Annotated in this window: 100 protein-coding genes, 1 tRNA gene, 1 pseudogene and 1 riboswitch (1 of these 103 cut by a window edge); of the genes and pseudogenes, 61 read left to right on the top strand and 41 right to left on the bottom strand. The window is 72.7% G+C overall.

Annotation, left to right across the window (positions count from 1 at the left end; translation table 11 throughout):
* From ABD296_RS06065 to ABD296_RS06010, 12 genes and pseudogenes are all read left to right on the top strand, one after another.
* A pseudogene (locus ABD296_RS06065) lies at positions 1-716 on the top strand (hypothetical protein); the annotation flags it as partial.
* A gap of 112 nt (positions 717-828) precedes the next feature.
* A complete protein-coding gene (locus ABD296_RS06060; protein WP_344262346.1) occupies positions 829-1548 on the top strand; it encodes a hypothetical protein in 720 nt (239 codons plus the stop codon).
* Positions 1545-2405, top strand: coding sequence for a hypothetical protein (locus ABD296_RS06055; protein ID WP_344262344.1), 861 nt, complete (start codon positions 1545-1547; stop codon positions 2403-2405). The genes ABD296_RS06060 and ABD296_RS06055 overlap by 4 nt, the downstream gene beginning before the upstream one ends.
* A gap of 101 nt (positions 2406-2506) precedes the next feature.
* On the top strand, positions 2507-4771 hold the full coding sequence (locus tag ABD296_RS06050) for a P-loop NTPase family protein (RefSeq protein ID WP_344262342.1): 2265 nt from the start codon (positions 2507-2509) through the stop codon (positions 4769-4771).
* Positions 4772-5005: 234 nt separating this feature from the next.
* Positions 5006-5320 (top strand): hypothetical protein, encoded by a 315-nt coding sequence (locus ABD296_RS06045; RefSeq protein WP_344262340.1) that lies wholly within the window; start codon positions 5006-5008, stop codon positions 5318-5320.
* 77 nt (positions 5321-5397) lie between these two features.
* Positions 5398-6486: a DNA cytosine methyltransferase gene (locus tag ABD296_RS06040; RefSeq protein WP_344262338.1), complete on the top strand. Its 1089-nt coding sequence runs from the start codon at positions 5398-5400 to the stop codon at positions 6484-6486.
* Entirely contained in the window at positions 6483-6827 is a 345-nt protein-coding gene (locus ABD296_RS06035; protein ID WP_344262336.1) for a hypothetical protein, read from the top strand. The genes ABD296_RS06040 and ABD296_RS06035 overlap by 4 nt, the downstream gene beginning before the upstream one ends.
* A 34-nt stretch (positions 6828-6861) precedes the next feature.
* The gene (locus tag ABD296_RS06030) at positions 6862-7413 is read left to right on the top strand and encodes a single-stranded DNA-binding protein (protein ID WP_344262333.1); all 552 of its coding nucleotides are present in this window, start codon (positions 6862-6864) and stop codon (positions 7411-7413) included.
* A 108-nt stretch (positions 7414-7521) separates the two neighbouring features.
* Entirely contained in the window at positions 7522-8469 is a 948-nt protein-coding gene (locus tag ABD296_RS06025; RefSeq protein ID WP_344262331.1) for a bifunctional DNA primase/polymerase, read from the top strand.
* Entirely contained in the window at positions 8466-9647 is a 1182-nt protein-coding gene (locus ABD296_RS06020; protein ID WP_344262329.1) for a DUF3631 domain-containing protein, read from the top strand. Before ABD296_RS06025 ends, ABD296_RS06020 begins: the two co-directional genes overlap by 4 nt.
* Positions 9648-9821: 174 nt before the next feature.
* Positions 9822-10034, top strand: a complete 213-nt coding sequence (locus tag ABD296_RS06015; protein WP_246342569.1) for a helix-turn-helix domain-containing protein — start codon at positions 9822-9824, stop codon at positions 10032-10034.
* A complete protein-coding gene (locus ABD296_RS06010; protein ID WP_344262324.1) occupies positions 10034-11374 on the top strand; it encodes a site-specific integrase in 1341 nt (446 codons plus the stop codon). The genes ABD296_RS06015 and ABD296_RS06010 overlap by 1 nt, the downstream gene beginning before the upstream one ends.
* 69 nt (positions 11375-11443) lie before the next feature.
* Here the strand turns inward: ABD296_RS06010 and ABD296_RS06005 are convergent.
* Positions 11444-11517 (bottom strand) — tRNA-Pro (locus ABD296_RS06005).
* 47 nt (positions 11518-11564) lie between these two features.
* On the opposite strand from ABD296_RS06005, the gene ABD296_RS06000 reads away from it, so the two are divergent.
* The 12 genes from ABD296_RS06000 to ABD296_RS05945 all read left to right on the top strand — a co-directional run bounded on the left by ABD296_RS06000 (position 11565) and on the right by ABD296_RS05945 (position 27131).
* Complete coding sequence (locus tag ABD296_RS06000) at positions 11565-12299, top strand: hypothetical protein (RefSeq protein ID WP_344262322.1); 735 nt, start codon at positions 11565-11567, stop codon at positions 12297-12299.
* 225 nt (positions 12300-12524) lie between these two features.
* Entirely contained in the window at positions 12525-14327 is a 1803-nt protein-coding gene (locus ABD296_RS05995; RefSeq protein WP_344262320.1) for a PP2C family protein-serine/threonine phosphatase, read from the top strand.
* A gap of 482 nt (positions 14328-14809) precedes the next feature.
* Positions 14810-14965, top strand: a riboswitch (cyclic di-AMP (ydaO/yuaA leader).
* Positions 14966-14977: 12 nt separating this feature from the next.
* A complete protein-coding gene (locus tag ABD296_RS05990) occupies positions 14978-15802 on the top strand; it encodes a CHAP domain-containing protein (RefSeq protein ID WP_344262318.1) in 825 nt (274 codons plus the stop codon).
* A 203-nt stretch (positions 15803-16005) separates the two neighbouring features.
* Positions 16006-18891: a bifunctional glycosyltransferase/CDP-glycerol:glycerophosphate glycerophosphotransferase gene (locus ABD296_RS05985; protein WP_344262316.1), complete on the top strand. Its 2886-nt coding sequence runs from the start codon at positions 16006-16008 to the stop codon at positions 18889-18891.
* A complete protein-coding gene (locus ABD296_RS05980; RefSeq protein WP_344262314.1) occupies positions 18869-20173 on the top strand; it encodes a glycosyltransferase in 1305 nt (434 codons plus the stop codon). The genes ABD296_RS05985 and ABD296_RS05980 overlap by 23 nt, the downstream gene beginning before the upstream one ends.
* Positions 20174-20200: 27 nt before the next feature.
* Entirely contained in the window at positions 20201-21379 is a 1179-nt protein-coding gene (locus tag ABD296_RS05975) for an acyl-CoA dehydrogenase family protein (RefSeq protein ID WP_344262350.1), read from the top strand.
* Complete coding sequence (locus tag ABD296_RS05970; protein WP_344262312.1) at positions 21376-22155, top strand: SDR family oxidoreductase; 780 nt, start codon at positions 21376-21378, stop codon at positions 22153-22155. Before ABD296_RS05975 ends, ABD296_RS05970 begins: the two co-directional genes overlap by 4 nt.
* 9 nt (positions 22156-22164) lie before the next feature.
* Positions 22165-22782 (top strand): TetR/AcrR family transcriptional regulator, encoded by a 618-nt coding sequence (locus ABD296_RS05965; RefSeq protein WP_344262310.1) that lies wholly within the window; start codon positions 22165-22167, stop codon positions 22780-22782.
* Positions 22783-22802: 20 nt separating this feature from the next.
* A complete protein-coding gene (locus tag ABD296_RS05960) occupies positions 22803-23957 on the top strand; it encodes an acetyl-CoA C-acetyltransferase (protein ID WP_344262308.1) in 1155 nt (384 codons plus the stop codon).
* A gap of 65 nt (positions 23958-24022) precedes the next feature.
* Positions 24023-25195 (top strand): NADH:flavin oxidoreductase, encoded by a 1173-nt coding sequence (locus ABD296_RS05955; protein WP_344262306.1) that lies wholly within the window; start codon positions 24023-24025, stop codon positions 25193-25195.
* A gap of 34 nt (positions 25196-25229) precedes the next feature.
* Positions 25230-26216 (top strand): SDR family NAD(P)-dependent oxidoreductase, encoded by a 987-nt coding sequence (locus ABD296_RS05950; RefSeq protein ID WP_344262304.1) that lies wholly within the window; start codon positions 25230-25232, stop codon positions 26214-26216.
* 102 nt (positions 26217-26318) lie between these two features.
* The gene (locus tag ABD296_RS05945) at positions 26319-27131 is read left to right on the top strand and encodes an FAS1-like dehydratase domain-containing protein (RefSeq protein ID WP_344262302.1); all 813 of its coding nucleotides are present in this window, start codon (positions 26319-26321) and stop codon (positions 27129-27131) included.
* Here the strand turns inward: ABD296_RS05945 and ABD296_RS05940 are convergent.
* From ABD296_RS05940 to ABD296_RS05930, 3 genes are all read right to left on the bottom strand, one after another.
* On the bottom strand, positions 27128-28792 hold the full coding sequence (locus ABD296_RS05940; protein ID WP_344262300.1) for a glycerol-3-phosphate dehydrogenase/oxidase: 1665 nt from the start codon (positions 28790-28792) through the stop codon (positions 27128-27130). The genes ABD296_RS05945 and ABD296_RS05940 overlap by 4 nt on opposite strands.
* Positions 28793-28887: 95 nt before the next feature.
* Positions 28888-30405 carry a glycerol kinase GlpK gene (gene glpK, locus ABD296_RS05935; protein WP_344262298.1) on the bottom strand — a complete coding sequence of 506 codons (1518 nt, stop codon included), beginning with the start codon at positions 30403-30405 and terminating at the stop codon, positions 28888-28890.
* A gap of 96 nt (positions 30406-30501) precedes the next feature.
* The gene (locus ABD296_RS05930; protein ID WP_344262296.1) at positions 30502-31329 is read right to left on the bottom strand and encodes an MIP/aquaporin family protein; all 828 of its coding nucleotides are present in this window, start codon (positions 31327-31329) and stop codon (positions 30502-30504) included.
* A gap of 251 nt (positions 31330-31580) precedes the next feature.
* Between ABD296_RS05930 and ABD296_RS05925 the strand changes: the two genes are divergently transcribed.
* A complete protein-coding gene (locus ABD296_RS05925; RefSeq protein ID WP_344262294.1) occupies positions 31581-32348 on the top strand; it encodes an IclR family transcriptional regulator in 768 nt (255 codons plus the stop codon).
* 96 nt (positions 32349-32444) lie between these two features.
* Positions 32445-33971 carry a glycerol kinase GlpK gene (gene glpK, locus ABD296_RS05920; protein WP_344262292.1) on the top strand — a complete coding sequence of 509 codons (1527 nt, stop codon included), beginning with the start codon at positions 32445-32447 and terminating at the stop codon, positions 33969-33971.
* A 16-nt stretch (positions 33972-33987) separates the two neighbouring features.
* Here glpK (ABD296_RS05920) and ABD296_RS05915 read toward each other — a convergent pair whose 3' ends face one another.
* Complete coding sequence (locus ABD296_RS05915; protein ID WP_344262290.1) at positions 33988-35139, bottom strand: acyl-CoA dehydrogenase family protein; 1152 nt, start codon at positions 35137-35139, stop codon at positions 33988-33990.
* Positions 35140-35258: 119 nt separating this feature from the next.
* On the opposite strand from ABD296_RS05915, the gene ABD296_RS05910 reads away from it, so the two are divergent.
* The 7 genes from ABD296_RS05910 to ABD296_RS05880 all read left to right on the top strand — a co-directional run bounded on the left by ABD296_RS05910 (position 35259) and on the right by ABD296_RS05880 (position 42342).
* Positions 35259-35954 (top strand): GntR family transcriptional regulator, encoded by a 696-nt coding sequence (locus ABD296_RS05910; protein WP_344262288.1) that lies wholly within the window; start codon positions 35259-35261, stop codon positions 35952-35954.
* Between the two features lie 128 nt (positions 35955-36082).
* Positions 36083-36871 (top strand): enoyl-CoA hydratase/isomerase family protein, encoded by a 789-nt coding sequence (locus ABD296_RS05905; RefSeq protein ID WP_344262286.1) that lies wholly within the window; start codon positions 36083-36085, stop codon positions 36869-36871.
* A 49-nt stretch (positions 36872-36920) separates the two neighbouring features.
* Positions 36921-38096, top strand: coding sequence for an acyl-CoA dehydrogenase family protein (locus ABD296_RS05900; protein ID WP_344262284.1), 1176 nt, complete (start codon positions 36921-36923; stop codon positions 38094-38096).
* Between the two features lie 4 nt (positions 38097-38100).
* Positions 38101-39312, top strand: a complete 1212-nt coding sequence (locus ABD296_RS05895; protein WP_344262282.1) for a CaiB/BaiF CoA transferase family protein — start codon at positions 38101-38103, stop codon at positions 39310-39312.
* A gap of 61 nt (positions 39313-39373) precedes the next feature.
* Positions 39374-40234, top strand: a complete 861-nt coding sequence (locus ABD296_RS05890; RefSeq protein WP_344262278.1) for a helix-turn-helix transcriptional regulator — start codon at positions 39374-39376, stop codon at positions 40232-40234.
* Between the two features lie 108 nt (positions 40235-40342).
* A complete protein-coding gene (locus ABD296_RS05885; RefSeq protein ID WP_344262276.1) occupies positions 40343-41362 on the top strand; it encodes an aldo/keto reductase in 1020 nt (339 codons plus the stop codon).
* On the top strand, positions 41362-42342 hold the full coding sequence (locus tag ABD296_RS05880) for a quinone oxidoreductase family protein (RefSeq protein WP_344262274.1): 981 nt from the start codon (positions 41362-41364) through the stop codon (positions 42340-42342). Before ABD296_RS05885 ends, ABD296_RS05880 begins: the two co-directional genes overlap by 1 nt.
* A 3-nt stretch (positions 42343-42345) precedes the next feature.
* Here the strand turns inward: ABD296_RS05880 and ABD296_RS05875 are convergent, their stop codons facing one another.
* Together ABD296_RS05875 and ABD296_RS05870 are read right to left on the bottom strand one after the other, a co-directional pair.
* Positions 42346-43122: a class I SAM-dependent methyltransferase gene (locus tag ABD296_RS05875; RefSeq protein WP_344262272.1), complete on the bottom strand. Its 777-nt coding sequence runs from the start codon at positions 43120-43122 to the stop codon at positions 42346-42348.
* Positions 43119-43694 (bottom strand): peroxiredoxin-like family protein, encoded by a 576-nt coding sequence (locus ABD296_RS05870; protein WP_344262270.1) that lies wholly within the window; start codon positions 43692-43694, stop codon positions 43119-43121. The genes ABD296_RS05875 and ABD296_RS05870 overlap by 4 nt, the downstream gene beginning before the upstream one ends.
* 69 nt (positions 43695-43763) lie before the next feature.
* Between ABD296_RS05870 and ABD296_RS05865 the strand changes: the two genes are divergently transcribed.
* Positions 43764-44387 carry a TetR/AcrR family transcriptional regulator gene (locus ABD296_RS05865; RefSeq protein ID WP_344262268.1) on the top strand — a complete coding sequence of 208 codons (624 nt, stop codon included), beginning with the start codon at positions 43764-43766 and terminating at the stop codon, positions 44385-44387.
* On the opposite strand, the gene ABD296_RS05860 is transcribed toward ABD296_RS05865, so the two are convergent.
* Genes ABD296_RS05860 through ABD296_RS05845 form a run of 4 tightly spaced genes read right to left on the bottom strand, consistent with a single transcriptional unit; the run spans position 44384 to position 47776 of the window.
* Positions 44384-45445, bottom strand: a complete 1062-nt coding sequence (locus tag ABD296_RS05860) for an NAD(P)H-dependent flavin oxidoreductase (protein ID WP_344262266.1) — start codon at positions 45443-45445, stop codon at positions 44384-44386. The two genes, ABD296_RS05865 and ABD296_RS05860, sit on opposite strands and share 4 nt — an antisense overlap.
* Positions 45445-46176, bottom strand: a complete 732-nt coding sequence (locus ABD296_RS05855; protein ID WP_344262264.1) for a CoA-transferase subunit beta — start codon at positions 46174-46176, stop codon at positions 45445-45447. The genes ABD296_RS05860 and ABD296_RS05855 overlap by 1 nt, the downstream gene beginning before the upstream one ends.
* Positions 46173-47033, bottom strand: coding sequence for a CoA transferase subunit A (locus ABD296_RS05850; RefSeq protein ID WP_344262262.1), 861 nt, complete (start codon positions 47031-47033; stop codon positions 46173-46175). Before ABD296_RS05850 ends, ABD296_RS05855 begins: the two co-directional genes overlap by 4 nt.
* Entirely contained in the window at positions 47030-47776 is a 747-nt protein-coding gene (locus ABD296_RS05845) for an enoyl-CoA hydratase family protein (protein WP_344262260.1), read from the bottom strand. Before ABD296_RS05845 ends, ABD296_RS05850 begins: the two co-directional genes overlap by 4 nt.
* 64 nt (positions 47777-47840) lie before the next feature.
* Here ABD296_RS05845 and ABD296_RS05840 point away from each other — a divergent pair, with 64 nt between their 5' ends.
* From ABD296_RS05840 to ABD296_RS05810, 7 genes are all read left to right on the top strand, one after another.
* Positions 47841-48608, top strand: a complete 768-nt coding sequence (locus ABD296_RS05840) for an SDR family oxidoreductase (protein ID WP_344262258.1) — start codon at positions 47841-47843, stop codon at positions 48606-48608.
* Positions 48605-49513, top strand: coding sequence for an SDR family oxidoreductase (locus tag ABD296_RS05835; protein ID WP_344262256.1), 909 nt, complete (start codon positions 48605-48607; stop codon positions 49511-49513). Before ABD296_RS05840 ends, ABD296_RS05835 begins: the two co-directional genes overlap by 4 nt.
* Before the next feature lie 209 nt (positions 49514-49722).
* On the top strand, positions 49723-50505 hold the full coding sequence (locus ABD296_RS05830; protein WP_344262254.1) for a hypothetical protein: 783 nt from the start codon (positions 49723-49725) through the stop codon (positions 50503-50505).
* Positions 50502-51986 (top strand): NADH-ubiquinone oxidoreductase-F iron-sulfur binding region domain-containing protein, encoded by a 1485-nt coding sequence (locus tag ABD296_RS05825; RefSeq protein WP_344262252.1) that lies wholly within the window; start codon positions 50502-50504, stop codon positions 51984-51986. Before ABD296_RS05830 ends, ABD296_RS05825 begins: the two co-directional genes overlap by 4 nt.
* Positions 51987-52129: 143 nt before the next feature.
* Complete coding sequence (gene hrpA / locus ABD296_RS05820) at positions 52130-56071, top strand: ATP-dependent RNA helicase HrpA (RefSeq protein ID WP_344262250.1); 3942 nt, start codon at positions 52130-52132, stop codon at positions 56069-56071.
* Between the two features lie 79 nt (positions 56072-56150).
* A complete protein-coding gene (gene pip / locus ABD296_RS05815) occupies positions 56151-57110 on the top strand; it encodes a prolyl aminopeptidase (RefSeq protein WP_344262248.1) in 960 nt (319 codons plus the stop codon).
* A gap of 98 nt (positions 57111-57208) precedes the next feature.
* Positions 57209-58888, top strand: coding sequence for a coiled-coil domain-containing protein (locus tag ABD296_RS05810; protein WP_344262246.1), 1680 nt, complete (start codon positions 57209-57211; stop codon positions 58886-58888).
* A gap of 7 nt (positions 58889-58895) precedes the next feature.
* Here ABD296_RS05810 and ABD296_RS05805 read toward each other — a convergent pair whose 3' ends face one another.
* The 3 genes from ABD296_RS05805 to ABD296_RS05795 all read right to left on the bottom strand — a co-directional run bounded on the left by ABD296_RS05805 (position 58896) and on the right by ABD296_RS05795 (position 60591).
* Entirely contained in the window at positions 58896-59111 is a 216-nt protein-coding gene (locus ABD296_RS05805) for a hypothetical protein (protein ID WP_344262244.1), read from the bottom strand.
* 145 nt (positions 59112-59256) lie between these two features.
* Positions 59257-59946 (bottom strand): hypothetical protein, encoded by a 690-nt coding sequence (locus tag ABD296_RS05800; RefSeq protein ID WP_344262242.1) that lies wholly within the window; start codon positions 59944-59946, stop codon positions 59257-59259.
* A gap of 129 nt (positions 59947-60075) precedes the next feature.
* Positions 60076-60591, bottom strand: a complete 516-nt coding sequence (locus ABD296_RS05795) for a hypothetical protein (RefSeq protein WP_344262240.1) — start codon at positions 60589-60591, stop codon at positions 60076-60078.
* A 214-nt stretch (positions 60592-60805) separates the two neighbouring features.
* On the opposite strand from ABD296_RS05795, the gene ABD296_RS05790 reads away from it, so the two are divergent.
* Positions 60806-61609: an ABC transporter ATP-binding protein gene (locus tag ABD296_RS05790; protein WP_344262238.1), complete on the top strand. Its 804-nt coding sequence runs from the start codon at positions 60806-60808 to the stop codon at positions 61607-61609.
* A 9-nt stretch (positions 61610-61618) separates the two neighbouring features.
* Here the strand turns inward: ABD296_RS05790 and ABD296_RS05785 are convergent, their stop codons facing one another.
* The 9 genes from ABD296_RS05785 to ABD296_RS05745 all read right to left on the bottom strand — a co-directional run bounded on the left by ABD296_RS05785 (position 61619) and on the right by ABD296_RS05745 (position 70315).
* Positions 61619-62971 carry an AAA family ATPase gene (locus ABD296_RS05785; protein ID WP_344262235.1) on the bottom strand — a complete coding sequence of 451 codons (1353 nt, stop codon included), beginning with the start codon at positions 62969-62971 and terminating at the stop codon, positions 61619-61621.
* Positions 62968-64440, bottom strand: a complete 1473-nt coding sequence (locus tag ABD296_RS05780; RefSeq protein ID WP_344262233.1) for a hypothetical protein — start codon at positions 64438-64440, stop codon at positions 62968-62970. Before ABD296_RS05780 ends, ABD296_RS05785 begins: the two co-directional genes overlap by 4 nt.
* A gap of 7 nt (positions 64441-64447) precedes the next feature.
* Complete coding sequence (locus ABD296_RS05775; protein ID WP_344262231.1) at positions 64448-65554, bottom strand: hypothetical protein; 1107 nt, start codon at positions 65552-65554, stop codon at positions 64448-64450.
* Positions 65551-66393, bottom strand: coding sequence for a hypothetical protein (locus ABD296_RS05770; protein ID WP_344262229.1), 843 nt, complete (start codon positions 66391-66393; stop codon positions 65551-65553). The genes ABD296_RS05775 and ABD296_RS05770 overlap by 4 nt, the downstream gene beginning before the upstream one ends.
* A 68-nt stretch (positions 66394-66461) precedes the next feature.
* A complete protein-coding gene (locus ABD296_RS05765; protein WP_344262227.1) occupies positions 66462-67082 on the bottom strand; it encodes a class I SAM-dependent methyltransferase in 621 nt (206 codons plus the stop codon).
* Between the two features lie 11 nt (positions 67083-67093).
* Complete coding sequence (locus ABD296_RS05760) at positions 67094-67483, bottom strand: VOC family protein (RefSeq protein WP_344262225.1); 390 nt, start codon at positions 67481-67483, stop codon at positions 67094-67096.
* Positions 67484-67545: 62 nt separating this feature from the next.
* Positions 67546-68412 carry an NAD(P)-dependent oxidoreductase gene (locus ABD296_RS05755; protein ID WP_344262223.1) on the bottom strand — a complete coding sequence of 289 codons (867 nt, stop codon included), beginning with the start codon at positions 68410-68412 and terminating at the stop codon, positions 67546-67548.
* 173 nt (positions 68413-68585) lie between these two features.
* Positions 68586-69773 carry a phosphotransferase enzyme family protein gene (locus ABD296_RS05750; protein ID WP_344262221.1) on the bottom strand — a complete coding sequence of 396 codons (1188 nt, stop codon included), beginning with the start codon at positions 69771-69773 and terminating at the stop codon, positions 68586-68588.
* Positions 69774-69913: 140 nt separating this feature from the next.
* On the bottom strand, positions 69914-70315 hold the full coding sequence (locus ABD296_RS05745; RefSeq protein WP_344262219.1) for a nitroreductase family deazaflavin-dependent oxidoreductase: 402 nt from the start codon (positions 70313-70315) through the stop codon (positions 69914-69916).
* 160 nt (positions 70316-70475) lie between these two features.
* Here ABD296_RS05745 and paaI point away from each other — a divergent pair, with 160 nt between their 5' ends.
* Positions 70476-70898: a hydroxyphenylacetyl-CoA thioesterase PaaI gene (paaI, locus tag ABD296_RS05740; protein ID WP_344262348.1), complete on the top strand. Its 423-nt coding sequence runs from the start codon at positions 70476-70478 to the stop codon at positions 70896-70898.
* 18 nt (positions 70899-70916) lie between these two features.
* Here paaI and ABD296_RS05735 read toward each other — a convergent pair whose 3' ends face one another.
* A complete protein-coding gene (locus tag ABD296_RS05735) occupies positions 70917-71783 on the bottom strand; it encodes a helix-turn-helix domain-containing protein (protein WP_344262217.1) in 867 nt (288 codons plus the stop codon).
* A gap of 677 nt (positions 71784-72460) precedes the next feature.
* Between ABD296_RS05735 and ABD296_RS05730 the strand changes: the two genes are divergently transcribed.
* Together ABD296_RS05730 and ABD296_RS05725 are read left to right on the top strand one after the other, a co-directional pair.
* Positions 72461-72859, top strand: coding sequence for a PPOX class F420-dependent oxidoreductase (locus ABD296_RS05730; protein ID WP_344262215.1), 399 nt, complete (start codon positions 72461-72463; stop codon positions 72857-72859).
* 133 nt (positions 72860-72992) lie between these two features.
* A complete protein-coding gene (locus tag ABD296_RS05725; RefSeq protein WP_344262213.1) occupies positions 72993-73298 on the top strand; it encodes a hypothetical protein in 306 nt (101 codons plus the stop codon).
* A 67-nt stretch (positions 73299-73365) separates the two neighbouring features.
* Here the strand turns inward: ABD296_RS05725 and ABD296_RS05720 are convergent, their stop codons facing one another.
* From ABD296_RS05720 to ABD296_RS05710, 3 genes are read right to left on the bottom strand one after another with little or no spacing between them, the layout of a single operon-like run.
* Positions 73366-74145 carry an ABC transporter permease gene (locus ABD296_RS05720; RefSeq protein ID WP_344262211.1) on the bottom strand — a complete coding sequence of 260 codons (780 nt, stop codon included), beginning with the start codon at positions 74143-74145 and terminating at the stop codon, positions 73366-73368.
* The gene (locus ABD296_RS05715; RefSeq protein ID WP_344262209.1) at positions 74145-74921 is read right to left on the bottom strand and encodes an ABC transporter permease subunit; all 777 of its coding nucleotides are present in this window, start codon (positions 74919-74921) and stop codon (positions 74145-74147) included. The genes ABD296_RS05720 and ABD296_RS05715 overlap by 1 nt, the downstream gene beginning before the upstream one ends.
* A complete protein-coding gene (locus tag ABD296_RS05710; protein WP_344262207.1) occupies positions 74918-75823 on the bottom strand; it encodes an ABC transporter ATP-binding protein in 906 nt (301 codons plus the stop codon). Before ABD296_RS05710 ends, ABD296_RS05715 begins: the two co-directional genes overlap by 4 nt.
* Positions 75824-75981: 158 nt before the next feature.
* Between ABD296_RS05710 and ABD296_RS05705 the strand changes: the two genes are divergently transcribed.
* Together ABD296_RS05705 and ABD296_RS05700 are read left to right on the top strand one after the other, a co-directional pair.
* On the top strand, positions 75982-77115 hold the full coding sequence (locus ABD296_RS05705) for a sensor histidine kinase (protein ID WP_344262206.1): 1134 nt from the start codon (positions 75982-75984) through the stop codon (positions 77113-77115).
* Between the two features lie 7 nt (positions 77116-77122).
* The gene (locus ABD296_RS05700; RefSeq protein ID WP_344262204.1) at positions 77123-77797 is read left to right on the top strand and encodes a response regulator transcription factor; all 675 of its coding nucleotides are present in this window, start codon (positions 77123-77125) and stop codon (positions 77795-77797) included.
* Between the two features lie 38 nt (positions 77798-77835).
* Here the strand turns inward: ABD296_RS05700 and ABD296_RS05695 are convergent, their stop codons facing one another.
* Positions 77836-78744 (bottom strand): TIGR03620 family F420-dependent LLM class oxidoreductase, encoded by a 909-nt coding sequence (locus ABD296_RS05695; protein ID WP_344262202.1) that lies wholly within the window; start codon positions 78742-78744, stop codon positions 77836-77838.
* 109 nt (positions 78745-78853) lie between these two features.
* On the opposite strand from ABD296_RS05695, the gene ABD296_RS05690 reads away from it, so the two are divergent.
* The 3 genes from ABD296_RS05690 (at position 78854) to ABD296_RS05680 (ending at position 81241) form a co-directional block, all read left to right on the top strand.
* Positions 78854-79810 (top strand): TetR/AcrR family transcriptional regulator, encoded by a 957-nt coding sequence (locus ABD296_RS05690; protein WP_344262199.1) that lies wholly within the window; start codon positions 78854-78856, stop codon positions 79808-79810.
* 35 nt (positions 79811-79845) lie between these two features.
* Complete coding sequence (locus ABD296_RS05685) at positions 79846-80436, top strand: DUF4291 domain-containing protein (RefSeq protein ID WP_344262197.1); 591 nt, start codon at positions 79846-79848, stop codon at positions 80434-80436.
* A gap of 568 nt (positions 80437-81004) precedes the next feature.
* Entirely contained in the window at positions 81005-81241 is a 237-nt protein-coding gene (locus ABD296_RS05680; RefSeq protein WP_344262195.1) for a hypothetical protein, read from the top strand.
* Between the two features lie 605 nt (positions 81242-81846).
* On the opposite strand, the gene ABD296_RS05675 is transcribed toward ABD296_RS05680, so the two are convergent.
* Both ABD296_RS05675 and ABD296_RS05670 read right to left on the bottom strand, forming a co-directional pair.
* Entirely contained in the window at positions 81847-82500 is a 654-nt protein-coding gene (locus ABD296_RS05675) for a nucleoside triphosphate pyrophosphohydrolase (RefSeq protein ID WP_344262193.1), read from the bottom strand.
* A 73-nt stretch (positions 82501-82573) separates the two neighbouring features.
* On the bottom strand, positions 82574-83476 hold the full coding sequence (locus tag ABD296_RS05670; RefSeq protein ID WP_344262191.1) for a hypothetical protein: 903 nt from the start codon (positions 83474-83476) through the stop codon (positions 82574-82576).
* Positions 83477-83697: 221 nt separating this feature from the next.
* Here ABD296_RS05670 and ABD296_RS05665 point away from each other — a divergent pair, with 221 nt between their 5' ends.
* Positions 83698-84636 carry an aldo/keto reductase gene (locus ABD296_RS05665; RefSeq protein WP_344262189.1) on the top strand — a complete coding sequence of 313 codons (939 nt, stop codon included), beginning with the start codon at positions 83698-83700 and terminating at the stop codon, positions 84634-84636.
* Positions 84637-84642: 6 nt separating this feature from the next.
* On the opposite strand, the gene ABD296_RS05660 is transcribed toward ABD296_RS05665, so the two are convergent.
* On the bottom strand, positions 84643-85302 hold the full coding sequence (locus ABD296_RS05660; RefSeq protein ID WP_344262187.1) for a thiaminase II/PqqC family protein: 660 nt from the start codon (positions 85300-85302) through the stop codon (positions 84643-84645).
* A 129-nt stretch (positions 85303-85431) separates the two neighbouring features.
* On the opposite strand from ABD296_RS05660, the gene ABD296_RS05655 reads away from it, so the two are divergent.
* From ABD296_RS05655 to ABD296_RS05645, 3 genes are all read left to right on the top strand, one after another.
* Entirely contained in the window at positions 85432-86715 is a 1284-nt protein-coding gene (locus ABD296_RS05655; protein WP_344262185.1) for a citrate synthase, read from the top strand.
* 186 nt (positions 86716-86901) lie between these two features.
* Complete coding sequence (locus tag ABD296_RS05650; RefSeq protein WP_344262183.1) at positions 86902-88125, top strand: cytochrome P450; 1224 nt, start codon at positions 86902-86904, stop codon at positions 88123-88125.
* A gap of 128 nt (positions 88126-88253) precedes the next feature.
* Positions 88254-89030, top strand: coding sequence for a hypothetical protein (locus ABD296_RS05645; RefSeq protein ID WP_344262181.1), 777 nt, complete (start codon positions 88254-88256; stop codon positions 89028-89030).
* Between the two features lie 469 nt (positions 89031-89499).
* Here the strand turns inward: ABD296_RS05645 and ABD296_RS05640 are convergent, their stop codons facing one another.
* The 5 genes from ABD296_RS05640 to ABD296_RS05620 form a co-directional block, all read right to left on the bottom strand.
* A complete protein-coding gene (locus ABD296_RS05640) occupies positions 89500-90279 on the bottom strand; it encodes a hypothetical protein (protein WP_344262179.1) in 780 nt (259 codons plus the stop codon).
* A gap of 1512 nt (positions 90280-91791) precedes the next feature.
* On the bottom strand, positions 91792-92112 hold the full coding sequence (locus ABD296_RS50485) for a DUF6928 family protein (RefSeq protein WP_407061444.1): 321 nt from the start codon (positions 92110-92112) through the stop codon (positions 91792-91794).
* A complete protein-coding gene (locus tag ABD296_RS05630) occupies positions 92000-92536 on the bottom strand; it encodes a DUF6928 family protein (protein WP_344262175.1) in 537 nt (178 codons plus the stop codon). The genes ABD296_RS50485 and ABD296_RS05630 overlap by 113 nt, the downstream gene beginning before the upstream one ends.
* A gap of 68 nt (positions 92537-92604) precedes the next feature.
* Positions 92605-92748: a hypothetical protein gene (locus ABD296_RS05625; protein WP_344262173.1), complete on the bottom strand. Its 144-nt coding sequence runs from the start codon at positions 92746-92748 to the stop codon at positions 92605-92607.
* A 24-nt stretch (positions 92749-92772) separates the two neighbouring features.
* Positions 92773-93534 carry a class I SAM-dependent methyltransferase gene (locus tag ABD296_RS05620; protein WP_344262171.1) on the bottom strand — a complete coding sequence of 254 codons (762 nt, stop codon included), beginning with the start codon at positions 93532-93534 and terminating at the stop codon, positions 92773-92775.
* 244 nt (positions 93535-93778) lie between these two features.
* Between ABD296_RS05620 and ABD296_RS05615 the strand changes: the two genes are divergently transcribed.
* The gene (locus ABD296_RS05615) at positions 93779-94201 is read left to right on the top strand and encodes a hypothetical protein (RefSeq protein WP_344262169.1); all 423 of its coding nucleotides are present in this window, start codon (positions 93779-93781) and stop codon (positions 94199-94201) included.
* 118 nt (positions 94202-94319) lie between these two features.
* Here the strand turns inward: ABD296_RS05615 and ABD296_RS05610 are convergent, their stop codons facing one another.
* The gene (locus ABD296_RS05610; protein WP_344262167.1) at positions 94320-95273 is read right to left on the bottom strand and encodes a hypothetical protein; all 954 of its coding nucleotides are present in this window, start codon (positions 95271-95273) and stop codon (positions 94320-94322) included.
* 372 nt (positions 95274-95645) lie between these two features.
* On the opposite strand from ABD296_RS05610, the gene ABD296_RS05605 reads away from it, so the two are divergent.
* Together ABD296_RS05605 and ABD296_RS05600 are read left to right on the top strand one after the other, a co-directional pair.
* Entirely contained in the window at positions 95646-96668 is a 1023-nt protein-coding gene (locus ABD296_RS05605; RefSeq protein ID WP_344262165.1) for a class II glutamine amidotransferase, read from the top strand.
* Positions 96669-96833: 165 nt separating this feature from the next.
* On the top strand, positions 96834-97046 hold the full coding sequence (locus ABD296_RS05600) for a helix-turn-helix domain-containing protein (RefSeq protein ID WP_344262163.1): 213 nt from the start codon (positions 96834-96836) through the stop codon (positions 97044-97046).
* Between the two features lie 95 nt (positions 97047-97141).
* Here ABD296_RS05600 and ABD296_RS05595 read toward each other — a convergent pair whose 3' ends face one another.
* Both ABD296_RS05595 and ABD296_RS05590 read right to left on the bottom strand, forming a co-directional pair.
* Entirely contained in the window at positions 97142-98464 is a 1323-nt protein-coding gene (locus tag ABD296_RS05595) for a DUF2786 domain-containing protein (RefSeq protein WP_344262161.1), read from the bottom strand.
* Between the two features lie 131 nt (positions 98465-98595).
* Positions 98596-98865 carry a hypothetical protein gene (locus tag ABD296_RS05590; protein ID WP_344262159.1) on the bottom strand — a complete coding sequence of 90 codons (270 nt, stop codon included), beginning with the start codon at positions 98863-98865 and terminating at the stop codon, positions 98596-98598.
* Positions 98866-99105: 240 nt separating this feature from the next.
* On the opposite strand from ABD296_RS05590, the gene ABD296_RS05585 reads away from it, so the two are divergent.
* Positions 99106-100629: a long-chain-fatty-acid--CoA ligase gene (locus ABD296_RS05585; protein WP_344262157.1), complete on the top strand. Its 1524-nt coding sequence runs from the start codon at positions 99106-99108 to the stop codon at positions 100627-100629.
* A 12-nt stretch (positions 100630-100641) separates the two neighbouring features.
* Here ABD296_RS05585 and ABD296_RS05580 read toward each other — a convergent pair whose 3' ends face one another.
* Together ABD296_RS05580 and ABD296_RS05575 are read right to left on the bottom strand one after the other, a co-directional pair.
* Positions 100642-101739 (bottom strand): winged helix DNA-binding domain-containing protein, encoded by a 1098-nt coding sequence (locus ABD296_RS05580; RefSeq protein WP_344262155.1) that lies wholly within the window; start codon positions 101737-101739, stop codon positions 100642-100644.
* A gap of 56 nt (positions 101740-101795) precedes the next feature.
* The gene (locus ABD296_RS05575) at positions 101796-102725 is read right to left on the bottom strand and encodes a LysR family transcriptional regulator (protein WP_344262153.1); all 930 of its coding nucleotides are present in this window, start codon (positions 102723-102725) and stop codon (positions 101796-101798) included.
* Positions 102726-102905: 180 nt separating this feature from the next.
* Between ABD296_RS05575 and ABD296_RS05570 the strand changes: the two genes are divergently transcribed.
* The 3 genes from ABD296_RS05570 to ABD296_RS05560 all read left to right on the top strand — a co-directional run.
* Positions 102906-104432 (top strand): MFS transporter, encoded by a 1527-nt coding sequence (locus tag ABD296_RS05570; protein WP_344262151.1) that lies wholly within the window; start codon positions 102906-102908, stop codon positions 104430-104432.
* A 49-nt stretch (positions 104433-104481) separates the two neighbouring features.
* Complete coding sequence (locus ABD296_RS05565) at positions 104482-105249, top strand: siderophore-interacting protein (RefSeq protein WP_344262149.1); 768 nt, start codon at positions 104482-104484, stop codon at positions 105247-105249.
* A 135-nt stretch (positions 105250-105384) separates the two neighbouring features.
* Positions 105385-105742, top strand: the 5' portion of a protein-coding gene (locus tag ABD296_RS05560; protein WP_344262147.1) for a hypothetical protein. The gene runs 125 nt beyond the window's last position; the window shows 358 of its 483 coding nt (coding positions 1-358); it begins with the start codon at positions 105385-105387; the stop codon falls past the right edge of the window.

Raw genomic sequence — 105742 nt, 5'->3', positions numbered from 1 at the left:
GCCTGGGCCACGATGGCGGCCGGTGGCCGGCGGTGCTGCGCACGATGACCGGCGCCATGACCCTGTCCCTCAACATCACCGACTCCGCCCTGCACAAGGACATGGTCGGGGTGGCAGTGCACGCCGTGGCGCCGCTGCTGTTGATCGTGACCGCCGAGACCGGGCTGGCCTACCGCCGCGCCATCTCCAAGGCGCTGACCGCCGAGCAAGCCCGCCAGCACGCCGCGGGCATTGCTCGGGAGCAGGCCGCCGCCGAGCGCGCGGAAGCCGAGCGGCAGCGCGTCCGCGAGGAACGCGAGCATCAGGCCCGGCTGGTGCGCGAGCAGCGCGAGCACGAGGCGGCGCTGGCGCGCGAGGAACGGCAGCGCGCCGAAGCCGCCGAGCGCGAGCGGCAGGCCGAGCGTGAACGCGCCGAGCAGGAACGTGAACGCGCCGAACGTCGTGAACGCGAGCGTGAACACGCCCGCCGCGACGCCGAACACAAGCAGGCTGAACGCGCCGAGCGTGAACGGCGCGCACTGCTGAAGACGCCTCCGGCCGCCGAGAAGCGGCCCGAGCCCGAAGCCCGCCAGATCGTGGCCGCGGCGTTCGCGGCCGGGCTGTCGGTGCGCGCCGCCGCCGAGCGGTGCGGCTGGTCGATCGGCTGGGTCGCCGGCCGCTACCAAGAGCTGCGCGATGCCCCCACCGACCGCCAGGACCCCGTCCCCGCGGCCTGACCTCTCCCTGCCTCCCTCTGTCTCTGTCGATCGTCCGCCCCGGCGCGTCTCTGGACGCGTCGGGGCGGCCCTACTCGTGTCTTCGTGTTCCGTCTCACTGAAGGGATTGCTGATGGAAGTCGGCAAATGGATCGTGTTCGCGTTCCTGACCGGCGTCATCGTGGTCGGGTTCAAGACCCGTTCGCTGAAGACGTGGGAGTTCATCTCCTGCGGCGCGTTCATGCTGCTGCTGGACGGTCTGGTGTTCCACGGCCAGATCTCCACCTGGCTCGGGCACCTGGGCTCCAACGTCAGGGGCGCCGCCGGACACGCCGCGCTCGGACACGCCGTGTCCGGCATGGCCGTCATCGGCGCCCCGACCATGAGCGAGCGGGTCCGCCGGTTCGCCGCGGCGATGTGGGCGCGCCGGCCCAGCCTGGACGACTGCGGTATCTCCGTGGCCGTCGCGGTACTGGCTCACCTGTGGCTCGGGGCCCCGTGGCTGGTGGCCGCCGCTTCGGTCGTCCTGGTGCTGATCGCCTTCCCGGCGATCTCGGTCATCACCGCACAACAGCCCCGCACCAACGCCCGCACCAACGCCCCCACCAAGCCCGACCCGGACTCGACCGCCGCCCCGGCGGACAAGCCCGGCACCGGCCCGCAGGTCGATGCGCAGGCCGGGCCGGTGTGCCCGGTCTGCGCGGACCCCGCCACCACCTGGGACAACCCGACCGGCGACGACCCGGGCCGGGACGCCCCGGAGATGTGGCGGTGCACGGGCGGGCATTCGTTCGTGCTCACGCCCGCCGGACACGTCCGCGGGCTCACCCGCAAGGAGAGTGAGGAGACGTGATCGACCCGGTCATCGGCGGCGCGATCGTGTTCATGCTGCTGACCGGCGGAACCAAGACCGGCCGCAACGCCGCCCGCAACGCCGCCGGATCGGCCTACAAGGCCACCGGCTGGAAACCGCCCAAGACCGCGATCGTGCACCACTCCGGCCGCGCCGGGGAGAAGGTCGGGGCGGCGTTCGCCGCCACCGCCCGCAAGACCCGCAACGCCGCGGTCAAGTTCGCCGAACGCCGTTGGGACAAGCGCATCACCAGCGACGACCCGCCCGGCAGCCACCCACCCGTCCACCGCGTCCGCCCGCCGCGCCTCTCCGACCCGGACCCGGGCGCGGGGGCGTCGGGGCGGTCGCCGGCCGATGCGCCGCTGTTGGGAGGCGGTGCACACCCGCCCCGGATGCCGCAGCCGGACTCACGGCCGGTCGTGGAACAGCTCGGGGGCGGGCCGGTCATCAGCTCGGTCGTGCACCACGACGACGACACCTACGTGCTCAAACCCGCCGGCGGCGCCCACGCCACCGGCGGGACCGTCGGAACCCCAAGGAGGACCATGACCGCCAACGGCTCGGGCTTCAGCATCGACCTGGAGAAGCCGTCCACCGACGCCGAGTTCCTGGAAAGCTGCCAGATTCTGGCCGACGCGCTGCGCGGGCTGTCCAAGTCGGTGGAGGAATGGGCCGGCGACGTCTCCGCGCTCGGCCTGCCCGGCCAGGTCACCGCGTCGCTGGACGCCGTCGCCGAGGGCATCGGCGACGCCGCCACCGGCGTCAACCGCGCCGCCTCCACCTTCGAGGACATCTTCGAGGACCCGCGCGACATCGCCGCGCGGGGCATGAAGTTCACCGGCGAAGACGCCGCCTGACCAGCGGCGGGCCCGTCCCGCCGCTCACCCCGTCGCCCGTTCCGTGCACGGCCCCGGCCACCTGGCCGGGGCCGTGCCGTTTCGCATAAGGAGGCTGCCCGATGGCGCGCCGCAACCGCCGGCCCCGTTCCACCACGACCTGGCGGGACGCCGCCCACCACAACCACAACCACACCCGCAACCGCAACGCCCCCACCGCCGGTCAGACCGCGCTCACCGCGATCCGCGGCTACGGCCGCTGGGTCGCGCACTCGCCCGACACCCGCGGCCTGGGCTCGGCGCTGGCCGCGCTGTACCCGCTCGGCGAGATCGGCCACCTGACCGGCGCCGACCCCCTCATGCTCGGCGCGTTCGCGCCCCCGGCGGCGCTGGCCGCCTGGGTCGGCACCTACAAAAAGCACGCCAGCCCCCGCTACTCGGCGACCGTCGCCGCGACCGCCGCCGGCATCCCCGCCTGGCTCGGCGCCGCCGCCCATCTCGGCATCCTCAACCTGCCCACCCTGCTGGCCTACTCGATCTCCGCCACGGTGACGTGGTCGGCCTACACCTGGTCCGACGTGCTGAAAAAGCGCCGCGCCTGGGCCCGCGAACAACTCAAGTGGGACGAGCTGGCCACCGCCGCCGGGCTGGAAGACTCCCGCCTCATCGGCATCGACGACACCCGGCTCGGCGTCCGATTCCGTGTGGACGTGCGCGCGACCAACAAGCGCGCCAGCCAGCTAGCCGGCAAGGGCGGCGGGCTCGCCGAGGACATCGCCGCACAGATCGGCCTACCGGCCGAACGCGTCCGCATCACCGCCGACGACAAGCACGCCGGGATCATCCGGGTCCTGGTCCAGATGCTCGACCCGTGGGCCGGCCCCGCCACCCACCCCGCCATGGACCCGGCCGCGGCGCCGACGCTCGCGGCGGCGCGCCGGTCGATCATGGACGGCCCGTTCGTCATCGGGATCGACCCCGACACCGGCAACCCGATGACCCTGACCGTGTTCGACCGCGCCGGCGGGCACCACGTGTTCGTGGTCGCCCCGACCGGATCGGGCAAGACCACCCTCTACAACAACGTCATCGAACAGGCCACCGCCTGCACCGACGTGCTGGTATGGGGCATCGACCTGGGCAAGGGCACCATCGCCCGGTTCTGGGGCCCCGCGCTGGACGCCGCCGCCGGCATCGGCGAGGAGAAGAAGGCACTCCAGATCCTGGAGTGGGCGTGCCTGACCATCGACCACCGGTCGCGAGAGACCGGCGGACGCAACCACCAGCCCACCCCCACCGACCCGGTCATTCTCATCCCGGTAGACGAGCTGGACACCCTCACCGGGGCCAACAGCTCCATTGCGCTGAAGGCCAAGCCGATGATCGAGCACATCTATCGCCGCGGCCGCTCCGCCGGGGTCGAGCTGCTCACCGCCTCCCAGCGTGGCGTCGTGCAGTACACCGGCAGCAAGGACCCGCACGCCAACGCCGACAACAAGGTCGTGCTGCGGATGAACCGCGCCGCCGAGATGGGCAACGTCGTCCCCGAGTGGGAAGCCTCCGGCATGCCGAACATGGCCAGCTACGCCCGCGGCGTCAAAGGCGTCGCCCTGGTGGTCGACTCCGAGAACACCTGGGTCGCCGGCCGGGTGCTGGACCTGTCGGACCTGGACGCCGTCGAACGCCTCGCCCACCAGCGCGGCGCCCCCACCGCGACGCTCCCCGCGGCGCTGGTCAAGGGACTGCCCGGCTACGCCGACCGGCGCCGCGTCCCCGCCACCAGCACGGCCGGCGGTGGCGGAACCGGCCCGGCGGCGCCCCCGCCCCCGCCCCCGCCGCCGTTGTCCGGCGACGATCGCAGAGAGCTGGACGCCGCACCCGGCGGCGCCGAGCCGACCAACGGCGCGAGCGGGGAGCGGGGATCGCGTATCGGGCACGGCTGGCAGGCCGGGTTCGGTATCGACCCCGACGACCATGACGCCGTGGAGCGGCTCGCCGGCGAGCTGGTCTCCGAAGTCGAAGCCCGGCTGCGCGACATGCCCCAGCCCCCGAAACAGCCCACGTCGCTGGCCGACATGATCAAGGCCAAGGAGGTCCTCGACAACGCCGAGAACAACCCGCCCGAGGTCAACCAGAACATCCCCGTCTCCGAGAAGATCGCGGGTCCTGTGCTGGCGCTGCTGGCCGAGCGCGGCGCCGACGGCGCCACCCCGGCCGAGCTGACCAAGGCGGTCGGCAAGGGCGAGTCCACCGTCCGCCGATACCTGGCGATCATGCGCGACCACAAGCCCCCGCTGATCGTCGGCAGCGGCAGCACCCGCAACCTCCGCTACTTCCTGCCCGACCACGCCCCCGGCGCCGACCCCACCACCGATCACGGTCAGTGACCGAAGCCGGGGCGGTTTCCGCTCACCGGATTCCGCTCGATTCCGCTCGGCAACTCCGCTCACCTGCCCCCTATGTGAAGGGCGGATGAGCGGAAATGAGCGGAATGAGCGAAGACCCGGCGAGCGGGAATCGCGCCACGTTCTGTAACCGAATCCCTGAGACGCACCGCCCCCGGGCCGTCGGCCCGGGGGCGGTCTTCGTCATGCCCGCACCCGTCCCCGGGAGGCCCGTCCATGCCGCTGTCCGCCCTGCATCCCCTCGCCCCGCTCGCCGCCGAGACCCCTCAGAACGACCACGGCGGCGGGCACAGTCTGATCCTGCTGTTGATCGTCGGCGCCGTCGTCTACGCCGTCGGGTACGCGATCTCCATCCGTGTCCACCCCTACAAGAGCTGCCCACGCTGCAAGGGCTCGGGCCGTCACCGCGGCGCCTGGTTCCGTGACTCGTTCCGCGCCTGCGACCGGTGCGGCGGGCAGGGCCGCGAGTACCGCGCGTTCGCCCACCGCCCCTACGCCCAGAACGAGCGCAAGCGGCGGGGGCGCCGATGACCGCGACAGGTCCCAGCCCGCTGGCTGGCTCGCGAGCCGGTCCGAGCGGGCAAGCCCCGCTGCTCACGTTGGGGTCGTTGTGCTCCGGCTATGGCGGGCTCGACTTGGCCGCCGCGGCTGTGCTGGACGTCCGCCCGGTGTGGGTCGCTGACCCCGCGCCCGGCGCCGCCGCGGTGCTGGCGCACCGGTTCCCCGGCGTGCCCAACCTCGGTGACCTGACCGCGGTCGACTTCGGTCAGGTGCCGCGCGTGGACGTGCTGTGCGCCGGATTTCCCTGCCAAGACCTGTCCTACGCCGGCCGCGGCGCCGGTATCGCGAAGGGAACGCGTAGTGGACTCTGGCACGTCATCGCCGACGCCGTGGGCGTCCTACGACCCCGCTACCTCATCCTGGAGAACGTCGCAGCCATCGTTGCCCGGCGTCCCGGACTCGACATCGTCCTGTCCGACCTTGCCCGACTCGGGTTCGATGCGGAATGGAGGTGTGTACGCGCGTCCGACGTCGGCGCCCCGCACGCCCGCAACCGGTGGTTCCTGCTCGCCGCCGACCCGAAATCCGACGCTGTTGCCGACGCCGCGCACCTCCGACACCAACGGAGCGGGCACCCGCGGGCAGGGCGGCCCGGACCTGCGCACAGCCGTGACGCTGTTGCCGACCCCACGGGCGACCCGGGGCGGCTCGGCGACCGAGACCACGGCGCTTCTGCCAACGCCCCGCGCGAGCGACGGCACCAAGGGCGGCCCGAACCAGCGCGGCAGCAAGGGCGACCTGATGCTGCCCTCCGCGGTTGTAACCCTGTTGCCGACCCCGGCCGCCCGGGACGGCAAGGGCACCGACCTGCCGTCGTGGACCGGCGGTCCATCCCTGCCGACCCTGCTGTCTGGGGACGCTACGGCCCCGCGATCGCCCGGTGGGAGCACATCACAGGGCGAACAGCTCCTCATCCCACTGAACCCACCGGACGCGGCGGAGCCGACCGGCTGAGCCCCCGCTTCGTCGAGTGGCTCATGGGCCTACCGGACGGCTGGGTCACTGACGTGCCCGACCTGTCCCGCACCCGGCAACTGACCCTGCTCGGCAACGGCGTCGTCCCGCGCCAAGGCGCCGCTGCGCTGTCGGTGCTGTTCGAGCGCATCGGCGCGGCGGCCGGAAGCGCTGCCGCATGACCCCCGCGCCGTCCACCGGCCACCCGGCCGCGACCGGCTACCGGATGTACCAGGGGCGGGTGTTCCTGGACTGGGCGCACCGGCCGGTGCTGTTCCACCGCCAGGGCTGCCGGCTGTGTTGCACCGTCCGCGTCACCGGCCCGAACGGCGGCAAGCCCCGCCATCCCCGCGACTGCTTCAACTGCGGGCCGTCCTGGGAGCGGCGCCGCCCCGACCTGTGCACCCTGTGCGGCCGGACCGCGCACTTCCGCGACGACGGCCGCCCGGTGCACAAGACCTGCCTGGAAGAGGCATTGACCCGAGCCCTGATGAGCGGCGGCCCCGACCGGGCCGCTGCCTGATTTCTGTTCCGTCCGTCTGCAAGGGAGATCACCTGTGTCCGTGGGAGAGACCACCATCACCATCGTCGGGAACCTGACCGCCGACCCCGACCTTCGCTTCACCCAGACCGGGGTGGGCGTCGCGGCGTTCACCGTCGCCTCCACCCCCCGCTTCTACGACCAGCAGGCCGGGGAGTGGAAGGACGGCGACGCGCTGTTCCTGCGCTGCTCCGCCTGGCGGCACCTGGCCGAGCACGTCGCCGAGACCCTCACGCGCGGGATGCGCGTCATCGTCACCGGCCGCCTCCGCCAGCGCAACTACGAGGACAAGGAAGGCATCAAGCGCACCGCGTATGAGATCGAGGTGGACGACGTCGGCCCCTCGCTGCGCTACGCCACCGCCAAAGTCGCCAAGGCCACCCGCCAGCAGGCCCCGCACCCCGCCACCACCAACGGCACCAACGGCGCGGCACCGAGCAACGGCGGCGGGTTCGGACAGCCCAGCGCCGATCCGTGGCTGAACGGCGGGACCGGCGGCCAGCCCGCCAGCAGCGGCCAGTTCGGCGGCGGGTCGGGCGGCGGGTTCTCCGACGACCCGCCGTTCTGACCAACACCCCCGTTCATCACGGCCCGCCCCGGGCCTGTCGGCCGCACGCCGCGGGCGCGGGGCGGGTCGTGACTTCGTTCGCGACGACCTGACGACGGAGAACGCAGCATGACCCACTCCATCCCGCATCCGGGTGCCGCCGCGCTGGCGTGCGCGCGCCGCGGCTGGCACGTCTTCCCGCTCACCCCGCGCGACAAGGCACCCCTGGCCGGGTTCACCGACTGGGAGACCAACGCCACCACCGACCCCGCCCGGGTCCACGCGTTCTGGTCCCGCGACCGCTACAACGTCGGGATCGCCTGCGGTCCGTCCGGCCTGGTGGTGATCGACCTGGACACCCCCAAGCCCGGCGAGACCCCGCCGACACAGTGGGCGCTGCCCGGGGTCAACGAGGGCGCCGACGTGCTGGCCGTGCTGTGTGAACGGCACGGCCAGCCGTTCCCGACCGACACCTTCACCGTGACCACCCGCCGCGGCGGAACGCACCTGTACTTCACCGCCCCGCCCGGCATCGAGCTGCGCAACACCTCGGGCCGCTACCGCACCGGCCTGGGATGGCTGATCGACACCCGCGCGGCCGGCGGGTACGTGGTCGCGCCCGGCAGCTTCGTGGACCTGCCCGACGGCACCGGCCCTTACACCGTGACCAACCCGGCGCCACCGGCGCCGCTGCCCGGCTGGCTGGCCGACCTGCTCACCGCGGCCCGCGCCGCGCCTCCCCCCTTGGGTGCCTGGAACCGGCCGGGCACGGTGGCGGACCTGCCCTCATACGTTCAAGCGGCACTCAAGGGGGAAGCGGCCCGGGTCGCTGACGCCGTCCCCGGTGGACGCAACCACGCCCTCAACAAAGCCGCCTACAACCTCGGTCGCCTCATCGGCGCCCGACTCCTGCCCGAAGACACGGCCAGGGAAGTGCTCTGGGAAGCCGTCTCGGTCCACCTCGGCCCGGACCGCACCGCCGATATCCATCCCGCCGACGCCCGCGCCACCATCGGCTGCGCGCTGGCCGCCGGCGCCCGCAAACCGCGCACCATCACCAGGGGGAACGCCGCATGACACCACCCCACCCCGACGACCGGCCGCCCCTGGACGGCGCCGCGCTGCTGGACGCCGTCCGCGACGCGCTGACCCGGTACGTGGTGTTGCCCAGCCCGCAGGCCGCCGACGCGGTCACGCTGTGGATCGCGGCCACCCACGCGCAACCGGCCTGGCCGCACGCGCCCCGCCTGGTGATCCGCGGCCCGGAAAAGCGGTGCGGAAAGTCCCGGCTGCTGGACGTGACCGAAGCGACCTGCCACACCCCGTTCATCACCGTCAACTCCAGCCCGGCCGCGGTCTACCGGTCCATCACCGACGACCCGCCCACCCTGCTGGTGGACGAGGCCGACACCATCTTCGGCGCCAAAGCCGAAGGGAACGAGGATCTGCGCGGGCTGCTGAATGCCGGACACCAGCGCAACCGGCCCGCCAAACGCTACGACGCCAACGCCAACCGAGTGGAATCCATCCCGACATTCGCGATGGCCGCGCTCGCCGGAATCGGCGCCATGCCCGACACCATCGAAGACCGCGCGGTCGTCATCCGCATGCGCCGCCGCGCACCCGGCGAAACCGTCGCGCCGTTCCGGTTCCGTCGTGACCGGCAACCGCTCCGCCAGCTCGCCGCCGACCTGTCGCGGTGGCTGCGCGCCGACCTGGAAGCCCTGGAGAAAGCCGAACCCGCGATGCCCGTGGAAGACCGTGCCGCCGACACCTGGGAACCCCTCGTCATCGTCGCCGACCATGCCGGCGGGCATTGGCCCGACCGAGCCCGCGCCGCCGTGCTCGCGCTCACCGCCGAAGCCGACGACAACAGCGAAATGTCCACCCGGCTCCGCCTGCTCACCGACTGCCGCACCGCATTCGGCACCGACAACGCCCTCCCCACCGCCGTCCTACTGGAACGGCTCAAAGCCGATCCCGAAGCCCCCTGGGCCGACTACGGCCCGAACGGGCTGACCGCCATGAAGCTCGGCGCCATCCTGCGCGAATACGAGATCCGCTCCGACACCATCCGATTCCCCACCGGGCAGGCCAAGGGCTACCGCCGAACCGACTTCCTGGACGCCTGGGCGCGGTACTGCCCGGCCCTCAACGATGCCACCGCCCCCACCGAACCGGCCGCCGTCCTACCCCTGCCGGGGGCGAGCCGTACCAGCCGTACCAGCCTCAACATCGCAGGTCAGGCCCGATGAGGCTTGCCCGCCTGGTACGACTCAAGCCGTACCAGCCAACCAAGCCGTACCGCCCCTGACCAGCAAAAACAAGGCTGGTACGGCTGGTACGGCTACCCCTCCCATCAGCGGCCCCGGCCAGCGCCACCAGCGCGACCGGGGCCGCTTTCGTATGCCCACGGAGGTCCCATCCACATGCCCGATCACTTGGACGTCCCGGCCAGCATGCGCATGTTCACTGTCGAAGAAGCCATGAGCCTGCTGAAGCTCGGCCGCAACACCATCTTCGAGGAGATCCGCGCCCGCCGACTCCGATCCGTCAAGCGTGGCCGCTCCCGCCGCATCCCCGGCAGCGCGATCGCCGAATACATCGCCCTACTCGAACACGAGACGGAGGTGGCTGCCTGATGACCAAAACGGCACTCGGCACCCCCGAGGAACCCGACGACGGAAAGCGCAAGAGAAAGAGCCGCACGCGCGCCAACGGCGAAGGATCGATCTTTCCCTACCGCAACGGCTATGCCGCCTACGTGTGGGTCACCACGCCGGCGGGGGAGCGTAAGAAGCGGTGGGTCTACGGGAAGTCCCGCGACATCGTCCACGACAAGTACATCAAGCTGCTGAACGAGGCGAAGCAACGGCCGATCGCCACCACGGTCCCGACCGTCGAGAAGTACCTGACGTACTGGCTGGCCGAAGTCATCGAGCCGAACAGGGAAGCGCAAACCTACGCCCAATACGAGACCCTCGCGCGGCTGTACGTCATCCCCGCGCTAGGCCGAAAGCGACTCGACCGACTGACCGTCCGGGACGTACAGAACTGGGTGAACCGGCTGCCGAAGACGTGCCAGTGCTGCGCACAAGGCAAGGACGCCGCCCGGCCGGAACACCACTCCGATCCGCGCAAGCGCCAACGGTGTTGTGCGATCGGACGATGCTGCCAGGCGTACCCAAGCCGCCGCACCATTCAGGCGGCGCGCAACACCCTGCGGGCCGCCCTCACCCACGCGCAGACGGAAGAGATCCTCGCGCGGAACGTGGCGCGCATGGTGAAGTTGCCCACCATGCGTAAGCGCGTGCGCAGCAAAGCGTCATGGAGCGTGGAAGAAGCGCGAACCTTCCTGGAGTCGGCCCGTGAACACGGCGACCCGCTGTATGCGGCATGGGTGCTCATCCTGGTCCTGGGACTCAGGAAAGGCGAGGTGCTCGGACTTCGCTGGGAAGACGTGAACCTGGACGCCGGCGAGTTGACGGTGAGCATGCAGCTTCAGCGCGTCCGCCGCCAGCTCATTCACAAGGAGCGGACCAAGACGGAGGAGTCGTCCGGTGTCATGCCGCTTCCGGCGATCTGCGTGACCGCCCTGCGGATTCGCCAGAAGCGCCAGGAAGCCGAATGCGCCGCTCGAAAGGAGGAGTGGACCGGCAAGGGACTCATCTTCACGACCCGGCAGGGCCGGCCGATCGAGCCGCGGAACGTCAACCGCAGCTTCGCCTACCGGTGCGGGCGCGCCGGCGTGCGAGCCATCCGGGTGCACGACACTCGACACACCTGCGGTCGTCTGCTGGCCGCGCTGGACGTGCATCCCCGCACGGCGATGCAGATTCTCCGACACAGCCAGATCAGCATCACGATGGAGGTCTACACCGAGGTGCCCACCGAGGTCTCCAGAGAGGCGCTGAGGCGGCTCGGGGACAGCCTCACCGGCGCCGACGGGGACCGGCCGGGGACCGGTGACGAGGCGCCCTAGCTGTACTTTGCTGCTGTACAGACGGGAAAAGGCCACGTCCGAGTGATCGGATGTGGCCTTTGACCTCTGTCGGGACGGCGGGATTTGAACCCACGACCCCTTGACCCCCAGTCAAGTGCGCTGCCAAACTGCGCTACGTCCCGGTGCCCGCCGCAGCGGGCGTGATTACTCTAGCGCAGTCTGGGGGGTCGTGCGTACCGGGTTCGGTGAGGTGCGGGCCTCGTGGGCGGTCTTCGATCTGGCGGTGGGGCGCGCGGTCGTGGAGCGGCGGCCGGCGGAGGTGTTCCGGGCGGCATCGGTGGTGAAGGTTCTCCTGGCGCTCGACTTCTTGCGGGGGCGCGTGGTGCGGGGGAGGGACCGGGAGTTGGTTGAGGCGATGTTGCGGGTTAGTGATGACGCGGCGGCGGACGAGGTGTGGGAGCGGGGTGGGCGGGCGGAGGTCGTTGAGCGGATGGTGCGGCGGATCGGGTTGCGGGAGACGGTGCCGCCGCCGGAGGGCATGTCCGGGTGGTGGGGTTACACGGGGATAAGTGCTGGTGATGTGGTGCGGGTTTATCGGTATGCGGCGGGGGTGCCGGAGGGGCGGTTCGTTCTGCGGGAGTTGCGGAGGATGGCCGCTAGGGGCGCGGACGGGTTCGATCAGGTCTTCGGCATTCCGAAGGCGTTGCCCGGACGGTGGGCGGTCAAGCAGGGGTGGTCGGGGTTCGAGGACGTGCCGGACGGGCGGCCGGCGCCGGAGGCGCTGGGGCTCGGGCGACCCGCGCTGCACACGACGGGGCTGGTCGGGGGCAAGATCGTCGTAGTGTTGACCTTGCATCCGGAGGGGACGTCCGTCGAGGTGGCGGCGGGGCGTGTGACGTCGCTGGCCGGACGTGTGATGCGGGTCACAGGGACGCCCATGGGTTCGTTCCCGGAAGGTCAGTGAAAGCGGTCTTATCGGGGCGAAAAGAAAAAGACGGGTAAAGATCCGGGCTGCTAACGAAGATGGCGGCCAACGGACCTTCGCCGACGTATGTAGCTTTTTTCTCCCAGGGCATGAAACGCCGAATGGGGGACTGGGGTGTCGGAAGCGGACGGCACGTGGGGACCGCCCGGAGTGCACGCGGCGGACCTCGAGGGGCTGCGGGGGGCGGCGCACGACCGTGCGGTCATGGCCGAGGCGCGCGTGGTGCTGGCCCGTCGGCTGGGGGTGCCGCCCGGCGAGGCCCTGCAGCACCTCATCTGGCTCGCCCGCGACCTGGAGATGGAGCTGCCGGAGGCGGCGGCCATGGTCGTCCAGGGCGGGGGCGCCGGGACGGAGGGCGCGGTGGTGGCCGGGAGGCGGGCGCCCCGCGCGGAGGGCACGGCCCAGCGGGGCGTGGTGTCCGAGGCCGAGGACCTGCTGCACCGGCTGGCGGCCGAGGACACCGGTGGGGACGACGGCCTCATCGCGGACCTGCCCGCGGACCCGGTGGCGCGGGGGCTGCTGGACGGGACCCTGGATTCGGCGGCGCACCTGGTGCCGGTGCGGGGTCCGGACGGCGAGGTCCAGGACTTCCTGTACGCCGAGCTCAACGGGGCCGCGCGCGACCTGTTCGGGCGCGGCCCCGAGGAGCTGACCGGGCTGCGGCTGCTGCGGACGGACCCGGGCGCGGCGCTCAGCGGGCTGTTCGAGGAGTACGTCGCGGTGCTGGAGGGCGGGACGACCCTGGACCGCGACTCGATCATGTACTCGACCGTCCAGGGCGGGCTGTCGCGCTCGTCGCGGATGAGCGTGCGGTGCGTCCAGGTGCCGACGGGCGTCTGCGTCACCTGGCGGTACCACTCCGGCGAGGACCGCAGCGCGCGCCGGCTGGAGCGGGTGGAGCGGCTGGCGCTGATCGGGTTCGGCGAGTGGGACCTGGTCACCGGGCAGGCGGACTGGACGCCGCAGATGCTGGCCAACTACGGGCTGGGCCCGGACGAGGTGCCGCCCGCGCCGCACGACCTGCCGAAGGTGGTGGCCGAGGACGACCTGCCGCTGGTGGAGGAGGCCGTCCAGACGATGTTCTCCCGCCGGGAGCCGGTGGAGGCCGAGCACCGGGTGATCGGCAAGGACGGCGCGCGGCGGAATCTGTGGCTGTTCGCCGAGCCGGTGCTGGACGCCGCGGGGCTGCCGGTGTCGATCAACATCGTGTCGCAGGACATCACCCGGCGTCGCGGGGTGGAGCGGGCGCTGGCGGAGACCCGCCGGCAGATGCTGAAGCAGCAGGCGCGCACGGCCCAGGAGCGCAAGGTGGCGGTGACGCTGCGCCGGGCGATCCTGCCGGACGAAGAGGAGGTCGGGCAGCTGCCGGGGCTGCGCGTGGCGATCCGGGCGCTGGCCGCCGAGAGCACGGCGCGGATCGGCGGGGACTGGTTCGCCACCCGCGCGATGCCGGACGGCCGGGCGCTGTTCGCGATCGGGGACGCGGCGGGGCACGGCCTGCCGGCGGCGGCGTCGATGGCGCGCAGCCGCAACGGGCTGCTGGGCCTGTCGTGCACCGGCGAGCCGGCGGGGCGGCTGGTGGGCTGGCTGAACGAGCTGGTCGGCAGCATGGACCCGCCGGCGACGGGGACGGCCATCGTCGGCCATTACCGGCCGGAACAGCGCGTCATGGAGTGGACGTGCGCCGGGCACCTGCCGCCGATCCTGGTGCGGGACGGCCACGCCGAGCCGCTGGAGGTCTATCGCGACCCGCTGCTCGGCGCCCTGCCGGATTGGGAGTACAAGACGATCTCCACGGAACTGCGGCCGGGGGATCTGATCTTCCTTTACACCGACGGGCTGGTGGAGCGCCGCGACGCCGACCTGGACGAGCGGATAGCGCGGCTCACCGGCATTCTCCGGGATTCCTCGGCGGGGCCGGAACTGGCGCTGGACGAGGTGCTGGCGCGGATGGAGCACGACCGGGCGGCCGACGACACCACGATGTTCGCCCTGCACGTGGAGTGATCATGCCCTGGTCAGACCCGCCGGTGACCAGGGGTGATGCACAGCACACCGGCGCGGGGAAGGCGGGGCCGGTGTGATCTGCGACGCGCGCCGGTCCGCGTCCGCGCATCCGCGCCCGCCCATCGCCATTTGATCATTTTACCTTTCCCGGCGCTCGCGACGGTTATCGAAATCGCCCTTCCCATAAGGGTTTCCGGCGCTCCGGACAAAGATCGCCGAGAGCGCGCGGCCGGGGGCGCTCGATCATCCCGCGGAGGGGTGCTGACCAGGCAAAAGATCCTTTTGCTCCTGGTTTGCTTTTCCGCTGAGCGTTGGTACCTTCTTTCCCGAATCACGCAGCGCGTTCCATGCGTTGCACGCCGGCCGCTTCCATGCGCGGCCGAGGGTCGCGGAGCGGGCTCCGCACGCGACGCGCGCCACACGATGCGCGCCCTCCTCGAGATCAGTCGCTGAGATACATCCGAATATCCGGCACCGCGTTCCGCGGTGCGAGGCCGAGTCCGTCCAGGTCCACCCGACCGGACGGAGCCGGGGACCCAAGGTTCCAGGGGTGAATCGGCGCGTCCGTCAGTACGCGCCGTAGGGCTCTTCCATGCCCGAATCCGTCAGCTAACCCGGTAGGCGTCATGGGAGACAAGGAGATTCCCTGCATGACCGGTCGTTTCGATCGTCTTTTCGAGAACATCGCCCCCCGACTGAGCGCGCTGCGCCTGAACGGCGCCGCCCCCCGCGCCGCGCTCGCCCGCATGAGCCCCGAGGACCGGGCCGTGGGCGTCGCCGTGGCGGGTGTGATGGCCGGGGCGGTCGGACTCGCGATCTTCAACCCCCTGAGCGGGGACACCGCGTCCGCCGAGACCCCCGCGCAGGCCGCCGCCGCGGTCAGCCGCGAGGGGGCGGTCGCCGGCAGGTCCGAGCACGTCAAGTCCGAGCACCTCAAGTCCGAGCGCTCCGAGTCCGGGCGCTCGGCGCGCAAGGCGAGCACGGTCGACGCGTCGACCGTGATCAAGCTGGCCAAGTCGCAGGTCGGCGTGGAGGAGGGCCGGAACGGGTCCACCAAGTACGCGGACTGGTACGCCTCCACCTCGCACGCCGCGGTGACCGCCCGGCGCGACGGCGGCAGCGTCGGCGACTACAAGGGCGCCGAGTGGTGCGACATGTTCGTCTCCTGGCTCAGCGCGCAGACCGGCGTGCGGAACATGGGCTGGGACGCCTACACCGTCCAGCACGCCACCTGGTTCAAGGACGAGGGCAAGTGGGGCACGAAGGCCCGCCCGGGCGCGGTCGTGTTCTTCGACTGGCAGAACGGGTCCCGCGGCGGGATCGACGGTATCGACCACGTCGGCCTCGTCGTCAAGGACAACGGCAACGGGACGATCAGCACGGTCGAGGGCAACACCGGCAACGCCGTCCAGGAGAAGGTCCGCGACAAGTCCGAAGTCGTCGGCTACGGATACCCGGACTACGCCAAGTCCTGATCGCCACCACCGCGCGGAAAAGATCATTTTTGTGCGGAGAGAAGGCGCCCGGTTCCGGCCGGGCGCCTTTGGCGTTCCCGGGGTGATCTGCCAGGGCCTGTCGGGTAATGCTAAGCATTGACAGCTTTTGATCAGAGTTGGCCCTTGACGCCTCCTTGATGGAAAGGAATCCCTGCACGCCGAGGAGCGGAAGGGGATGGCCCATGCGGGTGCGCCCGGATGTCAGCGTGGTGGTGATCGCCTACAACGACGCCCGGCGGCTGCCGCGGGCGGTCGCCTCGTCGCTGGCGCAGTCGCTGGGCGGCGTCGAGACCGTGGTCGTCGACGACGCGAGCACCGACGCCACCGGGGAGGCCGCCGAGCGGCTCGCCGCCGCGCACCCCGGCCGGGTCCGGGCGGTGCACCTGCCGGTCAACTCCGGGGGCTGCGGCCGGCCGCGCAACGTCGGCGTCGAACGGTCGGACGGCCGGTACGTGATGTTCCTCGACAGCGACGACCTGCTCGACCCGCACGCCTGCCTCAACCTGCTCTCGGCCGCGCAGGAGAGCGGCGCGGACCTGGTCTCCGGGCGCTGCGACCGGGTCTTCCTGGACCTGCCCGAGGGCGCCAAGGACCGGGTCCGCCCCTGGTACCCGTGGCTGTACCAGCGGAGCGCGGTGTACGGGTCGCTGGAGGAGAACCCCGACCTGCTCTACGACACGCTGTCGACCAACAAGCTCTACCGGCGGGAGTTCCTGGAGGACGGCGCGCTCCGGTTCGTGGAGCGGCTGCACTACGAGGACCTGCTGTTCAGCGCCGAGGCCTACCTGGCGGCCCGGCGCACGGCCCTGATCCCGCACCGGGTCTACAACTGGCTGGTCCGGGACCGGACGGTGATGCCGACGATCTCCAACCGGCGGGACGAGCTGCACAACTTCGCCGACCGGCTGGAGATCCACCGGCGCATCGACATGCTGTTCGAGCTGCGCGGCGCGGACGGGCTGAAGCACGCCAAGGACGTCAAGTTCGTCAACCACGACCTGCTGCTCTACCTGCGCGAGCTGCGCGACCGCGACCCGGTCTACCGGGCCCGGTTCCTGGATCTTGCCGCCGGCTACCTGGCCGGGCTGGACCCGGTGGTGTTCGAGGCCGCGAACCCGCTGCCCGCGATCGCCGCCTACCTGATCAAGGAGGGCGACCAGGCCGGGGCGCTCGCCGCGGCCGAGTACCTCCCGGACCGGGGGTGCGAGCTGCACGCCCCGCTGGTGGAGCGGGACGGGCGGATCTTCTGGGGCGCGGGCCCGCCGCGCGGCGACCTCGGGCGCCGCGTCCTGGACGTCACCGACTTCGGCTTCCATCTGTGCCCGCTCAAGGAGCTGCGGCCGGCCGCCACCGTGACGCGGCTGGAGGTGCGCGGCGGACGCGCGCACATGGCCGGGCACGTGCTGAACCCGCTGGGCCGGGTCCCGCCCGGCGCGAAGCTGGCGGCGTCGCTGGAGTTCCGCGACCGGCGCCACGGCGCCCGCCGGATCCGGGTGCCCGCCGAGATCGTCCACGAGGGCGACCGGCTGGCGTGGCGGGCCCGGTTCGATCCGCGCGCCCGTGTCCGGCCGCTCGGATTCGCCGATCCCGTGTGGGACGTCCGGCTCCGCGTGACGGCGGACGGTGAGGAGATGATCACCCGGCCGGGGCCGCCCGCCGGCCCCGGCGCGCCGGACCTCTCCGGTGTCGGACTGCCCGTCCGGCCCCGGCTGACGCGCCTCGCGGGGGACACGCTGTGCTCCTACGTCACCGAGGGCGGGCACCTGGCGTTCACGCTCCAGACCGGCGACCCGCGGAGGCGGCGCGCCGCCGGCGCCGTCGCACGCGCGGCCGCCAGCCCGCCGGCGCGGCTCGGCCGGAGGCGGGCGCGGCGGCTGGAGAGGTCCGTGCGCCGCACGCTGACCTCGGGCCGGACCAAGGCGGTGGTGTTCAACCGGGTGCTGACCCGGTTGCCCGTCCGCAAGGGCCTGGTGGTCTTCGAGAGCCACCTCGGCCGGCAGTTCTCCGACAACCCGAAGTACATCTACCGGGAGCTGCGCCGCTCGGGCCGCCCCGTCGAGGCGGTCTGGTCGTACGCGTCGTCCACGGACGGGTTCCCGTCCGACGCGACGCTGGTGAGACGCGGTTCCTGGCGTTACCACCTTGCCCTGGCGCGGGCGCGGTTCTGGATCGACAACCAGGGCTATCCGGCGGACCTGCGCAAACGCCCCGAGACGACCTACATCCAGACCTGGCACGGGTCGGCGTACAAGCTGATGGGGCTCGACCAGCCCCGGCTGAAGAGCGGCCCCGCGTCGGACCGGACCCGGCTCGCGCGGATGGTCGACCGCTTCGACTGCTTCCTTGTCCGCTCCGACCACGACGTGGACACCCTCGCCAAGGGGCTCGGCGTCCGGGCCGAGCTGCTGCCGGCGGGCTACCCGCGCAACGACCCGCTGGTCACCGGGGTCGGCGGCGACGCCGAGCTGGCCGCCGAGGTCGACGCGCTGCGCCGCTCCCTCGGGCTGGACGACGGGCGCCGCGCCGTGCTGTACGCGCCGACGTTCAGGACCGGGCCGAAGGGCAGGCCCGTCAGACGGATGGAGCCGCCCGTGGACCCGGCCCGGTTCGCCCGCGAGCTCGGGGACGAGATCGTCCTGCTCGTGCGCCCGCACTACCTGTGCCGGGCGAACCTGCCGCCGTCGGCCGCGCGGGCCATGCGGGACGTCGGGGGAGTGCCGGACGTGACGCCGCTGCTCCTGCTCGCCGACGCCCTGGTCACCGACCATTCGTCGGTCATGTTCGACTACGCGCTGCTGGACCGGCCGATCGTTCTGCACCTCCCGGAGGACGACCCCGCCGCCGGCTACTTCGACCTTGAACTGCACGCGCCCGGTCCGGTCACGCGGACCGAGGACGAGCTGATCGCCGCGCTCGCGGACCTGGACGCCGCCGGGTCCGCGCACGCCGCGCGGCGCCGTGCCTTCGCCGAGCGGTTCGGCGAGCACGACCGCGGAACCGCCGCGCGCGCGGTGGTGGACCGTTACTTCGGAGAAAGGAGCGCCCATGGTTCCCACCGGAACCGCTGACCGCGCGCCGCGCGACGTCTTCATCGTCTGCAACAACGTCGACGAGATGGGGGGCCTGCAGCGCTGGGCGCACCACATGGCGCGGATGCTGGCCGGACGCGGCGACCGCGTCACCCTCGTCGGGATCACGCGGGCGGAGGTCGGACACCACCACGGCCGCGACGACTCCTACACGGTGGAGGTCCTGCACGACGCCTGGCGCCCGCCGGTTCTGGAGTGGCGGCCCGGCCGGCTGCGGCACCGGCTGAACATGGCGGCCCAAGGACGCGACGTGTGGCGCGCGGCCGTCCAGCGGCGCGGCGCCGGCCGCCTGACTCGGATGTTCGCCGCGGCCCGTCCGGGCGCCGTCGTGATCGTGCCGCAGGTCTGGGCGATGGAGTGGGTCCGGCGCGCCGACACCTCGGGGATGCGGGTCGTCGGCATGAGCCACGAGTCCTACAAGGCGACGCGCAAGTCCACGCGGTACGAGCGGGTGAAGCGGCACTTCGCGCACGTCGACCGGTTCCTCACGCTGACCCCGGAGGACGCCGACGCGTGGGCCAGGGACGGCATGACCAACGCCGACCACGTCCCGAACGCGCTCCACGTGACCCCGGCCGTCTATCCGACGCTCAATCTCCCGGCGGTCGCCTGCGTGGGGCGCCTGTCCTACGAGAAGGGGATCGACCTGCTGCTGGAGGCGTGGCAGCGGGTGCACGAGCACCATCCGGACTGGCGGCTGCACATCTACGGCGACGGCCCGGACGAGGAGGCGCTGCGCGAGCAGGCGGCCGCCGCCGGCCTGTACGGCACGGTCGAGTTCCGGGGCGTGGTCGCCGACGTCGAGGAGGCGCTGGTCGAGGCGTCGGTGTTCGCGCTGCCGTCCCGGGCCGAGGGCGTGCCCATGTCGGTGATGGAGGCGATGGCCTACGGGTTGCCGACGGTGGCGTTCGACTGCGCGCCGGGCGTCCGCATGCTGCTCGGCGAGCGGGGCGGGGAGACGGGCGGCCTGCTGGTGGAGCCGGGCGACACGGCCGCGTTCGCCCGGGCCCTGCAACGGCTGATCGAGGACCCGGAGCTGTGCTGCGAGCTCGGCGCCGAGGCGCGCGCGTCGGTGCAGCGCTTCCATCCGGACGCGGTGCTCGCCCGCTGGGACCGGCTGTTCGACCTGCTCCACCGTGATCTCCCGGACGTGCGGGAGCCCGCCGCGAACGAGCGGCCCGCCCTGCCCGCGCCCGAGCGCACGCGGGCGGCCGGGCGTGCGGCCGAGGCGGAACCGGCCCTGGAGGCCGATTCTTTCTAACAACTGTTTGGTAGAGTTCGCGGCGTGATGCAGAACGAGTCCCCGGCGGACCGGGAGTTCCGCGCCGAGGTCCGCGGCTGGCTGGAGGCCAACCTGTCGGGCGGGTTCGCGCACGCGCGCGGGCTCGGCGGGCCCGGCCGCGAGCACGAGGCGTTCGAGGAGCGGCTGGCCTGGGAGCGGCACATGGCCGCGGCGGGCTGGACGTGCGTGGGCTGGCCCGAGGAGCACGGCGGCCGCGGCGCCACCGTCCGGCAGCAGGTGATCTTCAACGAGGAGTACGCGCTCGCCGACGCCCCGGCGCGCGTCGGCCACATCGGCGAGAACCTGCTCGGCCCCACCATCATCGCGTTCGGCACCGACGAGCAGCGGGCCCGCTTCCTGCCGCCGATCGTCGCGGTCGAGGAGCTGTGGTGCCAGGGCTACTCCGAGCCCAACGCCGGCTCCGACCTCGCCAACGTGCAGACCCGCGCCGAACTCGCCGGCGACCACTGGACGATCGACGGGCAGAAGGTCTGGACGTCCAACGCCCTCGAATCGGACTGGTGCTTCGTCGTCTGCCGCACCGAGCCCGGCTCGTCCCGCCACCACGGCCTGTCCTACCTGCTCGTCCCGATGAAGCAGGACGGCGTGGACATCCGGCCGATCGTCCAGCTCACCGGCACCTCCGAGTTCAACGAGGTCTTCTTCGACGGGGCCCGCACCGACGCCGGCGACATCGTCGGCGCGCCCGGCGAGGGCTGGAAGATCGCGATGGCCACGCTCGGCTTCGAGCGCGGCGTCGCCACCCTCGGCCAGCAGGTCGGGTTCCGCCGCGAGTTCGAGGGCGTGCTCGACCTCGCCCGCCGCACCGGCGCCATCGACGACCCGCTGCTGCGCGACCGGCTCACCCGCGCCTACGCGGGCCTGGAGGTCATGCGGCTGAACGCGGTGCGCACCATGGCGGGCGTCGCGTCCGGCGCCCCCGGGCCGGAGTCGTCGATCTCCAAGCTCGTCTGGGGCACCTGGCACCGCGAGCTCGGCGAGCTGGCCATGGACGTCCTCGGCGCCGCCGGGATGGTCGCCGACGGCGAACCGTACGACCTCAACGACTGGCAGCGGCTGTTCCTGTTCTCCCGCTCCGACACGATCTACGCCGGCTCGAACGAGATCCAGCGCAACATCATCGCCGAGCGCGTGCTCGGTCTCCCCAGAGAGGCTCGCGGATGACGCCGCCCCCCTACGTCCCCGGACACGGCCTGCTGAAGGACCGCGCCGTCGTGATCACCGCCGCGGCCGGCGCCGGGATCGGCGGCGCCACCGCCCGCCGCTGCCTGGAGGAGGGCGCCCGCGTCCTGATCTCCGACGCGCACGAGCGGCGGCTCACCGCGTCCGCGCAGGAACTGGAGAAGGAGTTCGGCGCCGACCGGGTCGCCGCACTGGCCTGCGACGTCACCGACGAAGAGCAGGTCCAGGCCCTGTACGCGCTCGGCGTCGAGCGGTTCGGCCGGATCGACATCGCCGTCAACAACGCCGGCCTCGGCGGCACCGCGGACCTGGTCGACATGACCGACGACCAGTGGGGCCGCGTCCTCGACATCACCCTGAACGGCACGATGCGCTGCACCCGCGCCGCGCTGCGGATCATGCGCGACCAGGGCGCCGGCGTCATCGTCAACAACGCCTCGGTGATCGGCTGGCGGGCGCAGAAGGGCCAGTCCCACTACGCCGCCGCCAAGGCCGGCGTGATGGCCCTCACCCGCTGCTCCGCGCTGGAGGCCGCGGAGTTCGGCGTGCGGATCAACGCCGTCTCGCCGTCCCTCGCCATGCACCCGCACCTGGTCAAGGTGACCTCGGAGGAGCTGCTGGACGAGCTGACGCGGCGCGAGGCGTTCGGCCGCTACGCCGAGCCCTGGGAGGTGGCCAACGTTATCGTCTTCCTGGCCAGCGACTACTCCTCGTACATGACCGGGGAGGTCGTCTCCGTGTCTTCCCAGCACGCTTAGGAACCGACCATGAGTCCACGACGGCGCGACGCCGAGGGCACCGCCGCCGCACGCGCGGAACGGCGGGCCGAGCTGCTCGCCACCGCCGCCGAGGTGTTCGCCTCGCAGGGGTACTCCGCCACCACCATCCGGAAGGTGGCCGACGCCGCCGGGATCCTCGGCGGCAGCCTCTACTACCACTTCGACTCCAAGGAGGCGATGGCCGACGAAATCCTGTCGACCTTCCTGGACGAGATGTGGGCGGCCTACGAGCGCGTCCTCGCCGCCGGCCTCAGCGCTCGCGACGCCCTGGAGGGCGTCATCGTCGAGTCGTTCCGCTCGATCGACCGGCACCGGCCCGCCGTCGTGCTCTACCAGAACGAGTCCAAGCACCTCGCGACCAGCGAACGCTTTCATTACCTGCTCGAATCGCAGCGCCGGTTCGAGAAGATGTGGCTCTCCCTGCTGGACCGGGGCGTCGAGGAGGGCGCGTTCCGCGCCGACCTCGACCGGACGCTGATCTACCGCTTCATCCGCGACACCGTCTGGGTCGCGGCCAACTGGTACCAGCACGGCGGGCGGCTGTCCGCCGACGACATCGCCAAGCAGTACCTCGCCATGGTCCTCGAAGGCATCCAGGCGAGCTAGCCCCGAAGGAGACACCCCCCATGGCCGAGGCCTACATCGTCGAAGCGGTCCGCGCGCCGGTCGGCCGCAAGAAGGGCGGGCTCGCCGGCGTCCACCCCGCCGACCTCGGCGCCCACGTGCTGAAGGCGCTGATGGACCGCGCGAAGGTCGACCCCGCCGCCGTCGAGGACGTGGTGTTCGGCAACGTCGACAGCGTCGGCCCGCAGGCCGGCGACATCGCCCGCACCTGCTGGCTCGCCGCCGGGCTGCCCGAGGAGGTCCCCGGCGTCACCGTCGACCGGCAGTGCGGCTCCTCGCAGCAGGCCGTCCACTTCGCGGCACAGGCCGTCCTGGCCGGGACATCCGACCTGGTCGTCGCGGGCGGCGTGCAGAACATGTCGCAGATCCCGATCTCGTTCGCGATGACCGCCGCCGAGCCGCTCGGCTTCACCCAGGGCCCGTTCGCCGGCTCCAAGGGCTGGACGGAGCGGTACGGCGACGCCGAGGTGTCGCAGTTCAACGGCGCCGAGATGATCGCGCGCGACTGGGACATCTCCCGCGAGGAGATGGAGACGTTCGCCTACGAGTCGCACCAGCGGGCCATCCGCGCGATCGACGAGGGCCGGTTCGAGCGGGAGATCGTGCCGCTGGAGGGCGTCACCGCCGACGAGGGCCCGCGCCGCGACACCACCCGGGAGAAGATGGCGGGGCTGAAGACCCTCGTCGAGGGCGGCCGGCTCACCGCCGCGCTCGCCTCGCAGATCTCGGACGGCTCCGCCGCGCTGCTCATCGCGTCCGAGCAGGCCGTCAAGGACCACGGCCTCACCCCGCGCGCCCGCATCCACCACCTCTCCGCGCGTGGCGAGGACCCGATCCGGATGCTGTCCGCGCCGATCCCCGCCACCGCGCACGCGCTGAAGAAGACCGGCATGACGATCGGCGACTTCGACGCCGTCGAGATCAACGAGGCGTTCGCGCCGGTCGTGCTCGCCTGGCTGAAGGAGACCGGCGCCGACCCGGCGAAGGTCAACCCCAACGGCGGCGCGATCGCCCTCGGCCACCCGCTCGGCGCCACCGGCGCCCGGCTGATGACCACGCTGCTGCACGAGCTGGAGCGCACCGGCGGCCGCTACGGCCTGCAGACGATGTGCGAAGGCGGCGGCCAGGCCAACGTCACCATCCTCGAGCGCCTGTGATCGGTCCGGGCCCGCGGAAGACCGCGGGCCCGGCGCTTCCCCCCCGCCCCTGATCGGAGTTCGGTGTGGACGTCTTCGAGAGCGCGAAGCTCGGGCCCGTCACCCTGCGGAACCGGGTCATCAAGGCCGCCACGTTCGAGGGCATGACGCCGGACGCCCTCGTCACCGACGACCTGATCGAGTACCACCGGCGGCCCGCCGCCGGGGGAGTGGCGATGACGACCGTCGCCTACTGCGCGGTCGCGCCCGAGGGACGCACGGAGCGGCGGCAGATCCATATGCGGCCCGAGGCCGTTCCGGGGTTGCGGCGCCTCACCGACGCCGTGCACGCCGAGGGCGCCGCCGCGTCCGCGCAGATCGGGCACGCCGGGCCGGTCGCCGACGCCAGCTCCAACAAGATGCGGGGGCTGTCGGCCGGGCGGTTCTTCAACCCGCTCGGCATGCGCTTCACCAAGGCGGCGACGGCCGAGGACATCGAGCGGGTCACCCGGGCGCACGCCGACGCGGCGCGGCTCGCGATCGAGGCGGGGTTCGACGCCGTCGAGATCCACTTCGGGCACAACTACCTGGCCAGCTCGTTCCTCAGCCCGCGGCTGAACAAGCGCGACGACGCCTACGGCGGGCCGATCGAGAACCGCGCGAAGGTCGCGCTCGGCATCGCCCGCGCGGTGCGCGACGAGGTCGGCGACCGGATCGCCGTCACCGCGAAGATCAACATGCGGGACGGTGTGCCGGGCGGGCTGGAGATCGACGACAGCCTGCAGGTCGCCCGGTGGCTGCAGGAGGAGGGAACCGTCGACGCACTGGAACTGACGGCGGGCAGTTCCCTCCTGAACCCGATGTACCTGTTCCGCGGTGGCGCGCCGGTCAAGGAGTTCGCCGCCAACTTCAAGCAGCCGCTGCGGACGGGCATCCGGATGTCCGGCACGAAGTTCTTGCGCGCCTACCCGTACCAGGACGCCTTCTTGCTGGAGCACGCCCGTCGGTTCCGCGCCGAACTGGACCTGCCGCTCATTCTGCTCGGCGGGGTCACCAACCGCGAGACGATGGACAGGGCGATGGCGGAGGGCTTCCAGTTCGTCGCGATGGGACGTGCGCTGCTGCGCGAGCCCGACCTGGTCAACCGGATCGCGCAGGACCCATCGACGCGTTCGCTGTGCATTCACTGCAACCGCTGCATGCCGACCATCTACACCGGCACCCACTGCCCCGAGATCCCGGCGGAGAGCCTGCCTTGACTTAGAGTGCGCTCTAACTCGTAGCGTACGGTGCATGATCACTCCGCAACGCAGGATCGATTCGGGCTTCGGTTTCGACAGCACGGCGCGGGACGTCCTGGACGGCATCGACCTCTCGGGGAGGCTGGCCGTCGTGACCGGCGGCTACTCCGGGCTCGGGCTGGAGACGACCCGCGCCCTGACCGAGGCCGGTGCGCACGTGGTGGTCCCGGCGCGCCGTCCAGCGGCGGCGAAGGAGGCGCTCGACGGGATCGGCGGCGTCGAGGTGGACGAGCTGGACCTCGGCGACCTGGAGAGCGTGCGGTCCTTCGCCGACCGGTTCCTGGCGTCCGGCCGCGGCATCGACATGATCATCGGCAACGCGGCGGTCATGGCCTGCCCGGAGACCCGGGTCGGGCCGGGCTGGGAGGCGCAGTTCGCCACCAACCATCTCGGCCACTTCGCGCTCGTGAACCGGCTGTGGCCGGCGGTCAGGCCCGGCGCCCGGGTCGTCGCCGTCTCCTCGCAGGGGCATCACTTCTCCCGCATGCGCTGGGACGACCCGCACTTCACGCGCGGCTACGACCGGTGGGAGGCGTACGGGCAGGCGAAGACCGCCAACGTGCTGTTCGCCGTGCACCTGGACGCGCTTGCGAAGGACGCCGTGCGCGCGTTCTCGCTCCATCCGGGCAGCATCCTCACGCCGCTGCAGCGCCACATCCCGAAGGAGGACAAGATCGCCTACGGGTGGATCGACGAGGACGGCAACGAGATCGCCCAGGGCTTCAAGACCCCGGAGCAGGGCGCCGCGACGGCGGTGTGGGCCGCGACGTCGCCACGGCTGGACGGGATGGGCGGCGTCTACTGCATGGACTGCGACATCGCCGAACCGACGCCGGCCGACATTCCGGAGGTCCGCGGCCGGAAGGCCGGCGCGCCCGCGCCCCTCGGTGTCCGGCCCTACGCGACCGACCCGGACGAGGCCGCCCGGCTGTGGGCGTACTCCGCCGAGCTGACCGGCGTCGACGCGTTCGCGAAGTAGGGCGCCCCGGCCCGGGCTCCCCGCCGCGGGGCCCGGGCCCGGCGCCGTTCCCGCCGGTCGGCATAATCCCTGGGGAACGACGGACGGCCGAGAGGTGGGGCGATGATCGACGTCGGCGGCTGGTCGCCGGAACCGGTGGAGGCGGCCGAGGTGATCGACGCCGCGCCGTCGGCCGCGCTCGCGGGGCTGCTGGACGTCGAGCCGCCGGGGGAGGAGCTGCCGCCGCTGTGGCACTGGCTGCACTTCCTCGAACGGCCCGCGCAGCGCGAGCTCGGCCCCGACGGCCACCCGATGGCCGGGCACTTCCTGCCGCCGATCCCCGACCGGCGGCGCATGTTCGCCGGCGGCCGGTTCCGCGTCCGCGAGCCGCTTCGCGTCGGCGACACCGTGACGCGCCGCGCCGAACTGGCCTCCACGGCGGTCAAGCAGGGACGCAGCGGCGAGATGTTCTTCGTGACCGTCCGCCACACCTTCCTCCGGGACGGTGCGGAGATCGCGGTGGAGGAGCAGGATCTCGTCTACCGCAGCGGCGATGCGGCGTCCCGCCCGCCTGAGGTGTCCTTCGAGGCGCCCGACGTGCGAACGCCGTGGACGCTGCCGGTGACCGCCGACCCGGTGCTGCTGTTCCGGTTCAGCGCGCTCACCTACAACGCCCACCGCATCCACTACGACGAGACCTACGCGACCGAGGTCGAGGGGCACGGCGGGCTCGTCGTGCACGGGCCGCTGCTGGCGATCCTGTGCCTGGAACTGCCGCGCAGGGCGGGCCTGAAGGTGACGGAACTGTCGTTCCGCGCCCGCAGGCCCGTCTACGCGCGGCACCCGTTCGCGGCGGCGGGTTCCCCGGACGGGGAGCTGTCGATCGAGGCGCCCGCCGGCGTCACCGCGATGACCGCGACGTTCACCGCCGGCTAGGCCGCCGTCACGGGCGGCTCCACGACGGCCGGCGCGTCCCGGCGCTCCGCCCTGATCTGCAGGACGTAGCGCTTGACCTCGTCGGCGGCGTCCTCGCGGGACCAGCCGAGCCGGGGCGCGATCAGCTCGGCGACGTGCGCCGCCGCGGCGAGGCCGCCGTCCCACTCCTCGATCGACGCGCGCAGCCGCCGGGCCAGGACGTCTTCCAGGTGCAGGGCGCCCTCGTGCGTCACCGCGTAGACGGCCTCGGCGCACAGGTAGTCCTCCGCGCCGGGGATCGGGGCGCCGAGCGCCGGATCGGCGGCGACCAGGGCGAGGACGTCCTGCGCGCACGACCCGTACCGGTGCAGCAGATGCTCGATCCGCGCGACGTGCAGCCCGGAGCGGGCCGCGAGCCGGCGCCGCTCGTTCCACAGCACCTCGAAGCCGACCGCGCCCATGATCGGCAGCCGTCCGGTGACCGACGCGGGCACCGACTCGTCCAGGCCCTCGGCGACCACGTCGATCGCGTCCCGCGCCATCACCCGGTAGGTGGTGAACTTGCCGCCGGTGACCACCACCAGGCCGGGCACCGGCTCCGCGACGGCGTGCTCGCGCGAGAGCCGCGCGGTGTCGTCCATCTCGCCGGACAGCAGCGGCCGCAGCCCCGCGTACACGCCCTCCACGTCGTCCATGGTCAGCGGCGTGCGCAGCACCGCGTTCACCCGCTCCAGCAGGTAGCCGATGTCGGTGTGGTCGGCGACCGGCTCGTCGGGGCCGTCGTCGTGCGGGGTGTCGGTCGTCCCGATGAGCCAGTGCCGCCCCCACGGGATGATGAACAGCACGCTGCGTTCGGTCCGGGTGATCAGCCCGGTGCCCATCGGGATGCGGTCGCGCGGCACCACCAGGTGGACGCCCTTGGAGGCGCGCACCGCGAACGCCGCGCGGGACCCGGTCATCGCCTGCGCGCCGTCGGTCCACACGCCGGTCGCGCAGACGACCCGGCGCGCGCGGACGGTGATCTCCCGGCCGCCCTCCAGGTCCAGCACGTGCGCGCCGGTGACCCGCTCGCCCTCGCGCAGGAACCCGGTCACCTCGGCGCGCGTGGCGACCCTGGCGCCGTACTCGGCGGCGGTGCGGGCGACCATCATCGTGTAGCGGGCGTCGTCGACCTGCGCGTCGTAGTACTGGATCGCGCCGACGAGCGCGTCCGAGCGCAGGGCCGGCGCCTCCCGCAGCGCCCGGCGGCGCGTCAGCTGCCGGTGCCGGGGCAGCGACCGGGCGCCGCCCATGGTGTCGTACAAGGTGACGCCCGCGCTGACGTACGCCCGCTCCCACACCCGGTTGCGCAGCGGATACAGGAACTGGACGGGCCGCACCAGGTGCGGCGCGAGCCGGTGCAGCAGTAGGCCCCGCTCCCGCAGCGCCTCCCGGACCAGTCCGAAGTCGCGCTGCTCCAGGTAGCGCAGCCCGCCGTGGATCAGCTTGCTGGACCGGCTGGAGGTGCCGGCCGCCCAGTCGCGCGCCTCCACCAGGGCGACGGACAGGCCCCGGGAGATCGCGTCGAGCGCGGCGCCCGCGCCGACGATGCCGCCGCCGACGACCAGGACGTCGAACTCGGTCTCGGCCAGGGCGCGCAGGGTGTCCTCGCGGTACCGAGGGCCGAGGGCTACGGATGTCACTGCATGCTCCCGATGAGGAGTGGTCGGTCAGGAAGGTGCGGGCGGGGCCGGCGCCGGTTTCCCGGCCCCGCCGCGCGTCGTGGCCCCGGCCGGGTCTAGTCCACGTCGACCCAGTCGAGGGTGCGGCTGACGGCCTTCTTCCAGCCCGCGTAGCCGGCCGTGCGCTGCTCGTCGTCCCAGGTGGGCTGCCAGCGCTTGTCCTCGTTCCAGTTCTGGCGCAGTTCGTCGGTGTTGTTCCAGAACCCGACGGCGAGGCCGGCGGCGTAGGCGGCGCCGAGCGCGGTGGTCTCGGCGACCACCGGGCGCGACACCGGCACGCCGAGGATGTCGGCCTGCATCTGCATGCACAGCTCGTTGGCGGTGATCCCGCCGTCGACCTTGAGGGTGTCGAGGGCGACCCCGGAGTCCTCGCGCATGGCCTCGACGACGTCGCGAGACTGGTAGCAGATGGATTCGAGGGTGGCGCGGGCCAGGTGGGCGTTGGTGTTGAACCGTGACAGCCCGACGATGGCGCCGCGCGCGTCCGACCGCCAGTACGGCGCGAACAGGCCCGAGAACGCGGGGACGAAGTAGACGCCGCCGTTGTCCTCGACCTGCCGCGCAAGCGCTTCGCTCTGCGCGGCGCCGGAGATGATGCCGAGCTGGTCGCGCAGCCACTGCACGGCCGACCCGGTCACCGCGATGGATCCCTCCAGCGCGTACACCGGCTTCTCGGACCCGAACTGGTAGCAGACCGTGGTCAGCAGCCCGTTCTTCGACCGCACCAGCTCGTTGCCGGTGTTGAGCAGCAGGAAGTTGCCGGTGCCGTAGGTGTTCTTGGCCTCGCCGGGCGCGAAGCACACCTGGCCTACCGTCGCGGCCTGCTGGTCGCCGAGCGCGGCCGTCAGCGGCACCTCGCCGCCGACCGGGCCGTCGGCGCGCGTCACCCCGTAGCCGCCGGGCGCCGAGGACGGCCTGATCTCCGGCAGCATCTGGCGGGGGATGCCGAAGAACGACAGCAGCTCGTCGTCCCAGTCGAGGGTCTCCAGGTCCATCAGCATGGTGCGGCTGGCGTTGGTGACGTCGGTGACGTGCACGCCCCCGTCCGGTCCGCCGGTGAGGTTCCACAGCACCCAGCTGTCGGTCGTCCCGAAGATCGCGTCGCCCTTCTCCGCGGCCTCCCGCACCCCGTCGACGTTCTCCAGGATCCACTGGATCTTGCCGCCGGAGAAGTAGGTGGCGGGCGGCAGCCCGGCCTTGCGCCGGATGACGTCGCCCTTGCCCTCCCGCTCCAGCGCCGAGGCGATGCGGTCGGTGCGGGTGTCCTGCCAGACGATCGCGTTGAAGTAGGGACGCCCGGTGCGGCGGTTCCACACCAGCGTCGTCTCCCGCTGGTTGGTGATCCCGAAGGCGGCCAGGTCGGTGTGGCCGAGGTTCGCCTTGTTCAGCGTGCTCTGGATGACCGCGCGGGTGCGCTCCCAGATCTCGGTGGGGTTGTGCTCGACCCAGCCGGCCCGCGGCAGGATCTGCTCGTGCTCGAGCTGGTGGCGGGCGATCTCGTTGCCGCCGTGATCGAAGATCATGAACCGGGTGCTGGTCGTGCCCTGGTCGAGCGCTCCGACGAAGTCAGCCATGTGCGGATTCTCCAGTGGGAAGGGACGGACGGGTCGCTGCGCTCATGCCGGTTGCTCGTGGGGGGACGACCCCCCACACCCCCCGGATCGCTGCGCTCATGCCGCCTCGTACTCGGGCTCGGGCTTGGCGACGTCCGGCTCTGCGTCGTCGCCGGACGGCAGGAACCAGCCGATCAGCAGCTTGTACAGGCCGGCGCCGAGCACGCCGCCGATCAGCGGGGCGACGATCGGCACCCAGAAGTAGAGATCCCCGTTCTGGTCCTTCCAGGCGCCGCCGTAGCCGGTGATGAACGAGGCGAGCCGGGGCCCGAAGTCGCGCGCCGGGTTGATCGCGTACCCGGCGTCCGAGCCGAACGCCATCCCGATCGCCACCACCAGCAGCCCGATCAGGAACGGGCCGAGGTTGGCCAGCGGCGGCGCGTTGCGCACGTCGGTCAGCGCCTTGATCACGAACAGCAGGATGGCGGTGCCGATGACCTGGTCGCGGAACGCGCCCCAGGTGCCGACCGGCAGGCTCCCGTTGCCCGGCAGCGTGGAGAACACGCCCTGGGTCTTGATCGTGTGGCCGGGGTCGACCTTGGCCAGGATCTCGCTGTAGTTCCACCGGACGATCAGCGCCGCGATGAACGCCCCGGCGGTCTGCGCGGCGATGTAGGGCGCCACCTTCCGCCAGGAGAACTCCTTGAAGGCGGCCAGCGCGACCGTGACCGCCGGGTTGAGGTGGGCGCCGCTGATCCGCGCGGCGACGTAGACGCCGAGCGTGACGCCGAGGCCCCAGGCCCAGGCGATGCTGTCGTGGTCGCCGATGTTCGCCCCGGCGACCTGCGCGACGACGCCGACCCCGAACAGGATCAGGATCATCGTCCCGGCGAACTCGGCGGCGAGCTCACCGGCCAGCGGTGGGATTTTCCGGCGTTCCGCCATGTCTGTGCTCCTCGGCTGCGGGGGTGGACGCATAGCCCCATGAGGCTGGCCCCGAACGTAAGCCGGGGATGACCCGGAAACAACGGAAGACTGCCGACAATGTCGAACACTTTCCCCCATCGCCCGGCGCCGGTTACCCTCCCCCCTGTGCACCAGATCACAGAATCCGGGCAGTTCGGGACGGAAACGGCGGTGATGACGACGGCTGCCGACATTGTCGGCACCCTGGCCCGAGAACTAGCATCGGATTCATGCCCGGACCTGTGCAGTCGATCGAGCGGGCCGCCGCCATCCTGCGGCTGCTCGCCGCCAGTTCCGGCCGGCTCGGCGTCGGCGAGATCGCCAGCTCGCTCGGGCTCGCCCGCGGCACCGCGCACGGCATCCTGCGCACCCTGGAGCGGGTCGGCTTCGTCGAGCAGGACGGCGGCACCGGGAAGTACCAGCTCGGCGCCGCCCTGCTGCACCTCGGCACCAGCTACCTGGACGTCAACGAGCTGCGCTCCCGCGCGATCAACTGGGCCGACGCGCTGGCCTCGCGCAGCGGCGAGGCCGTCCGGATCGGCACCCTCCTCGACGGGAAGGTGCTGGTCGTCCACCACGTCTTCCGGCCCGACGACACCCTGCAGGCGCTGGACGTCGGGTCGCTGCTGCCGCTGCACGCGACCGCACTCGGCAAGGCGCTGCTCGCGCACGACGCCAACGCGGCGGCGTCGATCCGCGACACCGAGCTGGAATCCTACTGCCGCCGGACGATCACGGACCCGCGCCTGCTCGCACGGGCCGCCACCCGGGTCCGGGACAACGGCTGGGCGGCCGAGGTCGAGGAGCTGTCCATCGGCGAGGCCGGCATCGCCGCCCCGATCCGCGGGTACGGGGGACTCGTCGTCGGGGCCATCGGGATCTCCGGGGCGGTCGAGCGGATCTGCGACGCCGCCCGCGTCCCCGAGCCCCGGCTGGTGGCGTTCGTGCGGGACGCGGCCCGCGCCGTCTCCCGCGACCTCGGGGGCTCGCGATGGTGACGGCCGGGGGCCGCTGGTGAGGGGACGCGCGAGGGCGGCGGGCGGCCGGCGGAACCGCGGGACGGGGAAGGGGCACGGCGGGGGAGAGGGCGCAACGTGACCGAACGCTACGTGATGTCGATCGACCAGGGCACCACCTCGACCCGGTGCATCCTGTTCGACCACGGCGGCCGGCTGGTGTCGGTGGCGCAGCGCGAGCACCGGCAGCACTTCCCGCGGCCGGGCTGGGTCGAGCACGACCCGATGGAGATCTGGCGCAACCTGGAGCGGATCGCGCCGGAGGCGCTCGCCCAGGCGGGCGTGACCGCGAACCAGGTCGCGGCCGTCGGCATCGCCAACCAGCGCGAGACCACCGTGCTGTGGGACCGGCTCACCGGCGCGCCGATCGGCCGCGCCATCGTCTGGCAGGACATGCGGACCGGGTCCCTGGTCGACGAGCTGGGCCGCGCGCCCGGCGCCGCGATCGTCACCGAGCGCAGCGGGCTGCCGCTGGCCACCTACTTCTCCGCGCCGCGCGTCCGCTGGCTGCTCGACCACACGCCCGGCCTGCGCGAGCGCGCCGAGCGCGGCGAGGTGCTGTTCGGCACGATGGAGAGCTGGCTGATCTGGAACCTCAGCGGCGGCGTCGACGGCGGCGTGCACGTCACCGACGTCACCAACGCCAGCCGCACGCTGCTGATGGACCTGCACACGCTGTCCTGGGACGACGACCTGCTGGCGTTCTTCGGGGTGCCGCGGGCGATGCTGCCGGAGATCCGGTCGTCCACCGAGACCTACGGGACGGCCCGCAAGGTCATCCCCGGGGTGCGGGTCGGCGCCGCGCTCGGCGACCAGCAGGCCGCGCTGTTCGGCCAGACGTGCTTCGCGCCCGGCGAGACCAAGTGCACCTACGGGACGGGCGCGTTCCTGCTGATGAACACCGGGACCAAGCCGGTGCGGTCGGAGAACGGGCTGCTCACCACCGTCGGCTACAAGATCGGCGACGAGCCGGCCGTGTACGCGCTGGAGGGCTCGATCGCGATCACCGGCGCGCTCGTCCAGTGGTTCCGCGACGGCCTCGGCCTGATCACCACCGCCCCGGAGATCGAGACGCTCGCCCGCACCGTGAGCGACAACGGCGGCTGCTACATCGTGCCCGCGTTCTCCGGCCTGTTCGCCCCGCACTGGCGCAGCGAGGCCCGCGGCATCATCGTCGGCCTGACCTCCTACATCACCAAGGGCCACCTGGCGCGGGCGGTGCTGGAGGCGACCGGCTGGCAGACCCGCGAGGTCGTGGACGCGATGAACCGCGACTCCGGGCTCAGCCTCAGGGAGCTGAAGGCCGACGGCGGCATGACGTCGGACAACCTGCTCATGCAGATGGTCGCCGACATGCTGAACGTGCCGGTGGCGCGGCCGATGGTGGTCGAGACCGTCTCGCTCGGCGCCGCGTACGCCGCCGGGCTGGCCGTCGGCTACTGGGCGGGGCTGGAGGGGCTGCGGCGCAACTGGCATCGCGCGGCCCGCTGGGTCCCGGCGATGGAGGCGGGGCGCCGCGAGCACGAGTACGACAACTGGAGGCGCGCCGTGGAGCGCACCTTCGACTGGATCCGGGCGGGCGAGGAGCCCGACGAGGGGCTCTGACCCGGCCCGCGTCGCGTCATATCCGGTTCCGCCCGATCAGCTGCTTGACGATGACGTTGCGCTGGATCTCGTTGGTGCCCTCGCCGACGATCATCAGCGGGGCGTCCCGGAAGTAGCGCTCGACGTCGAACTCGGTGGAGTACCCCGCCGCGCCGTGGATCCGGACGGCGTTCAGCGCGATCCGCATCGCCGCCTCGGAGGCGTAGAGCTTGGCCATGCCCGCCTCCATGTCGCAGCGCTCGCCCGCGTCCAGCCGTTCGGCGGCGTCCAGGGTGAGCAGCCGCGCCGCGCGCAGCTCGGTGGCCATGTCGGCGAGGTAGTTGCCGACGGACTGGTGCTTCCAGATCGGCTTGCCGAACGCCTCGCGCTCCTGGGCGTAGCGGACGGAGTCGTCCAGGGCGGCCCGGGCGACGCCGAGCGCCCGCGCCGCGACCTGGATCCGGCCGACCTCCAGGCCGCGCATCATCTGCGCGAACCCGCGGCCCTCCTCGCCGCCGAGCACGGCGTCCAGCGGCGCCTCGTAGCCGTCGAACGACAGTTCGCAGCTCTCCACGCCCTTGTAGCCGAGCTTCGGCAGGTCGCGCGAGACCGCCAGGCCGGGGCCCTTCTCGACCAGCAGGACGCTGATGCCGCGGTGGCGGGGCTCGGCGTCCGGGTCGGTCTTGCACAGCAGCGCGATCAGGCCGGACGTCCGCGCGTTGGTGATCCACATCTTGGCGCCGTCGATCACGTACCGGTCGCCCTCGCGCCGCGCGGTGGTGCTCATCGACTGCAGGTCGGAGCCGCCGGACGGCTCGGTCAGCGCCATCGTGGCGCGCAGCTCGCCGGTCGCCATCCGGGGCAGGTACCGGCGCTTCTGCTCCTCGGTGCCGAAGACCGCGAGCAGGTGCGAGACGACCGTGTGCCCGCCGAACGCGCCCGCGAGCGACATCCAGCCGCGCGCCAGCTCCTCGGTGACCATCGCGTAGCAGGTCTTGGAGACCGACACCTCGCCGTACGGCTCGGGCACCGCGAGCCCGAAGACGCCCAGTTCCTTCATGCGGGCGACGAGGTGCTCGGGATACTCGTTCGCGTGCTCCAGGTCGCGGGCCGCCGGGCGGACCTCCTTGTCGACGAAGTCCGCGACGACCTCGACGACGGCCCGCTCCTCCTCGCTCAGCGTGAACACGGCTGCCGGTCTCCTCCCGCCCCTGGCGCTTTCGAACGCCTTTTCATATATTTGATTTGAAAGCGCCGGTTGTCAATATGACGGCGGCCGGACGAGCGATGAGCGGCGTGCGGGAGACGATGACAGAGGCACTTTCCGGTGGTCCGGCCCTCGGCAGGCGCCGCCAGCTGAGCGACGAGGTCGCCGCCTACGTCCGCGAGCTCATCATGTCGGGCCAGGTCGGGCATGGGGAGTTCCTGCGGCTGGAGCGGATCGCCGACGACCTCGGGATCAGCGTCACTCCGGTCCGCGAGGCGCTGCTGTCGCTGCGCGGCGAGGGCTTCGTCACGCTGGAGCCGCGCCGCGGGTTCATGCCGGCGCCGCTGTCGCGCCAGGACGTCCAGGACCTGTTCGAGGCGCAGGCGTACTTCGCCGGAGAGCTGGCCGCCCGCGCCGCCGGGAAGATCGCGCAGCCCGAGTTGGAGGCCCTCGCCCGGACCCAGGGGCTGCTGGAGCAGGCGTCCAAGGCCGGCGACGCCGACGGGATCGAGCGCGCGAACCACCAGTTCCACCGGGTGGTCAACCTGTGCGCCGGGTCGCCGAAGACGGCCTGGCTGCTGCAGCTCGTGGTGCGGTACGCGCCGGGCCGCTTCTACTCCAGCATCCAGGGCTGGCCCCAGGCGTCGGTGGACGACCACCAGCTGATCCTCACGGCGCTGCGCGCCGGGGACCCCGACGCCGCGCGCAACGCGATGCGCGCCCACATCAGGCATGCCGGCACGCTCCTCGTCATGCACCTGGAGGCCCAGGGGTTCTGGGCGGACCAGACCGGCTGAGCACGGATCCCCGACTCCGAGCATGTCCGGCAATATCGTATAAAAAATAGCCAGGAGGGATCGATGGGCCAGCAGGTCATCATCGCCGGACGGCCGCGGCGCGCGGCGCGAGCCTCGGCGGTGGGCGCGTGACCGGCGTCCGGCCGGACGACGTGGTCGCGGTGGCAGACCACGAGGCCACCCGCGTCCTGACGCTGAACCGTCCCGAGGCGCGCAACGCGATCGACATCCCGATGCGTCTGCGGCTCCTGGAGGAGTTGCGGCGCGCGGTCGACGACCGCGGCGTCCGCGCGATCGTGCTGACGGGCGCGGGCGGCACGTTCTCGGCAGGCGGTGACCTCCGGTCCATGGAGGGCGCCGGCCCTGACGGGGTCCGGGAGCGGCTGGCTCCGGTGCACCAGGCCGTCCGGCTCATCGCGACCTGCGGGACGCCCGTGATCGCGGCCGTCGAGGGCGCCGCCGCCGGGCTCGGGGTGTCGCTCGCCGCCGTCTGCGACCACGTGGTCGCCGCCGAGGACGCCCGGTTCGTCGCCGCATTCGGCAAGGTCGGGCTCGTCGCCGACGGCGGGCTGCTGTGGACGCTCCCGCAGCGCGTCGGGATGGGCCGCGCCAAGGAGATGCTCGTCTTCGGCCGGACCGTGCCCGCGCCCCGCGCCTGCGAGATCGGGCTCGCCGACTCGCTCGCCCCGCCCGGCGGGGCCCTGGACGCGGCGCTGGAGCTGGCCGGCGAGGCGGCGTCGCTGGCCCCGCTGTCGGTCGCCGCCGCCAAGCGGCTGCTGGCCCGCGCCGACCACAGCCTGAAGCGGATGCTGGAGGCCGAGCGGGAGGAGCAGGCCGCGCTGTTCGGCACCGCCGACTTCGCCGAGGGCCGCGCCGCGTTCGCCGGGCGCCGCCCGCCCCGCTTCGAGGGCCGCTGAGCCGCCCCCACACGTTCAGCGCAGGTGTCCGACTCGGGAGGAACGGAACATGAGCAGGCTGCAGCAGACCTACGGGCTGTCGGACGAGCAGCGGGAGATCGTCGCCACGGTGCGGGCGTTCGTCGACAAGGAGATCCTTCCGGTCGCCACGGAGCTGGAGCACGCCGACGAGTACCCGCAGGCCATCGTCGACGGGATGAAGGGCCTCGGCCTGTTCGGGCTGACGATCGGTGAGGAGCACGGCGGGCTCGGCGAGTCGCTGCTGACCTACGCGCTGGCGGTGGAGGAGCTGTCGCGCGGCTGGATGAGCGTGTCCGGCATCGTCAACACCCACTTCATCGTCGCCTGGATGATCGCCCATCACGGCACGCCGGAGCAGAAGGCGCACTACCTGCCGAAGATGGCGACCGGGGAGATCCGCGGCGCGTTCTCGATGTCGGAGCCGGGCTGCGGCTCGGACGTGTCGGCGATCAAGACCCGCGCCGTCCCCGACGGCGACGACCACGTGATCGACGGCCAGAAGATGTGGCTGACCAACGGCGGCTCCGCCAACCTCGTCGCCACGCTCGTCAAGACCGACCCGGACGCGGGCCACCGCGGCATGACGACGTTCCTGGTCGACAAGACGCCCGGGTTCGGAGAGGTCGCGCCCGGCCTGACCGTCCCCGGCAAGATCGAGAAGATGGGGTACAAGGGCGTCGACACCACCGAACTGGTCTTCGACTCCTACCGGATCCCGTCCGCGCAGATCCTCGGCGGGACGCCGGGGCGCGGCTTCTACCAGATGATGGACGGCGTCGAGGTCGGCCGCGTCAACGTCGCCGCCCGCGGCTGCGGCGTCGCCCGCCGCGCCTACGAGCTGGCCCTCGGCTACGCGCGGCAGCGCGAGACGTTCGGCAAGCCGATCGCCGAGCACCAGGCCGTCATGTTCCGGCTCGCCGAGATGGCGACGAAGGTCGAGGCCGCCCACCAGATGATGGTGATGGCGGCGCGCCGCAAGGACTCCGGCGAGCGCAACGACCTGGAGGCCGGCATGGCCAAGTACCTCGCCAGCGAGTACTGCAAGGAGGTCGTGGAGGACGCGTTCCGCATCCACGGCGGCTACGCCTACTCCAAGGAGTACGAGATCGAGCGCCTCTACCGGGAGGCGCCGATGCTGCTGATCGGCGAGGGCACCGCCGACATCCAGAAGATGATCATCGGCCGCCGGCTGCTGGAGGGCTGATCCCTTGCTCCCCCTCGAAGGCATCACCGTCGTCGCGCTGGAGCAGGCGGTCGCGGCGCCGTTCGCCACCCGGCAGCTCGCCGACCTCGGCGCCCGCGTCATCAAGGTCGAGCGCGTGGACGGCGGCGACTTCGCCCGCGCCTACGACGCCAACGTCCGCGGCGGCCTCGGCACCCACTTCGCGTGGCTGAACCGGTCGAAGGAGTCGGTCGCGCTCGATCTCAAGCAGGACGAGGGCCGCGCGATCCTCACCGAGCTGATCGCGGGCGCCGACGTGTTCCTGCAGAACCTCGCGCCAGGCGCCGCCGCCCGCCTCGGCTTCGGCGCGGACGAGCTGCGCGCCCGCGACCCGCGGCTGATCGTCATCGACATGTCCGGGTACGGGACGCGCGGCCCGTACCGCGACAAGCGCGCCTACGACATGCTCGTCCAGGCCGAGGCCGGGCTGATCTCGGTCACCGGCACCCCGGAGACGCCGGTGAAGGCGGGCTCCCCGCTGGCCGACATCGCCGCCGGGATGTACGCCTTCTCCGGGACGCTCGCGGCGCTCGTCCGGCGCGGCACCACCGGCGAGGGCGCGGCGATCGAGGTCACGATGTTCGACGCGATCGCCGAGTGGATGGGCCAGGCGATGTACACGACGCTCTACACGGGCGCGGTGCCGCCGCGCACCCGGCTGAGCCATCCGGTGATCTCCCCGTACGACGCCTACCCCACGGCCGACGGGGTCGACGTCGTCATCGGCGTGCAGAACGACCGCGGCTGGGCGGCGCTGGCGAAGGGCGTCCTGGACCGTCCCGACCTGGTCACCGACCCGGAGTACGCCACGAACCAGGCGCGGGTCCGCAACCGGGAGAAGGTGGACGCGATCGTCTCCGGCGTCACGTCGGCGATGGGCCGCGGCGAGCTGCTGCGGCGGCTGGACGAGGCGGGCGTGGCGAACGCGTCGCTGAACGACGGGCACGGGCTGATCGCGCACCCGCAGCTCGCCGAGCGCGACCGCTGGCGGGAGGTCGGGTCGCCGGTCGGGACGATCCGCGCCGTCCGCCCGCCGATCACCTTCGCCGACGCCGAGGCGCGGATGGACCCGGTCCCGTCGCTCGGCGAGCACACCGGGGCCGTCCTGCGCGAGCTCGGACGCGACGACGCGGCCATCGAGCGGCTGCACGCGTCCGGGACCGTGCTGCTGCACGCGCCGGCACCGCCGGCCACGTGAGCGGTGCCTCCCGGAGCGCCGCCCCGGCGATCATTGCCTGGCCACCGGATATCGTGGCGCCATGGCCAGTACGACCCCCGCCTCCGCCCCTGACCGCCGCCGCGAGGAGATGCGCGACTTCCTGCGCACCCGCCGCGCCCGGCTGACGCCCGCCGACGTCGGCATGCCCGACGCGGGCCGGCGCCGGACCCCCGGCCTGCGCCGCGAGGAGGTCGCGGTGCTCGCGGGCGTCGGGGTGTCCTGGTACACGTGGCTGGAGCAGGGCCGCGACATCAAGGTGTCCGGGGACGTGCTGGACGCCATCGCCCGGGCGCTGCGGCTGGACGCCGCCGAACGCGAGCACCTCTACCTGCTGGCCGGGCTGAACCCGCCGCAGCGTGAGTGCGGACCGGCCGCGCCGATCACCCCGGAGCTGCAGCGGGTGCTGGACGCGTGGTCGCCGCGGCCCGCCTACGTCCGCGACCGGCACTGGAACTTCGTCGCGATCAACGACGCGGCGCGCGCGGTGTTCGGGTTCGGCGACACCGACCACAACTGCCTGGTGTCGTTCTTCACCAACGCCCGGTACCGGGAGATGCACATGGAATGGGCGGCGGCCGCGCCGGACGTCGTCGCCCGCTTTCGCGCGGACGCCGCCCGCTATCCCGACGACCCCGAGTTCGGCCGGATCGCGGAGGACATGATCGCGGCCAGCCCGGAGTTCGCCGAGCTGTGGCCCCGGCACGAGGTCAGCGCGGCCATCCAGGCGGTGAAGGGCGTCCGGCACCCCGAGGCCGGCGAGATGATCTTCGAGGGGACGCTGCTGCCGCTGGCCGACCGTCCCGGCACCAACCTCGTCCTGCAGAACCCGCGCCCCGGCACCGGCACCCTGGAGCGCCTGGAGAGGCTGATGTCGCGCCGCGGGCTCGCCGCCGCGAGCTGACGCCCGCCAGGGTGGTGGTGGCACACCCAGGATGAACGGAGTCTGTCTGCTCTCCGTTCCGTCCGGCACGATCGTTCTCGAACGAACCGGACGAAGGGGAGAGCGACGATGAGGAAGCGCGAATTCGCGGGCACGCAGGTGGGTGCCGTCGGCCTGGGCTGCATGGGGATGAGCTGGGCCTACACCGAGTCCGAGCGGGACGACGACGCGTCGGTGGCGCTGATCCGCGAGGCGCTCGACATGGGCGTCACGTTCCTGGACACCGCGCAGCCCTACGGCGACGGCCACAACGAGACGCTCGTCGGGCGGGCCCTCGCCGGCCGCCGCGACGAGGCGGTGCTCGCCACCAAGACGGGCCTGGTCGTGGAGTCCCTGGCCACCCGGAAGATCGTCCGGAACGGCCGGCCGGAGCACGTCAAGGCCTCCGCCGAGGACAGCCTCCGCCGCCTCGGCACCGACGTGATCGACCTGTACTACCTGCACCGCATCGACCCGGACGTGCCGCTGGCCGACACCTGGGGCGCGATGGCGGAGCTGGTCGCCGAGGGCAAGGTGCGCCGGCTCGGCCTGTCGGAGGTGAGCGTCGCGCAGGCGGCCGAGGCCCACGCGGTCCACCCGGTCGCAGCGGTCCAGTCGGAGCTGTCGCTGTGGACACGCGACGCGCTGGGGCAGACGGACGCGGACGCCTCCGGTGACGGCGTCGGCCCCGACCGGGGCGTCGGCGGCGCCGCAGCGGCCGGCGACGTGGTCGGATGGTGCGCCGCCAACGGTGCCGCGTTCGTGCCGTTCTCGCCGCTCGGCCGCGGCTTCCTCACCGGGACCGTCACCGCCGCCGACTTCGAGGGCGGCGACTTCCGGGGCGCCAACCCGCGCTTCCAGGAGGAGGCGCTGAAGGCCAACCTGCGCATCGTCGACGTCGTCAAGGCGGTCGCCGAGCGGCACGGCGCCACCCCGGCGCAGGTCGCGATCGCCTGGACGCTGGCGCAGGGCGAGCACGTCATCCCGATTCCCGGCACGAAGAAGCAGCGGTACCTGCGCGACAACGCCGCCGCCGCGGACCTGGACCTCACCGAGACCGACCTGGCCGAGCTGGACGCCGTCCCCGCCGCCGTAGGAGGGCGTTACTGATGAAGGCCGTCACCATTCCCGAGTTCGGCGAGGCCGGCGTACTGCGCGTGGACGAGGTCAAGGTCCCCGAGCCGGGGCCGGGCGAGGTGTCGATCGACGTCGCCTACGCGGGCGCCAACTTCGCCGAGGTGCTGTACCGGCGAGGTGTCGTGGACGTGCCGCTGCCGTTCGTCCCCGGCATCGAGGTGTCCGGGCACGTCCGCGCGGTCGGCCCCGAAGTTGAGGGGCTTCGGCCCGGCCAGCCCGTCGCCGCGCTGACGATCGTGGACAGCGGCGGGTACGCCGAGGTCGCCGTCACCTCCGCCGACCTGGTCGCGCCGCTGGACGGCCTCGACCTGGGCCTGGACGTCGCGGCCGCCGTACCGTCCAACAGCACGACCGCGTTCCTCGTCCTGGACCGGGCGGCGCGCATCGAGCCGGGCGAGACGGTGCTGGTGCACGCCGCCGCCGGGGGCGTGGGCAGTCAGCTCGGCCAGGCGGCCCGGCAGCTCGGCGCGGGCCGCGTGGTCGGCACCGTCGGCGGTCCGGCGAAGATCGAGACCGCGCGCGGCTTCGGCTACGACGACGTCGTGCTCCGCGACGAGCTGCCGGGCCGGGTCGCCGAACTCACCGGCGGGCGCGGCTTCGACATCGTGGTGGACATGGTCGGCGGCCCCGCGCGCCGCGCCAGCCTCGACGCCCTCGCCCCGATGGGCCGGATGGTCGTTATGGGCAACGCGTCCGGCGCGGACGACGTGGGCGTGTCGGCGAACGAGCTGTGGTTCACCAACAAGTCCGTGTCGGGATTCAACCTCGCCGCGTTCTCGGGCGCGTTCCCGGCCGACGCGGGCCGGGCGCTGCGCCGCGCCGTCGCCGCCGCGGCCTCTGGCGACCTGCGGCTGCGGGTGGAGGAACTGCCCCTGGAGCATGCCGCCGAGGCGCACCGGCGCATCGAGTCCGGCGCCACCACCGGCAAACTCGTCCTCGCGGTCCGCGGCTGACGCTCACACCGCGGTGACCAGCCAAGCGGTGCCCCGCAACCGGACGCCGCCGGGCGTCTCGAACGGGCGGGCCGCGTCGGTCAGGGCGGCCCGCGCGCGTACCGCGCCGGCTTCGTCCAAGTCGCCGCCGAAGGCGCCCCAGGCGAGGACGAACGAGGCGGCCGCCTCCGCGTCCGGCCCGAGGACGATGGACGTCTCGACCGGTGCGGTGCGGACCTCGGCGAACCCGGCCGCGCCGAGGACGGCGGCGATCCGGTCGGGGCGGGACAGGGAGTGCACGTCGGCAGGGGGCGCGCCCGCCGGCGCCGGAGGCATGGCGGCGGCGACGATGCCGGGCAGGTCGTTGCCGTCGGGCGGGCCTACGGTCGTGAACACCAGCCGTCCCTCGGCCTTCAGGGCCCGGCGGACGTTGCCGAAGGCGGCCACGGGGTCGCGGAAGAACATCATGCCGAACCGGCTGATCGCGACGTCGAACTCGCCGCGGGGGAAGGGATGCGTCTGCGCGTCGCCCGCCTCGAACGCGACGTTGCCCAGGCCCTCGTCGTCCGCGAACGCACGGGCCTGGGCAAGCAGGGGCTCCACGATGTCGTTGCCGAGGACGCTCCCGCGCGCGGCGAGCCGTGCGGCGCGGCGCGAGGTCGCGCCGTAGCCGCAGCCGATGTCGAGCACGCGGCCTGCGGGCGGGATGGCGGCGGCGGCGAAGAGGGCAGCGTCGTACCCGCCGCTGACCACCTCGTAGCGGGCGGCGTCGGCGGGGCGGTCGGAGGGTTCCATGGTCATGCCTTCCGTGTCGGGGCGGGCGCCTCGGCCGCCAGGGCGAGCAGTTCGTCGACCGACCACTGGTCGTAGGCGTGCTCGCCGTACTTCGCCGCGAGCAGGTGTCCGTCCGCGCCGATCAGGAAGTCGCCGGGCAGGCCGAGCCGGCCGCCCGCCGGGCTGGACGAGGGCAGGTGCTCGCGGCCCCGGATCGTCTGCCACGTCCCGCTGGCCACCGCCCACAGCAGCGGGCCCCACACGCGGGGGTCGAGCAGGGAACGGCGCGCGGACCCGACGCCGAACTCGGCGTACAGCCTCTTCGCCGGGTCGCCGACGACGGGGAACGGCAGGCCGTCGATGTGCTTGCGCAGCTCCTCGGCGGGCGAGTGGAACACCACGATCTCGCGGATCCCCGCGGCCTCGACCTCGCCGTGCCGGACGACGAACGAGCGCAGGTGCAGGTTGCAGATCGGGCAGCCCGCGAACCGGCGGAACTGCAGGTGGACGAGGTGGGCGGGATCGGGCACGGGGACCGGCGGGCCGCCGACCGGGGTCAGCTCGCGGGCCGGGACGTCGGATCCTGGGGCCAGGCGCATGCGTCGCTCCTTTTAAGCGTATGGCGTACACCTACGATCGTAGGCGTATGCCGTACGCTGTCAAGTGCCATGCCACGTCCCCGCTCTCTCACCCAGGATCAGGTCGCCGCCGCGGCGCTCGCCGTCATCGACCGGGACGGCCTCGCCGGGCTGTCCATGCGCGCCGTCGCCAAGGAGCTCAAGCTGAGCACCATGGCGCTGTACCGGTACGTCCGCGACCGGGAAGAACTCGAAGGCCTCGTCGTCGACCTGGTGTACACGGAGGTCGACCCCTCGCCGCCGTCCGGCGGGCCGTGGGACGCCAAGATCGAGACGATGGCGCTGCGGCTGCGCGACGCGTTCGGCGCGCACGCGGCGATCATGCCGCTGACGCTCACCCACCGGCACGACTCGCGGGGGTCGCTGTGCTGGGGGGAGACCGTCGCCGGCATCCTCGCGGACGCCGGCATCACCGGGCCCCGGGCGGCCGTCGCGCTGCGGGCGGTGATCGCCTACATCATCGGCGCGATCCAGCTGGAGCACCTGGGCCCGCTGGAGGGGGAGGGGACCGTCGCCATCGCCGCCCTGCCCGCCGACGAGTTCCCCAACATGGCCGAGACCGCGCGGCACGCCCGCCACATCGGCCCCGACGAGGAGTTCCGCGGGGGACTGGCGGCCGTGCTGCGCGGCCTCGGAGGGAGCGGCGCGGGCTAGCGCACCAGAAGCGACCGCTGCGCGGTGATGGCGCCCACGGCCTGCTCGACGATCCCGTCGATCAGCTGCGCGCAGCTCGGCAGGTCGTCGATGACGCCGACGACCTGGCCCGACGCCATCACGCCGAGATCGGGGCGGCCGTCCACCATCGCCGCCTTCAGCAGCATCGGGGTGTTGGCCGCCATGAGGACCTGCGACCAGGACAGGTCCTTGCCGTGCTTCATCGCCTTCCCGTCGGCGAGCATCGCGCGCCACGACATACCGGACAGCTTCTTGAACCGGGCGCCGTTGCGCAGCGCCCGGACCAGCCCGCTGACCCGGCCGGACGACTCCAGCTCGTTCACCAGCTCGCTGCGCAGCACCCGGTGCGGCATCCCGTCGACCTGGCGCGTGACGATCGTCTCGCCGGTCTTGAGGTACACCTGCTTGACCGCGTCCGGGACCGAGCTGTCGGAGGTCAGCAGGAAGCGGGTGCCCATCGCCACGCCCGCCGCCCCGTAGGACAGCGCGGCGGCCAGGCCGCGCCCGTCGAAGAAGCCGCCGGCCGCGATCACCGGAATGTCGACCGCGTCCACGACCTGCGGGAGCAGCAGCGTGGTGGCGACGGCGCCGGTGTGCCCGCCGCCCTCGCCGCCCTGCACCAGCACGGCGTCCGCGCCCCAGCCCGCGACCTTCTCCGCGTGGCGCCGCGCGCCGACCGACGGGATCACGACGAGGCCCGCGTCCTTGAGCTTGGCGATCAGCTCCTTCTTCGGCGCCAGCGCGAAGGAGGCGACCTTGACGCCCTCCTTGATCAGCAGGTCGATGCGGTCGCCCGCGTCCCCGGCGTCAGCCCGCAGGTTGACGCCGAACGGCGCGTCCGTGCGGTCCTTGACCTCGTGGATCGCGTCCGCGAGCTGGTCCAGCGTCATCGTGGCCGAGGCCAGGATCCCGAGGCCGCCCGCGTTCGCCACGGCGGTGACCAGGCGCGGGCCGGCGACCCAGCCCATGCCCGTCTGGACGACCGGATGCCGCACGCCCGCCAGGCGGGTCAGCGCGGTGTCGAGCTGCTGCTCCATCAGGCCGGGACCTCTCGCTCGCGCAGGCCCTTCGGGTCGAGCACCTCGCGCATCACCCGAAGCTCCTCCGCGTCGGGAAGGCGCGTCTGCGGCACCTCGTCCGGGACGACCAGCTCGAACCCGGTGGCGGCCACGACGTCGTCGACCGTCACACCGGGGTGCACCGAGCGCAGCCGCATCCGGTGGTCGGGGGTGTCGAAGTCCAGCACCGCCAGGTTGCTGACCACGGCGCGGATCTCGTGCGCGCCCCGGTCCCAGCCGACGCCGCTGACGAAGTCGACCTTGCCGGTGAACACCCGCGTCGAGTGCTTCGGCACCCAGTAGCTCGTCGGGTTCAGCAGCGTGTTGCCCGGCCCGCCGCGCGACCCGAGCAGCTGCCGCGACGGCCGCTCCCAGTCGCCGATGCACGAGATGTTGGTGTTGCCGTACCGGTCGATCTGCGAAGGCCCCATGACCACGTGCCGCCGCGCGTTCAGCACCAGCCACAGGTGGTCGCGGAACGGCAGCCAGCCCTCCGCCGCGTCGGCGGTGCGGCCCAGCGGGACGGGCTCGGCGCTCAGCGTCGGCCCGCCGTCGGTCGTCAGCAGGTCCGGCTCGAACGTGGCCCGTGCCAGCCGGGAGCCCAGCATCGGCACGAACCCGGCCACCGCCGCCGCGACGATCTCGCCGTCGCCCCGGAACAGCTCCGCGCAGGCGACCGCGCAGACCTCGGCCCTCGTCACATCGCTCATCGAGCCTCCTCCTGCCAGGTCCGGACGGCGTCCTGGTACGCGGTCTCGTCGCCGGACAGGAACCGGTCGCGGAACGCCGCCCACGCGTCCGGGTCGGCCGCCGACTTCGCGTACAGCTTCTGGAACGCCTCGTCGCGCCGGTGGTCGGGCTCGCAGTCGGTAAAGTGCGCCCCGTTCGGTGTCTCCACCACGCCCGCCACCTGCGTCCGGCTGATCAGCATCGACTGCGGCGGGCCCTCCTTGGCGAAGTCGGCGGTGTCCACCAGCCGCTCGCAGGAGATGTACGTCCGGTCCGCGGCCTTGGCGAACAGGTCGTCCATGTACGGGTCGGCGCCGAGGTACTGCGCGTTGCCGCGCGCGTCCGCCCGGTTCATATGGATCAGGGCCGCGTCCATCGTCAGGGCCGGGACGGCGACGAGCTCCTGGCCGTCCTCGTACGGCGACCGGATCGTCTTCAGCTCCGGGTTGACGCGCATGATGTCCGAGCCGAGCCCGACGGGCGTGGGCAGGAACGGCAGCCGGTGCGCCGCCGCGTACAGCCCGAACATGAACATGCCCTCGTCGTACTCGGTCAGCTCGATCGACCCGGACTGGCGCGCCTGCCGGAAGTGCGGCTCCAGCGGGATCGAGTCCATGGTCACGAACGCGGTGACCAGCCGGCGGACCTTGCCGGCCGCGCACAGCAGCCCGACGTCCGGCCCGCCGTAGGTCACGACGGTCAGGTCGGTGACGTCGGAGCGGCACAGCGCCCGGACGAGGGCCATCGGCTTGCGCCGCGAGCCCCAGCCGCCGATCCCGACCGTCATGCCGCTCTCCAGCGACCCGACGATCTCCTCGATGGACAGAACCTTGCTCACTCGGCCCCCTTCGCGACGAAGGCGTCGCGGTGCTCGTCGCCCGCGCCCATGAGGTTCAGCTCGAAGGTGAATCCCTGCTCGTAGCGGTAGCTGCGGCGGACGTCGATCGGGTCGATGCCGTTCAGCGACTCCTTGGCGCGGCGGATCACGTACTTGTCCTTCGCCGCGATGTTCCCGGCGACCTCCAGCGCCTTGGCGCGCAGCTCGTCCTTCGGGACGACCTCCAGCACCGAGCCGTGGTGGTGCAGCTCGGCGGCGGTGACGTTGCGGCACGTGTAGACCATCGCGCGCATCAGATGCTGCGGGACGAGCCGCGCCAGGTGCGTCGCGGCGCCGAGCGCGCCCCGGTCGACCTCGGGCAGCCCGAAGAAGGCGTCGTCGGACGCCACGACGACGTCGGCGTTGCCCGCCAGGCCGATCCCGCCGCCCAGGCAGAAGCCGTGCACCGCGGCGACGACCGGCACCTCGCACTCGTAGACGGCGGCGAACGCCGCGAAGCAGCCCCGGTTCGCCCCCACCAGCGCGGTGTGGCCCTCGCTGCGCTGCATCTCCTTGATGTCGACGCCCGCGTTGAAGCCCCGGCCCTCGGCCCGGAGCACGACGGCGCCGACCTGCGGGTCGCGGCCGGCCGCGAGCACCGCGTCGGCCAGTTCGAACCAGCCCGCGACGGTCAGTGCGTTGACCGGCGGCGCGTCCACGACGATCTCGGCGACCCCGTCCAGGGTCGTGGTGGAGACTCCCATGCGCTACCTTTCCACCAAACATTTGTTAGAACAGACCGTAGCAGAGGGGCTCGGAGGAGGCGGGATGTCACTGACGCTGGACCTGGCGGGGAGGACCGTCGTGGTCACCGGGGGCGTGCGCGGTGTCGGCGCGGGGATCAGCCGCGCCTTCCTGGAGGCGGGCGCCGACGTGATCGCGGTGGCCCGGCACGAGCCGGACGCCCTGCCGGAGGGCGGCGGACGCACGGCCTCGTTCGCCCAGCTGGACGTGCGCGACGGCGACGCCGTGGAGGCGTTCGCCGCCGGCCTCGACCGGGTGGACGTGCTGGTCAACAACGCCGGTGGCGGGCCGTTCCTGCCGCTCACCGAGGGTCCGCTGCGCACCCATCTCAAAATCCTGGAACTGAACCTGACCGGGCCTCTGATCATGGCGCGGGCGCTGCGCCCGCTGATGCCGGACGGCGGCTCGGTGATCAACATCGGCAGCGTCAGCGGGGTCCGGCCGTCGCCCGGCACCGCCGCCTACGGCGCCGCCAAGGCCGGGCTGCACAGCCTCACCCGGTCGCTCGCCGTCGAGTGGGCGCCGCACGTGCGGGTCAACACGCTGATCCTCGGCATGATCCGCACCGAGCTGGCCCACCTGCACTACGGCGACGAGGCGGGCGTCGAGGCCGTCGCGAGGACCGTCCCGATGGACCGCCTCGGCCGCCCCGACGAGGTCGGCGCCGCCTGCGTCTACCTCGCCTCGGACCTGGCGTCCTACGTCACCGGGTCGGAGATGCTGATGCACGGCGGGGGAGAGCGCCCCGCGTTCCTGGACGCCGCCACCGCGAACAAGGAGGAGTCGCGATGATCTGCAAGGACCGCGTGGTCGCCGTCACCGGCGCCGGGCGAGGGCTCGGCCGCGCGCACGCGCTGGAGTTCGCCCGCCAGGGCGCCCTGGTCGTGGTGAACGACCTGGGCGTGGCCCGCGACGGCACCGGCGACGCCTCCGGCGGCCCCGCCCAGGACGTCGTCAAGGAGATCGAGGCGCTCGGCGGGCGCGCCGTCGCCAACACCGACGACATCGCCACCGACGCGGGCGCCGCCGCGCTCGTCGCCACCGCCGTCGAGGCCTTCGGCCGCCTGGACACCCTCGTCAACAACGCCGGGTTCCTGCGTGACCGGATGCTGATCAACCTGTCCGAGGACGAGTGGGACGCGGTGATGCGCGTCCACCTCACGGGGCACTTCCTGCCGCTCAAGCACGCCGGGCAGTACTGGCGCGCCGAGAGCAAGGCCGGCCGCCCGGTGGACGCCCGTGTGATCAACACCTCGTCCGGCGCCGGCCTGCTCGGCAGTGTCGGCCAGGGCAACTACTCGGCGGCCAAGGCCGGCATCGTCGGGCTCACCCTCGTGGCGTCCGCCGAACTCGGCCGGTACGGGGTGAACGTCAACGCGATCGCGCCCGCCGCCCGCACCCGGATGACCGAGGAGGTCTTCGCGCAGACGATGGCCGCGCCCGCCGAGGGCGAGTTCGACGCGATGGCGCCGGAGAACGTCTCGCCGCTGGTGGTCTGGCTCGGCTCCGCCCAGTCCAAGGACATCACCGGCCGGGTGTTCGAGGCCGAGGGCGGCAAGATCTGCGTGATGGACGCCTTCCGGCACGGCCCCACCGCCGACAAGGGCGCCCGCTGGGACCCGGCCGAGGTCGGCGAGGTCGTCACCGGCCTCCTCGCCGAGGCCCCCGCCCCCGAACCGGTGTACGGCGCGGGCTGACCCGCCCCTTCGCCCCCGCCCGCACCCGGCGCACCGCCGGGTGCGGCCGGTTCCGGACGCGAACCCGGTGAACCCGTCCTGACCTGCCACCATTCCGGTTAACGGCGGGGGACGGGAGACGGTCGTGTCACCGAACCGGCATGAGGCGAACACGCGTCGTAGTGACCAGGGGACTTCCCCGGACGACGCGAAAGGCAGGGGGTGCCGCCATGGCTCCTGAGGGTCCGCCGCCAGGGGACGCGCCGCGCCGCGGCCCCGCCCACGAGATGACCGGCGCGTTCCTCGCCGGCCCTGGCGCTCGTCCCCGGGCCGTGCCGGCTCCGGCGGTCGCATCGCCGCGGCGGCGACGGATCGGCGCGCACCGGAGCCGTATCGCCGCGGGGGCGGCCGCGGCCGTTGCGGCGGGCGCCCTCCTCGGCCTGGCCGCCAAGTCCGGGGGACCGGCGTCCGTGCTGCGCCCGGCCGGCCGATTCCTCGACTTCTACTGCGGGGTCTTCGCGCTGGTCGCGCTGTCATTGACGGTCATGATCGGGCTGCTGGCCACCGACCGCGCCCTCCTCGCCTCCCGGCACCGGCTGCGGGCCCAGGCGGTGCACCGGGCCACCGCGTTCCTCGCCGTGGCGATGCTGGCCGTCCACATCGCCTCGCAGCTCGCCCAGCACCGGGTCGGGATCGCCCAGGCGGTCCTGCCGCTGCCCGGCCGGCACGCCGCCGACTACGGCCTCGGCGTGATCGCCCTCTACCTGCTGCTCCTCGCCGTGGCCGGCGGCATCGCGCGCGGCCGTTTCGCCGGCACGAAGCATCCGTGGGCATGGCGGGCCACACATCTCACCGCGTACGCGGCATGGCCGCTCGGGATCTGGCACGGCCTGACCTCCGGCCGCGCCCCTGCCGTGTGGGTGACGGCGGGCTACCTGCTGTGCGTCGCCGGAGTCGCCCTCGCGCTCGCCGCCCGTCCCGTCCTGCGGCCCCGGGAGAGGAGGACGCCGTGACCGCGCTCGCCGTCCGGCACGTCGGCCCGCCGCGCCTCACCAAGGGGCTCGCGGACGGCGGACGCCTCGGCTGGGACGCCCACCGCGCCCTGCATCCGGACCCGCGCCCCCTCACCACCGACCAGCTCGTCGCGCTGTGCGAGGAGGGGCGGCTGCACGGGCGCGGCGGCGCCGCGTTCCCGTTCGCGCGCAAGGTGCGGGCGACCGCCGACAGCGCCGTCCGGCGCGGCAAGCGGACGATCGTGGTCGTCAACGGCACCGAGGGCGAGCCCGGCAGCGCCAAGGACAAGGCGCTGCTGCGCGGCGCGCCGCACCTGATTCTGGACGGCGCCGCCCTCGCCGCCACCGCGCTCGGCTCGCTGGAGATCATCGTCGCCGTCACCGACGACGAGGCCGCCGCGTCGGTGCGGGACGCGATCGCCGAACGCGACCTCGGCGGCCGGGCCCGCGTCGCGCTGCTGCCGGAGCGGTTCGTCACCGGCGAGAGCGGCGCGCTGGTCCGCGGCATCAACGGCAAGCGCCCGATCCCGCCCGGCCGCAAGGGCCGCGCCTCGACCCGCGGCGTGGACGGCCTGCCCACCCTGCTGTCCAACGCCGAGACCTACGCCCAGCTCGCCGTCCTCGCCGGGCTCGGCCCGGACGGGTACCGGAGAATCGGGACGCCCGACGAGCCCGGCACCGTGCTGCTGACGGTGACCGGCTCGGCGCGCTTCCCGGCCGTGATCGAGACGCCCGCCGGGGCGCCGCTCGCCCACCTGCTCGACCTGTGCGGCGCGCGGGCCGGCGAGGGGGTGCTGGTCGGCGGCTACCACGGCGCCTGGCTGAAGGGCGAGGTCGCGACCCGCACCGCGGTGTCGCGCGCCGGCCTCGCGGCGGCGGGCGGCGCGCTCGGCGCCGGGATCGTCATGCCGATCGGCCGCGGCACCTGCCCGCTCGGCGAATGCGCGCGCGTCGCCGGATACCTGGCCGCCGAGTCGGCCGGGCAGTGCGGGCCCTGCCGGCTAGGGCTGCCCGATATCGCCGGCGCGCTCGCCGCCGTCGCCGGCGGCCGGGGCGTCGCGTCCGCCGCCGAAGCCGTCCGCCGCGCCGTCCGGATGGTCGACGGCCGCGGCGCGTGCGCCCACCCCGACGGCACCGGCCGGTTCGTGCTCTCCGCGCTGGAGGTCTTCGCCGGCGACATCGCCCGGCACGCCTCGGACGGCGGCTGCGGGCGCCGCGTCCTCGGCGTGCTGCTCGTCGCGGCCCTCGCGGCCGAGCTGCGGCTGGAGGTCGACTGGAGCCGCTGCGACGGCCACGGCCTGTGCGCCGACGTGCTGCGCGGCACCGTCCGGATGGACGAGTACAACTACCCGGTGATCCCCGCCGGGCCCATCCCGGCGCGGCTGGAGGCCGACGCGCGGCGCGCCGTCGCGATCTGCCCCGGCCTCGCCCTGCGCCTCGTCCCGCGGACGCCCCACGAGAAGGCCGGGCGGGCCTCTTAGCGGCGCAGGAATGCCGGGCGGGGCGGCGGGCGTTGTAACCGCCGGAAAATGGATCGCCCGGCGCGGGCCGATCCGGCTACGGTGCGAAGGTTTGAGGGGTGAGCGGGGCCTGCGGGCCTGGAACCCTATCCTTGTCGATGGTTATGAGGACGTCTGTGAGATCGCCGCTCGCCGAGCTGCGCGCGCGCCTGCCCGAGCTGACGCTGCGGGACCAGCACCGGATCCGCCGCCGCATCGACGGCGCGCAGAAGATGCGGGACGCGGCGCGCCGCGCGAAGGTCGCCGAGGAGATCACCGCCGACATCGAGGCCGCCGGACGGCGGGTCGAGCGGCGGCGCCGCGCCGTGCCCGCGATCACCTATCCGGAGCAGCTGCCGGTCTCCCAGAAGAAGGACGACATCCTCGCGGCGGTCCGCGACCACCAGGTCGTGATCGTCGCGGGCGAGACCGGGTCCGGCAAGACCACCCAGATCCCGAAGATCTGCCTGGAGCTCGGCCGGGGCGTGCTCGGCTCGATCGGGCACACCCAGCCGCGCCGGCTGGCGGCCCGCACCGTCGCCGACCGGATCGCCGAGGAGCTCGGCACCGAACTCGGCGAGACCGTCGGCTACAAGGTCCGCTTCACCGACAAGTCGAGCGACGACACGCTCGTGAAGCTGATGACAGACGGCATCCTGCTCGCCGAGATCCAGACCGACCGGCTGCTGCGCCAGTACGACACGCTGATCATCGACGAGGCGCACGAGCGCAGCCTGAACATCGACTTCCTGCTCGGCTACATCCGGGAGATCCTGCCGCGCCGGCCCGACCTCAAGGTGATCATCACCTCGGCGACGATCGACCCCGAGCGGTTCTCCCGGCACTTCGGCGACGCCCCGATCGTGGAGGTGTCCGGCCGCACGTACCCCGTGGAGGTGCGGTACCGGCCCGTCACCGACCCCGACGACCCGTCCGCCGACCCCGACCGCGACCAGATCCAGGCGATCATCGAAGCCGTGGACGAGCTGGGCCGCGAGGCCCCCGGCGACGTGCTGGTCTTCCTCAGCGGCGAGCGGGAGATCCGCGACACCGCCGACGCCCTCACCAAGCACTTCGTCCGGCAGCGGGGCACCACGGAGGTGCTGCCGCTGTACGCGCGGCTGTCGGCCGCCGAGCAGCACCGGGTGTTCCAGGCGCACCGGGGGAGGCGCGTCGTCCTCGCGACGAACGTCGCGGAGACCTCGCTGACCGTCCCGGGCATCAAGTACGTCGTCGACCCCGGCACCGCCCGCATCTCCCGCTACAGCCACCGGCTGAAGGTGCAGCGGCTGCCGATCGAGCCGATCTCGCAGGCCTCGGCCAACCAGCGCAAGGGGCGCTGCGGGCGCGTGTCCGAGGGCGTGTGCATCCGGCTGTACTCCGAGGAGGACTTCGAGTCCCGCCCCGAGTTCACCGACCCGGAGATCCTGCGCACCAACCTCGCGTCGGTCATCCTGCAGATGACCTCGCTCGGCCTGGGCGACATCGCCGCGTTCCCGTTCGTGGAGCCGCCGGACCACCGCAACGTCAAGGCGGGCGTCGACCTGCTGCACGAGCTCGGTGCGATGGACCCCGCTGAGAAGGACCCGCGCAAGCGGCTCACCCCGCTCGGCCGCCGGCTCGCCCAGCTGCCCGTCGACCCGCGCCTCGCCCGCATGGTGCTGGAGGCCGACCGCAACGGCTGCGTCCGGGAGGTCCTCGTCATCGCCGCCGCGCTGTCGATCCAGGACCCGCGCGAGCGCCCCGCCGAGCACCAGCAGGCCGCCGACGACCGGCACCGCCGGTTCGCCGACCCCACGTCCGACTTCCTGGCGTACCTGAACCTGTGGAACTACCTGCGCGAGCAGCAGAAGGAGCTGTCGGGCAGCGCGTTCCGCCGCATGTGCAAGAACGAGTTCCTGCACTTCCTGCGCGTCCGCGAGTGGCAGGACCTGCACGGCCAGCTCAAGCAGGTCGCCAAGTCCCTCGGCGTCACCCTCAACACCGCCGACGCCCCGCCCGACCGCATCCACGTCTCCCTGCTCGCCGGCCTCCTGTCCCACATCGGCCTCATGGACACCGACAAGGGCGAGAAGGACGGCAAGCCGCGACGCGGGCAGGAGTACGTCGGTGCGCGCGGCGCGAAGTTCGCCGTGTTCCCGGGGTCGGCGCTGTTCAAGAAGCCGCCGCGCTGGGTGATGTCGGCCGAGCTGGTCGAGACGTCCCGGCTCTGGGCGCGCGTCAACGCCAGGATCGAGCCCGAGTGGATCGAGCCGCTGGCGCAGCACCTGGTCAAGCGCAACTACAGCGAGCCGCACTGGTCGAAGAAGCAGGCCGCCGTCATGGCGCACGAGAAGGTCACCCTGTACGGGGTGCCGATCGTCGCCGACCGGCGCGTCAACTACGGCTCCATCGACCCGGCGCTGTCGCGCGAGCTGTTCATCCGGCACGCGCTCGTCGAGGGCGACTGGGAGACCCACCACCGGTTCTTCCACGACAACCGCGCCCTGCTCGACGAGGTGGAGGAGCTGGAGCACCGGGCCCGCCGCCGCGACATCCTCGTGGACGACGAGACGCTGTTCGACTTCTACGACGAGCGGATCCCCGAGGACGTCGTCTCCGGCCGGCACTTCGACGCCTGGTGGAAGACGGCGCGGCGCTCCGACCCCGACCTGCTCGGGTTCGAGAAGTCGATGCTCATCAACGAGACCGCCGGCGGCGTCAGCGAGGCCGACTACCCGGACGTGTGGAAGCAGGGGCCGCTGCGGTTGCGCCTGACCTACCAGTTCGAGCCCGGCACCGACGCCGACGGCGTCACCGTGCACGTCCCCGTCCAGGTCCTCAACCAGGTCCGGCCGGACGGGTTCGAGTGGCAGGTCCCGGGGCTGCGCACCGAGCTGCTCACCGAACTGATCCGGTCGCTGCCGAAGCAGCTGCGCGTGAACTTCGTCCCGGCCCCCGACTACGCGCGCAAGGTGCTCGAGCGTGTCGCGCCGCGCACCGAGCCGCTGCTGGACGTGCTGGAGCGCGAACTGACCGCGATGACGGGCGTGCCGGTCGCGCGGGAGACGTGGGACACCTCCCGGCTGCCCGCGCACCTGCGCATCACCTTCCGCGTCGTCGACGACCGCGGGCGCACCCTCGGCGAGGGCACCGACCTCGACGAGCTGAAACGCCGGCTCGCGGGCAAGGTGCGCGGGACGCTGTCGAAGGCGGCGTCGACCGTCGAGCGGTCCGGGCTCACCGAGTGGACGATCGGCGAGCTGCCCCGCACCTACGAGCAGAAGCAGGCGGGCTACGACGTCAAGGCGTACCCGGCGCTCACCGACGAAGGCGAGAGCGTCGCCGTCCGGATGTACGAGACGGAGGCCGAGCAGCGCCGCGCCATGTGGCTCGGCACCCGCCGCCTCGTCCTGCTGAACGCGCCGTCCCCGGTGAAGCTCATCCAGGGCCGCCTGACCAACCAGGGCAAGCTGGCGCTCAGCCACAACCCGCACGGGTCCGTCGCCGCGCTGTTCGACGACTGCGTCACCGCCGCCGCCGACCGGCTCATCGCCGAGGCCGGCGGGCCCGCCTGGGACGAGGACGGGTTCCGCGCGCTGTACGACCGGGTCCGCGCCGACCTGCACGACGCCACCGCCCAGGTCGTGGGGCTGGTCGAGCGGATCCTCGCCGAGTCCCACGAGCTGGACCGGCGGCTGCGCGGCACCACCAGCCTCACGCTCGTCCCGGCGCTGACCGACATCCGCGCGCACCTGGCGGCGCTGGTCCACCCCGGGTTCGTCACCGAGACGGGCTGGGCGCGGCTCGCCGACCTGCCCCGCTACCTGCGCGCGCTGCGGACCCGGCTGGACAAGCTCCCGGAGAACCCCGGGCGCGACCGGATGCTCGCCCACCAGGTCGAGGTGCTGCGGCAGGAGTACGAGCAGACGCTCCAGCGGCTGCACCCGTCCCGCCGCGACGAGGAACCGGCCCGGCAGGTCCGCTGGATGCTGGAGGAACTGCGCGTCAGCCTGTTCGCCCAGCAGCTCGGCACCCGGTTCCCGGTGTCCGACAAGCGCATCCGCAAGGCGATGGCCCAGCTCTAGGCCGTGCCGGCCGACGGCGGGCCGACGGCGGGGGCCGGCGCATCCCGACCATGATCGCTTGTCGGATATGACTGGGGTCATGACCTTGAGGGAGTTCTATCCGGAGACCGAACCCGACGACTCCGGGCTGCTGGACGTCGGCGATGGGAACCGGATCCACTGGGAGACCTGCGGGAACCCGGACGGCAAGCCCGCGGTGTTCCTGCACGGCGGGCCCGGCGGCGGGCTGCTGCCCGCCTTCCGGCGTTTCTTCGACCCCGCCGCGTACCGGATCGTGCTGTTCGACCAGCGCAACTGCGGACGGAGCCGGCCGCACGCCGGCGACCCCGGCGTCCCGCTCGACGGCAACACGACGCCGCACCTGGTGGCCGACATGGAACGGCTGCGCGAGCACCTGTCGATCGACCGCTGGCTGGTGTTCGGCGGCAGCTGGGGGAGCACTCTCGCTCTCGCCTACGCGCAGGCCCATCCGGAGCGCGTCACGGAGATGGTGCTGCGCGGCGTGTACCTCGTCCGCCCGTCCGACGAGGCGTGGGGGTTCACCCCGACGGGCGCCGCCCACCTGTTCCCCGCCGAGTGGGCCGCGTTCCGCGACGCGATCCCGCCCGCCGAGCAGGACGACCTGGTCGCCGCCTACGGCCGCCGCATCGAGGACCCGGACCCGGCCGTCCACGTCCCGGCGGCGCGGGCGTGGCTGGACTGGGAACTGAGCGCCAACACGCTGCTTCCCGTCGCGCCGCCCGACCTGGCCGACGCCGAGGTCCTCGCGTTCGCCCGCATCACCCACCACTACATCGCCAACGGCGGGTTCCTGCCCCGAGGCGGCCTGCTCGCGGGCATCGACCGGATCCGGCACGTACCGGCGGTGATCGTCAACGGCCGCTACGACATGAAGACTCCGCCGGACCAGGCGTGGGATCTGCACCTCGCCTGGCCCGAGGCGGAGTTCCACATCGTCGAGGACGCCGGGCACGGCGGGTCCGAGCCCGGCACCCTGGACCGGCTCATCGAGGCGACCGACCGGTTCGCCGGGCGCTGACCTGGGACCGGTCTACTCACTTCCGTACGACGTGGGAGGCCCCACATCTACCTCGCAAGTCACTGCAGTACCGCCTACTAGTGCGTATGGTTCATACCATGCCTAACAGCGAAGAGCGCGACAATAGCGGCCCCGAGGGGACGGCCGCGGCTCCCCAGGGCGCGGTCTCCGAGGGCGGGCGTCCGCGGGACGCCGCGCCCGGGGAGCAGCGCGACGGGGGCGGCGGGCAGGGCTCGCCGGGGCAGCAGGGGGCCGTGCGGCAGGGCATGCCGCAGCAGGGCACGCAGCAGCAGGGCACGCCGGAGACGGGCGTGCCGCAGACGGGCGGCGACGTCGCGGGCACCGCCGCGCCGGAGACCGCGGTCGCCCGGATGGGCGACCCCGTCACGGTCTGGCCGTGCGCGAACTGCGGGCGTCCCGTCCCGCAGCCGGTCGGGGCCGTCCGCGCGATCCGGTACTGCCAGGACAACGACGGCGCCTGCGCCCGCGAGGCGCGCGACCGCCGCGAGCGGGGCCGGGACGCGCCGGGCCTCACCGGCCAGGTCGCCTCCACCTGGGAGATGGTGGAGCGGCTGGAGAAGGCCGCCGACCTGCTCGCCGACTCGCTGACCTCCGAGCTGAGCGTCGCCGGCGTCGAGCGGCGCGTCGCCGAGGTGCGGGCCGAGGCCGCCCGCGAGCTGGCCATCGCGCAGAGCGAGCGCGACGCCTCCCAGCGCAAGGCCGAGGAGGCGTGGCACGAGGCCTCGTCCTCGCGCACCCGCGCCGACCGGGCCGAGAAGGACGCCGCGGGCGCGCGCGAGGAGGCCCGGCTCGCCACCGCCAAGCGCGACGCCGCGCAGCAGGCCTGGGAGGAGGCGCACCAGATCGCGCAGCAGTCGATGACCGCCAAGCTCGCCGCCGAGAGCGAGCGCGACCGCATCGCCGCCCGCGAGACCGAGCTGCTCGCCGCGCTGGAGACCGCCCGCGCCGAGCTGGTCACCCTGCACGCCAAGCTCGCCGAGTCCGAGGGCGCCGCCGAGTCGCAGCGGGTCGAGGCCGCGGTCGCCAAGCAGGGCGCCGAGGACCTGCGCAACGCGATGCGCGACACCGAGGCGCAGCGGCAGCACGCCATGCAGGCCGCCAGCAAGGCCGAGGCCGAGCGCGCCACCGCGCTGCGCGCGCAGTCGGAGGCCGAGGCGGAGGTGGTCCGCGCCAACGCCCGCGCCGAGGAGGCCGCCAAGGACCGCGACGCCGCCCGGGCGCAGGCCGAGGCCGCCACCGGCGAGCGCGACGAGCTGAACGCCAAGATCAACGACCAGGCGGTGCAGCTGCGCCAGCTGTCCCAGTCGGTCGCCGAGCAGCAGGCCGCGCTGTCGGCCCTTGCCGAGGAGCGCGACGCCGCCCGCGCCGAGGCCGACCGCGCCCGCCGCCAGATAGACCAGCTCACCCACAACACCCTGTCGTCCAACATCCCGCCGGGCGGCCGGCTGTCGGGCGGGAGCCCGGTCCCGCCGCCGGGCTTCGCGCCCGCCGCGGGCCGCGGGCCCCCCCCGGCGGTGCCCACCGGACCCGTCGGCGGACAGGGCGTCCCGTTCGGCGCCCCCGTCCCGCCGATGGCGCAGGGACCCGGCGGAGCGCCCGGCGGTCAGCCGCCCGCGACCGGGTCGTCGCACTCCGGCGGGCACACGCTGCCGCCGCCCCCGGCCGGCGGTTCGCCGTCCGCCGCGGGCGCCCCGCCGGCGCCGGGCGGCCGGCTGAACGGCGCCGACCGGGAGGACCCCCTGTTCACCGGCCCCTGACGGCGGCTCAGCCGTACTTGACGACGATGACGAGCACGACCAGCGCCGTCGCGACGATCATGGTGGCCTGGCCGCGCTCGCGCACCACGGTCCGCCGGAGGGTGATCACCCTCCGGCGGCTGAGCCGCATGTCGGACGCGGCGCGGCGGGCGCGCTCCCAGTGCATGCCGGTGTACACCGCGAGCGCCGCCACCCCGAGGAGAAGTAAGGCCGTTCCGCTCATCTGACCCGCCTCTGCTGTCGCGGAAAGTCAGATTGAACAGCGTACGCCGGTGCCGAACCATGTCGCCTGACATATTCCCGGCATCCATGTGGAAACGGTCTGGCGGGCGGCGGTGCCGGATCACCGGCCCGCCGCCCGCCGCCGCTCACCGCCCGAACGCCTCGGGGTCGATCTCGATCCAGATCTGCTCGGAGCGGCCGAGCAGCCGCCCGTCCGCGCCGTACAGCGCGGACGCCGCGTGCGTCTTGCGGCCCTCGCGGCTGCGCGCCAGGCCCATCACCACGCACTCCTCGCCGGCCTCGGGCACGTCGGTGACCTGCGCGGTCATCGTGCCGAGGACGGCCGGGCGGCCCGCGACGTCGAACGACCAGCCGCCGGGGCAGTCCAGCGCCGCCCACACCAGCGTCCGCTCCGGGACCCGCTCGGGCACCCACGGCGCCGCCACGGTGCCCTCGGCGACCTGCCCGGGTTCGAGCCGGAGCCCGTCGCCGGGCTCGCGCTCGGGCCCGCACACGAAGCAGCGCGGGAACGGATGGTTCTCGATCGCCCGGAACTTCTCCGCCGCCTCCCGCGCCTCCGCGAACGCGACCGGCGGTACCGGCGGCACCACGATCGCCCCCGCGAGGGCCTCCGCGACCAGCGCCTCCCCGTCCCACAACCGGGCGCTGTGCCCGCGCTCGTCCTCCACGGTCACGGTCAGTTCGGTGTCCAGCGGCGGCGGTTGCCGCAGCGTCACCGTCACCGTGTCGATCGGCACCCGCCCCGCCAGCAGCCCCGCCGTGTACCCCCCGTTGCCCGACCCGTCCGGGCCGTGGAACCGCCTATCGATGATCACTGGGTCCCCCGCAATCACATACGCCGCACGAAAACGGCACCGATCATAATGAGCGGCACCGACACTCCTAGGCGTCGCCCCTGGTTCTAGGCGTGTTCCGGCGGCTGCTCAGCAGGACGGGGAGAGGGCCTACAGCGCGCGGGAGGGCTGGGGACGGCCCGGGCGGGTGGTGAAGAACACCGAGAGGGAGCCGCGCAGGCGGGCGCGGACGGTGTCCTCGCCGACGCCGACGTCCTCGGGGACGGGAGTGCGCTCGAGGGCGCGCGTGATGAGGACGTCGACCTTGCGGTCGGCGACCAGGACCGAGCAGGTGTCGCAGGCGTACCAGGGGTAGAGCATGTTCAGCACGGCGACGGCGGTGTCGTCGTCGGACAGGTGCGTGGTGTCGAGCTCGACCTCGAACATGTCGGTGTCCTCGGGGTCGAGCGTGGGGTAGTAGAGCCACGCCGGCCCGGCGGTGCCGCAGAAGTCGCACGCGGGCTCGCCGGGGGACGGCTCGCCGACGGCGAGCTCCAGCTCGTGGTCCCATGGCTCCACCCGGCGGTTGTGCCGGTAGCCCACCCCGTCGAGCGAGCCCTCGCGGTTGTGGGTGACGTCGTGCACCTCGCCGCCGCAGCGGGCGCACATGAAGCCGATCTCCTCCATGTCCCTCCCTGATCGCTGAGGCACGGCTCTCACATTATCCGTCCGGGCGCCTCCCTCGTACCGGGCTGCGCGAACGCTGGGGTACGTTGAAGATCTTCCGCCGCCCCCGGCGATCCCGGCCCGGCGCCCCGACGCATACCCCGCGCGCCTCTCCGCATGTCCACGGTGCTCCTTCGCGGGCCCGTCCCGCCGAGCCTTCGAAAGGGAGGTCCCCTTGTCCTTCCCCGCCCGGACCGACATCGTGCTCAACGCCGACAAGATCGACCTCGTCCGGGACCGGCGGCCCCTGCTCGACCAGGTCACCATGACGGTGCTGCGCGGCGAGCACTGGGCGCTGATCGGCCCGAACGGTGCGGGGAAGAGCACGCTGCTCGGCATCCTCGGCGCCTACACCCATCCGACGCGCGGCAGCGCGGAGATCCTCGGCCGCCGGCTCGGCCGGGTGGACGTGCAGGAGCTGCGCAAGCTGATCGGGCAGGTCAACCCGCGGCACCCGCTGGAGTCGGCGCGGACCGTCCGGGAGATCGTGCTGACCGGCGTGACCGGCACCATCGAGCTGGTCCCGCGCTGGACGCCGAGCGAGGACGACCTGCGCCGCGCCGACGAGCTGATCGCGCTGCTCGGGCTGACGGCTCGCACCGACGCCCGCTGGCCGAACCTGTCGCAGGGGGAGCGGGGCCGGGCGCTGATCGCGCGGGCGCTGATGCCGGACCCGCCGCTGCTGCTGCTCGACGAGCCCGCCACCGGCCTGGACGTCGCCGCGCGCGAGCGGCTGCTGGCGAGCATCGACCAGCTGCGCGGCGAGCGCCCCGACCTGACGACGGTGCTGGTCACGCACCATCTGGAGGAGCTGCCGACCAGCACCAGCCACGCGCTGCTGCTGCGCGACGGGCAGGTCCTGGCGTCGGGCCCGGCGGACGAGGTGCTGACGACCGAGCTGGTCAGCGCGTGCTTCGACCACCCGATCACGATCACCCGGCACAACGGACGCTGGGCCGCCACCGCCGGGCCCGCCTAGCCCGGGTCGCTACTCCGCCGCCACGCGGTGGCGGGCCAGGTGGGCGAGGACCGACTGGTTGGCCTCCCACCCGTCGGGGAACTTGACCGGCACGCCGAGGTGCACGGGTTCGGTGGACGGGTGGGCGTCCAGCAGTTCGGGGATGCCCGCCCGCGCGACCACGATGCAGGCGTGCCGGTGCCGGGACGCCAGAACGCAGAGCCGTCCCGACTCCAGGTGGAACGCGGTCGCGTCGCGGCGCCCCGACAGCGGGTGCAGCATCACGGTGACGTCGTACTCGCGGCCTTGCAGCCGGTTGGCGGTGTCGACGGTGATCCCCGCGCCGTGCTCGCCGAGCGCCGCGCGGATCGCGGTGACCTGGTCGCGGTGCGCCGCGCCGATCGCGATCCGGGTGGCGTCCACCGCCTTGGTGCCGAGTTCGGAGTGCGCGACCGGTCCGCGCTGCAGCAGCCGGACGGCCAGCACCGCCGTCGCCCGGACGGCCTCCGCGTCGGTGCGCAGCGTGTGCCGGGCGGGCAGCTCGTAGAGCGCCCATCCGGTCGCGGCGGCCTCCTCCAGGGCGTGGTCGTAGCTGGTGCCCATGCCGCGCGCCCCGTACTCCAGCCGCCGGTCGCCCTCGTTCGTTCCGGCGCGGAAGCCGGTGAACGGGTAGAACGCTTCGGACACGACGGGTGCGGCGGACGCGGGCAGCCGCCACGAGACCGGCAGCCGGTGGACGGGCAGCTCCGGGTTGTGCGCGAGCAGGACCGACACAGCGCTGCGCATCGGGTCCCAGGACAGGCCCGCCCAGCGCTCGACCTCGACGGTGGAGAACGGGTCGAGCTGCCCGGGGTCGCCCACGAACAGCGCCCGCTCGAACCGGCCGGCGATGCGCAGCAGCATGTCCGAGCGCATCTGGTACGCCTCGTCGACGATCGCCCACGGCCACGACCCGTCCGACAGCGTCGCCCACTTCGCCGCGGTGGCGATGACGATGGTGTGCTCGGCGAGGTCGTCGGCCTTCTGCGCGACCCGCACCGAGGGATGCGCCAGCACGCGCTCGGAAGGCACGTACCCCGACGCCGACAGCCGGCCCAGCGTCAGTTGCGGGTGCTTCGCCGCGATCCGCTCGATGAGGTCGTCGACCTGCTCGTTGGTCTGCGCCACGATCATGAGCCGCTCGCCCGCCTCCGCGAGGTGCGCGGCGGCGCGGACCACGAGCGTCGACTTGCCCGCACCCGGCGGCGAGTCGACCACGACGCCGCGGTGGCCGCCGCCGAGGTCGGCGAGCACGCCGTCGACGACCCGCGCGGCGGCCTCGGCGGGGGCGAGCGCGGGGGACGGCTCCGGCTCGGTCAGCGCGACGAGACGGGGTTCGGTCATGACCAGTCCTCTTCGGCGTCCTCGTCGGTCGGCACGTACTCCCCGGGCGGCCCGCCGTGCGTCCAGGGCGTGTCCTCCCGGTCGGGGAACTTCGCCGCCCCGAACGAGCCCTCCGTGAGCGAGGTGAAGCACACCCGGTCGCCGACCTGCGGCACCGCGCCCGGCTCCGGGGTGAGCTTGCGGCCCATGCCGCCGGTCAGCTCCAGCAGCACGCCGCCGTCGCCGATCTCCACGATCCTCCCCTTCAGCGCCGGGCGCGCCGCGTTGCACACGGTCGTCCCGAGGTCGAGCCGCACGGGGTCCTCGGTGCGGACCCGCAGCAGCGGGCGCAGCTTCGGGCGTTTGCCCGTCTCGTCCAGCCGGGCCGGATCGCACTCGGTGACCGGCCCGCCGAACGCCTGCCCGGCCAGCCGATGCTCGGCCATGACCAGGGGATCGTCGAACGCCCGCTGCGCCTCGTAGGCGTCCTGGGCGCGTTCGAGATCGTGCAGCCGCCGCGCCGCCCGGACGGGCGGATCGCGGCGCGCCTGAGGATACGCCTCCCCGAACGTCTGGTGGTAATAGGTGAACGCGTCCCGGTCGCGCTCCCAGCGGCGCGGCACGCTCGCACCCTCCGGCATCGCGCGCAGCAGCTCGACGGCCCGCCACATCAGGTCCCACGTCGGAGTCAGCTGACTGGCGATGAGCGTGCGGAGCCGGTCCCCGGTGCGCGGGTCGCCGCCCGACCGGTCGTAGGCGGCGATCGCCGGGGCGAGCACCTCGTTGTCGAACGTCGGGTCGGTCGCGGGGCCGGCCGGCGGACAGGCCACCGGGTCCTCGGCGCGCACCGCGGCGGCGGGGCCGTCCAGGCCGTCCGGCGGGTCGATCCAGCCCATGAGCGCGGCGAGGTTGCCGTCCTCCACGGAACTCTGCCCGGTCGCCCAGTGCAGCCGCAGCACCTCCGTCATCGCGCGCAGCAGCGACGACCCCGGATGGTCGTGCCGGTCGGCGAACCACGTCAGCCACCGGCCGAGCACCGGCACCGCCGGGTCCACCGCGTAGGGGCCCTCGGTGCTGCGGAACCGCGTCGAGCGGCCCATCAGCCGCAGGAACGCCACCCCGCCCCGGTTCGGCACGAGCAGCTGCGGCGCGTTGCCGTACCGGATCCGCTCGTCGCCCTCCTTGCCCGGCGGCAGCTCCTCCACCTCGCCGCGGCTGGTCTCGATGTGGTTCAGGACGAGCTTGGCCAGCTCTGCGGCGAACGCGAACCGCAGGTCCCGGTTGCGCGGCTGCGGCACCACCAGCAGGGACGGGTCGTCCGGCGCCGACCCGATCATGACGGCGAGCGGCGCCGCAGCCTCGCCCGCGAGCTTCAACGGCACCAGCACCAGCGGCGCCTCGGACACGTGGCAGTGCCGGACGGTGGCGACCGGCTGCGCGATCCCGGCCCGTACCGCCTCCAGCCGCGCCAGCGAACCGAGCGCGCTCACCGGGCCGTCACACGGTCTCCGGGAGGCGGGTCCCGAGGGCCTCGGCGCGCAGCCGGGCCGCGGCGCGCAGCTGCTCCGCCGTCTCCGCGAGGTCGTCGGACGGGTCGATCGAACCGTCCGCGAGCCCCAGCGCCGTGCCGATCGAGTCGACGCCGCCGAGGTCGTCGCGGACGGCCCGGCCGAGCGCGCCGGTCGCCCCGCACGCGCGCGCCTCGTCGCGGCAGAACATCGCCATCTCGCAGCCCGCGATGCACTCGGGCGCGTAGCGGGCCTCGACCGTGCGGACGGACTCGGCGAGGTGCTCGCCGGGCTCGAACGTCAGGTCCTCCGGAAGCGCGTCCAGGATCTGGTCGACGCGGGTGAGGCGCGCCAGCTGCCGTTCCAGCACGGCCAGCTGCGGGCGGACGTCCAGCGGCGTCGCGGTCGGCCGGTTGGAGAAGTTCTCCGGGCACACCAGGAACACCTCGTGCGACACCCGCTCCGGCTCGTGCCCGAGCTCGGCGACGAGCCGGCGCAGCGCCAGCACGTACACCGCCGACTGCCGGGCGGCCGCCGCGACCTGCTCCGGCTCGGCCTGCCCGTCCACCACCGCGAACGACTTGATCTCGATGACGTGCAGCCGGCCCGCGATCTGGAACGCGATGACGTCCGGCTCCAGGTAGGCGAGCTGCCCGCCGATCTCCAGCCGGAGCAGCGGATGGTCGAACAGGGTGCCCTCGCCGCTGCCGAGCGCGCGGGCGAGCAGCCGCCGGGTGCGGGTGTGCCGCAGCTCCCGGCCCTCGTTCCCGGCGACGACCTCCAGGTCGTCGTAGGCCACCTCGGACACCGCCAGGCCCATCCGGTCGCGCAGGAGCGTCAGCAGCTCAGCGCACCCGTCGGCCTTCACCTGCGCCTCGAACACGTTGCCCCGCGTGATCGCGAACTGCGACTGGCCGAACGGGGCGGGGAACCCGAGCGCGCGCGCCACCGCGTCCTTGTCGACGCCCGCCGCGTCCATCAGCCCGCGGCGGGCGCAACCGGGATTGGCGGTCAGTGCCGCGATCGTGCGGGCGTCGTGGTTGCGCGGTGCTGCGCTTCCGCGCAGCCGGTCCAGGTCCGGCGCGGTCTCGGTCATCGGTCCGTTTCTCCAGAGCTGGCACGTCGCCGTGCGGAATCCTGCAGGGCCCGCAGCCGGCTGCCGAACAGCCGTTCCGCGTCGTCGAGCTGGGCCCGGGCGCGCCCGGCGGCCGACGCGCGGCGCCGCCGGTCGGGCTCCCGGTGCACGTCCAGCTCGGCCCGGGCGGCCTCGGCGAGCACGGCCGGATCGACTGTACCGACCGTACCGGCGACCGCACCGGGAATGTTGGAGGCGAACCGCCACAGCAGTCGCTGCGCGTCCGCGGAGGGTGCCGTGCGCCCGGCGTGCTCGGCGAGACGCACCGCGGCGGCGAGGAAGTCGGTGCGCGGGCTCAGCGGCCCGACGATCCGCTGCTCCAGCGGCCACGTGCTCACCGTCAGCAGGCCCCGTGCGGGCGCGAGCAGGTCGGCGGTCAGCGCGGCGCACAGGTAGTAGGGCCGCGCGTAGGGCGCGGTCCGGAACGAGCGCTCCTCGTCGCGGCGCAGGCTCGTCAGCCGCGTCCCGGGGATGTCGCCGGGGAAGAACGCCGCGTACACCGACCCGATGAGCTTCGGCGCGGAGGGCACCCCGAGCAGTGTCAGTGCCTGGTGGACCTGCTCGCGCACGGGCAGCAGGCCGCGGCGCTCCTCGGGCGCGGCCGGGGCGGGCGCCTCCGGCTCGCCGGCGTCGCCGAGGACCGCGGTGTCCCATTCCTGCTCGGCGCGGCGCAGGTCGGCGCGCAGCTCGCGGGCGGTCCGCCGGTCGCCGGACGCCATGGCGCGACGGACGCCGGCGCGCAGTTCGGCGATGCGCGCCTCCAGCGCGTCGGGTGCCGGAACGCCGGGGGACGGGGGCATGCGGCAGACAGTACAGGAGCTTCCAGACAGTTCCAGCGTTTTCCAGTTTCGCCGGCCGGCGTTCCAGGTCAGTGCGGTCGGTGCCAGACGATGGAGTACCGCCACAGCAGATGGCGGCGGAACACCGCGCCGGGCAGCAGGCGCAACGCCTCGTCCCCCACCTCGCCCCAGGTCATGTCGGGATCGGCGAGCGGCGCACCCGGCTCCCCGGCGTGCCTGCGCCTGAGGACGCGGCGGTACAGCAGGTGCGCGGGAACGCCCGCCGCCCCGTACAGGAAGTCCTTCGGGCCCGCGTTGCCGGCGAGGCCGATCACCACGAGCGCGCCGCCCGGCCGGACGGCGTCGCGCATCGCCGCCATGCCCGCGGTGAAGTCCATGTGATGGATCGCGGCGACGCTGCAGACGAAGTCGTAGTGCTTCGCCGGGAGGTCGTACTCCAGCAGGCCGGCCTCGACGAAGTCGACGTTCCCGACGCCCTCGCTCAGCGTCTTGGCCTTGACGACCATCTCCGCCGAACGGTCGAGCCCGGTGACGTGACGGGCGCGCGATGCCAGGCGGCGCGCGAGCAACCCGTCCCCGCAGCCCACGTCCAAGGCCTCCCCGCAGCCGCTCGGCACATGGCGCAGGACGAGGCCGTGGTAGTGGGTGTTGTGGTTCCAGTACTCCGCCGGGGTCTCATGTGCGGTCACGGTCGGCTCCGTCACGAACGGGTGTCGCGGCGCAGGGGATGCCCCTCCGGGATCTCCACGATAACGATCTTCACGCCGTCGGGGTCCTCGATCCACATCTCCACCAGGCCCCACGGCTCCTCGCGCGGCTCGCGGGTGACGCGCGCGCCCGCCGCCGCGAGCCGCTCGTGCTCGGCCCGGACGTCGCGGACCTGCAGCCAGAGCATCGGTGACGGGCCTGCGCCGCCCGGCCCGTGGCCGGACACCTCCAGGAAGCCGGGCCCGAGGAAGAACACGACACCGGGGGAGCCGGGCGGGCCGAACTCCCGGTACACCGCGAGCCCCAGCACCTCGCGGTAGAAGCGTTGGCTGCGCTCGAGGTCGGCGGGGCGCAGCAGGACGCGGCTGCTCAGTACCTCCATGCCACCATCCTCGCCCCGCGCCCGCCGCCTCCGTGCACCGCCACGCCCACGGCCGGGCAGGATCAGCCGCCGAAGCTCGCGCGGTAGGTCGCGGCCATGTCCTCGTCGCCGTGCCCCTGGTCGATGACGCGGCGGAACCGGTCGCCCGCGGCGTCGTTGACGTCGACGCGGACGTCCGCCGACGCCGCCGCGTCGTGGATCAGCCGCGTGTTCTTCTCCGCGTTGCGGACCGCGAAGCTCGGCGTGAAGTCGTCGGCGAGCATCGCCTTCATCTTGGTCTGCAGGTAGGCGTTGTCGAGCGGGCCGCCGGTGAGCACCTCGCCGAGCAGGGACGGGTCGAGCCCGAGGCCCTTCGTCAGCGCCACCGACTCGGCGATGACGGACGTGAGGGAGATGGCGTAGCTCACCGCCGCGAGCTTCAGCCGGGTCCCCGCGCCGCTCGCGCCGTCCTCGTCCAGCCAGAGGGTCCTGCCGCCGATCGCGCCGAACACCGGCTCCAGCGCCGTCCGGGCGTCCTGCGGGCCGGCGGCCAGGACCATGAGCTTGCCCTGCTCCGCGGGCTGCTTGGTGCCCTGGACGGGGGAGTCGACGAACGTCAGCCCCTGCTCGGCGGCGAACGTCGCGAGCTGCGGCACGTCCGCCACGCCGACCGTGCCCATCTGGGCCCAGACCTGCCCGGCCCGCAGCGCGGGCGCGGCGTCGCGCATCACCGCCAGGGCCGTGTCGCCGTCGTTGAGCATCGTCATGACGACGTCGGCGCCCGCGACGGCATCGGCGGGCGAGTCCGCGACGGTCGCGCCGTCGGCGGCCAGCGGCTCGGCGCGCTCGCGGGTGCGGTTCCAGGCCGCGACCCCGTGGCCGTTCTTCAGCAGGTTCCGGGCCATCGCGGCGCCCATGATCCCGGTGCCGAGCATTGCGATCCGCGTCATTTCCGGCTCCTTTTTGGACTGATCGATACATATTGCACGGGACAAGACTGGCACAGGGCCGCACGTCGCGCATCCCGGAGGAACATCCTGTGGTGTCCCTACCCGCCGACGGGCGCGGATCGCGGTGCCACGCCATTCGATCGGTGCCCGGAAACGGGGCCAGGGGCCCGCGATCAGCCGTAGGCGGGGCTGTCGCCCGGAGCCTCGGCGTACGCGTCGGTGTAGGGGGCGGCGAATGCGTCGAGCGTGTACTCCAGCTGCGCCGACCACCAGGACACGAGCGCGGCCGCGCGCCGCTCGCCCGCACCCTCCTCGCCCAGATACCGGTACCGCAGCGGCGCCACGTCGCAGAGCCGCTCCCACCACTCGCGGTGCACCGCCGACTGGATCTGCCCCGCGTCCAGCGGGAACGCCGCGCGGTGCCCCCGCACGAACGCCTGCACCCGGTCCAGGTCGAGACCGCGCTCGTCCTCGCAGGCGAACAGCCGCGCCGCCGCCCGCACGACCTCCCCGGCGACGGGGCCGGTCGTCAGCGCGTCCCAGCCGAGCACCGCCGTCACGTTGCCCGCGCCCGCGTACCGCAGATGGCCCGCGTGGAAGGCGCCGTGCAAATGCCCGACCATGCTGACCTCGATCTCGGGCGGCTGGTGCCCGGCGAACTCGGCGAGCAGCGCGCGCCGCTCCCGCAGTCGGCGCCCGGTCAGCGCGTCGAAGTCGGTGCCGCTGTCGGCCGGCACGGCCTCCAGCATCGCCTCGACGGCCGCCGCCGCGTCCGCGGCCCGCGGCGTCGGCACCAGCAGGCTCTGCTGCACCGGCGGCGTGATCCGCTCCAGCTCGGCGTGCAGCCGGCCGAGCAGATCCCCGAGCTCCTCGCACTGCCGGAACGTCAGCTCGAGGCCGCCGCGCTCGCGCCCGGCGACCCAGGGGTACAGCGCGTAGCCGTGCCCCGCGGCGGTCACGAGCGTGCGTCCGGTCCGCGCCGGCGACGGCGCGAGCACCGGCAGCCCCGCGGCGTCGAGCGCCCCGGTCACCTCGTGCTGGAACAGGACGCGCCGCCGGTCGGCAGGGGCGTACTCCTTCAGCAGGAACGGGCCGCCGGACGTGCGGACCCGCCAGCACCGGCCGCCCGACCCGCCGATCAGCGCCTCGGGCACCTGCGTCGCGTCGAGCCCCCAGCGTTTCAGCAGGCGGGGCGGCGGCCCCTGATCCGAGGGGCGCCCGCCGCCGTTCTCGCCTGCGGGTGATGGGTCGGCACTGTGCTGGTCAACGCTGTGCTGGTCAGCGCCGTGCTTGCCGGCACCGTGCTGGTCAGCGCCGTGCTTGCCGGCGCCGTGCTCGTCGGCACTGCGGGACGTCGGCACCTTCGCACCTCGGTGGCCTCGGACGGACGGCGGTCGAACGGATGTTCCCACCCGACGCTACACGTCCGGGCGCCGCCGCGGAAGGGAACCGCCGGGGCGGGGCCGGTTCCCGGCCCGCCCGCCCGGCGGTCTCCGCCCGCTCAGACCCGTTCGAGGACGACCACGGGAATGTCGCGGTCGGTCTTCTGCTGGTACTCGTCGTAGGCCGGCCAGGTCGCCGCCATCTTCTTCCAGAGCGGGGGCTTCTCCTGCGCCGTGGCGGTGCGCGCCCGCGCGGTGAACCTGTCGCCCTTCACCTGCACCGTCACCTCCGGGTTCGCCTGGAGGTTCAGGTACCACTCCGGCGGCTCGTCCGCGCCGCCCTTGGACGCCACGACGAGGTAGGCGTCTCCCTCGGGCTGGTAGATGAGCGGCGTCGTGTACTCCTTGCCGCTGCGCCGGCCGGTCGTGGTGAGCAGCAGCGTCACCGTCCCCTGCCAGTCGTGCCCCTCCGCGCCGTCCGTCTCCTGATAACGCGCGACGTGTTCCTTGCCGTACAGCATCTGGTCCTCCTTTATCCGGCGTCGGCCGTACCACGGCCCGCCTGTTGAACCCCGCGACCCTGGATGACCTTCCCAAGGGCGCGGGTCCCAATGCCCTGACGCTCATTACCCTTGCACCGTGGACGACCCGGCGGGCCTGGCGCGGCGATGCGCCGAGAAGATGTATGCGGACGACAAGGTCGCGCAGGACCTCGGCATGGTGATCGCCGACATCGCGCCCGGGCGGGCGGTGCTGCGCATGACCCTGACCGCCGCGATGGTGAACGGGCATGGGATCGCCCACGGGGGTTACCTGTTCCTGCTCGCCGACTCGGCGTTCGCCTATGCGTGCAACACCCACGGCGCCGTGACGGTGGCGGCGTCGGCCGACGTCGTGTTCGTCGCGCCCGCCCGCGCGGGCGACGTGCTGGAGGCGACCGCCGTCGAACGCACCCGGTACGGGCGCAGCGGCATCTACGACGTGACCGTCCGCCGCGTCCCGGACGGGGACGTCATCGCGGAGTTCCGGGGCGGCAGCCGCAGCCGGAACGAGCGCGTCCTGGCTGACGAGGACACGGACGGGGACACGGACCGGCCGCGATAGCCGCGGTCAGAGGGCCTCTCAGAGGTCCTTGAGCATGCCGGTGAGCAGCCGCGCCGTGTCGTCGGGGCGTGCGGCGGTGATGCACAGGTTGTTCATTGCGCGCATGTAGGTGTCGACGTCGGTCGGCTTGTCCAGGTACAGCGCGCTGGTGAGCTGCTCCAGGTAGACGACGTCGGACAGGCCCGGCTCCGCGAACCGGAGGATGGTGAACGGGCCGCCGGCCGCCGCGTGCCCGCCCGCCCCGAACGGCACGATCTGCAGCGTGACGTTGGGCAGCTCCGACACCGCGATGAGGTGCTCGAGCTGGCGGCGCATGACCTCCCGGCCGCCGAGCGGGCGGCGCACGACCGCCTCGTCCAGGACGGCCCACAGTGTCGGCGCGCCGGGGGAGGTGAACCGCCGCTGCCGGTCGGTGCGGAGCTGGACGCGCCGCTCGACCTCCTCGTCGGAGGCGTCGGAGAAGCCGAGCCGGACGACGGCGTGCGCGTAGTCCTCGGTCTGCAGCAGGCCGGGGACGAACTGCAGCTCGTAGGTGCGCAGCAGCGACGCGGCCTCCTCCAGCCCGAGGTAGACCTCGAACCAGCTCGGCAGGACGTCGCCGTAGCGGTGCCACCAGCCCGGGGTGTTGGCCTCCTTGGCCAGCTCGAGCAGCGGTGCGCGCTCCTCGGTGTCGTGCACGCCGTACAGCGTGAGCAGGTCGGAGACGTCGCGCTCCTTGAACCCGACGCGGCCGAGCTCCATCCGGCTGATCTTGGAGTGCGAGCCGCGGATCTCGTACCCGGCCTGCTCGGTGGAGATGCCGCGCGCCTCGCGCAGCCGGCGCAGCTGGGCGCCGAGCAGGATGCGCAGCACCGTCGGTCCGCCGCGCCGGGGATAGTCGATCAAGCTGCCGGCCTGATCGCCCTCGGCCGGAGGCGTGGGGGCGGCTGAATCCTGGGGCAAGGGGTCACCAGCCAGTCGACGGGTCTGTTCTGGGGCGGAACGGCACCGCCCTATGTTAGAGGATCGAACCACGTTTTTGGGAAGTATGAAAAAGCGCGTCTTCGGCAAATCGGTCCATCCGTGTTAGAGCGGCCGGGCTGGACGGTCCGTTCGCCGATCGGCGCGGGTGAGGATACCCCGGCGGCGCCCATTGATCGAACCCGGGACCGTGCCAACGGGGGCGGATCGGTGTTTGGAGCGTGACCACGGCCCGTGACCAGTGCCGTCGGTGGCCGTCCGGGTGCGGAACGTGGCGAAGCGGTGACGATCGCGTTGACCGGGAGGTCATTTCCCTGGCGGCGAAGTCACTGCCGGCACATCAATTGCCTGGTGTTTCACGGCCTTGCGCCCGCCAATCGGCGTGCGCTTTCCGGGGCCCCTTGTATGACGCGTGAATGACGGCGGTCACGTGGTTCGGTGAATATCGGCGGGACGCCGGACGGCCCGCTCCGGACCGGGTCGCCGGTGGCCGACGGGCCGCTCGGGACCCGGTTGATCGCCTCCGGCCCGGGAACAGCCGCACGTGTGCGCGGGTTCCGATCATCGAGCGCGGAAGCACCGCCCTACGAAGGAGGACGCCGATGAGCCAGCTGTCCGATGCGGCCAAGGAACTGCTGAACCGGCCGCTGCCCGCCTGGGCCACGACCGTCCGCCAGGACGGGTCGCTGCACAACACGGTCGTGTGGGTCGCCGTGGACGGCGACGAGGTCGTCATCAACACCGCCGTCGGGCGCGCCAAGGAGCGGCACCTGAGCCAGGACGGCCGCGTGTCGGTCAGCGTCCTGGACCCCGACGACGCGTTCCACTGGGTGAGCGTCTCCGGCGAGGCGAAGCTGGAGACCGAGGGCGCGGACGCGGTCATCGACGCGCTGGCGAAGAAGTACCTCGGGCAGGACACCTACCCGTACCGCCAGGAGGGTGAGGTGCGCCTCACCGTCCGCATAACGCCTGATCACGTCCTCTACAGCGCCGGCGGGTGACCAAGCTCTCGTCGCCGTTGGACGATCTCCCGGAGCGGGACGGCGTTCACTTGACGGGAGGGCGCCGCGCACCGCGGTGACGCGGGGCCCGGCACCGTCCCGGAGAACATCACCGATCCATCCTGGGGGAACCATGAACGCGACCCTCGAGCGACCGGAGATCCGGTTTCTCACCTCGGGCAAGGTCACCGACGCCCGGCGCGCGGAGGCCGAGAGCGCCGTCCGCGAGGCGCTGGCCGGCACCGGAGCCGCGTCCGTGCACGTCACGCTGAGCGTCGTGGCCGACCCGTCGCTGCCCCGGCCGGCCCTCGCCAGGGCCGTCGCCGAGCTCGACGGCCGGCAGCTGCGCGCGCAGGCCGCCGCGCCGACCCTGGAGGAGGCCATCGGCCTGCTCCGGCACCGGCTCGCGGTCCGCACGGCCTACCGGCGGGCGGGCTGACCCGTACCCGCGGGCCTGCACGGGCGGGCGGCGGCGTTCCGAACGGGCGCCGCCGCCCGCGCGTTCCTCAAGCGTCCCGGCGGGCGAGCACGAGCCCGGCCGCCGCGAGCGGGACGAGAGCGTAGGCCACCAGCACCACCGCAGCTGCCGCCGGCGGCAGCAGCCCTCCGTATATGGAGTGCTCCGCACTTCGTCCCGCGATCTCGGCCGGCAGCCCGGAGGGCATCACGGAACCGACGCGCTCGTTCCACGGCCCCGGCAGGTGGAAGACCAGCAGCGGGATCACATGCCACAGCAGGACGAGCGCGACGATCGCCCCGGCCGCCGACCGCAGCAGGACGCCGGCGGCCAGGCCGAGCAGCGCGAACACCGCCACCGCGGCGCCCGAGACCGCGAACCCCGGCAGGTCGTGCGCGATGGACGCGCGCTGGTCGGGGAACGGCCGCCCGCCGACGACCAGCCGCGTGCCGAGCAGGGACCCGATCGTGACCGCCTCGCCCGCGACGAGCCCGGTGGCCGCCACGACCACGGCCTTGGCCGCCAGGAACCGCGTCCGGGACGGCACCGCGGTCAGGCTGGTCCGCACCATGCCGGTGCGGTACTCGGAGGTGGCGGCGAGCACCCCGAGCACGGCCAGGCACAGCTGGGCGACCCATCCGCCCAGTTCCTGAAGCGGCCGCAGCGAGAAGCGGGCACGCTGGTCGGCGTCCAAGCCGTCCCAGACATGGGCCTGCTGGAAGGCCAGCAGCACGACGAAGAACACGAACCCAGCGGTGATCGTCAGGATCACGTAGGTCGACCGGACGGAGCGGAGCTTCCACCATTCGGCCGCGACGGCGTCGGTCATCAGGCGTCCCTCTTCCCGAAGACGCGGGCGCCCACGCCCAGTGCGACTGCTGTGTAGGCCGCCAAGAGCAGGGCCGAGGCCAGTGGTGGGAGGCCGTCCCTACTGGACGAGGCGCCCGGCGGCGCGGCGATCTGGCCGGGCAGGCTCGAGGGCAGCACCGACCAGATCCGCTCGTCCCATGGGCCGGGCAGGAAGTTCGCGACGGGCGGCACCACGAACAGCACCGCCATCCCCGCCGTGATCGTCCCCGCCGTGGAGCGGAGCACCGCCGCCAGGCCGAACGTGATGAGCGTGATGGCCGCGGTCGCCGCCGCCATCGCGAGCACGTACGGGACATGGTCCGCGAGCGGGGCGTCGAACGCGCGCAGGGGACGGCCGTCCACGGCGGCCCTCCCCGCCAGGACGCCGGCGGCCAGGCTCACCAGCGCGGCCACGAGCATCGCGGCGCCGGGCACCGCCGCCTTCGCCGCGAACAGCGTCCGGCGGCGCGGCATCGCGGCCAGGCTCGTCCGGATCATCCCGGACGCGTACTCCGAGGTCAGGGGGAGCGCGCCCAGCACCACCGCGCAGACCGGCAGCGCGATCGACAGCGGCTGCTCCGGCGGCGCCGCTTCGAACGTCGCCCGGCGCGCCGCCGACAGGCCGTCCCAGTAATGGGCCGCGTAGAGCGACCACACCACGCACAGCACCGCGAAAGCCGCGATCACGCCGAGGACGGCGAACGTCGAGCGGACCGAGCGCAGCTTCCACCACTCCGCCGCCATCGCGTCGATCACGACGTCACCGTCCCGAACTCGGCGCTGCCCGCCGTCAGCTCCATGTACGCCTCCTCCAGCGACGCGCTGCGCGGCGTCACCTCGTGCAGCGGGATCCCGTGCGCGGCGGCGCGGTCGCCGATCTCCGCCACGTCCAGCCCCGTCACCGACAACCCGCCCCCCGGAGCGGCCTCGACGGTGCCGCCCGCGGCCGCCAGCACCCCGGTCAGCTCGCCCGGACGCGGCGACCGGACGAGCACCCCGCGCGCGAACCGCTCCGCCAGCTCCCGCACGGACGTGTCCGCGATCAGCCGGCCCCGGCCGATGACGACCAGCCGGTCGGCGGTCAGCTCCATCTCGCTCATCAGATGGCTGGAGATCAGCACCGTCCGGCCCTCGGCGGCCAGCGCCCGCATCAGCCCGCGGATCCACCGCACCCCGTCCGGGTCCAGCCCGTTCACCGGCTCGTCGAACATGAGCACGCCCGGATCGCCGAGCAGCGCCGCCGCGATCCCGAGCCGCTGCCGCATCCCGAGCGAGAACCCGCCCACCCGCTTGCGCGCGACCCCGGCCAGCCCGACCTGCTCCAGCACCTCGGCCACCCGCCGCGTCCCGATCCCGTTGCTGCGCGCCAGCCACCCGAGATGGTCGAACGCGCGGCGCCCGCCGTGCACCGCGCCCGCGTCCAGCAGCGCCCCCACCTCGCGCATCGGCCGCCGCAGCGCGCCGTACGGGCCGCCGTTCACCAGCGCCGCACCCGACGACGGCGCGTCCAGTCCCAGAAGGACGCGCATCGTCGTCGACTTCCCGGCCCCGTTCGGGCCGAGGAATCCCGTGACCGTCCCCGGACGAACCTGGAACGACAGGCGGTCCACGGCGACCGTCCCGCCGTAGCGCTTGGTCAGCTCCCTCACTTCGATCATGCCCGCAACGCTCTCGCCGGACGGCCCTCCGGCACATCGGAACCCGGTCGGGACCCGCCGCTCCGACCGTGCTCCGAGACCGCTCCGCCGCATCGGACCCAGGTCTGACGTCCGCCGGCACGACGCGCCCGGCCGCGCCGTCCGGCTACCGTCATGACGTGCACGAATCCGAGCCGGCCTCCCCGTTCTCCCGGCGGAGCGGCCGCCGGCGGCTGATCCGCCTGGACGCCGCGGCGGCGGTCCTGTACACGCTGTTCCTGCTGATGTTCTCCGGCGGCCACGAGGTGTCGGCGCTGCTCGCGGTGCCGGTCGCCGCCGCCATGGGGCTGCCCCTCGCCTTCCGGCGGATCCGGCCCGTCCCGGTCTTCGGCGCCGTCCTCGCCGCCTCCGTCCTGGCGCTCGTCCTCGGCCTGCCCTGGGACTTCTTCGCCGCCGCCGCGTACGCGCTCTATCCGCTCGCACTGGCCCTGCCCCGCCGCCGCTGGATCCCGACGCGCGCCATCGGCGCGCTCAGCGCGATCGTCGTCTTCGGCGGCGCCCTGATCGGGCCCAAGAACTGGCATGCCGAACAACTCGGGCGCGTGCTCCTCGGCCTCGGCGTCCTCGGCGCCTCCTGGGCGCTCGGCCGCGCCGTCCGCGACCGCCGCGCTTACACCGCCCAGTCCGCCCGCCGGCTCGCCGAGACCGCCGTCGGCGAGGAACGCCTCCGCATCGCCCGCGAACTCCACGACATCGTCGCGCACAGCATGAGCCTCATCGCCGTCAAGGCCGGCGTCGCCGTCCACGTCGCCGAGGCCCGCCCGGAAGAGGCACTCGACGCGCTGCGCGTCATCGAGTCCACCAGCCGCGGCACGCTCGCCGAGATGCGCCACCTCCTCGGCGTCCTGCGCGCCGACGAACCCGGCCTCGCGCCCTCACCCGGCCTCGAATCCCTGCCGGGCCTGGTCGAACGGGCCGCCATGGCCGGTGTCCACGTCGACCTCGACGTCCGCGCGGGCGACCTGCCGGAGAGCGTCGCGCTGTCGGCCTACCGGATCGTCCAGGAGGCCGTCACCAACGTCGTCAAGCACGCCGCCCCAGCCCGCTGCCGCGTCCTGGTCGAGGCCGCCGGCGGCCGGCTCCGCATCGAGGTGGACGACGACGGCCCCGGCGAGCGCGTCCTCCCCGGCGCCCCCGGCCACGGGCTCATCGGGATGCGCGAACGCGTCATGATGTACGGCGGCGACTTCGCCGCCGGCCCACGCCCGGACGGCGGCTTCGCCGTCGCCGCCGCCTTCCCCTACGAAGCCTAGGAACCCGTTGGAACTGCGCGTCCTCGTCGCCGACGACCAAGCCCTGCTGCGCGGCAGCTTCCGCCTCCTGATCGACACCGCGCCGGGCCTGCGCGCCGTCGGCGAGGCCGGCACCGGCGCCGAGGCCGTCGAACTCGCCGAACGCGAACGCCCCGACGTCGTGCTGATGGACGTCCGGATGCCCGAGATGGACGGCATCGAGGCGACCCGGCGCATCTGCCGCGACCTGCCGGACGTCCGGGTCCTCATCCTCACCACGTTCGACCTGGACTCCTACGTCTACTCGGCGCTGCGGGCCGGCGCCAGCGGCTTCCTGCTCAAGGACACCCCGCCCGCCGACCTGCTGTCAGCGGTCCGGGTGGTCGCCTCGGGGGAGTCGCTGCTCGCCCCCAGCGTCACCCGCCGGCTGATCGCCGAGTTCGTCCGCCGGCCCGCCCCGGTGCGGCCGGCGCCCGACGGTCTCGACGGGCCCGCCGGGCTCGACGGCCTCACCGGCCGCGAGCGCGAGGTCCTCGCCCTCATCGCCCGCGGGCTGTCCAACGCCGAACTGGCCGAGCACCTGCATCTCAGCCCCGCGACGGTGAAGACCCACATCGGGCACCTGCTGGCCAAGCTGCAGGCCCGCGACCGGGCGCAGCTCGTGATCGCCGCCTACGAGACCGGCCTGGTCCGCCCTCGCTGAACGCTTCGCGGAGTTTCGTGACAGCGGCTCGATGCGCTCTATGCGTCCAGCAGGTACGGAGCGAGCCGCTCGAACTGGTCGGCGCACGAGGCCAGGTCCGGCTGGAACACCGTCACGCACACATGGTCGGCTCCCGCGTCCAGATGGGCGGCCACCCCCTTGGCGATCGCGGTCTCGTCGCCCCAGCTGAAACAGGCGTCGATGACCGCGTCGGAACCGCCGTCCGCGATGTCCGCCTCCGAGTAGCCGAGGCTCCTGAGTGCGGGGATGTAGGGCGAGCCCGGAATCGTGAACGCCCCGGCCTGGCGGGCGATGCCGCGCGCCTTCTCCGGGGCCGTTTCGAGGATCACCGGCTGCAGGGCGATCAGCAGCTTGTCGGGGCCGAGCAGCTCCCGTGCCCGGCGCGTGTGCTCGACCGGCATCATCGCGGGCAGCATGCCGTCCGCACGGTCGCGGGCCAGGCCCTGCATCTTCGGCCCCAGCGCCGCCAGCAGCCGCGGGAAGGGCACGTCCGGGGACGGCGCGGCCTGCACCGCGGCGTCCATGCCGTCGAGGTACTCGCGCATGCGGGTGAGCGGGCTGCCCCACGTCTGCCCGCTCTGCTCGACGACCGCGCCCATGCTGACGCCGACGCCGAGCGCGAGCCGCCCCGGATAGGCGTCGGCCAGTACCGACGCGGCCCCCTGCATCGCGGCCGGATGCCGCGCCCACAGGTTCGCGATCGCCGACCCGAACGCGATCCGCTCCGTGGCGGCGAGCATCACGCCGAGCTGCGCGAACACCTCCCGGCCGCCGATCGCCTCGTTCACCCACACCGCCCCGTACCCGGCGTCCTCCACCCGGCGGGCCGCCCGCCGCCACTCGTCGGCCGGTGCGAGCGGAGTCATCAGCCCGACCCCGATCCGCCCCAGCCGCCGCCTCGCCTCGAGCACCGCGTCGCTTCCCATCGCCGTCTCCTTCGACCGTACAATCGGAACTGCCAACCCGCTTACGACGTTACCGGAACGCACGCCCCGTTTGTCAACGGAGGCCGCTTCGCCGGGAGAGGGGACGCCCGTGCCCGACACCCGCCGCACCGGTGCCGGCGCCGGGCCGCGGCGCGCCGACGCGCGCCGGAACCGGCAACGGATCCTGCAGGCCGCGATGGAGGCGTTCGCCGCCGAGGGCCGGCTCGTCCCCCTCGACGACATCGCCCGCCGCGCCGGCGTCGGCGCCGGCACGGTCTACCGCAACTTCCCGACCAAGGAGGCCCTGTTCACGGCCGTCGTCACCGACCGCCTCCAAGACGTCGTAGACAAGGCAAGAGCCCTAGCCGCCCCGCCCACCCCGAACCGCGCGACCAACCCGACCGACCCGACCGAAGGGGCCGACGCGACGGAAGGGAGCGACGCGGACGACGCGAGTAACGGGGGCGATGACGCAGGCAACTGGAGCGACGCGGGCAACAGGGGTGCCGCGGCGCAAGGGGGCGGCGCAGCCGACGCGAACGGCACGGCCGAAGGGGGCAGCGCGGCCGCCGCGGCCGATGCGGGCGAACGGTTCTACGGCTTCCTGACGTGGGTCGTCGAGCGTGCGATGTTCAATCACGCCCTCTGCGACGCGCTGGCCCTGGAGGAAGGGATCAAGGCGTTCGCCGCCGCCGGCGTCGAGGAGGAGTTCGACGCGGCTCTCGGAGCGCTGCTCCGGCGGGCGCAGGCGGCGGGTCAGGTCCGTGCGGACGTCGACATCCGGGACGTGCGCGCCCTGTTGGCGGGCTGCATGGTCACCGAGCGGATGCGGCGCGCCGACGGCCCGCCCGGCCGCATGACCGCGCTGGCCTGCGACGCACTGCGACCCACTTCCGTAACGAAACTGGGTAACGAAACTTGGTCGCCGTCACGCAACGAAGGTCGCTGCGAGGTCTGCGGAACCCTGCTGACCGGCGCCCGCACCGGCCGTCCGGCCCGATTCTGCGGTGCCGCGTGCCGCCAGAAAGCCCACCGCCGCAGGTCCGCGGCCTCGAAATCCGGTTGAACCGCACGTCGAGCCTGCGGCACCGTGGCCGCACCATGCGCACCCGTGAGATCCGCGCCCTCCACGACCGTGACTCGATCACGGTCTACCAGGCGTACGGCCCGGAGATCGGCCGCCCGGCGGTACGAGACGGAACCTTCGTGCCGCCGTTCTCCCGTACCCGGATGACCTGGATCAAGCCGTCGTTCCTGTGGCTGATGGCCCGCAGCAACTGGGCGCGCAAGCCGGGCCAGGAGACCGTCCTCGCCGTCCGCATCACCCGTGCCGGCTGGGAGGAGGCCCTCGCCCGGGCCGTCCCCACCGACCCGGACCGCCGCGTCTTCCGCGACTCCGAGGAATGGCGCCGCCGTTTCGCCCGTGCACTCGTCCACGTGCAGTGGGACCCCGAGCGCTCGATCGGCGGCGGGAAAATGGAGGCGCGGAGCATCCAGATCGGGCTGAGCCGCCACATCGTGGACCGCTACGTCGACGACTGGATCCTCGGCATCGAGGACCGCACCCCGCTGGCCCGCAGGATCCACGGGCTCCTCCAATCCGGCCGGACGGCCCAGGCCAAGGCCCTCCTTCCCAAGGAGCGCCCCTACCCGCTGCCCCCTGCTCTCGCCCGGAACCTAGGTGCGGCCTAGCGGGCCGCCTCAGGCCCTCCCGCGACCAGCGCTTCGCAGCCCACGCGAGCACAAGGCCCAAGCCGCCCCCAGTGAGGCCCCTAGGACATCGACCCAACCCGACAGCCTCCGGAGGGCATTCCACCCGTCCGGCACAGCGAGTTGACCAGACCGCCTGTTCGCCCATGACCTGAGCCTGGCCTGTATCGCCCCACCATGCCTCCCGAACCTTGGGGGGACCACCATCTTGAGCAGGGCGAGCCCGGTCCCCGGTCTACGTGCGCACACGAACAGGGCGACGAGGCCGCCATCGACGGCGTCACTCGGACACCACCGGTGCCATTCGCCGATCGCCTCCACAACGGCGTCCGCGCCCTATCCGAGCCCTGCGGTTTCGACCGCACCCGGGAGCTGGCGCAGCTCATCGGCGCGTCCCGCGAGCCGATCAGCGAGCCCCTCGCCGACTTCACGCAGCGCAACCCGCTGTGGATCGAGCCTCTGGTCGCACGGGCTCTTCGCGGGCCCCAGATGCCGCCGGACGGCCTGTCGCCTTCCATTCGAACGAATGTTCGGGCTAAGGTCTGGTCTCGTGCTGATCGATGAACCCGTCTCCGCGGAGACCACCCCGGCGGGCCATCCGTCCCAGATCACCGGCGCGCGCGGCTGCTTCCGGGTGCGTCGCGTCCTGGAGCAGTGGCAGGAACCCGGCGCGGCCCGTTTCTACCGGTTGCAGATAGCCACGCCCGACGGCCTTGCCATCGCGGAGGTCGTCGGGCCGCCCACCGACGCCGCAGGCCCCTGGACGCTCCGCCGAATCTGGCCCTGACCTGACCCAGCGCCCCACCACCCGTCCCGCGCCCGCCCGCCGATCGCCCCGCCGGCCGTCCCGCGCCCGCGACGCTGGCCAACCCGCCGCATCTTGGAGTAGTTGCAGGGGCCCGCGCAGCCCGTTTCTATCGGCTGCAGATCGCTACGCCGGACGCTCCTGCGATCGCGGAGGTCATTGGACCGCCCACCGAGACCGCGACCTGGACGCTCCGCCGGATCTGACCCAGCCTCGGCGCCCGCCGCCTTGCCGGTCGCTCGGTCGTCCATGTCGGCCGCCGGGCTAGCCGCCCCGCCGCGTCCTGGAGCACTGACACGAGCCCGGCGCGCCCGTTTTTACCGGTTGCAGATCGCTAGGCCGGACGGCCTTGCCGTCGCGGAGATCGTCGGGCCGCCCGCCGACGCCGCGAGCCCTTGGACGCTCCGCCGAATCTTGCTTTGACCCGACGCCGGCCACCCGCCACCCGCTCCGCCACCCGCTCCGACCGGGCGCTCCGACCGGGCCGTCGACCGGCCCGCCCGCCGGTCGTGTCGCCTGTCATCCCATCGACCGCTCCGTTGGTCGCCCCGGTCGGTCGCTCTGTCGGCACTGGCGGCGGGGCGTGCTCATGGTCGGAGTTGCAGGACGATTCGGTTGGAGAAGCCTCCTCTCTCCGCGTGCTTGGCTGCCCGCCGCGCCTCCAGGTCGGCCGGTGTCATGTCGTGCAGTGCGGCGAGCGCGTGAACGACCTCCAGGATGTCGGCGAGTTCCGCGGGGTCGCCGGTGGCCGCGTACTCGCCGGCCTCTTCGTAGAGCTTGGCGCGCAGCAGGGACGCGTACTCGCCGGCCTCGGCGACACGGGACTCTCGCCGCTCGCCTGAGTCCCGCAGGAGGTCGGGGATCCGGTCGCGGACAAGTTTCTCGGTGCGTCCACCGCCCTCCTTGGTGCGATGCTCGGTCCCGCCGTTCCGGCGGTCCAGCGACTGGATCCATTTCACCGCCACCGCCGCCGTCTGTACGAGTTCGTTCCGCAGGGGAGCGGGTTCGGACTCGGCCAGCGCCTCGTGGAACTCCTCGGCGAGCACGTGCCGCCAGGTCAGTTCCCCGCGCGACCATGCGGCGGCGCAGTCGGCCTTCGCCTGGTCGGCTTCTCCGGCGAACGCCGGCCCGCTGCCGTCGGGGAACTCCTGGACGCCCCACATGCGGTCCTGCGCGGCGCGTTCGGCGGCGATGTTCGTCAGGACCTTCGCCAGGGAGCCCGGTTCTCGTTCGTCGTGCATGCCGATCGACGCTAACGGTCGCGGTGCTCCCGTGCAGGTGCTCTGCCGTCGATGCCGACGTCACCGTCCTTGTTCAGTCCGGGGCGGCGCCGCCGGGTTCGCAGCTCAGAAAATGGTGCAGGACGGGCGGCAGTTCGTCCCACAGCCACTCGTTCAGCGTGCCGGGGAAGTCCTCCGGCGCTTGGATGGCGAGGCGGCGGGGGCCCGTCCGTACGAGCCTCACAGGGACGGGGCCGTCGTCCCAGATCTGCTCGCGGATCCCCCAGAAGGCCGAGAAATCCGCACTCGTCAGTACCAGTTCCGAATGCAGGATGTGCTCGCCCTGGTGCCTGCCGAGGGGCAGAAGGCGCTGGGCGGTGGTCCGCAGAATGTTCAGGGCGGCGAGATCGTGCGGGCACGCCACACCGGTGATCTCCAGGTCCGGCAGGCCGAATCGGCGTAGCCCCCGGGTCGCGAGCCCGACGCAGGAGCAGCCGTCGATCTCGTCCTCGCCGACGGTGCATCGGCCGCCGTTCCGGTACGGCGGGAGTGCGGCGCCGGTCCAGTCGTCGGCGAGGACGAACCCGTCGGGGCGCGGCGCGGACGCCACGACCTGGTTCATGTCGAGGTCGACGGCGATGCCGCCGAGGGATTCGGCGAGGGCCTCGGCCGCCCCGCGTGTGACCTGCGGGCCGTGCGGAAGGTCGGAGACCGGTAGCACCGAGGTCACGCCGACATGCCAGGCGGCGCGGCGGGCCCGCTCGGCGTCGTCCCCGTCGGCGCTCGTCACCCGGCTCAAGTCCCAGGGCGACGTTTCGGCGCTGTGCGCGGTGACCATCAGAGCGGGTGTGCCGAGCCGCTCGGTCACCGCGGCGTCGAGCCCGCCGGCCGACGCCTGCCGGACGGCGGTCGTGACATCGCCGGGGGTCCGGTCGGCGGCGACGACGAACCGGGCGGTGGTCTCCTCGGGAACGGTGATGGTGATGGTGATGGGCAAGGGTGCCTCCTCGAGCCGTGGCGGACCGTGTGATGTCGTCAAGACTCCGGGAGGCCGGAAGGCAACGGAACTGGAATGTCGTTCTGTGGATAAAGCCAGTCAGATAGCACTGGAAAACAGGGCAAAAGCCGGAGTGGTGATTCTGTGTGACGGTTCGCTGGACGAGTCAGAGGTGCCCGGCCGCTTGCTCACCGCGGCCCGCGGCATGGGACGCTGAAAGGGTGAGCGCGATACGACGGCTGGGAATCGGCCTAGCAGCGGTGGGGCGGCCCGCCTACATCAACGTGGGCAGGACCGAGGAGTTGCCCAGCGAACGGGGTGTCGAGCAGTTGCGCGACGCGACCTGGCGTGTGCTGGACGGCGCTTACGCGGCGGGGATCCGGTGGGTGGACACCGCACGGTCATATGGGCGCGCGGAAGAGTTCTTGAGCGAATGGCTCGCCACTCGCACACCGGACGGTCTGACCGTCTCCAGCAAATGGGGCTACACCTACGTCGGCGAGTGGAAGACGGACGCCCCGGTGCACGAGGTCAAGGACCATGGCCTCGACCGTTATCGCGCCCAGTACGAGGAGACACGCGCTCTCTTGGGCGATCACCTTTCGGTCTATCAGGTGCACTCGCTCACGGAGGAGAGCCCGCTCTTCCACGACGTCAGGCTCCAGGCGGCCCTCGCCGAAGCGGCGGACGGGGGAGTGCGGGTCGGCTTCTCCACGTCCGGCCCACAGCAGGCCGAGACGATCCGCCGTGCGATGTTGCTGGAGGTCTCGGGCCGGCGGCTGTTCAGCACCGTCCAGTCGACCTGGAATCTCCTGGAGAGGTCCGCGGAGCCCGCACTCGAGGAAGCGCACCGGGCCGGTCTGCATGTCCTGCTCAAGGAGGTGCTGGCCAACGGCCGGCTCGCCGTACGGCCACCGAACGCGCTGCGGGCCATGGCGGCCGAGGAGTGCGTCGGCGCGGACGCGCTCGCACTGGCCGCCGCACTGAGTCGGCCCTGGGCGGACACCGTCCTGATCGGTGCCGTCAGCCCTGGCCAGTTGCAGGCGAACCTCGCGGCGACGCGGATCTCCCTGGACGAACGGCAACTGGACCTGCTCGCCGGCCTCCGCATCGCGCCGGAACGCTACTGGCAGGAACGGAGCGAACTGCCCTGGACCTGAGCCGGCTCAGGAGAGGCCCTCTACCAGCGCGTCCCAGAAGGCGGTCTCGTAGGCGTGCAGAAGCCGCGCGGCGCGGGAGGCGTCCGCGGGATCGTCACCGGAGGCCAGGCCGGCGGCGATGACGGTCAGAGCCTGCTCCTCGAAGCCGGGCGGCGACTCCGCGAAGTAGGAGAAGAACGCGACCGCCTCCTCCTCAAAGCCGTAGCGGGCACGGAGCGCCCTGGCGGTGCGGGCGCAGTAGGAGCCCCACTCCTCCAGATTGGCCAGCATGGCCAATGCCACCTCGGTGGACGTCCCGAAGGCGGCGCGCTGCGCCAGATAGGCCGGGTAGGCCTGTGCGAGCGGGTGGGGCTCGTGGGTTCTGAGATTCTTCTCACTCTCGCCGAGCGCGCCGGCGAAGCGATCCAGCAACGCCAGCGCCTGCGCCTCGCCCTGTGCCAGGCCCAGGAACATCCCGCCCGCCGGTGGAGCGGGGAAACGCGCCGCGAGCAGGGCGAAACTACGCTGATCGCTACTGACGATCCGATATTCCTCGGCAGCTAGCCAGACCAGGCGTTCTCGGGGCAACTCACCTGCTTCGAGCAGGTCGAGGAAGCGATTCCCGCCCGCCGCCGCGATGTCTCCGCGCGCCCGCGCGACCAGCTTCGAAGCACTGTCGTCGGTCATGTACCCAGAGCAACATCCGCGCGGCCCCGGCGTCAACGAGATGGCCGCCGATCGGCCCATGTGATCACCTGGATACGATGAAGACCGGAACGTCTACGCAGGTGTGGACGGAGTTGGGAGCGAGCGCATATGTCGGATTTCGAACTCAACCACGCGGGCGGCCGGATGCCCCTCGAGGTGACGGAGTCGACCGAGGGGCCGTCGGGACTGCGGGTGGGAAGCCTGCTGAAGGAGACGGGGCACGTCACACTCGACCCCGGATTCACCAACACCGCGTCCACCACATCGGCGATCACCTATATCGACGGTGAGGCGGGCATCCTCCGCTACCGGGGTTATCCCATCGAGGAACTGGCGGAGAAATCGTCCTTCCTCGAGGTGGCCTACCTGCTGATCTACGGTGAGCTGCCGACCCCCGGGCAGCTGGAGGAGTTCACCGACAGCGTCCGCAACCACACGCTGCTGGACGAGAAGTTCCGGGCCTTCTTCTCGGCCTTCCCGCGCCGTGCCCACCCGATGGCGGTGCTGTCGTCCGCGGTCAGCGCGCTGTCGACCTTCTACCAGGACAGCCTGGACCCCTTCGACCCCGAGCAGGTCGACCAGTCCAGCATCCGGCTGATCGCCAAGCTGCCCACCATCGCGGCCTACGCGTACAAGACGTCCAACGGGCAGCCGCTGCTGTACCCGGACAACTCGCTCGGGTACGTGGAGAACTTCCTGCGCATGACGTTCGGGCTGCCCACGCAGCCGTACGAGGTCGACCCGGAGATCGTGCGGGTGCTGGACATGCTCTTCGTCCTGCACGCCGACCACGAGCAGAACTGCTCCACCTCCACGGTGCGGCTGGTGGGCTCCAGCCAGGCGAACCTGTTCTCCTCCGTCGCGGCCGGCGTCGACGCCCTGTTCGGCCCGCTCCACGGCGGCGCCAACCAGGCCGTCCTGGAAATGCTGGAGCGCATCCACGAGAGCGGCGACGACATCGAGTCGTTCGTCGAGCGGGTCAAGAAGAAGGAGCCCGGCGTCAAGCTCATGGGCTTCGGGCACCGCGTGTACCGCAACTACGACCCCCGTGCGGCGGTCGTGAAGAAGGCCACGGGCAAGGTGCTGGAGGCGCTCGGCAAGTCCGACCCGCTCCTCGACCTGGCGATGCGCCTGGAAGAGGTCGCGCTGAGCGACGACTACTTCGTCGAGCGGAAGCTCTACCCGAACGTCGACTTCTACACCGGCGTCATCTACAAGGCGATGGGCTTCCCCACCAACGCGTTCACCGTGCTGTTCGCGCTCGGCCGGCTCCCCGGCTGGATCGCCCAATGGCGCGAGATGATGAACGACAGCTCCACCAAGATCGGACGTCCGCGGCAGGTCTACGTGGGCCCGGGCGAGCGCCACTACGTGGAGTCTTCCGCCCGCTGACCGGCGTCCTCCGCATCGCCCTGCGGCTCAGTGCGCAGCGGGCGGGCCCTCGGCCCGCCCGCGCGCGCTCGCGATACGGATTCGTTCCGCCGCAGGAGCCGGGAACGGCCAACGGATCCCATTCCAGCGGGCGCGGGGTTAGCCTGTGGGCGGCGAGTCCCCCCTGGCGGAAGGCGGCCTTGGTCGATGCCCTCCCTTGTCGAGCCCCGACTGTCCAGCCTTGACTTCTGGGCGAAGGCCCAGACGGAGCGCGACGATGTGTTCGCGGGTCTGCGATCCGCCGCGGGTCCCGTCTTCTGCCCCCTGCCAGACGAACCCGGCTTCTACGCGCTGACGCGGTACGCGCAGGTCGCCGAGGCCAGCCGCCGTTCCGAGGTGTTCAGCTCGGAACCCACGGCGGTCAGCCTCGTGGACCCGCCGCAGGAGATCGCCGAGTACTCCGGCTCGATGATCAGCCTCGACGACCCCCGGCACGCGCGGCTGCGGCGGATCGTGTCCCGCTCGTTCACCCCGCGCATGGTCGAGCGGTTCACTGGGGACGTCGCCCTCCTCGCCCGCCGGATCGTCGACGAACTGGCCGAGCGGGGCGCCTGCGACTTCGTCGAGCACGTCGCGATGCCGATGCCGCTGCGGATCATCTGCTCGATGATGGGCATCCCGGATGCGGAGTACGACGGTGTCATCGACGCCACGAACATGATCCTGGGGATCGGCGACCCGGACTACGTCGGCCCGGCCGGCGAGGACCGCGTCACCATGTTGCGCGAGAAGTTCGCCCACCTCCACGAGCTCATGGGGGATCTGGGGCGGCTGCGCCGCGAGCAGCCCGCCGACGACCTCGTGACCGCGTTGAGCCATGCGAACGTGGACGGGGAATCGCTCACGGCGGTCGAACTGGCCCGTTTCTTCACGCTGCTGGTCGTCGCGGGGAACGAGACGACGCGCAACGCGCTGTCGCATGCTCTCGCCCTGCTGACCGAGCACCCCGACCAGCGCGCGCTTCTCCTCGCAGACGTCGAGGGCCGCCTGCCGGACGCGGTGGAAGAGGTCGTCCGTCACGCGACACCGGTGACGTGGATGCGCCGCACCCTCTCCCGAGACTACGAACTGCACGGCCACATGTACCGGTCCGGTGAACGGGTGGTGCTCTACTACAACTCGGCCAACCGTGACGAGGCCGTGTTCGAGGACCCGCACGCGTTCGACATCACGCGCTCCCCGAATCCCCACGTCGGGTTCGGTGCGCCGGGGCCGCACTTCTGCCTCGGCGCGCATCTCGCACGCCGCGAGGTCACGGTTCTGCTCCGCGAGCTCTACACGCGCCTTCCCGGTCTGCACGCGACCTCGGCCCCGGTCCGGCAGCGCACCAGCTTCATCAACGGGATCAAGTCCCTTCCCTGCGCCTTCTGAAGCCGCGAATAGGGACATTAGCCCCGAACTCCCGGGCCTTATCCACAGAACTGCGTTCGACTATTGCTGGCGGGCGGCATGGACGAGGCTGTTGCGCGTCAGATTCGGCGCGACAGAAAGGCGCGACCATGCCCGCACAGACAGACCTCGGAGCGAACCACCTCGCCGTCCGCCTCGGGTTGGCCCGATGGCAACTGCGCCTCGGCCGGGAGCACGGCCTGCTCCCCGAACCCGACCTCGATGGCGAACGGTGGTCCGCCGGGCTCGTCGAGGAATGCGCACACCGCAGCGGCCAGGTGGTCACGCGGTTCGGCGAAGAGCCGCCGATCGGCGCGATCCGGGCCGCAACCCGGCTCGCCAGGCGCACCGGCCTCGATGTCGAGCGCTGCGACGTCGAGGTGCTGGTGGCCAGGGATCACCTGGAGGTCGTCAGCAGTTTCCGCGGACATCCGCTCTACTTGCTGCGCGATCTCGACGCGCTCGATCCCGAGAAGGTCCGCGACGTCGTCGCGGCCCGGAAGGGACCCTTGTTCGACAGCGTCGAAGCCGGCGGGGCGGTGATCATTCTGGGCTGGCCCAGGAAGACGTTCGACCGCATCGCCGGAGAAAGGACCCTGGCGAAGGACCGGTTCGGACGCTACGCGCTCGCCGACATCCGTGCCCTTGCCGCCGATGAGGAACTCGCGCAGGAGGTTCGGGAGGAGAAGCGCCGCCGGGCCCTGGCCAAGGCGAGACGGGCCGAGACCGACATCGAGGACGTCGTGCGCGGCTGGCTGCTGCGCTGCACCGCCTACGTCGACCGGGCCGCCGAGGAGCCGCCGGACCCCGCCCTCCTCGGCCGTGCGATCCGCGGCCTGAGGGGGACCAGGGCCGAGACCGCCAAATACGAGCAGGAGACCGGATGAGAAGCCCGCCCGAAGGCACCGATGCGGCCGGCACCGCCCGCAACGGCTGCCACCGCTCAACCCGGCGCCACGCGCCGACGCCGACGAGACGAACCCGGCCACGAGGCAGCATGTCGGCCTGCGAGAAAGCCTCGCGTGTGCCCGACGCGACGAGCGGACAGGCGGTCACGCGCGACGAGGAGGGACGTGCGGCGCCCCGTGAAGGTCCCGCACCTGTCCCGAGATGACGCACGGACGGGCGGTCACGTACGGCGAGGGGACGTGCGTTGGCCTTGGGAAAGTGCCGTACGTGTCCTGAAGGGAGGAGCGGGCGGGTGATCACATGCGGTGAGGGGGATGTGTATCGGCCTGGGAAGGTGTCGCACCTGTCCCGAGACGACGCGCGGATGGGCGGGCTCGTGCGGCGAGGGGATGTGGGGCGGTCCGGGAGGGTGCCGCATGTGTCCGGAGACGACGTGCGGGTGGGCGGTTACGGGCGGCGTGGGCCGGGGCGCCGGCCCGACGGGCGCCTTCCGTCCTCGGTTTGGCGGGCGAGCGCGGCGTGGAGACGGTCCCGGGCTTCGGTCCGGGACATGGCCGGAAGACGCTCGGGGAGATGGGCCGTCAACCCAGGGGACGCGTCGACCAGGCCTTCGTCGTCCACCAGGGCCCGGGCGCCCGTCCACGGGCCGAGAAGCACCGCGGAGAGCCCGCCGGGATGGCGGTCGAGGAGCGCGGCGATCCGCGCGGCCTCTTCCGCGCAGTCGGCGACCAGCAGGAGGCGGCGGTCGGGTGCCGCACCCGAGTTACGCCGGATCGCCAGCTCGGTCTCCAGGTAGGCGAGCGCGGCATCGAGGTTGCCCGGAATGAACAGACCCGCGGCGCCGTCATCGAGCAATTCGTCCTCGGCGAGACCGAAGAGTCTGGTGGCGTCGGGGCGAGGGATCACCACCAGGGAGCTGTCCCCGTGCTCGTCGAGAGCGGACAGGGCGAGCACCCGTGCGCTGTCGACCGCGCCGGCGCCCGCCAAACCCAGGGCCGGCACCGCGAAAGGGTCGAGGGAGGGCCGGTAGGTGAACGGGGCGGGCCGTGGGTCCGGCCCGGCGGTGGAGGCGGCGAGCACGGGCATTCCCGCCGTGGCCGCCGCGTAGATCCGGTGCCGGAACGGGTAGCAGAGTGCGGCAGCCGCCGGAAGGAGCAGGCCGAGCAGCAGCACCGGCTGCACCGGCCGCGCCTGCGGCTCGTCGTCGGCCTGTTCCCGCAGGCGCACGGTGGTCTGTGTGCTGTCCGCGCCCCATCTGGTCAATGTCGGGACCGGTGTCGGAACCGGCGCCGGCGCGACGCCGGGCGGAGCCTGCAGCGTAGGCCGGGGACCCGGCCGAGCGAGCGGGCTCGGCGGCGCGGGCCGCCGGCGTCCGGTCTTCGGGCTCCGCTCGAACCGTCCCCGCCTCCGGGCGGCGTCCCCATGTCCCGCCGCCCTCTTCCGGGAGCCGCCGTACATGGCCAGCCAGGCCTCCCTGCACAGATACCCGGTGTACCAGTCGCCGTTGACGAAGGCGTGCCGGCAGGAAGCCGACGCCGATCTTCGCGGATCGGGCCGCGGTCCCGGCGCCGCGTCCGCCGGTGTCGCGCTGAAGGAGATCACGCCCGCCACCGCGGTGCAGCCGAGCAGTCCGCAGGTACAGCGGACGATTTCGCCGAATATGTCGGTCATCCTGGGATCTGCCAGGAAACGGGTCATCTTCGCCCCGGGGGATCGCGTTGGTCACCGTCAGAATGCCGATCGTAGTCAATTCGGCTACGGAGCGTTGACCATTGCTCGCACTCGATCGACCGATCGTCTCACCGATGCCCCTGAAATGAGCCTCACGTCCATAATCGTCCGGATATGCCCACCGTGCTCGGCGCCCAGAACGAAGCCACACTTGACGACCGGGAAGGCTCACCTAAGCAAGCCGGAAAGTAAGGTCGCTCCACTCCGCACGGAAACAATCGTCATGAAACCCCCATATGCCTTCGCTGATCGAACCAGCATCGAAGCCAGACGCCTCCCGGTGCCGCCATGCCCACTGAAGCGAAGGAGACTTGGAAAGCCGGAACCAGGCAAGCCGGCCGTGTGCGTGGCCGGTCTCGACCAAGAGCACTGGTCGGCCGCCGGTGGCCCCGGCCTGGGAGCCGAGCTGGAACTGCCCGGCAAGGATGGGTCTGTCGGAGTCGACCAGTCGGCTGAGGAGTCGGCGAGCGAGGGGAGCTCACCGGCTATCGGGGACACGAACGGTCCGGAACGTCCGATGGGAACTCCCATGACGGGCCCGGTCCAAGGCGGCCGCCGTCGAGACCGGGTCGGTCGAGACCGAGGTACAGCGGGGTGGGATGCCTCGTTCGAGCGGAAGGCCGTCCGCGAGCAGGCGGTTGGCGCCTCGCGAGAACGCCACGGCCTAGATCGGCGCCGCCCGCGACTGGACCGGTCAACGTCAGGGGGATCGCCGTCGTCCTAGCCGAGCTGGGCCGGTGACGACCAGCGGTCGGGCGGCCGAACCCGGCGACGGCGGGCCCGGTCCGGCATGGATCCCAACCTACGGTTCCAGTCGCCGCTCTGGTCTGAAGAGTGAACGACGCCGTACTGGCGTGATCTGGCACGGATCCTATTCGCGAACACCGAGGCTGAGGATGACCGCGTCACCCAGATGAGGAGGGGATGGCGTGAAAAGACCCCGACAGGGTGTGGCTGCCGGGATCTGGTGTGCAGGTTGACGGCTTGGTGTTCGCCGGGCTGTGGGGTTCATTCTTCGATGGGACGACGGTGCCGTCTGGGGCGTAGGTATAGCGCTCGCGGGGTGTGGGTGCGGATGAATTCTCGGACGTCGGCTTCGGTGATCGGATCGGCGACGGGGACCGGAAACCCGAGTAGGCGGATGGCTTCGGCGTCGATGTCGGTGTCTCGAGGACGACCCTCGAGGATGAAGTCCAGCAGGCTGCGCACTGCTGCCTCACCGCCCAGCTCCAGGGGTGGAAGGGCAGAGCGTAGGGCTTCTGGTCTGGCTGGCCGGGAAGGGGCGTGGCGGGGGTGTTCGCCTGCCCAGTAGGGCTGTTCGAACTCCAAGGGGGGTGCCGATGCTCTCGATGACTCCACTGTCGGGAGACAGACTGAGTGATCGCAGAAGGGTGCCGTTCTCCCAGATCGCGTAGGCGAACCAGTCGGTGACGCTGTGCACGGCGTGCAGGATCACCCGGCCGCGGTAAGCGCTGGCGTGCAGCAGGTGGGCGGGGAGGTGGGACGGGCGGTCCACCATCACCTGCCGGTCGCAGAGCACGTCGATGCCGGGAAAGCTGCCTGCGTAGGCGATTCCTTGGTCGGGGCAGAAGTAGTCCTGCAGGTCGCCTGAGGAGGCGGTGGACCCGTCCCAGCCAGGGTTCGTTCGACTGATCAGCGCCGTGGTCGCGGGGAGGTCGGGCTCGGTCGCAGAGCACAGGAGGTCGGCGGGATGGCCGTCGGTGTAGATGAGGACGGCCGTTTTGGCACCCATAGGCGATCACCTTTTCGTGTTCCACCAGCTGGTCTGGCTCGGGTCGTAGCTTTGCGGAAACTGCCTGCTCACTCTGTCGCGATGACTGCGTTGACGACCGAGCGGGTGGTGGGTTCGTCTACGACCGTCTTGTCGGCGATGAAGGTGGTCAGCAGGGACCGGATGGCAACCGGCGACCGGACGGTGTTCCAGGTGTGCGCTACTCCCTCCATCTGATGCGTGTCTAAAAGGCGGCCCTAATGGTGCCGTTCGAGCGTGAGCAGCGGTTCAGCAGATACGGGTGCTGGTGCGCCGGGATCTGTGGCAACAGACTGCTCCAGGTGGTGGAACCCGATCTCCAGTTCGCTGGGGCTGAGTTGAGCGAAGAACGAATGGGTGCGCAGGCGCAGCCGTTCGAGCATGTCGGCGCGAGTCCCGACGGAGGGCTCGGTGACTGTGCCGAAGCCGGCGACGCGCCAGCCGGCTGAGGTGAACATCTCGATGACCTCGTGAAGCGGTTGGAAGAGCGAGGCGTCTACTTCAAAGCCGCGGGGGAAGTGCCCCAGCCACCATGGGCGGGGGTGGTGGTCGCTGAAGTTCGCGCGTAGCAGGAGCCGTCTGCCGGGCTTGAGAACCCTGGCCAGCTCTCGGACCGCTTGAGGCTTGTCCTGGACGTGATGCCAGGACAGGAACATCAGTGCGTAGTCGGCACTGCCGGTCGGCACCGGTATGTCTTCGGCCGAGCCTGGCAGATACCGCACGTCAGGGTGTGGAGGCTGCGCCTGTGCCATCTCGCGCATGCGGATCGACGGCTCGACGCCGGTGACCGGCCCGAATGCCTGCGCCAGCGCCGGGGTGAATCTGCCAGTTCCCGAGCCGACGTCCAGCCCTGCCAGCGGGCGCTGTTCGGGCAGCGCCGCTGCGAAGGCGCTGAGCCATGTCCGCAACTGCTGCTGGGTAAAAGCACGTCCCCGTGAGTAGTCCTGGTACTGCTCGGCGTCGTAGTCGATCCGTCGCATCACAGCTCCCGCCTCGGATGGGGTAGGCCAGCCCAAACGTATCGGGCTGATATATCGGGACGATATATAGCGTCGCGTTATGTCGCAAGCCGGAGGTGGCTGGCGGACGTGCTCGCGCCGGCGATGACCGATTACGGCCGGGCGCGATTCGGGCGGAGGTCGGTCGCGTGGTCGTGGACGCGACGTCGTGCCCTATGGCTTTTGGTCGAGCTGTCGGGTGGTTGCTTGAGGTGGCTGGGCCGATGTGTCCGTGCATGCGGGTGATCAAGTTGGCGAGGGTGTCTCTGCGGAGCTCGCGGTTTTCCTACGAGGGGTTGACGACGAGCGCCCGGTGAGGATCGGTCCTTCCGTCTCCCGGGGATGCGGCGGTCGGGTCTTCTTGGTGTTGGTCAACGAGTCCGGAGCGGAACGCGAGTGCTGTGGCTGCGGAACCCGTGCGTTCATCGCGGACAGTGAGGAGGCCTGGGAGGACGACGAGCCAGAGGGTGCCGGCTGCCCGTGTGGCGGCGAGGAGTTCGAGGCCGCGGTGGCCTTCTCGCTCGCCGACGACGGATCCGTCCGCTGGGTGACCCTCGGCCTGCGGTGCGTCAAGGACGGGTTCTCCGGCGTCTACGCCGACTGGAAGATCGACTATGGACCTACGGATCACCTGCTGACCATGGTCTAGGTCTGCGCAGCGACGGCCTGGGCAGGCGGGGGTTGGTAGAAGGTTCCGTTATCGGTTGTGAGGGGCTTGGTGGTGTGGGTGGGCGGGGGCTTGGCCCGTGAGGAGCGGGGCGGGTGGGTCAGGCGGCTTGGGGGTGTGGGGGGTCGGCGGGGGAGTGGAGGACGTCGTACATGCCGAGCGGGAGGGTGTCGCCGCAGAGCCAGTCGTTGACGGTTCCGGTGATGTCGTCGGGCGGAGCCACGGCGAGGAGGCGGGGGGTAAGGAGGGTCAGGCGGATCTGGAAGGGGTTCGGGGGGACGAGGTGGACGCGGCGGGCTGTACCCCAGAAGTCGCTGAAGTCGGACTCGGCGAGGGAGAGGACGGCGTCGATCGCGCGGGTGCGGTCGGCGGGGCCGGTGGACAGCCAGGACCAGTGGTCGGTCAGGAGGCGGCGGGCGGCGGTGCGCAGGACGTTGAGTGCGGCCAGGTCGTGCGGGCAGGCGACGTCGCCGATCTGCAGCTCCGGTAGTCCGAACCGGCGCAGGCCGCGGGTGCGCAGGCGGACGCAGGAGCAGCCGTTCAGGCCCTCGGGATCGCGGTCGGGATCGGGGGCGGTGCAGCGGCCGTTGGCGCGGAAGGGCGGCAGCGCGTCGCCCAGCCATTGGTCGGCCAGGACGAAGCGGGTCCGTTCGTCGGCGGGCGGCGTCAGGATGTGGCCGGTGACGAGGTCGGCGGGGACGCCGCCGGTCTCGGCGGCGAGGTGGAGCGCGGCGGCGCGGGCGACCTGCACGGCGCGGGGCTGGTCGGTGATCGGGGCGCAGGCGGTGACGACGGCGAACTCCGGGGCGTCCCGGAAGGCGCGTTCGCGTCGGCGGTCCTCGGGGCGCGGCGCCGTGATGCGGGCGGGGTCCCAGCGGAGGCCGGCGTCGTCCTCGCGGACGACCTCCAGGTGAGGCGAGCCGAGGCGGCCGGCGATGTGAGCGGCGTACGGGCCGCCCGCGCCGCGGAGCAGGCCGGGGAGGTCGTGCGGGATGCGCTCGGCGGCCACGGCGAACCGGGACGTCGTGGTGGCGGGGACCGGGAAGGCGATCATGTTCTCTCCTCGCTGGCGGGTGCCGGACGCCCACCAGCCTGCGGCCCGGCCGGAACAGAAGGAAGTCGAATCGCGTTCTGTGGATAACCAGGTCAACGCAGGGGAACCACCGCGTAAAATCGGAACTCGGCGGCCACCGTCGACTGCCGAATCGTGATCCGGTGGTGTGCCGCGGCCGGGTGAGCCTCGCAGGCCCCTGCCCCTGGATCCGCCGAATCGAACGCGGATCCGCGACCGACTGGCGAGAATCGCCGGACGCCCGATGCAACGTTGGGTAAAATCTCCATCACTCGTAGTTATGATCTTCTTTCCGTGCGGCCGGCCGGGGACCCGGGGCGCGGGGATCACCTCCCATATCGAAAGGCGAACGGCATGTGCCGACTGTTCGGAATGAGCACGGGCGGACCCCGCGTGCGGGCGGCCCATTGGCTGCTGGACGCGCCGTCCAGCCTGCGGGCGCAGAGCCACCGGATGCCGCACGGCGCCGGCCTCGGCTGGTTCTCGCTCGGCGGTGAGCCCGTGCGCGACCGGGCACCGCTGGCCGCCTTCGAGAACGCCGATTTCGACCTGCATGCCCGCAACGTCCCGTCCCACACGTTCGTCTCCCACGTGCGCGACGCGTCGGTCGGCGGCCTCACCGTGCACAACTGCCATCCGTTCGTCATGAACGACCGCTTGTTCGCGCACAACGGCGTGGTGAAGGGGCTCGACACGCTCCGGACGTGGCTGACCGACGTCGAGCGGGCGCCCGTCGCAGGCGAGACCGACTCCGAGCTGGTGTTCGCCTATGTGACCGCGGAGATCCGGCGGCGCGGCGACACCACCGCCGGGATCGTCGAGGCGGTGCGGCGGATCGGGGCCGAGCTGCCGGTGTTCGCGGTCAATCTGCTGATCGCCGAGGCGGGGCGGCTGTGGGCGCTGCGCTACCCCGAGAGCAACGAGCTGTGGGTGCTGTCGCCGGACAAGGGCGGGGCGAGCGGTCCCGCGGACGCCGCCGGGGCGGACGGGCCGGTGCCCGCCGTGGTGATCGCCAGCGAGCCGATGGACGACCAGTCCGGCTGGCGGCTGCTCGAACCCGGTGAGCTGCTCGTCGTGGACGGGCTGACCGAGACCTCGCTGTTCCCGTTCGAGCCGCCCAGGCACCGGCTGCGCCGCTCCGACCTGTCCGTGCGCGAGGCCGCGTCCCAGCAGGCGGTCGCGGCCGAGCAGCAGACGGCCGCGGCCGAGCAGCTGGTGGTCGAGCAGGCGGAGGGCGTGAAGGCCGCCGCGCTGCACGCGGCCACGGCGGGCGCGGGACCGGCCGCGACGGCCGGCGTCGTTCCGCTCCGGGGCCCGTTCGTGCCGGCGATCCTGCGGAACGCGCAGCCGAAGGCGGTCCGGGGACCGTCTGTCTAGTTCCGACACGCCGTTGACCACGGAAAAGACCAGCTTCGGCCGATTTTGCGCCGAATGGTGCCGCATCAGGGGCGGATTCAGGGGGAATGTGTACGTTGGGTAGATCAACACTGCTGTGAGCTGCGGGGACGGTCTCGCGGCCCAGCTCTGGAACAGGAGGTCCCCGTGACCCGAACGCTGTCGAGGGGCACCCGCGTCACCGGTGCCGAACGCACGCAGCTCGCCGCGGAGCTCGCACCCCGCTACGCGGGCGGCGAGAGCATCCGCGACCTGGCCGCCGAGACCGGCCGGTCCTACGGGTTCATCTACAACGTCCTGAAGGAGGCGGGCGTCCCGCTGCGCGGCCGCGGCGGCAACACCCGGCGCAAGAAGGCCTGACCCGCTCCCGACGTACCGCACAGCCGAGCACGAGCAGAAAGAGAACGGAACGCATGGCCGGACGTCCCCCTCGCCCCCCGGGGGGACCCCGCGCGCTAGGAACGGCCGGACGCCCGGGAGACCTCCGAGCGCCCGTTCAGGCTGGCCAGGTCGGCCGCAGCGCGGCCGGCGACCCAGCCCTCGTAGTTGGACACCGAACCCGCCCGGCCCTTGGCCAGGTTGGGGAACATCGCGTCGACGGCCCTCTCGACGGCCAGGTCGCGCGCCGCCAGCACGGGAAGCAGATCCGTCCCGCCGGCGTCCGAGGCCGCCCGGCTCGCCGCCTCGCCGGCCGCGCCCCGCAGGCGCTCTCCGATCCTCGCCGCGTAGGCGTTGAGGAACGCATGGCGGAACGAACGGGTCCGTGACCGCCCCCGCGCGTCGCGCCTCGGCCCGGCGTGCACCATCGCCGCGGTCGCCTGCACCAGCAGCGACGTGAACAGCATCTCGACCGCCGCGAGGTCGGCGGGAAACCCCAGGACCGTGGAGAACCCGAGTTCCCTGTGCCATACGGCGCGGCACCGGTTCGCTTCGGCCACCACGGTGAGCAGTACCGCCTTGGGCGCGTCGTAAGGGTTGTCCACCGCGACGCGGCGGCCCGCGGGCCCGCCCGGGTCGCCCGTCTCCGCGGCCAGCAGGGCGCGGTCGATGCTGTGCCGCGCTATCAGCTCCTGGGCGCGCGCGCTGAGCGCCTCCGCCTCCTCCGGGAACTCGGTCGACTCGGCCTTCGCCAGCAGGGCCCGGACCTTGCCGAGCATCCGCTGGTCGACGCCCTCGAACCCGTCGCGGACCGGCGCCTCCCGCAGCGGCGTTCCCGGCGGCGGGCCGATGCTCGCCAGCCTCGGCAGGCTCTCCAGCAGTTGGACGAGCTCGACGGCGCAGGCGACGAAGTCCGCGCGGCCGACCCCCTCGCGCTCGCACCAGGCGTCCGGGTGCTCGTCGTCGTCCTCCCACCACACCTCGGCGCCGAGGAGGCCCAGCTGGTCGCGCCACTGCGCGGCCACGGTGGCGGCGGAGTAGGCGCGCATTTCGGCGGCGATCGCGTCGGTGGCCAGCCTGCCGTGCCTGGCGGTGCGGCGGCGGCCCGCATACCGGACGACGTCGGCGGGCTGCCAGCCGCGGTCCCAGGCGAGGGTGACGCCGCGCCGCAGCCGCGCGGCGAGGCAGCGGCCGGAGGCACGGGCCCAGCCGGGCACGTCCGGGCGGTCGGCCAGCTCGGCCACGAGGAGCCGGAACCCCCCGGCGTCGGCCCGCGCCAGCGCGGCGACCGCCTCGGACGTCAGCGTCTCGGCCTCGTCCGCGAGCGGCGGCGCGGTCCCGCCGGGCGCCGTCTCGGAAGAGGATTCAGCCTGCCGTGGCCGCCACCACGCCTTCCGCACCGGTACTCCCGTCGTCCGAGGCTCCGTCACCTGACCACGAGGCATACTGCCACGCACGGGCGGGTGCCCGTGCGCGGACATCCGTGCGAAACGGGACTTTCACCATCGATGCGCCGTGGCGTCGGCGCGCGTTACCTTTGCGGGTCCTCGGCGCGCATCTCGTCCACCACGACGCTCTGGTAGGCGCGGGTGGTGTCAGGGACGTAGCTCAGCCGGGCGAGGGCCTTGCCGTCGTGGTCCCTGATCTCGAAGTGGTAGCCCTCGCGGGTCTCGCCCACGTGCGCGACCGCCTGGTCATGGCGGAGCCGGCACATGGTGTCGACCTTCTCCAGCGCCACCTTCAGGCTCCCCGCGTCGCTGATGAGCCGCGCCGGCTCACTCGTCTCCCAGATCTCGAACATGGTCGTGTCCTGTCGGCGGTCGGTCGGAAGGAACGGGCGGGGCATTCCAGACGTCGGGGACAGCTTGCGCTCATTTGATGGATCTTTCAATCAGTACAGGTATCGGATTGATCACTATTCGGAGCCGGGCACGGGCGCAGCGTCATGTTCCCATGTGAGGCCGGTGTCCGCTTTCGCCCGGGCGGATCCGGTCGGTAGGGTCGGGCGCACAGAACCGAATCAGATTCTGAAGGGGTCGGAGTGGACTACCGCGTCGTGTCCATCGTCCGCGACCACGCCCGGGACCGGGGCTCGGCCCCCGCCCTCACGGGGGACGGCCGGACGATCGGTTACGCCGAGCTGGACGAGCGCTCCAGCCGCGCCGCCCGCGCCCTGCTGGCAGCCGGGCTCGGCGCCGGATCGAGGGTCGCCTACGTGGGCAAGAACGCGCCCGAGTTCTTCGACCTGCTGTTCGGCGCCGCGAAGATCGGGGCGGTGACGGCTCCGGTGAACTGGCGGCTGACCCCCGCCGAGATCGCGGCCGTCGTCGCGGACGCGCAGGCCCCGGTGACCGTGGTGGACGCCGAGTTCGCCGCCCTCGCGGACGGGCTCCCCGGGCGGGTCGTGGTGACCGGCGAGGGCTTCGAGACCTGGCTGGCGGACCATCCGGCCGACGACCCCGGGTTCGTCGGCGAGCCCGGCGACATCGTCGTGCAGCTCTACACCTCCGGCACGACCGGCGTGCCGAAGGGCGTGCAGCTCAGCAACGCCAACTTCGAGGTGGGCGAGCGGATGGCGCGGCGCTGGCGGCTGGACGCCTCGTCGGTGAGCCTCGTGCCGATGCCGTTGTTCCACATCGGCGGCACCGGCTGGGCGCTGGCCGGCCTGTACGCGGGCTGCCGCCAGGTACTGGTTCGCGATATCGACCCGGCCGCGCTGGTCGACACGTTCGAGCGCGAGCGGATCAGCAACGCGTTCATCGTCCCGGCGGTCCTGCAGTTCATGTGCCAGGTGCCCGGCGCGGCGGAGCGCGACTACTCGGCGCTGCGCGCCATCACCTACGGCGCCTCACCCATCACGAGCGAGGTCCTGCGTCGCTCGCTGGAGACGTTCCGGGCCCCGCTGTTCCAGCTGTACGGGATGACAGAGACGACCGGCGCGATCGTCCAGCTGGAACCCGAGGACCACGACCCCGACGGCCCGCGCGCCCACCTGATGCGCTCGGCGGGCCGCCCCTACGACTGGGTCGAGGTGAAGATCGTCGAGCCGAGTGGGGACGCCGAGCGGGCGCCGGGGGAGGTCGGTGAGGTGCTGATCCGCTCCCCGCAGAACACCCCCGGCTACTGGAACCGGCCGGAGGAGACGGCCCGGCTGCTGGCCGGGGACGGTTGGCTGCGCACCGGCGACGCCGGGTACGTCGACGCCGAGGGCTACCTGTTCCTCACCGACCGGATCAAGGACATGATCGTCACGGGCGCGGAGAACGTGTACCCGATCGAGGTCGAGGAGGTCCTCGCCGGCCATCCCGGGATCGCCGATGTCGCCGTCATCGGCGTGCCCGACGAGCGCTGGGGCGAGACCGTCAAGGCCGTCGTCGTCCCGGCGCCCGGCGCCGTCCTGACCGAGGACGAGGTGATCGGGTACGCCCGCGAGCGGCTGGCCGGCTTCAAGCGCCCGCGCTCGGTCGACTTCGTGGACGCGCTGCCGCGCAACCCCAGCGGGAAGATCCTCAAGAAGGACCTGCGCGCGCCCTACTGGGAGGGCCTCGGCCGGACGATCGCCTGACCGGCGCGGAGGTCAGTCCTCGGCGACGGCCACCACCGTCTCCTTGGCCGCGGGTTCGAGGAAGCGCAGCAGGGCCTCTCCTTCGGCGGTCAGTTCGTCGAGGGCGGCGGGGGAGAGGGGCTCGAAGGGGCGCAGCCGCAGGGTGGCGACCCGGCGCTTGTACTCGGTCTCCCAGATGCCGCGGGCGAACCCGTCGTGCAGGAAGACGGCGCGCACCCGGAGGTTCTTCGTGGTGAGCGAGGGGCGGTGCGCGTCGGCGATGACGCGCCTGCGGTCGGCGTGGGCGAGGACCAGGCTGTCGAACTCGGGCAGGAACCGCGCCGGGGCCGGGACGCCCTCGCCCGGACGTGGCGCATCGGGAAGGTCGAACAGCTCCCGGCCCTTGTCGTCGGCGAAGACCGCCAGGTCCGTGCGCAGCCGTTCCAGCGCCTCGCCCACCGCGGACATGCCCGACCATGCCTGCGCGTCGGCCGCGGACGCCGGGCCGTACGCCGCCAGGTACCGCAGGGCGAGATCGTCGGCGGCCGTGCCGGCGGCCGGGGCATCGCCCAGCCAGCCGCCGGCCGAGGCGAACTCGGCGGAGCGCGGGAACGCCCACCTGTCCTGAGTCGGGACCATGACCAGCGGCACGCACATGCGCACCGCATAGCCGAGCGCGCGGTCATTGACGTCCGGGAACCGCTCCTGAAGCAGGGCCCGCACCTCGTTGAACGTGCGCGGCTTCTCGTCGAGCAGTGCGCGCGCCGCCGGGACGACCTGGTCCAGGTCGAGGCCCTCGGCCCGGTCTCCCAGGACGCGCATCGCCCCGTCCAGCATCGGCTGCATCGGCGTCCGGAACGCGAGGTAGTCGGAGGCGGTCATCAGGTGCAGCGTCGCGCGCATCATGGTGGCGCGGACGAGCGACCGGTCGTGCAGGGCCGTGTGCAGATCGGACGCCTGGAAGCCGTCCAGCCGCGTCCACAGGCCGACGAACGGCGGCTTGGGCTCCTGCGCCTGCATCCCGAACAGCCGCCCGACCGCCTCCGCGACGGGGACGCGTTCCCGCGCGAGCAGGAGCTGCCGTGCCAGCGTGGCCCTGTTGAGGGCCCGGACGCTGAGAGTGTCCGCCATCGATCCGCCTTTTCGCAGGCCCCGGCACGGCCGGGAACGTTCCGGAGATGCCGACCCTACCGAGGCGCCTGAGCCTCGCTCATGCCGGTGACGTCCGCGACGGTCTCGCGGACGCACCGGCGCAACCATGCGTGGGCGGGGTCGGCGTCGTAGCGCGCATGCCAGGCCAGCGACAGGTTCAACGGCGGCATGGGGAAGGGGATCGGCACCCACACCAGGCCCAGCCGCTCCACCAGGGGCCTGTGCAGCCGCTCGGCGGCGAACCCCATCAGGTCGGTCTCCCGGACGACGAGCAGCGCGGCGGCGACCGTCGGGACCGTCCCGGCGATGCGCCGTGACCGGCCCATGCCGGCGAGGAGCTCGTCGATCGGCCCGGCGAGGCGGCCGCGGCGCGTGTTGGTCAGCTGCGTCGTGGCGCACCAGGCGTCCAGGGTCACCTCCCTGCCGGCGAGCGGGTGCCCGGGGCGGACCACGGAGCAGAAGCGGTCGTCCAGCAGCGGCTCGACCCTCGTGTCGGGCGCCACGTCGGTGATCACGCCGATCTCCAGGTCGGTCGACGCGCGCCGCAGCAGATGCGTGTCGCGCGGCCCCTCCCCGAGGAAGCGCAGGGTCACGCCCGGAGCGTCCCGTGCCATCCGCTCGAGAAGGGGGCCGGACAGGACGGAGATGGTCCCCTCCTCCGCCTGCAGCGTGAAGGTGCCCTCCAGCATGCTCGGAGAGAAGTCGTCGTCCTCGGAGAACAGCGTGTAGGCGCGCTGCACGAGTTCATGCACCTCCGCGCGCATCGCAAGCGCGCGCGGCGTCGGCACCATGCCACGTCCCGACCGCACGAGGACGGGATCGCCGAGTGCCTTGCGGATCCGGCCGAGTGTGCGGCTCATCGCGGGCCCCGACAGGGGCAGGCGCTCCGCCGCGCCGGTGACGCTGCCCTCCTCCAGAAGCGCGTCGAGCGCGACGAGCAGGTTCAGGTCCAGCCTGGATTGCATGAAACGCATTCCTCACGTGCAAAAGATGCATTTGTAAGCAAGTCACCGCAAGCCTACGTTGGAGATCGCGGAGGCGGCGCGCGCGGCCGGATCCCCGCCCCGCACCTTTCTGCTCAGCCCTGCTCAGCCTTTTCCGGCGCGCCCGAAGCGCGCCCCCGAGCGACTCCGAGGAACCCCTTCATGACGATCGATGCCGTCCGCGCCGCCGCGCCGCCGGACCGGGGACGCGCCGCCCGGCGCGCCATGCCGCCGCTGATGTCGGCGTGCGTGGTCCTGGTCGTGGCGATGGTCGCGGCGATCAACCTCTCGATCCCCGAACTGTCGGCGAGCGGCCTGCACCCGTCCGCGACCGGCCTGCTGTGGATCGTCGACTCCTATGTCCTGGTCTTCGGCTGCCTGCTGATCCCCGCGGGCGCCGCGGGCGACCGGTTCGGGCGCAAGGGCGCGTTGCTGGCCGGCCTCGGCGTCTTCGCCGCGGGCTGCCTGCTGTCGGCCGCCGCCCCCACCGTCGCCGTGCTGCTGGCCGGCCGGCTGGTCACCGGCGTCGGGGCCGCGCTCATCATGCCCGCGACGCTGTCCCTGCTGCTGCAGGTCACCGAGCCGGCGCGGCGCCCGCAGGCCATCGCCGTCTGGACGGCCGCCACCGGCATGGCGGGCGCCGTCGGCAACCTCGCCGGGGGAGCGGTGCTGCAGTGGCTGCCCTGGCAGTGCCTGTTCCTGGCGGGCGTGGTCGCCGCCGCCGCGCTGGCCGCGCTGGTGGCCTGGGCGTCCCCCGCGGGCGAGCGACACCGCGCCGACCTGGACGTCCCCGGCGCGGTCATGCTGACCGCGGCCCTGTTCGCGCTGCTCTTCGGGATCATCGAGGGCCCCGAGCGGGGCTGGACGTCCGCGCCGGTACTGGCGGGGTTCGGCGGCGCCGCCGTCCTGCTGGCGGCCTTCGCCGTCCACGGGATGCGCGCCGCGCACCCGCTGCTCGATCCGCGGCTGTTCGCCGCAGCGCGGCTGCGCAGCGGCGTGCTGGGCATCGGGGTGGCGTTCTTCTCCCTGTTCGCGTTGTTCTTCGTCAATGCCCAGTACCTGCAGTACGCCAAGGGGTACTCGCCCCTGGTCACCGGTGCGGCGATCGCCCCGCTCGTCGTCGGCATGATCGCGGTGTCGCGGCGGAGCGTCGGCCTGGCCCTGCGGTTCGGGAACCGCCCGGTGATCACCGCGGGCCTGCTCGTGATCGCCGGCGGGCTCGTCCTGCTCTCGTTCGCGGACGCGTCCACGCCCTACGCGCTCTATGCGGCCGACCTGCTGATCATGTCGATCGGCATGGGGTTGTGCGTGCCGCCGCTGTCGGTCGGCGTCATGTCAGCGCTTCCGCCCGAGCGGGCGGGGCTCGGGTCGGGGCTGAACAGCGCCGCCCGGGAGATCGGCAGCGCGCTCGGCGTCGCGGTCCTGGGGACGGTGCTGACCGGCCGGTTCGCGGACGGCCTGCCCCCGGCGCTCGCCGGGCACGCCCACTCGGCGGGCGAGGCGATCGCCGCGGCGGACGGGGCCGGCGCCGGGCCGGACGCGCACCACCAGGTGATCGCCGCGTTCACCGGCGCGATGTCGGCGGGGTTCCGCGTGGTCGCGGTGATCGCCGGCGCGGCCGCGGTGCTGGTCGCCGTGGGGCTTCCGCGCCGGAACGGGGCGCAGGAGCCTGGCCGTGGCGACACTTGAGATATATCGTGTCCATCCAATACGCGATATAACGCGTCCGAGAGGGGTGATGATGACCGTGGAACCGAGCCCGCCCGCACGCGGCGTCCGCGGCAGGCTGCTGGACCGGATGTTCGTCCGGGGCCGCGTCGAGGACGTCCGGCAAGCACCGGGACGCATGCGCTGGATCAGCATCGGCGGCGTCCCGGGGCTGGAGTGGAAGCCCGGCCAGCACATCCGCCTGCACGTGGTGGATATCACCTCGGCTCGGACGTGGATCAGCGGCAAGGCGCGCGACGCGCTGCGCACCTACTCCGTATGGGACTACGACGCGACCTCCGGCGTGCTGGAACTGTGCGTCATGGACCATGAGGACGCTGGGCCGGGTGCGCGGTGGGCGCGGACCGTCCGGCCGGGGGAGGAGGTCGTCTTCAACAAGCCCGAGGGCTCGTTCGTCCTGCGCCCCGCTCCGTACCACCTGTTCGCGGGCGAGGAGACGGCCTCGGTCACCTTCGGCGCGATGCTGCGCGCCGCAGGCCCCGACGAGCCCGCGTACGGCGCGGTGGAGATCGCGGAGCCGGAGCGCCGGCTCCCGCTGCCGAGGGCGGAGGAGCTGTCCTGGTGCCGGCGCGGGGACGCCTCCGCTGCTTCCTCGGAGATCCTCGTGGACGCCGTGCGCCGGCTGGATCTTCCCGAAGAGCCGGGGTGTGCCTACGTGGCCGGGGAAGCACGGACCGTGCAGGCCGTGCGCGCCCATCTGGTCCGCGAGCGCGGCTGGCCCCGCAGATCCGTGCTGGTCAAGCCGTACTGGACGCCGGGCAGGCGCGGGATGGACTGATCGCGAACGAGCGTCGGGGGCCGGGGTTACGGGGCGATATTTCGTAAAATGCACGTGCATCAGCCCTTGCACCTGCACGCCATTCCTAGCAGGATTGCCCCGGACCCCCGCACGTGAACTCGCCCGGAGATCGCGATGACCGCACACTTGAGCGACAGTGACCGACAGGCGCTGCGGCTGGCCCAGGATCTCCGCGAGGAGATGCGGGCGGCGCTGCCCCAGCTCCCCGCAGCCCCCTCGGTCTCCCCGTTCGTCGACCAGACAGGCACGCCCAGCGTCCTGCTCCGGATGGACGCCGACACCGCCCGCGCGCTGATGGCCGTCCTGGCCGAGCGTCGCACGGATCGGACGGCCCCTCCGGCGCCGGAACCGCGCCGCGCCGACGGATCCCACGTACCGCCGCCCGTGCCCCCGCCGGGTGCTCCGCAGGCGTCCCCCGCGCCGTACCAGCCGATCGTGGCGGCCGCCCAGTTCGCCCAGCCGGACTATGCGC

Origin of the sequence: Actinomadura napierensis (assembly GCF_039529375.1) — a bacterium.
Classification (GTDB): Bacteria; Actinomycetota; Actinomycetes; order Streptosporangiales; family Streptosporangiaceae; genus Spirillospora; species Spirillospora napierensis.
The sequence above is the reverse complement of the archived record's forward strand: the minus strand, read 5'-3'. Positions and strand labels throughout refer to the sequence as shown.

Bases quoted from the DNA above. Each gene is read 5' to 3' on its own strand.
- ABD296_RS06060 (WP_344262346.1), top strand. From the start codon at position 829: ATGGAAGTCGGCAAATGGATCGTGTTCGCGTTCCTGACCGGCGTCATC.
- ABD296_RS06050 (WP_344262342.1), top strand. From the start codon at position 2,507: ATGGCGCGCCGCAACCGCCGGCCCCGTTCCACCACGACCTGGCGGGAC.
- ABD296_RS06045 (WP_344262340.1), top strand. From the start codon at position 5,006: ATGCCGCTGTCCGCCCTGCATCCCCTCGCCCCGCTCGCCGCCGAGACC.
- ABD296_RS06035 (WP_344262336.1), top strand. From the start codon at position 6,483: ATGACCCCCGCGCCGTCCACCGGCCACCCGGCCGCGACCGGCTACCGG.
- ABD296_RS06025 (WP_344262331.1), top strand. From the start codon at position 7,522: ATGACCCACTCCATCCCGCATCCGGGTGCCGCCGCGCTGGCGTGCGCG.
- ABD296_RS06020 (WP_344262329.1), top strand. From the start codon at position 8,466: ATGACACCACCCCACCCCGACGACCGGCCGCCCCTGGACGGCGCCGCG.
- ABD296_RS06015 (WP_246342569.1), top strand. From the start codon at position 9,822: ATGCCCGATCACTTGGACGTCCCGGCCAGCATGCGCATGTTCACTGTC.
- ABD296_RS06010 (WP_344262324.1), top strand. From the start codon at position 10,034: ATGACCAAAACGGCACTCGGCACCCCCGAGGAACCCGACGACGGAAAG.
- ABD296_RS05995 (WP_344262320.1), top strand. From the start codon at position 12,525: ATGGCCGAGGCGCGCGTGGTGCTGGCCCGTCGGCTGGGGGTGCCGCCC.
- ABD296_RS05990 (WP_344262318.1), top strand. From the start codon at position 14,978: ATGACCGGTCGTTTCGATCGTCTTTTCGAGAACATCGCCCCCCGACTG.
- ABD296_RS05985 (WP_344262316.1), top strand. From the start codon at position 16,006: ATGCGGGTGCGCCCGGATGTCAGCGTGGTGGTGATCGCCTACAACGAC.
- ABD296_RS05980 (WP_344262314.1), top strand. From the start codon at position 18,869: ATGGTTCCCACCGGAACCGCTGACCGCGCGCCGCGCGACGTCTTCATC.
- ABD296_RS05975 (WP_344262350.1), top strand. From the start codon at position 20,201: ATGCAGAACGAGTCCCCGGCGGACCGGGAGTTCCGCGCCGAGGTCCGC.
- ABD296_RS05970 (WP_344262312.1), top strand. From the start codon at position 21,376: ATGACGCCGCCCCCCTACGTCCCCGGACACGGCCTGCTGAAGGACCGC.
- ABD296_RS05965 (WP_344262310.1), top strand. From the start codon at position 22,165: ATGAGTCCACGACGGCGCGACGCCGAGGGCACCGCCGCCGCACGCGCG.
- ABD296_RS05960 (WP_344262308.1), top strand. From the start codon at position 22,803: ATGGCCGAGGCCTACATCGTCGAAGCGGTCCGCGCGCCGGTCGGCCGC.
- ABD296_RS05950 (WP_344262304.1), top strand. From the start codon at position 25,230: ATGATCACTCCGCAACGCAGGATCGATTCGGGCTTCGGTTTCGACAGC.
- ABD296_RS05945 (WP_344262302.1), top strand. From the start codon at position 26,319: ATGATCGACGTCGGCGGCTGGTCGCCGGAACCGGTGGAGGCGGCCGAG.
- glpK (WP_344262298.1), bottom strand. From the start codon at position 30,405: ATGGCTGACTTCGTCGGAGCGCTCGACCAGGGCACGACCAGCACCCGG.
- ABD296_RS05930 (WP_344262296.1), bottom strand. From the start codon at position 31,329: ATGGCGGAACGCCGGAAAATCCCACCGCTGGCCGGTGAGCTCGCCGCC.
- ABD296_RS05925 (WP_344262294.1), top strand. From the start codon at position 31,581: ATGCCCGGACCTGTGCAGTCGATCGAGCGGGCCGCCGCCATCCTGCGG.
- ABD296_RS05910 (WP_344262288.1), top strand. From the start codon at position 35,259: ATGACAGAGGCACTTTCCGGTGGTCCGGCCCTCGGCAGGCGCCGCCAG.
- ABD296_RS05900 (WP_344262284.1), top strand. From the start codon at position 36,921: ATGAGCAGGCTGCAGCAGACCTACGGGCTGTCGGACGAGCAGCGGGAG.
- ABD296_RS05890 (WP_344262278.1), top strand. From the start codon at position 39,374: ATGGCCAGTACGACCCCCGCCTCCGCCCCTGACCGCCGCCGCGAGGAG.
- ABD296_RS05885 (WP_344262276.1), top strand. From the start codon at position 40,343: ATGAGGAAGCGCGAATTCGCGGGCACGCAGGTGGGTGCCGTCGGCCTG.
- ABD296_RS05880 (WP_344262274.1), top strand. From the start codon at position 41,362: ATGAAGGCCGTCACCATTCCCGAGTTCGGCGAGGCCGGCGTACTGCGC.
- ABD296_RS05875 (WP_344262272.1), bottom strand. From the start codon at position 43,122: ATGACCATGGAACCCTCCGACCGCCCCGCCGACGCCGCCCGCTACGAG.
- ABD296_RS05870 (WP_344262270.1), bottom strand. From the start codon at position 43,694: ATGCGCCTGGCCCCAGGATCCGACGTCCCGGCCCGCGAGCTGACCCCG.
- ABD296_RS05865 (WP_344262268.1), top strand. From the start codon at position 43,764: ATGCCACGTCCCCGCTCTCTCACCCAGGATCAGGTCGCCGCCGCGGCG.
- ABD296_RS05860 (WP_344262266.1), bottom strand. From the start codon at position 45,445: ATGGAGCAGCAGCTCGACACCGCGCTGACCCGCCTGGCGGGCGTGCGG.
- ABD296_RS05855 (WP_344262264.1), bottom strand. From the start codon at position 46,176: ATGAGCGATGTGACGAGGGCCGAGGTCTGCGCGGTCGCCTGCGCGGAG.
- ABD296_RS05845 (WP_344262260.1), bottom strand. From the start codon at position 47,776: ATGGGAGTCTCCACCACGACCCTGGACGGGGTCGCCGAGATCGTCGTG.
- ABD296_RS05840 (WP_344262258.1), top strand. From the start codon at position 47,841: ATGTCACTGACGCTGGACCTGGCGGGGAGGACCGTCGTGGTCACCGGG.
- ABD296_RS05835 (WP_344262256.1), top strand. From the start codon at position 48,605: ATGATCTGCAAGGACCGCGTGGTCGCCGTCACCGGCGCCGGGCGAGGG.
- ABD296_RS05830 (WP_344262254.1), top strand. From the start codon at position 49,723: ATGGCTCCTGAGGGTCCGCCGCCAGGGGACGCGCCGCGCCGCGGCCCC.
- hrpA (WP_344262250.1), top strand. From the start codon at position 52,130: ATGAGGACGTCTGTGAGATCGCCGCTCGCCGAGCTGCGCGCGCGCCTG.
- pip (WP_344262248.1), top strand. From the start codon at position 56,151: ATGACCTTGAGGGAGTTCTATCCGGAGACCGAACCCGACGACTCCGGG.
- ABD296_RS05810 (WP_344262246.1), top strand. From the start codon at position 57,209: ATGCCTAACAGCGAAGAGCGCGACAATAGCGGCCCCGAGGGGACGGCC.
- ABD296_RS05805 (WP_344262244.1), bottom strand. From the start codon at position 59,111: ATGAGCGGAACGGCCTTACTTCTCCTCGGGGTGGCGGCGCTCGCGGTG.
- ABD296_RS05795 (WP_344262240.1), bottom strand. From the start codon at position 60,591: ATGGAGGAGATCGGCTTCATGTGCGCCCGCTGCGGCGGCGAGGTGCAC.
- ABD296_RS05785 (WP_344262235.1), bottom strand. From the start codon at position 62,971: ATGACCGAACCCCGTCTCGTCGCGCTGACCGAGCCGGAGCCGTCCCCC.
- ABD296_RS05775 (WP_344262231.1), bottom strand. From the start codon at position 65,554: ATGACCGAGACCGCGCCGGACCTGGACCGGCTGCGCGGAAGCGCAGCA.
- ABD296_RS05770 (WP_344262229.1), bottom strand. From the start codon at position 66,393: ATGCCCCCGTCCCCCGGCGTTCCGGCACCCGACGCGCTGGAGGCGCGC.
- ABD296_RS05760 (WP_344262225.1), bottom strand. From the start codon at position 67,483: ATGGAGGTACTGAGCAGCCGCGTCCTGCTGCGCCCCGCCGACCTCGAG.
- ABD296_RS05755 (WP_344262223.1), bottom strand. From the start codon at position 68,412: ATGACGCGGATCGCAATGCTCGGCACCGGGATCATGGGCGCCGCGATG.
- ABD296_RS05745 (WP_344262219.1), bottom strand. From the start codon at position 70,315: ATGCTGTACGGCAAGGAACACGTCGCGCGTTATCAGGAGACGGACGGC.
- paaI (WP_344262348.1), top strand. From the start codon at position 70,476: ATGTATGCGGACGACAAGGTCGCGCAGGACCTCGGCATGGTGATCGCC.
- ABD296_RS05730 (WP_344262215.1), top strand. From the start codon at position 72,461: ATGAGCCAGCTGTCCGATGCGGCCAAGGAACTGCTGAACCGGCCGCTG.
- ABD296_RS05725 (WP_344262213.1), top strand. From the start codon at position 72,993: ATGAACGCGACCCTCGAGCGACCGGAGATCCGGTTTCTCACCTCGGGC.
- ABD296_RS05720 (WP_344262211.1), bottom strand. From the start codon at position 74,145: ATGACCGACGCCGTCGCGGCCGAATGGTGGAAGCTCCGCTCCGTCCGG.
- ABD296_RS05710 (WP_344262207.1), bottom strand. From the start codon at position 75,823: ATGATCGAAGTGAGGGAGCTGACCAAGCGCTACGGCGGGACGGTCGCC.
- ABD296_RS05695 (WP_344262202.1), bottom strand. From the start codon at position 78,744: ATGGGAAGCGACGCGGTGCTCGAGGCGAGGCGGCGGCTGGGGCGGATC.
- ABD296_RS05685 (WP_344262197.1), top strand. From the start codon at position 79,846: ATGCGCACCCGTGAGATCCGCGCCCTCCACGACCGTGACTCGATCACG.
- ABD296_RS05675 (WP_344262193.1), bottom strand. From the start codon at position 82,500: ATGCACGACGAACGAGAACCGGGCTCCCTGGCGAAGGTCCTGACGAAC.
- ABD296_RS05660 (WP_344262187.1), bottom strand. From the start codon at position 85,302: ATGACCGACGACAGTGCTTCGAAGCTGGTCGCGCGGGCGCGCGGAGAC.
- ABD296_RS05655 (WP_344262185.1), top strand. From the start codon at position 85,432: ATGTCGGATTTCGAACTCAACCACGCGGGCGGCCGGATGCCCCTCGAG.
- ABD296_RS05650 (WP_344262183.1), top strand. From the start codon at position 86,902: ATGCCCTCCCTTGTCGAGCCCCGACTGTCCAGCCTTGACTTCTGGGCG.
- ABD296_RS05645 (WP_344262181.1), top strand. From the start codon at position 88,254: ATGCCCGCACAGACAGACCTCGGAGCGAACCACCTCGCCGTCCGCCTC.
- ABD296_RS05630 (WP_344262175.1), bottom strand. From the start codon at position 92,536: ATGGGTGCCAAAACGGCCGTCCTCATCTACACCGACGGCCATCCCGCC.
- ABD296_RS05625 (WP_344262173.1), bottom strand. From the start codon at position 92,748: ATGGAGGGAGTAGCGCACACCTGGAACACCGTCCGGTCGCCGGTTGCC.
- ABD296_RS05620 (WP_344262171.1), bottom strand. From the start codon at position 93,534: ATGCGACGGATCGACTACGACGCCGAGCAGTACCAGGACTACTCACGG.
- ABD296_RS05610 (WP_344262167.1), bottom strand. From the start codon at position 95,273: ATGATCGCCTTCCCGGTCCCCGCCACCACGACGTCCCGGTTCGCCGTG.
- ABD296_RS05605 (WP_344262165.1), top strand. From the start codon at position 95,646: ATGTGCCGACTGTTCGGAATGAGCACGGGCGGACCCCGCGTGCGGGCG.
- ABD296_RS05590 (WP_344262159.1), bottom strand. From the start codon at position 98,865: ATGTTCGAGATCTGGGAGACGAGTGAGCCGGCGCGGCTCATCAGCGAC.
- ABD296_RS05580 (WP_344262155.1), bottom strand. From the start codon at position 101,739: ATGGCGGACACTCTCAGCGTCCGGGCCCTCAACAGGGCCACGCTGGCA.
- ABD296_RS05575 (WP_344262153.1), bottom strand. From the start codon at position 102,725: ATGCAATCCAGGCTGGACCTGAACCTGCTCGTCGCGCTCGACGCGCTT.
- ABD296_RS05570 (WP_344262151.1), top strand. From the start codon at position 102,906: ATGACGATCGATGCCGTCCGCGCCGCCGCGCCGCCGGACCGGGGACGC.
- ABD296_RS05565 (WP_344262149.1), top strand. From the start codon at position 104,482: ATGATGACCGTGGAACCGAGCCCGCCCGCACGCGGCGTCCGCGGCAGG.